This is a genomic window from Tenacibaculum geojense (assembly GCF_042676005.1).
Taxonomy (GTDB): domain Bacteria; phylum Bacteroidota; class Bacteroidia; order Flavobacteriales; family Flavobacteriaceae; genus Polaribacter; species Polaribacter geojense.
On sequence record NZ_JBHTJR010000057.1, the window covers coordinates 1 to 115,343 of the forward strand.

Below are 115,343 nucleotides of genomic sequence, written 5' to 3' on the forward strand. Positions count from 1 at the left end.
TAGCGCCGATGGTACTGCCACTGGTGGGAGAGTAGGTCATCGCCTTTCTTTTTAATCGAAACCTCATACAAAATGTATGAGGTTTTTTTTGTTATTTATTTTTTTACATAAGTACAGCTATTCCCTCCCCTGAATCTTTATAAAGGTCAATACTAAGCTATATTAGTATCATAGACCTAGGTTTACGGATACTACCTATTATCACTGGTTATAAACTAAATGCAAATCACTAACTGGTTATACTTTAATGCTATATGTATTGAGTTTTAGTTATCTTATTAATAATTATTTAGGTTAATTTTTATTATATATTGATTTTACATAGCATTTTTTTAATGTTTTGTACGTAGTTTTTTCATATTCATTTTTTAATTTTAGTACTATGTATTTTAAATTGTTATAAATGAATATCTTACATGCTAGTTTTGAATGTTATCCTGTTGCAAAAGTAGGTGGTTTAGCTGATGTAGTGGGTACGTTACCTTCTTATCAAAATACATTAGAAGTTAATTCAACAGTAATAATGCCATATTATGATAATGGCTTTGATACAGAAATATTTGATATCATTTTTAAAGGTTCTATTAAATTAGATACTAGCATTCATGAATATATAATTTATAGTACTCATATTAATAAGACTAGGATATTATGCTGCTATGTGAAAGGTTTGTTAGATACTTCTAAAGTTTATGGTTATGAGTATGATTTATACCGTTATTTGATTTTTCAGTTAGTTGTTTTAGATTTTATTTTAAATAATAATGATTTTGATGTTATACACTGTCATGATCATCATACTGCATTAATTCCTTTTCTAATTAATAACTCTTATGCATATAGTTCTTTAAATAAGGTATCAACAGTTTTAACGATACACAATGCTCAATATCAAGGTCAGTTTTCTCATGATTTCATTAAACTTTTACCAGAATTTGATTTTACTAAAGTTGGATTGTTAGATTGGTACGGAAATGTTAACCCTTTAGCTGCTGGAATAAAATGCGCAAACGCTGTAACCACTGTTTCTCCATCCTATATGTCTGAATTAATTAATGAAGCAAATGGATTAGAAGGGTTATTACAATCTGAATCATATAAATGTAAGGGAATTTTAAATGGGATTGATGTTGATTTTTGGAATCCATCAACTGACAGTATGATTTTCAAAAACTATAAAGTATCTAATGTCATATCTGGAAAAAAAGGAAATAAAAAAGAAGTTTGTGCTAAATATGGTTTAGATGTAAGTAAACCTTTATTTGGTTTTATTGGTAGGCTAGTAGGAGAGAAGGCAGCAGATCTTTTGCCTGAAGCTATTAGAACTATATTATCTTCTAATTTAAATATTAATTTTCTTGTATTAGGTTCGGGTCAAGAATCAATAGAAAATGATTTGATAGCGCTTAAAAATGAATTCCCTCATAATTTCAATACACATATTGGATATGATGAGAAATTATCTCATTGGGTATATGCAGCTTCTGATTTTTTATTAATGCCTTCAAGAGTGGAACCATGCGGATTAAATCAAATGTATTCATTAAGGTATGGAACAATTCCTATAGTCAGGAGAACAGGAGGATTAAAAGATACAGTTATTGATATTGGTGATGGTGGTTTTGGAATTTGTCACGATAAGGCTTCCGTATGGGATATTGAATACTCTGTTAATAGAGCTTTAGCATTGTATGAGAATAAAGAATTATACAGAAAAATTCAAAAAGAAATAATGAAAATTGATCACTCTTGGACAAAATCTGCTCAAGAATATATTAACCTGTATAAATCTATAACTACATCATGATTAACAAAAAAGTGTTAGCCATTATTTTAGGTGGTGGGCAAGGTACTCGATTATCACCACTAACAGACAAACGTTCTAAACCTGCAGTTTCTATAGCTGGCAAATACAGATTGGTAGATATACCAATATCAAACTGTATTCATTCAGATATTACAAGAATGTTTGTTCTTACCCAATTTAATTCAGCATCATTAAACAGGCACATTAAAAATACTTACACTTTTAATACTTTTAGTGAAGCTTTTGTAGATGTAATGGCTGCTGAGCAAACTCCTGAAAATAAAACTTGGTTTCAGGGTACTGCTGATGCTGTAAGACAATCGATGCACCATATTTTAAACCATGAGTTTGATTATGCTTTGATTCTTTCTGGTGATCAATTATATCAAATGAATTTTAATGAAATGCTAGAGCAGCATATTCATAAACAGGCCGACATATCCATAGCTACCTTACCTGTTGATAAGAAGGATGCAACATCTTTTGGTATTTTAAAAACAGATAATAATAGCTTTATCAATTCATTTATAGAAAAGCCATCATCTTCAGAATTAACAGGATGGGAATCTAAAGTAGATGAAGAAATGAATACCCAAGGAAAAATTTATTTAGCATCTATGGGGATTTATATTTTTAATAGAGCGTTGTTACAGCAAATAATGTCTGACGATAGTACCAATGATTTTGGAAAAGAAATTATACCACAGTCAATTCATGACAATAAAGTATTAGCTTATCAATACAAAGGTTATTGGACAGATATCGGTACTATAGCGTCTTTTTATGATGCGAATATTGGCTTAACAGACGATGTTCCAGAATTTAATTTATTTAATTCATCAACTAATATTTTAACGAGACCCCGAATTTTACCGCCATCAAAACTTAATAATACAATAGTTTCAAAAAGTATGATTGCTGATGGTTGTATAATAAGTGCTAATAAAATAGAAAAATCAGTAATAGGAATTAGATCTAGAATAGGAAATAACTCTCATATTAAAAATACTTATATAATTGGAGCAAATGTTTATCAAGATATTGATGAGATAGAAAATGATAAGCAAAATAATATTCCACCTATCGGAATTGGTGACAATAGTACAGTAGAAAATGCAATTATAGATAAAGATGCCCGAATTGGAAATAATGTAATCATTAAAGGAGGTAATCATTTAAATGATGTTAATGAAGAAGCATATGTAGTAAAAGATGGAATTATTGTTATTAAAAGAAGAGCAATTATTCCTGATGGATTTGTGATTAACTAAGCCTATGCAAAAAGTTATAATACATAGTTTATTTACAGATTTTGATATTAATTTATTTAAAGCAGGAAAGCATTATAAATTGTATGAAAAATTAGGTGCGCATATTATTACCCTTAATGGACAAGAAGGAACTTACTTTGCTGTTTGGGCACCATCTGCTACCAAGGTTTCTGTAATAGGTGATTTTAATTTTTGGAAAGACCACGAGCACTCACTTAATGTTAGATGGGATAGCTCTGGAATTTGGGAAGGTTTTATACCCAATGTAGGTAAAGGAAATTTGTATAAATACAAAATTCACACATCACAAGAAGGTATTGTTACAGAGAAAGCAGATCCTTTTGCAAGAAGATGTGAACACCCTCCAAAAACAGCATCTGTAGTTTGGGAAGATAATTATAAGTGGAGTGATGCTATTTGGATGAAAAGTAGATTTCAAAAAAATCAATTAAACGCACCATTTTCTGTTTATGAAGTGCATTTAGCTTCATGGAAGAAAAAGTTTGATGATCATAATAGATCACTATCCTATATAGAATTAGCAGATGAACTAGTGTCTTATGTAAAAGAAATGCAATTTACACACGTTGAGCTAATGCCTATTATGGAACATCCTTATGATCCGTCTTGGGGCTATCAAATTACAGGATATTTTGCTCCAACATCAAGGTTTGGTTATCCAGAAGATTTTAAATATTTAATAGATGCTTTTCATCAAAATGATATAGGTGTAATTCTAGACTGGGTACCCTCACATTTTCCTAGTGATCACCATGGATTAGCTTTATTTGATGGTTCTCATTTATATGAACATCCAAATCCTAAAAAAGGCTATCATCCAGATTGGAAAAGTTTAATTTTTAATTACGGAAGAAACGAAGTTAAAAGCTTTTTAATTAGTAATGCAATTTATTGGTTAGATCAGTATCATGTAGATGGATTACGAGTAGATGCCGTAGCTTCTATGTTATATTTAGATTATTCTCGAAATGAAAATGAATGGGAGCCTAACATATTTGGTAATAACATTTACTTAGAAGCTAGAGATTTTCTTAAAGAATGTAATGAAGCTATCTACCAAAATTTCCCTGATGTTCAAACCATAGCGGAAGAATCTACAGCTTATCCAAAAGTTTCAAAACCTACATACTTAGACGGTTTAGGTTTTGGTATGAAGTGGATGATGGGGTGGATGCATGACACGCTTCATTATTTTAAAAAAGAACCCATTTATAGAAAACACCATCAAAACGATATTACTTTTAGCTTAAATTATGCATTTACAGAAAACTTCATGCTTCCTTTATCACATGATGAAGTAGTTCATGGTAAAGGAAGTATTGTAGGAAGAATGCCAGGTGATGAATGGCAAAAGTTTGCAAATTTACGGTTACTTTACACTTATATGTTTACCCATCCAGGAACAAAGCTTTTATTTATGGGAGCCGAATTTGGGCAACACGCAGAATGGAATTTCCAACAAAGTTTAGATTGGTATATTTTGCAGTATGATGTACATATTGGAGTTAAAAAATTAGTAAAAGATCTTAATATCTTATACAGAAAGTTTCCTGCTCTTTATCAAAAACAATTTTCAAATGAAGGCTTTGAGTGGATTAGTTATTCAGATACTCAAAATTCAGTAATCAGTTATATCAGAAAAGGAAATAACCATGAAGATAACCTTGTAATAGTAGCTAACATGACACCCATTCCAAGAGAAAATTATACCATTGGATTAATGAATCAAGGTAGCTTACAGCAAATTTTTAATAGCGATTATAAGAAGTATGGAGGTAGTGGAATATCAAACAAAAAAAATATTTCTATAACACAAAAAGCATGGAATGAAAAGCCTTTTTCTGCAACCATTAATTTACCACCGTTAGCAGCGGTGATATTTAAAATAGAAAAGCAATAATACTAGTATAACCTTAAAATGAAGTAGTATGATTATTAATACAGAATTAGAGTACAAAGGAAACTTGTTTCCAGGTAAAGTACGATCGTTTTCTCAAGATGTAGATAAAATATATTTTCATACAGAAAATGGAGTAATACTACAAATAACTATTTTGCGTGGCAGTGTAATAAGATTTAGGTATGCTACCGATAATAATTTTGAGAAAGATTTCTCATATGCTATAAGTAAAGATGGCGCTAGAGGATATAGCATGTTAGAAGTTGAAGAAGAAATTAAATCGTATAAAATTATTACAAGAAGGTTAACCATTCAGGTTGATAAAGCCGATTTAAAAACTACCATTTTTGATAAAGAAGGAAATGTAATTTGTAAAGACGATTGGGGTTTTCATTGGGAGCAAAGTTATGAGTATGGAGGTAACATTGTTAAAATGAGCAAAGCTGCTCCACAAGGAGAATGTTATTATGGTTTAGGTGATAAACCAATGCACTTAAATTTAAAAGGAAAACGTTTAGAAAACTGGGCAACCGATCAGTACGCGTATGGAAAAGATCAAGACCCGCTCTATAAAAGCATCCCTTTTTATATAGGTATGCATGAAGAGAGAGCCTACGGAATATTTTTTGATAATACTTTTAAAACCTATTTTGATTTTTGTCATGAACGAAGAAACGTAACCAGTTTTTGGGCACAAGGAGGAGAAATGAATTATTATTTTTTCTATGGTCCAGATATGCAAGAAGTTGTAACCCGTTATACAGATTTAACAGGTAAGCCAGAACTACCACCATTATGGGCGTTAGGATATCATCAGTGTAAATGGAGTTATTATCCAGAATCAAAAGTAAAAGAAGTAGCCCAAAAATTTAGAGAATTACAAATTCCGTGTGATGCTATTTATTTAGATATTGATTACATGGATGGCTTTCGATGTTTTACTTGGAATAAAGAATATTTCCCTGACCCAAAAAGAATGGTATCAGAATTAGCACAAGACGGATTTAAAACAATTGCTATTATAGATCCTGGAATTAAAATTGATGATAATTACTGGGTATATAAAGAAGCGATGGAAAATGATTATTTCTGTAAACGTGCAGATGGTCCTTATATGCGAGGAAAGGTATGGCCTGGAGAATGTTTTTTTCCAGATTTCACAAATCCAGATGTAAGAGAATGGTGGTCAGGTTTGTTTAAAGAACTTATTGATGAAATAGGGGTAAAAGGTGTTTGGAATGATATGAATGAGCCTGCAGTGATGGAAGTACCAAGCAAAACGTTTCCTAATGATGTAAGACATAATTATGACGGTCATAATTGTAGCCACCGAAAAGCTCATAATATTTATGGAACTCAAATGGCACGTGCCACTTATGAAGGAGTAAAAAAATATGCGTATCCTAAAAGACCATTTATTATAACACGTTCTGCTTATTCAGGAGCTCAACGTTTTAGTTGTTCTTGGACAGGAGATAATATTGCAACTTGGGAGCATTTATGGATAGCAAACATTCAAGCACAACGTATGAGTATGAGTGGTATGTCTTTTATAGGAAGTGATATCGGAGGTTTTGCAGAACATCCTACAGGAGAATTATATGCTAGGTGGATTCAATTAGGTGTATTTCATCCATTTTGTAGAACTCATTCCTCTGGTGACCACGGAAATCAAGAACCATGGACATTTGGTGAAGAAGTAATTAATGTAACTAGAAAATATGTAGAGTTACGTTATCAATTATTACCCTATTTATACACCATGTTTTGGGAATATGCAGCATATGGCGTACCCATGCTAAAATCGTTGGTACTATATGATCAATATGATTTGCAAACACATTATAGAACAGACGAATTTATTTTCGGAAATCAAATTTTGGTATGTCCTGTTCAAGAACCAAACTCAAAAGGGAGAAGAATGTATATACCCAAAGGGCATTGGTACAATTACTGGACAAGAGAATATGTTACAGGAGGTTTAGAAAAATGGGTAGATGCCGATATTGATATCATACCTATGTTTGTAAAAGAAGGCGCAATTATTCCTAAATACCCTGTACAGCAGTATGTAGGTGAAAAAAGAATAGAGCAACTTCAATTAGAAGTTTATTTTAAATTAGGCGCAAAAGAAGTTTCAAAAGTATATGAAGATGCACATGACGGATATGATTATGCTAAAGGAAGATACAGTTTACGTACCTATACTTTTACAGGAAAAGATAATGAGGTTATTTTACAACAGCACAAAGACGGAACATTTGTTACCGAATACAGTAGTATTAAATTAGAATTTGTAGGATTACCATTTACTATTAAAGAAGTTGAAATAGATAACGTAGTGGTAGATTTTAATTCGTTAGAAATTGATTTAGTACAACAAACAATTGTTGTTCCTAAAGATTTTACAGAAATACATATTATTGGATAAATTATAACAATTTTAGGTTTTAATCAGCTGCTATAAGGCTAAAATCAACTAATTTTGACAAAAATTAGAAAATGAATAAAGCAATCTATATAGCAGCTAGTGGTGCAGATTCAGGTAAGTCGATGTTAAGTTTAGGTTTGATGCAATTATTGTTGCGAAACAAACCAAAAGTTGGATATTTTAGACCAATTATTGACAATCCTGTTAACGGTAAAAGAGACAATCATGTAAATACAATTTTAAATTATTTTGATTTAAAATGTAATTATGAAGATACCTATGCCTTTACAAGATCTGAATTAATTGATTTATTAAATAAGAATCAAGAAGATCAAGTAATCGACTTAATACTTGAAAAGTATAAAAAGTTAGAAGAAAAACACGATTTTGTAATTGTTGAAGGAACAGATTTCTCTGATCATGGTGCAATTATAGAAATGGACCTAAATGTATTGATTGCAAAAAATTTAGGTATTCCAGTTATAATAGTTTCTGGAGGTGTAAATAAAACGTTAGAAGATTTTATTCAAGGTTTACGTTTAACATACGATTCTTTTAATAATAAAGAGGTAGAGGTAATAGCTGTTATAGCAAATAAAGTTGAGGAACAAAATGTTCCTGTAATTATAGAAGGGATAGGTGAAAATTTACCGCAATCATTACTAATTAATGCCATTCCAATTAATTCAAAACTTAATAATCCAACCATACAAGAAATAGCTTCAGCACTTGACGCAGAGGTTTTGTTTGGTGAAAAATTTTTAAATGCAACCACAGGAGAAATTAAAGTAGGAGCTATGCAATTAGCTCATTTTTTACCACATTTAACAGATGAGTGTGTTGTAATTACGCCTTCAGATAGGTCAGATATTTTATTAGGAACACTTCAGGCAAATATATCTTCAGAGTATCCAACAATTTCTGGAATTATTTTAACAGGAGATATTACTTTAAGTGAAGCTGTTATTCGATTAATTAAAGGATTAGAAAAAGTTGTTCCGATTTTAAAAGTAAAAGGAGGAACATTCGGAATAGCCTCTAAACTTAGTGCAGTTCGATCTCATATTTATGCAGAAAATAAAAGTAAGATAAAACTATCAATAAACACTTTTGAAAAATATGTTGATATAGATGCTCTTTCTGATAAGTTAATTACCTACAAAGGAAGTAATGTGTTAACTTCAAGAATGTTTCAATATAATTTATTAAAAAAAGCAAAATTATCTAGAAAACATATAGTATTACCAGAAGGAAGTGATGATAGAATTTTAACAGCTGCATCTCAATTACAAAAGTTAGATATTGTTGATTTAACCATATTAGGAAAAATAGATGCAGTAAAAGATGCTATCAAACGTTTAAATCTTTCTTTTGATTTTGAAAAAACACAAATTATAAATCCAAGCACATCCAGTTATTTTGAAGATTTTTCTAATACTTTGTTTGAGTTACGTAAACACAAAGGATTAAGTCCTGCTATGGCAGAAGACTTAATGGCTGATGTTTCTTATTTCGGAACCATGATGGTTTATAAAGGATTAGCAGATGGAATGGTTTCTGGAGCGGCACATACTACGCAGCATACTATTAAACCAGCACTTCAGTTTATAAAAACTAAACCAGGTTTTTCTGTAGTATCGTCTATTTTCTTTATGTGTTTAGAAGATAGAGTATCTGTTTTTGGAGATTGTGCGATTAATCCAAACCCTACTTCAGAAGAGTTAGCAGAAATAGCAATAGCATCTGCAGATTCTAGTATTGCTTTTGGAATAGAACCTAAAATAGCAATGCTTTCTTATTCGTCAGGAAGCTCAGGTAAAGGAGAAGATGTAGATACTGTAAGAAAAGCAACCGAAATAGTAAAGTTGAAAAGACCAGATTTAAAAATAGAAGGACCTATTCAATATGATGCGGCGGTTGATCCAACAGTAGGAAAGAAAAAATTACCAAATTCAGAAGTAGCAGGTCAGGCAAGTGTACTTATTTTTCCAGATTTAAATACAGGAAATAATACATATAAAGCAGTACAAAGAGAAACAGGAGCTTTAGCAATTGGGCCAATGTTACAAGGATTAAAAAAGCCAGTTAATGATTTAAGTAGAGGTTGTACCGTAGATGATATTTACAACACTATTATTTTAACAGCAATTCAAGCTCAAAATCCCTAAAAAAATATACCATGAAAGTACTAGTAATAAACTCAGGTAGTTCATCAATAAAGTACCAATTATTTCAAATGCCAGAAGAACAAGTAGTTTGTGCTGGTTTAATAGAAAGAATTGGTTTAGAAACAGGGGCAATTCATTATCATTCAGATAATGTATCAATAAAAGATGAGCAAGGGGTTGAAAATCATAGAGTAGGTTTAGAAAAGGTCGTTAATTTATTATTAGATGAAAAAAACGGTGTTATAAAATCTACCGATGAAATTGAAATTGTTGGGCATAGAGTTGTTCATGGCGGACGATTTTTTAAACAAACTACAGAAGTTTCTAATGAAGTAAAAACAGCTATAGATCAATTGTTTTCTTTAGCACCACAACACAATCCTGCTAATTTAGAAGGAATAAAAGTTGCTGAAACTATTTTTACAAAGGCAAAACAAGTTGCTGTTTTTGATACAGCTTTTCATCAAACTATACCAGCCAAAGCATATACATATGCAATTCCAACTAAATTTTTAAACAACAATGATATTCGTATGTATGGGTTTCATGGTACAAGTCATAAATACGTGTCGGAAAAAGCAAATGAATATTTAGGAAAACAAAACACAAAGTTAATTACTATTCATTTAGGAAATGGTTGTAGTATAACTGCTGTTGAAAATGGTAAAAGTATAGATCATAGTTTAGGGTTTGGTCCCGTAACAGGTCTAGTTATGGGGACTAGATGTGGTGATATAGATCATACATTAATTTTTTATTTAGTAAATAATTTAGGCTATGATATTGATGAGGTAAATGCGTTATTACAAAAAGAAAGCGGAATGTTAGGGTTAACAGGATTTAGTGATTTGCGTGATATTGAAGCAGAGGCAGCTAAAGGAAATAAAACATGTATGCTTGCTTTAGATATTAATGCCTACCGTGTAAAAAAATATATAGGAAGCTATATTGCTGCAATGAATGGAGTAGATGCTATTGTTTTTACTGCTGGTATTGGTGAAAATTCTTTTTTAATTAGAGAAAAGGTTTGTAGTAATTTATCTTTCATGGGTATTGAGTTAGATACAGAGAAAAATAATATTAGAGCTAAAAGTTTAAAAGAAATTCACACAGAAAACTCTAAGGTTAAAGTTTTAGTAATTCCTACCAATGAAGAGTTAGAAATAGCAAAACAATCATTTTATTTGATTTAAGTAAATGAATTATCAATTTTCCTATTTAATAAATTTTCAATATTTGGGGTTTCGTTTACACGGATGGCAAAAACAACCGAATTTAAAAACAGTTCATTTTTTTGTAGATAAAACCATGAAGTTTGTTTGTAAAGGTATTCGATTTAAAACTGTTGGTGTAGGAAGAACAGACGCTAAAGTATCATCTACCGATTATTATTTTCAGTTATTTATTGATGAAAAGTTAGATGAAGATTTTTTTGTGAAAGATTTTAATATAAATTCTCCTTCAGATATCAGAGTTTTATCAGCCCAAAGAATATCAGATGAAAGCTTTAATATTATTCAGCATCCAAAAACTAAAGAGTACAGATATTATTTTTCTTTTGGTCAAAAAAACCATCCATACTGCGCTGCCATGTTAACAGGATATTTAGATGACTTAGATATTGAAACCATGAAAATCGGCGCTTTGTTATTTGAAGGTTTCCATAATTTTAAAAGGTATTGTACCAAACCATCAGCAGAAACAAAAGTGGAACGCACTATTGAAGTTTGTAAAATTGAGGAAAATACGACTTTAACCGCTTCTTTTTTTCCTAAAAAAAGTTATGTATTAATTATTAAAGGTGAGGGTTTTTTAAGAAACCAAATTCGATTAATAATGGGAGCTTTGGCTGAATTAGGAAAAGGAAATTATGATTTACAGTTTATAAAAGACAGTTTAAACCCAGAAACAGACATTGATTTTCTAAAAACTATTGCGCCTGCCTCTGGCTTACACTTACATAAAGTAGATTTTAAATAGGTGTTTGAAAGCATAAAATACTATTGATATCGTATAAGGTGATACAAATATTAAAAGATCAGTAAATAAAAAACCTGTCATATTATTAATGACAGGTTTTAATTTATGATAAGAATATCAATCTATTCCTTAATTAAACTTCTAGAAATTACAATTTTTTGAATTTCTGAAGTTCCTTCGTAAATCTGAGTAATTTTTGCATCACGCATTAAACGTTCAACATGGTATTCTTTAACAAAACCATTTCCACCATGAATTTGAACAGCTTCAACAGTTTGCTCCATTGCTACTTTAGAAGCATATAATTTAGCCATAGCACCAGATCTGTCATAATTTCTACCAGCATCTTTATCACAAGCAGCTTCCATAACTAAATGACGAGCAGCAGCAATTTCTGTATACATATCCGCTAATTTAAAAGCAATAGCTTGGTGGTTACAAATTTCTGTACCAAAAGCTTTACGTTCTTTAGAGTATTTTAAAGCTAATTCATAAGCACCAGATGCAATACCTAAAGCTTGCGCAGCAATACCAATACGACCACCAGATAATGTTTTCATGGCAAATTTAAAACCAAATCCATCTTCACCAATTCTATTTTCTTTAGGTACTTTAACATCGTTAAATTGAAGTGTGTGCGTATCCGAACCACGAATACCTAATTTATCTTCTTTAGGTCCAATATGGAAACCTTCCATACCTTTTTCAACAATAAAAGCGTTAATTCCTCTATGACCTTTATCTCTGTCAGTTTGAGCAATTACTAAATACACATCAGAACGACCACCGTTTGTAATCCAGTTTTTAGTTCCGTTTAATAAATAATAATCTCCTTTATCTTCAGCAGTAGTTGCTTGAGAAGTTGCATCAGAACCCGCTTCAGGTTCACTTAAACAAAAAGCACCTATTTGTTCACCAGTGGCTAATTTAGTTAAGTATTTTTGTTTTTGCTCTTCTGTACCGTAAGCTTCTAAACCGTAACAAACCAATGAGTTGTTTACAGAAACCATTACAGAAGCAGATGCATCTATTTTAGATAATTCTTCCATAATTAACACGTAAGAAATAGTATCCATACCACTTCCTCCGTATTTTGGATCAACCATGATTCCCATAAAACCTTGTTCTCCCATTTTTCTAACAAGTTCATCAGGAAATTGTTGTTTATCGTCTCTTTCTATAACTCCAGGTAATAACTCTCTTTGAGCAAAATCACGGGCAGCATCACGAATAGCAATTTGTTCCTCTGTAAGATTAAAATCCATTATATTTCGTTGTTAAATTCTTAAAAATTTGAGTTCAAAGATACTTTTTTAATAGCAGATTTTCAATAGAGTTTTACTAATTTTACTAAATGCAAAATGATTGTTTTTATGTTATAGGACTAATGTCTGGTACTTCTTTAGATGGCATTGATTTAGTTTATGTTTCTTTTGATAAAAAAAACTACCAAAATTTTAAGATACTTGCAGCGAAAACGTATGAGTACAATAGTTTTTGGCAATCCAAACTAGCCAATGCAATTAACTCATTACCAGCAGATGTTAAAGTATTAGATGTAAGTTATGGAAGATATTTGGCTGAGGTTATTAATGTATTTACAGATGAATTTTCAATACAAAACTTAGATTTTATAGCTTCACATGGTCATACTGTTTTTCATCAACCAGATAAAGGAATAACTTTACAAATTGGTAACGGACAAACACTGGCCAACATAACCCAACAGCAAGTTATATGTGATTTTAGATCTCAAGATGTTGCTTTGGGCGGACAAGGTGCTCCTTTAGTTCCCATTGGAGATGAGTTGCTTTTTAAAAATTATGATTATTGCATTAATTTAGGTGGATTTGCTAACATATCATATAAATTTAATGATAACCGAGTTGCCTTTGATGTATGTCCGGTGAATATTGTTTTAAATCATTACGCACAAAAACTTGGAAAGCCTTATGATAAAAATGGAGATATTGCTGCTAACAATTCAGTTAATACTTCATTATTAAAAGCATTAAATTCATTACCATTTTATACCAAACTACCTCCAAAATCATTAGGGTTAGAGTGGGTAAAAGAAACGGTTTTTCCGTTAATAAATCGTTTAGAAAGCAGCCCAGAGAAAGTTATAGCTACGTTTTCTCAACATGTTGCTCAACAGTTAGCAACAGTTGTTAGGCCAAAAACATCTATTTTAGTAACAGGAGGGGGCGCATTTAATAGTTATTTAATTCAAGAACTATCCAATAACATTCAAACTAAAATTAACTTACCATCACAGGAATTAATCAATTTTAAAGAAGCTTTAATTTTTGCGTTTTTAGGAGTACTCAGATTTAACAATGAGGTAAATTGTTTGAAATCTGTAACCGGAGCCCAAAAAAATCATTCATCAGGTGAAATTTTTAACGCAGTTTAAGTACAAAAAATACTTTTTTAACTTAAGTTTGTAACTCTTACTAGAATAATATTTTTAATAATTAAATAAAATAATAATGACACAACTTTAGCTTACATGATGTAGATAAATTGGTTTGAAAAAGAGCAACGTAGGTCAATATTATATAAAATATCATGAAAGAATTATTAAAACAATACGAAAACAAACAAGCAGAAATTATATTTAACTGGAAAGACTCTGAAACAGAAGCAGAAGGCTGGACAGTAATAAACTCATTACGAGGAGGAGCCGCTGGTGGTGGAACTCGTATGCGAAAAGGATTAGATGTAAACGAAGTATTATCATTAGCAAAAACAATGGAAGTAAAGTTTACAGTATCAGGTCCTGCAATTGGAGGAGCAAAATCTGGAATAAACTTTGATCCTCAAGATCCACGTAAAAGAGGCGTTTTAGAGCGCTGGTATAAAGCCGTAGCACCGTTGTTAAAAAGTTACTACGGTACAGGTGGTGATTTAAATGTAGATGAAATTCATGAAGTAATTCCTATTACTGAAGACAGTGGTGTTTGGCATCCGCAAGAAGGTGTTTTTAATGGACATTTTAAACCAACAGAAGCTGATAAAATTAATAGAATAGGACAATTACGTCATGGAGTAATTAAGGTAATTGAAAATGAAGATTTCTCACCATCATTAACCAAAAAATACACAGTAGCCGATATGATTACGGGGTATGGTGTTGCAGAAGCAGTTCGTCATTACTACGATATTTATGGAGGTTCTGTAGTAGGTAAAAGAGCCGTTGTTCAAGGTTTTGGGAACGTTGGGTCTGCAGCAGCTTATTATTTAGCTCAAATGGGAGCAAAGGTTGTGGGAATTATCGACAGAGTTGGAGGAGTTATTAATGAAGATGGTTTTTCTTTTGAAGAAATTAAAGAATTGTTTTTACAAAAGGATGGTAACACTTTAGTTTCAGAAAAAATGATTCCTTTTGAAGAAATGAATGAGAAGGTTTGGAATTTATCATGTGAGATATTTGCACCATGTGCGGCATCTCGTTTAATTACGCAAGATCAAATTAATCAAATGATTGGAACTGGTTTAGAGGTAATTTCTTGTGGAGCCAATGTGCCATTTGCGGATAAAGAAATCTTCTTTGGTCCAATTATGGAAGACACAGATAAAAAAGTGAGTTTAATTCCAGACTTTATTTCTAATTGTGGTATGGCAAGAGTTTTTGCATATTTCATGGAAAGAAGAGTTGAAATGACAGACGAGGCTATTTTTGAAGATACCTCAAACACTATAAAAAAAGCATTACAAAATACTTTTGCTAAAAGTGGTTCAAAGACCAGAATTAGTGAAACAGCTTTTGAAATAGCTTTAAAACAATTAATCTAAAATAAACAAACTAATAATCATGTTTAAAAATTTCTTAGGGAATAGCCCAAAATGGTTTAAAATGACCATGATTGGTTTTCTGATATTCAATATTTTTTCGTTTTTCGTTTTAGGAAAAACTATCACTTCTTGGCTATTTATAGCTGAGTTTATTTTTACTTTAGCAATGGCTTTAAAATGTTATCCGTTACAATCGGGTGGTTTATTAGCTATTCAAGCTTTAGTTTTAGGCTTAACTACACCAAAAAATGCGTATCATGAAGTTAGTCAAAACCTAGAGGTTATTCTTCTTTTAGTTTTCATGGTAGCTGGTATTTATTTTATGAAACCTTTATTAATGTTTATTTTTAGTAAAGTATTTACCAAAATTAGATCGAAATTAGTGCTATCATTATTGTTTGTGTTCTTATCAGCAGTATTATCTGCTTTTTTAGACGCTTTAACAGTAACAGCAGTGTTAATAAGTGTGGCAGTTGGTTTTTATGGTGTTTACCACAAAATTCATTCGAGTGCTGCAGCCGATTATGATGATGATGGCGTGTTAGACAGAAAAGAACTAAGTGGAGAAACTTTAGAGCAATTTAGAAGTTTTTTACGTAGTTTAATTATGCACGGTGTAGTGGGTACAGCTTTAGGTGGTGTATGTACATTAGTTGGTGAACCTCAAAACTTATTAATTGGTGAAAGAATGGGATGGGACTTTATTCAGTTCTTCCTAAAAATGGCACCAATTACTGTTCCAGTTTTATTTGCAGGTATGGCTACTACAGTGGTATTAGAGTTAACAGGATGGTTTGGTTTTGGTGAAAAACTACCAAAGGTTGCGGCAGAAATCATAGAAAATTATACGATAGAAGAAGATAATAAGAGAACGGAGGAAGAGAAGTATGGTTTAATAGTTCAAGGGATAGCTGCCGTTTTATTGATTTTTGGATTAGCTTTACACATTGCTCCAGTTGGTTTTATTGGTTTAGCATTAATTATTTTTCAAACAGCATTTATGGGAATTATTGATGAGCACCAATTAGGGCATGCTTTTGAAGAAGCGCTTCCTTTTACAGGATTATTAGTAGTGTTTTTTGTAATTGTAGCAATGATTCACGATCAACATTTATTTAGTCCTATTATTCACTGGGCTTTAGAACAAGATCCAAGTTCGCAACCTGGGCTATTTTATGTAGCAAACGGAGTTTTATCAGCAATAAGTGATAATGTATTTGTAGCGACAGTATATATTGGAGAGGTGCAAGAAGCATTTAAAAGTGGAGCAATTTCAAGAGAACAATTTGAAAAATTAGCCATTGCAATTAACACAGGTACAAATTTACCAAGTGTAGCAACACCAAACGGACAGGCAGCATTTTTGTTCTTATTAACCTCTACCTTAGCACCATTAATTAATTTATCATATGGTAAAATGGTTAAAATGGCATTACCTTATACAATTGTTTTAGGAGGTTTAGGGTATGCATTAGTAAAAATCATTTTATAGTCGTAAATTTGACATATAAAATTTATAAAAATCCTGAATTTGAATTCAGGATTTTTTTTAGAAACAATTTAAGTATAAGTACAACGTTTTATTATAAACTTAAAATCATATTTTAATGTTCAATCCATTTCAAGAAAATGCAGTACCTGCAGAGGAGGTAACACAAGAAAAAACATTATCTATCTATAATTTAATTATGGATGGAGGTGTTGGAGGTCAAATAATCATAGCCTTACTTTTTGTATTATTAGCAACAGCATTATATATTTATTTTGAACGATTTTTTGCCATTAGAGCAGCGTCTCAAGTAAATAAAGATTTTATGAATCAAATAAGAGACCATGTATTGGCAGGTAAAATAGATTCTGCTAAAGCATTGTGTGAAAATACATCTACCCCAACAGCAAGATTGATAGGGAAAGGGATTTCACGAATAGGTAAACCCTTGGAAGATATAAATACAGCAATTGAAAATGCAGGTAAATTGGAAGTGTATCAATTGGAGAAAAATGTATCAGTATTAGCGACTATTGCTGGAGCTGCACCAATGATTGGGTTTTTAGGAACTGTAATAGGAATGATTGTTGCTATACATGAAATAGCAAATTCAGGTGGTCAAATAGACATCAAAATGTTATCGGATGGTTTATACACTGCCATGACAACAACAGTAGCAGGTTTAATTGTTGGTATTGTTGCTTATATTGCGTACAATCATTTAGTGGTTAGAACAGATAAAGTTGTATACCAAATGGAAGCAAAATCAGTAGAGTTTTTAGATTTATTAAACGAGCCTGTTTAATTTCTAAAAAATTATAGTAATATAACTTGTTACAAGATGAATTTAAGAGGAAGAAACAAAGTAGATCCAAATTTTAACATGTCGTCCATGACGGATATTGTATTTTTATTACTAATATTTTTCATGTTAACCTCTACATTAGTGACGGTAAGCGCTATTGATGTTTTGTTGCCTAAAGCTGGTGGAAAAACTGAAAACAGTACGTCTGTAGCAGTTACCATAAAAGAAAACTCTTCTTTTTATATTGATAAAACAAAAGTATCTACTCAAAGTTTAGAACAAGAAATTTTAGCCAAAGTAGGTGTAGATAAACAGAAGACTGTAGTAATTAGAGGTGATCAAAATGTTGCATACAAAGAAGTAATGAAAGTTATTGATATAGCAAACAGGAATAAGTTAAAAATGATTTTGGCAGTTAAAGGCCATTAAAATATGGAGTTTTTAAATACAACACATAAAAAAAAATCAGCAGTAATAACAGTAGCAATTCTTTTATTGTTATTGTTGGCTATTTTTAATGTTGGAATGAAATATTTAGATCCGCCAGTAGAATATGGTGTAGCTATTAATTTTGGAAATTCAGAAGTAGGTTCAGGTACGCCTGTAGAAAATACAGTCGCTGCAGAGAGTTCAGAAGAGGTTGTAGAGGAAACTACACAAGAGCAAGAAGCTTCTGAAGTAACAGAAGAATTAATTACAGATGATACACAAGATGAGGTTCCAGCTGTTTCAAAAGAAGAAGTAGAAGAAACAGTTAAGCCGGAAGAAGAAAAACCAAAAGAGATTAAAAAAGAAACTCCAAAACCAAAACCGTCAAAAGAAGCAACTGATGCGTTGAATGCATTATTAAATGGAAATTCAACATCAGGAAATACGAGTGGAGAAGGGGATGACGAAGAGCCAGGAACGAAAGGAAAGGAAAATGGTGATCCAGATTCCTCTAATTATTATGGCAATTCAGGTAGTGGATCAGGAGGAAATTACAATTTAGCAGGAAGAAAAGCTTTAACCAAACCTAAACAGCAACCTAATTGTCAAGAAGAAGGAACTGTTGTTGTAAGTATAGAAGTAGATAACAACGGAAAAGTTATAAAAGCAACGGCAGGTGTAAAAGGAACTACTAACTCAGCACCTTGTTTATTAGAGCCTGCAAAGCAAGCAGCATTACAAACAAAATGGAATGCAGACGCTAAAGCTCCATCAAAACAAAGAGGAACTATAATTTATAAATTCTCTCTTTCTAAGTAAATTTCACACTAATGACTTATCAACAAACATTAGATTGGATGTTTGCTCAACTGCCTATGTATCAGAAACAAGGAGGTTCAGCATATAAAAAAGATTTAACCAATACGATACTATTAGCAAATCACCTTAAAAATCCTCAAAAAAACTTTAAAGCCATTCATGTAGGAGGGACTAACGGAAAAGGGTCAACCAGCCATATGTTGTCTTCTATTTTACAAGAAGAAGGTTATAAAGTGGGTTTATATACTTCACCACATTTAAAAAACTTTACTGAGCGAATTAAAATAAATGGTATTGAAATTCCAGAAAGTGCTGTTGTTGAGTTCATAACTAAAAATAAATCTTTTTTTGAGTACAATCAGTTGTCTTTTTTTGAAATGACTGTTGGTTTAGCGTTTGAATATTTTTTTAAAGAACAAGTTGATATTGCAATAATAGAAGTTGGTTTAGGAGGAAGATTGGATTCCACTAATATTATAAATCCTGAAGTTTCTGTGATCACCAATATAGGTTTAGACCATACGCAGTTTTTAGGAAATACCTTGGAGAAAATAGCACAAGAGAAAGCAGGAATTATAAAGCCTGAAATACCTGTAGTTATTGGTGAACGACAAGATGAAGTTGTACATGTTTTTGAGAAGAAAGCTAAGTTAGTGAATTCACCTATTCTATTTGCGTCAGATACTTCTGAAAGATATAACACAGACTTATTAGGAGATTATCAGAAAAATAATGTTAAAACAGCAATTAGCACTATTAAACAGTTATCAGGCTTTAAAGTGTCTGAAAGGGCTATCAAGAAAGGGTTACTCAACGTTGTTAAAAATACGAACTTAAAAGGAAGATGGCAGATTATTAAAAATAGTCCGAAAGTGATTTGTGATACGGCTCATAATAAAGAAGGATTAGTTTATGTAATTCAACAATTAAAAAAAGAAGAATTTAATAAGTTGCACATTGTTTTAGGAGTAGTTTCTGATAAGAAATTAGATGATATTTTACCATTATTTCCAAAAGAAGCCTCTTATTATTTTTGTAAACCTGATATACCTAGAGGTCTTTCTGCAGAAGATTTACAAACAGCAGCTCATAAATTTGCTTTAATAGGTGATTTTTATGAATCTGTAGAACTAGCCTTAAAAAAAGTATTAGCTGTTGCTAATGAGGAAGATGTGGTTTTTGTAGGAGGGAGTACGTTTGTTGTAGCTGAAATAATTTAAAAATATTTTAAAAAAACTATTGTTGAATTAAAAAACATTACTATATTTGCACCCGCAATTAAACAATTATGGGCGCGTAGCTCAGTTGGTTCAGAGCACTTGGTTTACACCCAAGGGGTCAGGGGTTCGAATCCCTTCGCGCCCACAAAGTCTTAAGAATAATTGTTTAATGGGCGCGTAGCTCAGTTGGTTCAGAGCACTTGGTTTACACCCAAGGGGTCAGGGGTTCGAATCCCTTCGCGCCCACAATTACAACCCTCGATTAATCATCGAGGGTTTTTTTTTGGATAAAAATTAATATTTGTTGAGTTGTTAACAAATAATAATAATGAATTTTCTAGTTTTGCCTAATTCCAATTATAAAGTTTAAAATGAATTTAAGATTATCAGGAAAAAAAATCCTAGTTACTGGAGGTGCTGGTTTTATTGGTTCTAACCTGTGTGAGGTTTTAGTGAATCAGGGAAACTCTGTGGTCTGTCTAGATAATTTTGCTACAGGGAAAAGAGAAAACCTAGTAGGTTTGTTAATTAAAGATAATTTTAAACTTATTGAAGGTGATATTCGTAACTTGGAAGATTGTAGAAAGGCAGTTGATGGAGTTGATTATGTTTTGCATCAGGCAGCGTTAGGCTCTGTGCCAAGGTCAATAAAAGATCCTATAACTTCTAATGAAGTAAATGTAGGAGGTTTTTTAAATATGTTGGTAGCTGCTAGAGACGCAGGTGTAAAGAGAATGGTGTATGCGGCCAGTTCGTCTACTTATGGAGATTCTAAAAGTTTACCCAAGGTAGAAGATGTTATTGGAAAGCCACTGTCACCATATGCAATAACTAAATATGTTAATGAACTATATGCGGATGTATTTTCTAAAACATACGGTTTAGAAATTATTGGATTGCGATATTTTAATGTATTTGGAAGACGTCAGGATCCTAATGGTGCTTATGCTGCTGTAATTCCAAAGTTTGTTGGGCAGTTTATGAGAGGAGAATCACCAGTTATCAATGGTGACGGGACATATTCGAGAGATTTTACTTATATAGACAATGTTATTCAAGCTAATTTGTTAAGTTTGTTAGCAGAGAGAAAAGAAGCTGTGAATACCGTTTATAACGTTGCCTATGGCGATAGAAATACATTAAATGATTTGGTAAAGTATTTGAAAGAATATTTATCAGATTTTGATGATTCTATTGCCAATGTACAAATTAAGTATGGAGATACCCGTGAAGGAGACATTCCACACTCACTTGCTAGTATAGATAAGGCTAAAGAATTGTTAAATTATAATCCGCAATTTTCACTTCAAAAAGGTTTGAAAGAAGCCGTAAAGTGGTATTGGGAGAATTTATAAAAAATAATATGAGGCAACCTAAAATAGGAATTATAGGTTTAGGATATGTGGGTTTACCGCTAGCAAGATTGTTTGCTACAAAATTCTCAACAATTGGTTTTGATATTAATCAAGAAAGGGTTGCTGAGTTAATGTCGGGGCATGATAGTACATTAGAGGTTCAAGATGATGTTTTGCAAGCTGTTTTGATAGATGAAACAACAGATAGTAAAGGATTGTTTTGTACTACGGATATGAATGCGATAAAAGATTGCAATTATTACATCGTCACTGTTCCTACACCTGTAGATAAAAATAATCGACCTGTATTAACTCCCTTAATAAAAGCAAGTGAGACAGTAGGGGCTGTATTGAAGGAGGGTGATATTGTTATTTATGAATCAACAGTATATCCAGGTGCTACAGAAGAAGAATGTATACCTGTTCTAGAAAGGATTTCAGGTTTAAAATTTAATAAAGATTTTTTTGCTGGTTATTCTCCAGAAAGAATTAATCCAGGAGATAAAGAACATACAGTAGAGAAGATTTTAAAAGTAACCTCAGGTTCTACTCCTGAGATAGGAAAGAAAGTAGATAATCTCTATAAATCAGTAATTACTGCTGGTACACATTTAGCCCCAACAATTAAAGTAGCTGAGGCAGCAAAAGTTATTGAAAATTCTCAACGAGATATTAATATAGCTTTTGTTAACGAGTTGGCTAAGATTTTTGGTTTAATGAATATTAATACACATGATGTTTTAGCTGCAGCAGGAACCAAATGGAATTTTTTACCTTTTAAACCAGGCTTGGTTGGAGGGCATTGTATTGGAGTAGATCCTTATTATTTAGCTCAGAAAGCTCAAGAGTATGGCTATCATCCAGAGATTATTTTGGCAGGGAGAAGGCTAAATGATGGAATGGGATCGTATGTTTCTTCTCAAGTCGTTAAGCTAATGATTGAAAATGATATTCGTATCAAAAATGCACAAGTGTTAGTTTTAGGAATAACATTTAAAGAAAATTGTCCGGATGTAAGAAATACAAAAGTAATTGATGTTGTTAGGAGTTTGCAAGAGTATAGTATTGACGTTACAGTTGCAGATCCTTGGGCAGATGAAGAAGAAGTTTATGAAGAATATGGTATAACATCGAATAAAACAGTACCCAATCAAAAGTTTGATGCAATAATTCTAGCCGTAAGTCATAAAGAATTTTTAGCAATGGATATAGATGGTTACAAACGTAGTAATGCAGTAGTGTACGATGTAAAAGGAGTTTTACCAATCGAAAAACGAGATAAAAGTTTATAATGAAGAATTTTGCATTAATAGGTGTTGGCGGTTATATTGCACCAAGACATTTAAAGGCTATTAAAGATACAGGTAATAATTTAGTTGCTTGTTTAGATAAGTTTGATAGTGTTGGTGTATTAGATAGTTATTTTCCAGAGTCTAGCTTTTTTGTGGAATTTGAGCGCTTTGATCGTCATATAGAAAAAATAAAAAGACAGCAAGATATACAACTTGATTATGTAAGTATTTGTACGCCTAACTATTTACATGATTCACATATACGTATGGCCCTAAGAAGAGGTGCTGATGCTATTTGTGAAAAACCATTAGTTTTAAATCCATGGAATATTGATGCTTTACAGGCTATAGAAGATGAAACGGGCAATGCTATAAATACCATTTTGCAGCTTAGATTACATCCCAGTATTATTACTTTAAAAAATAAAATAGCTGCGCAGAAAAAAGAAACAAAATATGAGGTAGATCTAACATACATTACCTCGCGAGGGAAATGGTATGATATTTCATGGAAGGGAGATGATTCAAAATCTGGAGGCATAGCTACCAATATAGGAATTCATTTTTTTGATATGTTAGGATGGTTGTTTGGTGATCTGCAAGAGAATTTTGTTCATTTAAGAGAGAAAGATAAGGCAGCGGGATATCTTGAGTTTGAAAATGCTAGAGTACGATGGTTTTTGTCAATAGATTCCTCAACATTGCCTAAAGATATTAAAGAGAAACAACAAAGAACTTATAGATCAATTACTATTAATAATGAAGAGATTGAATTTAGTAATGGTTTTACAGATTTACATACCATCAGTTATCAGGAAATCCTAAAAGGAAATGGTTTTGGTTTAAAAGAAGCTAGTAAATCTATCAATATTGTTCATAACATTAGGAATTTGAAAATACAAAATAAAGGACAAAAACATAGGTTTTTAGAGTCTAAGTAATATTTTTGTGAATAAAAAGATAATGTCGCTTTTGAATTAGTGTACTTAGAAAAGAAGTATATGAAAAAAAAGCTTTAAAATAAAAAAGAAAAATAAAGGGTGAATATAGCAGTTATAGGAACAGGTTATGTAGGTTTAGTGTCTGGAACGTGTTTTTCAGAAATGGGTAATAAAGTTACATGTGTAGACATAGATCAAGCCAAAATAGATAAGCTTCATGAAGGGGTTATTCCAATTTATGAGCCTGGTCTAGAAAAAATGGTGTTAAAAAATGTAGAAAAAAAGAATTTATTTTTTACTACTAAACTAGAAGAAGCGATTGATGATGCTGAAATTGTTTTTATTGCTGTAGGCACACCAATGGGAGAAGATGGTTCTGCTGATTTACAATATGTACTAGCTGTAGCCAAAGAAATTGGTCAAAAAATGAATCGCAGATTAATAGTGGTGGATAAGTCTACTGTACCAGTAGGTACTGCTGATAAGGTAAAAGAAGCTATTCAAAAAGAATTAGATAGTAGAAATTCTGATTTAGATTTTTACGTTGTCTCTAACCCTGAGTTTTTGAAAGAAGGGGATGCTATTAATGATTTTATGAAGCCTGATAGAGTTGTAATCGGGGCAGATTCTCAAATAGCATTTGAGAAGATGAAAGAACTTTACAGTCCATTTTTTAGAACGCATGATCGTTTCATTACAATGGATGTTCGTTCAGCAGAAATGACCAAATATGCTGCAAATGCAATGTTGGCTACTAAAATTTCATTTATGAATGAGATGGCCAATATATGTGAAAGAGTAGGAGCAGATGTTAATAATGTTAGAATTGGTATTGGGTCGGATTCAAGAATAGGGTATAGTTTTATTTATCCAGGTGCTGGTTACGGAGGTTCATGTTTTCCTAAAGATGTGAAAGCCCTAAAAAAAATAGCAGAAGAAACAGGATACGAAGCTCAGTTAATTAAGTCAGTAGAGGATGTTAATAACAGACAAAAGTTTGTTATCTCGAATAAGATAATTGAAAAGTTTGGAGAAGATTTAACAGGCAAAACTTTTGGTCTTTGGGGATTAGCGTTTAAGCCAGGAACTGATGATATGAGAGAAGCGCCTGCGATTTACGTTGTTAATGAACTAGTTAAACGTGGCGCTAAAGTAAAAGCGTATGATCCAAAAGCAATGGAAGAAGCTCAGCATTTTTATTTAAAAGACATAGAAAATATTGAGTATAAAGAATCAAAATATGAAGTTCTTCAAGGTGCTGATGCTTTAATTCTTTTAACAGAATGGAAAGAATTCCGTTCACCAGACTTCGAAGAGATTAAGCAGCAATTAAATTCTCCAATAATATTTGATGGAAGAAATCAATACATTGCTTATAATTTAGAAGATAAAGGATTAAAATATTTCAGAATTGGGAAATAATTACTTCCAAAAAAACAAAAAAATGAAGAAAATATTAGTTACAGGTGGAGCTGGTTTTATAGGTTCTCATGTAGTAAGACTATTAGTGAACAAATATGAAAATTATCATATTTTCAATCTTGATGCGTTAACCTATGCTGGAAATTTAGAGAATTTACAGGACATAGAGAATAAGTCCAATTATACTTTTATAAAAGAGGATTTAACTAATGAGAGTGGAATAAATGAACTTTTTGAAGTTCATAAATTTGAAGGAGTAATTCACCTAGCAGCAGAGTCACACGTAGATCGTTCTATTCTTGATCCTTTATCTTTTGCGAAGACTAATATTTTAGGGACATTAAATTTACTTAATGCTTTTAAAAATACTCATAAGGCAGACTTTACAGGTAAAAGGTTTTATCATATAAGTACAGATGAAGTTTATGGTGCTTTGGGTGACGAAGGATTTTTTACAGAAGAAACTTCATACAGTCCAAATTCTCCATATTCTGCATCAAAAGCAAGCTCAGATCACTTCGTAAGAGCTTATGGAGAGACTTATAATTTACCTTTTGTAATTACTAATTGTTCCAATAATTACGGGCCTAATCATTTTCCTGAGAAATTAATACCACTTTGTATTAATAATATTATTAAAAGAAAAAGTTTACCTATTTATGGAGATGGAAAGTTTACAAGAGATTGGCTATATGTTATAGACCATGCTAGAGCCATAGATTTAGTTTTTCATGAAGGAAAAAATGCCGAAACATATAATATTGGAGGTTTTAATGAATGGAAAAATATCGATCTTGTGAAAGAATTGTGCAAGCAAATGGATGAAGTTTTAGGAAGAGATGAAGGTGAAAGTGAGAAATTAATAACATTTGTTAAAGACAGACCAGGACATGATTTAAGGTATGCTATAGATGCATCAAAAATAAATAAAGAATTAGGTTGGGAACCTTCTGTTACATTTAAAGAAGGTTTAGCTAAAACTATTGCATGGTATATGGATAATCAACAATGGTTAAATAATATAACTTCTGGAGATTACCAAGAATATTACAAAGCTCAATATAGAAAATAAATACTATGAAAATAGAAGAAACTCATTTGGAAGGTTGTTATATAATAGAACCTAAAAAGTTTGAAGATGATAGAGGTTATTTTTTTGAAAGTTTTAATAATAAAATATTCAAAGATACCACTAATCTGGATGTTAATTTTGTTCAAGACAATCAATCTTTTTCATACAAAGGTGTAGTAAGAGGATTACATGCTCAGAAAGGACAATACGCACAAGCTAAATTAGTGAGAGTTTTAAAAGGAGAAGTAATCGATGTAGCAGTTGATGCTAGACCAAATTCTTCAACTTTCGGAAAACATGTTGCTGTTAAATTATCTGCAGAAAACAATTTGCAACTTTTTGTTCCTAGAGGTTTTTTGCATGGATTTTCTGTTCTTTCAGAAGAAGCTGTGTTTTTTTATAAATGTGATAATTATTATAACAAAGAATCTGAGCAAGGTGTTAGATACGATGATCCTTTTTTAAATATTAATTGGGGGTTAGATAAAGAAAATATAAAGGTATCAGATAAAGATTTAATTTTGCCTAATTTTAATGAGATCTTCAGAAAATAAAATACTGGTAACAGGTAGCAATGGACAGTTAGGCTCAGAATTGAGAGATTTAGAGAAGGAGTTTAATAATTTTGAATTTGTATTTGTAAATAGAAGTTCAATGCCTCTGAATGATCCAGATTCAATATTGAAAGTGTTAAGCAAAGAACAGCCAAACTACATAATTAACGCTGCAGCTTACACAGCAGTTGATAAAGCTGAAGATGAAAAAGAAACTGCATTTTTAATAAATGACGAAGCTGTAGATATTATTAGCAAGTGGTGTGCATTAAATAAATCTCGATTAATTCACATTTCAACAGATTATGTTTTTGATGGAACAAGTAGTTCTCCAGTCAAGGAAGATGATGTAACAAACCCAATTAACACTTATGGAGCTTCAAAGTTAGCAGGTGAGAAAAAAGTAACACAGAACTGCAATGAGTATATGATTTTTAGAACATCTTGGGTTTACTCTCGTTATGGGAATAATTTTGTAAAAACAATGTGTAAACTTATGGAGAATAGAGATAAAATCTCTGTAGTTTCTGATCAAATAGGTAGTTCTACATATGCTAAAGATTTAGCTAAAGCTGTCTTACAAATTATAGCTTCTAATAATTGGAAAACTGGTATTTACAATTACTCTAATGAAGGGCAAATATCTTGGTACGATTTTGCTGTAGAAATACAGAAAATTATGAAATTCGACTGTAAAGTGAATAAGATTTTAACTAAAGATTTTCCAACTAAAGCCAAGCGTCCTAGTTTCTCTTTACTAGACAAATCCAAAATAAAAGAAACATTTGGTTTGGAAGTTCCAAAATGGGACTATAGTTTGAAACAAATGCTCAATAAAAATATATAAAATGAAAGGAATAATTTTAGCAGGAGGTTCTGGTACAAGACTTCACCCTTTAACTTTAGCAGTGAGTAAGCAGTTAATGCCTGTTTATGACAAACCAATGATATATTATCCTTTATCTACGTTAATGCTAGCGGGGATTAAAGAGATTTTAATTATTTCTACACCACATGATATACCTAATTTTGAAAGATTATTAGGGGATGGAAGTAAAATCGGGTGTAAATTTTCTTATGCAGTTCAAGAAAAACCAAATGGTTTAGCACAAGCATTTGTTATTGGTGAAGATTTTATTGGAGACGATAAGGTGGCTTTGGTTTTAGGAGATAATATTTTTTATGGGAGTGGTATGTCTAAGTTGCTTCAAAATTCAACGAAAGAAGAAGGTGGGGTTATTTTTGCGTATCAAGTTCATGATCCTGAAAGATATGGTGTAGTAGACTTTGATGATGATAATAACGTAATTTCAATAGAAGAAAAACCTGAAAAACCTAAATCAAATTATGCAGTTCCAGGTTTATACTTTTATGATAACGATGTTGTAGAAATAGCTAAAAATATACAACCATCTGCAAGAGGTGAATTCGAAATTACAGATGTTAATAAGGAGTATTTAAAAAGAGGTAAGTTAAAAGTAGGGGTTTTTGATAGAGGGACAGCTTGGTTAGATACAGGTACTTTTACATCCTTAATGCAAGCAAGTCAATTTGTTCAAGTAATTGAAGAAAGACAGGGTTTGAAAATAGGAGCAATAGAAGAAGTTGCTTACAGAATGGGATATATATCAAAAGCGCAGTTAGATTTAATAGCAGAGCCATTATGTAAAAGTGGTTACGGAAGTTATTTAAAAAGAATAAAATGATTAATTTCTTAATACTGATAATTTATAGTTTTATAATTTATTCTTTATTTAAAAAAAGAAATAAGTATACTGTAGGTTTTATTTTTTCTCTTTTTTGGTTTGGTAACATAGTTTTTTCAAACTTTTTTTTTTCAGGATATAAACTTTCAACAGAACTATATTTGCTTTTATTAGTAAGTAGTATTTTTGTTTTTTTAGGAGAATTTTTAGCATCAAATTCATCAAAACTCTTACAAACAAATCATACTAATGAACACTTTTTTTATAAGTATAATAATCAGAGAGCAAAGAAAATCTTTTTTACTATTTTTTTGTTTGCTTTTTTGTATCCAATTTCTAACTTAATAAACAATGGTATATCATTAAGTGTTTTGTTGTCCTTTCAAGGTTTATTGTCAACAAATAATGAATTGGCAATGGCAAGATATTCAGGAGAGACATCCACAAGTTTATTAGGACAATTTTTTTTAGTTTTTGTGTATCTCTTGCCTCTTTTTTCTGGTGTGTATTTTTTTCTTGCTCGAAAAAAGAAATTTCTTTTTTTAGCCTTGATTCCCTCTCTGATTGTGCTTTTAACTCAAAATACTAAATTAGTTTTTATAGCATGTGTAATGCTTTTAGTTAGTTCATTTTTAATAACAAGTATGGTTTACGAAAAAAGTTTACCAAAGTTTAAAAAGAAAGTTTATCTAAGAGCTATTGCTTTTTCTTTTCTTTTTTATGTTCTTTTAATTTTTTCATTTGTTGCTAGACTAGGTAGCTTCAGCGAAGAAACTGTTAGGATAGCAAACGATAAAGTGTCTAATTATGTAGCTCATGTCCCTGCTTTAGATTTATGGTTGTTAGAAAATAATAAAGTAGTTAATAGAGAGTATGACTATGGAGTGAATACCTTTTTTGGTTTTTTTAATGCTTTTGGAATTGTAAAGAGAGAGGTGGGGATTTTTACAGATTTCCATTATTTTGAATCTAATGGAAGGGTTTACGTAACAAATATTTACACAATTTATAGATATTTAATTCAAGATTTTGGAATTTTAGGTTCCATATTATTTCTATTTTGTTTAGGTTTTGTTTTTGGAAAAGTTAATTCATTATCTACATATTTTCCTAATTTAGCACTAAGTGTTTTAAGTGCATTACTCTTTTTTGTACTGAACTCATATTTATCTTCAATATTTGCATATATGAGCTTTATACTGAGCTTTTCATTATTATTATTTCTAACAAAATTATTATCTATAAAAAAAATTACCCAAACTAAATGATAGAAAATTTAAAAAAAGAATTAATATTTTCAATATCAATACAGTTTTCAATTATGTTTATTGGTTTAATAATTAATAAACTAATTAGTTTAAATTTTGGTGTAGAATCATACAGTGTTTACAGTGTATTTAAGAAAACTTCAGGGGTTATTAGTTTTATAATATTGGGTGGAATGGGAATAGCTTTACCCAAATATTTACCACAAACAGAAAAGAAAAGGGAAAAACTATTATTAGCTTTTTCTGCTTTTTATATTGTTTTGATATTGGCAGCTTTGTCAGGTTTATTTATAATATCTTTTCAGCCTTTTCTAGATGAACTAGTTTTCGGAATAAATAGTAATTTTATAGTTCTTTGTTTCTTTTATAGTTTCATAATAGCTCTAGTTTCTTTTTCATATGCTTATCTAAGAGGTATGGATAGAATAATTTATTTTAATCTTAGTCAATTGTCTGTTCAGTTAATTTTATTAACAGTAGTTTTCTTTTTTACAGATAATTTACATGAGTTTTTTCTATGGAGTATAATTTCAATTTCAATTTTTGTTACACTACAAATGGTTGCAGAACTCTTAAATAATAGAAAAATAATTAGTGTTTGGAAAAGTAAAAGTATAATACCTAATGTTAAAGAATTATGGTCTTATGGATATAGTAGACTTATTGGGGACTTTTTTCTATTTTCTTTAAATGCAATTCCTCTTATTATTATAAATAATAAGTTTGGTAATAAATGGGGCGGTTTTTTTGCTGCTGGTATCACACTAAAAGCCTTAATCAATCCTATTTTTTCATACATAGGAATCATATTATTACCCAAAGTAAGTAAAGGCTACAAGGATAAAGAATACACTCAAGTAGATTCTTTGGTAAGAAAGTTTATGTATGTTTTTTTGTTTATATCTATTATTGTAATAGCTTTTATTTTTATGTTTAATGAATTATTATTAAAATTATTTTTTAGTGCAGAATTTATTCCCGCAAAAAACATAGTCAATTTAATTGCCTTATCAATTTTACCTGATTCACTTTATTTATTACTTAGAAACCCCATAGATGCTGTTACTAAGAAACCATATAATACTTATACAGTTACTTTTTCTTGTTTTTTAGGAGTTTCCTTAATTTATTTTTCTAGAACAACAATTCAAGCAGCTATTTATTACAACATAATTTACGTTAGTTTAGGGCTAATATCACTTTTAATTTGGAAAAAAATAAAACTTATTAATGAATAAATCATATAATTTTGTTTATGTAGTTTTAACCTACAGAAATACCATAGACTTAGAAAATTTTTTCAAAGAAAATAAACTAGAAAATAGTAAGGTAATTATTGTAAATAGTTTTTATGATAAAGAATCTAAAGAAGCATTTAGTCAAATTGCTTTATCCAATAATGCAGATTTTATTAATGTTGAAAATTTAGGGTATAGCTATGGAAACAATATCGGTATAGATTTCGCACTTAAAAATTATAATTTTGAGTATCTTATAGTTTGTAATTCAGATGTTTTTATTCAGAAAATGGATACAGAATTTTTGTTAAATGCATCAAGAGAAAGTATTTATGCACCTAAAATAAAGACTCTAACAGATAAAGATCAAAATCCATATATTCATACTTTTTCACATACTAATAGAAAACTTTTTTATTATGCTGTAATTAATAAAAAGAAAATTATAAAATACATTATATATTTCATTAATGGATCTATAAGGCGAATATTTAATTTATATACAAAGTTTGTTAAAAAACCAAGTTACAATACATATAGTTGTCATGGAGCTTTCATTATTTTTGGAAAAAAAGCAATAGAGAAAATTCATCCTGTTTTTTATAACGAAATGTTTTTATTCCAAGAAGAACATTTTTTGGCAAGAAAAGCATACGAAAATTCAATTTCTATAAAATATATACCTCATAAAATTAAAATAAAACACTATGAAGATGGAAGTATGGATATAAATAATAAGCAAATTAATAATTACGCTGATCAATCTTACCAAAAGTATTTTGATTACTTTTTTAAAAAATAATTAATTATGAATTTAACTCCTATAGTTTCAATTATCACCCCATCACATAATAGTGCTAATTTTATTGAAGAAACAATTAATTCTGTTTTAGCTCAGACATTTATTTTGTGGGAACTTATAATTGTTGACGATCTTTCATCTGATAACTCAACAAACATCGTGAAATCTATAATTAATAATAACCCAGATAGAAATATTTATTTAATAGAAAATAAATCAAATCTTGGACCTGCTTTAACAAGGAATAGGGCAATAAAAGAAGCGAGAGGAAGATATATAGCTTTTTTGGATAGTGATGATTTATGGCATCCAACTAAATTAGAGAAGCAGTTAGATTTTATGAAAAATAATAACTACCCGTTTACATGTACACATTTTAATCAAATTAATGAAGAGGGAGAATATCAGGGTGTTGTAAATAATATTCCAAATAAGATTTCATACAATTCATTATTAAAAGCAAATAAAGTTGGATGCCTAACTTCTGTTTATGACTCTGATTTTTTTGGTAAAGTTTATATGGACGCCATTTCTAAAAGACAAGATTACGGTTTGTGGCTTAAATTATTAAAAAAGACTGATCATGTTTATTGTTTACAAGAAATATTAGCAGATTATAGGGTAAGGAAAAACTCTGTATCTAGTAACAAGACAAAATTAATAAAATACCATTGGCTTATTTATTACAAATATGAGAAACTGGGTTTTTTTAAGTCTTTATATCTAACTTTTTCTTACGTATTTAGAATAGTTTTCAAAAAATAAATAATTCATATGGAAGTACTTTTAACAGGAGCGAGTGGTTTTCTTGGTAAAGAAATTTTTAAACAGTTAGTTCAAATGAAGAATTTTAATATCACTACAATTGGTAGGTCTGATGAAAATGATATTATTTGTGACTTATCTAATGATAGTGTTCCTGGTCATAATATAACATATGATATGGTTGTTCATGCAGCAGGAAAAGCACATTCAGTCCCTAAAACTAAAGAAGAGGAGGAAGATTTTTTTAATGTTAATTATAAAGGAACTAGAAAAATACTTAATGGGTTAAAAGAAAATCTACCTAATACAATAGTCTTTATAAGTTCGGTTTCAGTTTATGGTCTTGAACATGGTCAAATGATTGACGAATCGTTTTCTTTGAAGGGAATAGCCCCTTATGCAAAAAGTAAAATTTTAGCAGAGAAAGAGATTCTAAAGTTTTGTAAAGCGAATGATGTAAATTACGTAATACTTAGACTACCTTTAATCTCTGGATCTAATCCCCCCGGTAATTTAGGAAAAATGATAAATGCTATAAAAAAAGGATACTATTTTAGAATAGGTAAAGGAGAAGCAAGGAAATCAATGGTTTCAGCTATTGATGTAGCTAGTTTAATTCCTAATTTATATGAGAAAAATGGGATTTATAATTTAACAGATAGAATTCATCCATCTTTTAAACAAATAGAAGATCACATAGCTTTGATTTATAATAAAAAAATAATGAGATTTCCAAAATTACCATTCGTTATGTTAGCAAAAATTGGTGATATCTTACCTAAGTTTATTATTAATACAGATAAATTAAATAAAATAACAAAGTCTTTAACTTTTTCTGATAATAAAGCAGTGAAAGAATTAAATTGGAAGCCATCTTCTGGTTTAATATCAATTTCAATAAAATAAATAACTATGACACGTATTTTAGATTTTATATTCTCATTATTTGGAATATTAGTTTTATGGCCAGTGGGTCTAATAGTATATATATTAGGACTTTTTGATACGGGGTCACCAATATTTAAACAAAAAAGGGTTGGGAAAAATCAAAAACCATTTACCCTATTAAAGTTTAGAACCATGGGGGTGAATACAAAATCAGTGGCAACACATTTAGCTAGTAGTAGTTCCGTAACAAAACTAGGAGCATTTTTGAGAAAATCTAAACTAGATGAATTACCTCAATTAATCAATGTTTTAAAAGGTGACATGAGTTTAGTTGGCCCAAGACCGAATTTATTCAATCAAAAAGAGTTAATCAAGGAAAGAAATGAAAGAGGAGTTTATAATTCTTTACCTGGAATAACTGGGTTGGCACAGATTAATGAGATTGATATGTCAACTCCTAAAAAATTGGCGGAAGTTGATGCTAAAATGCTTCAAGATTTAACATTTAAAAAGTATTTTTATTACATATTTGCAACTGTTGGAGGTAAAGGAGCTGGAGATAGAATAAAACAATAATAAATTACTTAATAATATTTTAAAGTAATAGTTTATTAATATAAAAATATTGTGTACAAGCCGAATTTGAAAAACTATTGCTAATTTAAGTTGTATTTAATTACATACATAAACAAAATACTTATTGCTAACTCATTATAAATATATAACAACTATTTATGTTTATATAAATAAACTGTTTCTTGTAAAAGATATTATTCAAATAGGGAAATAGATTATACAAAAAACCGCTATTATTAGCGGTTTTTTTGTTTTATATATTATAAAGTTATTTCAGTCTAGTAAGACTTAAATCACTGTTATATTTTACAATGTATAAACCTTTGTTTGTTGTAGAGCCAAAGAATTTCTTATCGTAATCAAATTTATTTTCTAAACGGATAGAAACTCCTTCGTTAAACGTGTCAATTAAACTTTTCCCAGATGCTAAACGCATTAATACATCGTACGTAATATCAAACCCTTTTATTGCGTATTCTGTAGGAATTGTATTGTTTTTTGCTTTATACTTTTTATTAAAGGCTTTTACATAAGATGCATTTTCATCTGCATAACTACTTGTAATAAAACTAAAATTAACTCTAGCTAACTTATTATTATCTATTTTGTCATAAGCGCTCCCTTTTTCAACGGCAAAAACTTGTACGGTAACCTCTTCGGGTAAAACAATCATACTGTTTAAAGCATCAGCAACAACTACTCTGTCAGATGATGCAATCACCACAATATTATCAGATTTCTCTTTCATTACATCGGTAAATCTAGCTTTGTCTATATAATTATCTTTTGGTTTTAAAACATGCACTTTGGTAATAGAATCATGTTTTGTAAGTTCATCTACCAACGTTTTTACATTTTTGTTTGATTGTTCGCTATCATCTCCTACAACAAAAACATTCTGACCGTCATAGGTTTCTCTTAAGTAATTAGCTAAATATTCAGCATGAATTTCTCTGTCGGCTTCTGTTTTAACAATTTTTGAAGCTGAAAAGCTAGATTGACTTTTAGAATAGTGCGGAAACATTACTGGTACACCAACACTTTTAGCTACTTCCTCGGCTTTATCGTTGTAAAATGGCCCAACAATCACATCAGCATCATCTAATAAATTATTTTCTAAAATTTCACTAACTTTTTCATCCCTGTTACCAGTGTCATACACAGAAACATTTAAGGCAATACCTTGCGCTTTAATAGAATCTAATGCCATTTCTGCTCCTAAATAAAAATCTGTTACCATATTAGCTAACCTATTACTTTCAAAAATATCTTTTGAATTATTATTGGCGTAGCTATCAGCTTTAAAAGGAAGTAAGAATGAAATATTAATAGGCTCATCAATATCAATAATATCTTCGTAAAATGTTTTTTCGTCAGAAGATAATTTGTCTTCTATTGCACGAATTCTCAGTCGAGTTCCAAATGCTAAATAATTATCTTTAATTCCAGGATATTCCGGATTCAATGCTATCAATTCATCCTTAGTAATGTTATAAAAACGAGTAATACTATATACTGTTTCTTTTGGTTTTACATCATGAGTAACAAAGTTTTTTAAGTCTTCTTCTAACGGAAGTTCAATTTTATTTTCTATAGCTTTTACTTTAACAACCTGACCAATACTTAATACATTGTTTTTAATTCCTGGAAATTCAGGGTTTAATTTTATCAACTCATCTTTAGAAAGATTATATTTTTTTGTTAAAGCATACACAGTTTCTTTAGGTTGAACTGTATGAGTAATATAATCATAAGTAACTCTAACTACTTTAATTGAATCTGTTGGGTTTTCAGAAATTTCAGCGTTATTCTCTTCAATTACGTCTGCTATATCTTCATTTTCGTTTACAGATTCACCAATGTTGGTGCTTGTAGTGTTTTTAAACTTAGGATTTGGAATTATAATAGTAGTATTTGGTACTGGTTTTCTTCCTATGTCCGGATTTAAACGTAGTAAATCCCTAGTTTTCATATCTAAACGATTAGCAATGTCTCGCATAGTTTCACCTTCCTGAACCTTATAGGTGATGTAGCGCTTTTGTTGGCCGCATGATATAGCAATACTAAAAATAAATGCAAATACTAAAAACTTGATCTTACTCATATAGTTTGTTTTGTTTTTTTAGAGCTGAATGAACTATTCCCATTCAATGGTTGCTGGTGGTTTAGAGCTAATGTCGTAAACAACTCTATTCACACCTTTAACGTTATTTATTATTTTATTAGATGTTTTTTGTAAAAACTCATAAGGTAAATTTACCCAGTCTGCAGTCATACCATCGGTACTTTCTACAGCGCGTAAAGCTACAACTTTTTCATAGGTTCTTTCATCTCCCATTACACCTACAGAGTGTACAGGTAATAAAATAGCACCCGCTTGCCATACTTGGTCGTATAAGCCATATTCTTTTAAACCATCAATAAAAATAGCGTCTACTTCTTGCAAAATACGAACTTTTTCTGAAGTGATATCGCCTAATATTCTGATAGCTAAACCTGGTCCTGGAAACGGATGTCTCCCTAATAATTCTTTATCAATTCCTAAAGATGCTCCTACACGTCTAACTTCATCTTTAAAAATCATGCGTAACGGTTCTACAACTTGTAACTTCATAAAGTCTGGTAATCCGCCAACATTATGATGACTTTTAATGGTTGCTGATGGTCCTCCATTTACAGAAACTGACTCTATAACATCAGGATAAATAGTACCTTGTGCTAACCATTCAGCATTTTCTACCTTGTGAGCCTCGTCATCAAATACTTCAATAAACACCCTACCTATGGTCTTTCTTTTGGTTTCAGGGTCACTTAAGCCTTCTAAAGCAGATAAAAAACGTTCAGTTGCATCTACACCTTTAACGTTTAATCCCATTCCTTCGTATTGCTTTAACACATTTTTATATTCATTTTTACGTAAAAGACCATTATTTACAAAAATGCAATGTAAGTTTTTTCCTATTGCTTTGTGAAGTAAAACAGCTGCTACCGTGGAATCTACACCACCAGATAGGCCAAGAATTACTTTATCATCACCCACTTTTTCTTTAAGATTTTTAACAGTTTCTTCAACAAAAGAATCTGGAGTCCAATTTTGAGGAACTTCAGCAATATCTACTAAAAAGTTTTTTAATAAAGTTTTACCGTCTGTTGAATGATATACTTCTGGGTGAAATTGAATAGCAAATGTAGTTTCTCCTTCAATTTTATAAGCTGCATTTGCTACATCATGAGTACTAGCCAATAATACTCCGTTGGTAGGTAACTCTTTAATAGTGTCTGAATGGCTCATCCAAACTTGGCTACCTTCTGAAATATCTTTGAAAAAAGCTTCATTATCTTTAACAAATGATAAGTTGGCTCTACCATATTCACGGGTATTTGATGGGGCAACCAATCCGCCAGAAAAATGGGCTAAATATTGTGCACCATAGCAAACAGCTAGTAATGGTTTTTTACCCCTAATTTCAGATAAATCTGGATGTGGAGCATCTTCTGACCTCACAGATGATGGGCTTCCAGATAAAATTACAGCTTTAAAATCGTTAAGGTTTTGAGGTATTTTATTGTAAGGGTGTATTTCACAATAAATATTTAACTCTCTAACTCGGCGCGCAATTAATTGCGTGTATTGCGATCCGAAATCTAATATAAGTACGTTGTGTTGTTGCATCCGCAAAAATAATAAGTTTGAAATTATTTTTACGGATGTTTTTTAAGTTTTTAATATCGATATACAATTGCGTTAATATTCATGCCAGCACCCACTGATGCTAAGATGATTACGTCTCCTTTTTTTACTTCCTGATTTTCAATTTTTCCTTTAATTACTAAATCCAACAGCGTAGGAACCGTAGCAACAGAGCTATTCCCTAGCTTATGAATACTCATAGGCATAACTCCTTCAGGAATGGGAGTTTTATATAAGCGATAAAAACGTTTTATAATAGCTTCATCCATTTTTTCATTTGCTTGATGTATAAACACCTTTTTAACTTCATTTATAGAAATACCACTTTTATCCAAAGCAACTTTCATGGCATTTGGCACATTTGTTAAGGCAAACTCATATATTTTTCTTCCATACATTTTAATATATCGAATATTTGGATCTTCATTTTTATCATAAGAGTTTCCAAAAAATAGGTGATACGCTTCCTCTTTGGCAAAAGTTTGTGAAGCATGGCTTAAAATTCCACTTTCATTATCATTTGTAGCTTCTACAATACATGCACCAGCACCATCACTATAAATCATAGAGTCTCTATCATGTTTATCAATAACTCTTGATAAAGTTTCTCCACCTATCACTAATACTTTTTTTGCAATTCCGGCTTTTATAAAAGCTTGTGCTTGAATTACGCCTTCTACCCATCCTGGGCAACCAAATAAAATATCATAAGCAACACAATTTGGGTTTTTAATGCGTAATAAATGTTTAACTCTAGTAGCTAAACTGGGTAAGATATCACTTTGAATAGCGTTGTTTTTAACATCACCAAAATTATGAGCAAAAATAATGTAGTCTAATTCTTCAGCATTTACGCTCGCATCTTCAATGGCTTTTTCGGCAGCAAAGTACCCTAAATCTGAGGCGTTAAAATGGTTTTCTGCATATCGTCTTTCTTCAATACCGGTAATAGTTTTAAACTTTTCAATAATTACGGTGTTTTCTGATTGAAAAGAACTTCCGTCTGCATTTAAAAATCTACTATCCGAAAATTTATTATTTTCTTTTTTAATGGTAGGTATGTAGCTTCCTGTTCCTGTAATAACTGCATTCATAATTTTCTCAATTTAAGCTAGGATAACAACAAATAAATGCTAATTATTATAGGAAATCAATAGTTTTTAAATAAAAATCTAAATTATTGTTAAATAATTAATTTAAAACGATTTAATTATTATTTTAAAAATTTATAGATGTTTTTTTTAAGTAAATGATAATTTGAATTAGAATACTTTTTTAAGTTTAATTTGCATGATGGTACTTATGGATACAGCTCTGTTTTTCATGATTGTAGCTTTGTTTCCAGAGAAATGATTGTCTATGGTTGTTGAAAAATAATCTAACCATTTTTGAAAGTGAATTTCCGAAAAAGGTATCTTGTTAGCAAAATCTAGATGTTTTTGCATTGGGTTATTTTTGTATTGATAAGTACCGAAGAGTATGTCTTCCCAGAAATCGGTAATAATTTCTAAATGATGACTTAGAGTATTATTTTTAATAAAATGATCAAAAAATATATACATTTCATCATCATTAATTAGTTTGTTATAAAATTTTTTAATGATGAAATGTATATCTTCTCTTGAGCTAATGTCTGATTTCATTACAAATATGAACTGTCAAAAGAAAAAGGAAGTAAAGACAATAATGATTCTGTTTTCACAACAGCTCCTTCTTCTCCCATAAAAATAACTTCTATAGGTTGTTTTTGATTGATTTCATATTCTGATAAAGTTTGCCTACAAGCTCCACAAGGTCCAACAGGTTTGTTAACCTTAGTGTTTGTTGATGCTGCGGTTATGGCTATTTTCTTAACTATCATGTTAGGATATTCAGATCCGGCTTTCCAAATAGCAACCCTTTCTGCACACATACCAGATGGATAAGCGGCGTTTTCTTGATTATTACCAAGAATAACTTTGCCATTATCTAATAACAAAGCTGCACCAACATTAAACTTAGAGTACGGAGCATACGCTTTTTTTCTGGCTGTAATAGCTTGTTCCATTAACGATTGATCATCTTTTGATAATTGAGAGAAATCATCGTATATAATTGCTGAAGTGGTAACTTCTACTTTTTTCATGTATCTATGTTAGTCAAAAAAAGCAGTCGGTTGAGACTGCTTTGATATTTCGTTTCGAAATTACTAAAAAAATATGAATCTTAATAGTCTTCAAAAATTTCTCCAATATCGATACCTAAAGAGAAACGTAATGTGTTTTCTAAAGGATTATTTACATCAGAAGTATTCATTAAATATGATAAATCTATAGCAAAAGCTCTTGCTTTAAAACCAGCTCCCATGGTGAAGTATTGACGATTTCCTTTTACTTCACTTTCATGAAAATATCCAGCTCTAACAGCAAAGGCTTCGTTGTATAAATATTCTGCTCCTAAAGACCAGTTGGTTTCTTGAAGTTCTTCACTAAAGTCTCTATCACCCAATGAAGTAAACATCCCTTCAAACCAACCTCTTGAAGATTCTGGTCCGCTAGATGGTACCAGTAATTTTCTAAACTCTAAGTTAACACCTAAAGTATTGTATTCATCAAAAATGAAATCGAATCCTCCACCTAATTTGGCAATAGTAGGAATAAAGTTTTCTGCTCCTGGAGTATATTCAACTTTAGGACCAATGTTAGCAATGTTAAAACCTAAACGATATCTACCTTCAAAATCACCGTAACTTTCTACATCAGATTGATAAAAACCAGATACATCTACTGCAAAACTATTAATGGCAGTCATGTTACTATCATCAATATCTAAGTTAGAATTGATATACTTTAAACCGACAGACATAGAAAATTTTTCACTTAGTTTCATGGCATAATAACCAGATAATGCAAATTCACTAGGATTTTTAGTTCCGTTAGGTTGTCCTAAATCATCAGTAAATTCAATGCTTCCTAATGAAAAATATTTAAAGTCTACTCCCCAAGAGGCAGTTTCACTGTAACGATTTACTATTGATAAATTACCTGCAAAAATATCATCGGTTAGGTTTCTTAACCAAGGTACATAGTTAAAGCCTATACTTAATGCATTTTTGTTAAATGCTATTTTAGCTGGGTTGTGAAATAATGAGTACGCATCTGATGAAGTACTTACACCAATCTCTCCCATACCACCACTTCTAGCATCAGAAGAGATTAATAAAAAAGGAGTTGCAGTTGTAATTGGTTTAGGATCATTGTCTTGAGCTATTGCTCCTAATGACACTAAACATGATGTTATAAAAAGTATGTATTTTTTCATGATTAATTTTAACATAATTTTGGCAAATATAGCGTTTTATTGTAGTATTACTAACTTTTCATATTTTTCTCTTGATAAATTGCTAACAGTTGCATGAACTTTTAGCTTATAAATATAAACACCTTTTCCAATTTTATTTCCAAAATCATCTAAACCATTCCAAGTGATAGTTCTTGATAAACCACCTTGAGTTTGTACTTGTTGATTAATGGTTTTAACTAATTTTCCTGAAACTGTAAATATCTGAACTTGTACTTCTAAGGGTTCATTAGGTTTGTTATGATTAAACCAAAACTCTGTGTAATTCACAAAAGGGTTGGGGTAGTTTAATACATTTTCTAATAATAAACCATTGTCATTAACAACCACAAAATTTAACGTTAATTCTGTTGGGTTATTGTAAGTATCCCATGCTTTAACAGTAATTTTATGCGGTCCGGGTTCTAGATTTCTTAATTGAAAGTTAACAGTACCCTGTGTAAAGTCATCTAATGCGGTTTCATAATAATCGTTTAAAATAATTGGTTCTGCTTGATTATCATCTAAAATTGCAACAATATCATGATCTACAGCGGTTATAGAAGTGTTTATTCCGCTTTCATCCGACAGCTTTACAATAAGGTTTGGGGATTCATTGGTGTTACCGCCATCAATAAATGATTCGTCATTCATATACAATAACATTTCGGGTCCGACACTATCTTCAGGAGCATCATCATTAATACCACCTACAATAATACTAAAGTCAGAACCTCCTTTTTCTATTTGATTATCGCTTGCATACATGCTTACTTTTCCGTTACCATATGCAATTCTGACATCTCTTGGAACAATAAACTCAAAAGAAAACATTCCGTTTTGAACTGACGATTTACCTCTAAAAAGTTTACTTTCTTGTGAGTCAAAAGTATTCACAATTCCAAAATTGTCATTATCTAAAGTTTGCTTATCAATTGGCTTGTCGAAAATTGTTGTAAAAATAGTACCATTAAAATTTGGCAATAAATTATCATTGTTATCTGTGATAATTCCTTCGAATTTTACTTTGGAAAGCGCTTTTAAAGTATCAGTTGCTTGTGTTAGTAAAACGTTATTAAGTCTTGTCAGCTTAATGTTTGGTTTTGGAGTTGCCAGTTTCATGGCGGGATCTCCAAAGTAAAAAATAAAAAAGCGTTGATTACTGGAAGTTTCATTTTTTGCCTTTATAAGGCTTTCTGCAATAGCATCATCTGCGTTATCAAAATCTAAAACATATTTGGTTAAAGTTTTATTGAAACGTTCTCCAGTAGATATAAAAACATCTCTTGTAGAGGTTATCATGCTAACCGCACCACCATTATTATTTAAAAATAGTTGTTCACCAGCAGTATTTCTTAATGGATTATCGAATCTGGAGAATTCACAAGTAACAGTAATAAATAACGGAAGTTTATTGCTGTTGTTAAAACTTTGTATTTGAGGTATTTCTAAAATGCGTTCAGCAGCTAAGCCATCTTCACCGCCGTGTCCAAAATAATTAAAAACCAGACTGCCTTTTTCAATTGTATTGGTTATTGCTTCTTTAACTTCTGGATATCTTTCTCCTCCAGAGGATGTTTGTTGCTGATAGGCATCAGCATAAATTTTATTAATATTAAAATTGGGTTTGTATCTTTTAATGGTGTCAGCTATTTCTTCAAGACCGGTTTGTAAGGTTGCGTCAGAATCTTCATCTATATCATCTGCAACTAATGTAATAGCGTTTTTCCAGTCGCCAAATGAACTTGTATTGTAATAGCTTAAAATTTTATTTACAACATTATTGGCTTCTTGTTGGTTACTTACAGGTATTCTACCAGAGGCAATATCAATATTGTCAACACTTCTCATTAGTCCATCTGATTCGTCAATCATTACATAAAAATCATCAGTAACATAGGAAGAAACTAAATCAAAACTCTGAGTTGCATGAAAAGTAGGTACAATATTGTTGTTTCCGTTAATTCTGTCTTTATAATCATAAGAAGAATCACCAAAAAAGCAAACATATTTTAATTGTTGTTGAGGACTTGAATTGTCGTACACATGTTTAATAAAATCTCTGATTCCAACTACGTCTGGACTCCCAGAAGCAAATTCATTGAATATTTGATCTTTTGTTATTACAGCTGTTCTTAAGTTTGAATTTTGTTGATGGTAATCTGCTAATCTTTGTGCCTGTGAGCGTAAATTACTATCGGTAATAACTAAATATTCAATATTATTTAAAGCATGTAAATTCTGATTACTTATAAAAGAGTTTGAAATTAATTCAGGCTCATAATAATCATTTTCATTTAGTACAATGTATTCTTTTAATATTTCACTATTATCTAAAAAAGTAAAATTATCGTTATTAGATTGATTTGTTATCCTTGTTGGGTTTATTGGATCGGTAACATTCCAAATTTGAAAAATATTATTAGCGTTTAAAATTTCATAACCAATCGTTCCAATAGCATCAGCTGAATTAAAATTTCTAAAAGAGAATTGATTTCCGTTAGCGGCTAATATTTTTTTTCCTTTAACTTCAATGTAATTTAAAAACGCTTTTGCAGATGGATTTCCGTTGTTATTATAGTTTAAATTAATGCTAAAGCTATTGGCGGTTATAGTATTTGCAGAATTAGTAATCATTCTTGCCAAACCTGTGGTAGTTGAATTAGCAACAGGAGGGAAGCTTAATGTAGAGATGTTGGTGTTGTTAACGCTTACATTTAGAGTTGATTGTGAAGTAGACTGTGCAACAGCAGAAACTTTTATTAAAACTTCAGATCCGGGAACTGCGTTGTTAAAAGGAATGGTAAAGGTTTGATTGTTTTCTACAGCAAAACTTTCTCCAAACCATAATCTACCAAGTGCAAATAAATTTATATTTTCTCTCTCGTAAAAGGTATAATCGTCATATTCTGTAAAAATAGCAGAAGGCGTTTCATTTGTGATAGAAGGAGCGTTTAGAACTCTTTTTCCAGGACTTTCACCTATTGTTAAAAAATAATACGCTTTATCAGAATATATATTTTGTTGGTGTTCAACTTCATCTCGATATGGATTTACGTTCCATGAATGGGGACCAGTTGCGTAAAACAATACATAGTCGCCATTATTGAAAATGTTATCATCTTCTCCATGCACATAAATGGCGTTTTCTTGTAAATCATTATATCTAAAAGAAGCAGCAGGTTCTGGTAACATTGCGCCACCATTTCCGTAAATTTTTATATTTTTAGGATTGATATTACTAGTGTTTATACCTAAATTTTGAAGAAATTGAAGATCGATTTTAAAAATACCAGTGGTATCTACAGCAAATTTATACCAATTTCCGTTGGATAAAACACTACTGTTGTTTTGACCAATGCAATTAATTGAGTATATTATGATAGCTATTAGGAGTAATTTTTTCATAAATGTTGCTAAAATAACGATTATTATTGGTTGTTATTTTATTTATTTATAAATCCCAATAATAAAGCTTACAAAGTAACGTTAGTATATTGCTTAGTTATGGCATTGTGAAATAATTTGTTATAAAATAAGTTGTGGTATATTATAAATATTGTAAATTGCCACTCCCTTTAAATAATAAAAAATACATGAAAAGTACGGTAAAGTTATTTAGTTATTTAATCCTCGCTGGTGTAGTATTGACTTCTTGTAATAGTCCAAGAAGAAGCGGAGGCTCTAGCACATCTAACTTAACAGGATGGAATTTTAATGACCCTAATTATGGAGGTTACATAAAAGGGAAGTTTAAAGATGGTAGCGTACCTCCTGGTATGGTACATATAGAAGGTGGTACATTTACCATGGGGTTAGTTCAAGATGACGTAATGTTTGATTGGAATACAACACCAAAACAAATGCACGTTCGTTCATTTTACATGGATGAAGCTGAGGTAACCAACTCAGAGTATGGTATGTTTTTACAATATACCAAAGATGTATTCCCACCTGAAGAACCAGCTTACAAACATATTTATGAGTCTGTTTTACCAGATACCTTAGTTTGGAGAAAAGGTTTAGGTAATACAAATTTATTATCAGAAAACTATTTAAGACATCCAGCATATGCAGATTACCCTGTAGTTGGTGTTAGTTGGTTACAAGCTAACGAATACTGTAAATGGAGAACGAATGCAGTAAACTTAAAAATATTAATGGATAAAGGTGTTATTACTAACATTTTTAAAGAAGATTCAATTGAATTTAAAGGTAAAAATAACTTCGATACCGATGCTTATTTAACAGATCCTTATGCGTTGTTTGATGGTGATTCTTCAATTTATAAAAAAGGTATTCCTGTACCACGTAAAAAAAATGATCCAAAACCTACAAAAAATGGTTTTACTGGAAGACAAGTAACTTCTTCAGATGGTATTCTTTCTCAAAAATTTAGACTACCAACAGAAGCAGAGTGGGAGTATGCCGCAAAATCATTATTTGAAAATAGAGAGTATAACAATATTCGAGGAAGAAAAAAATATGCTTGGTCAGGTAAATATACCAGAAACAAAACAAGGGCTAAGCGTGGTGATCAAATGACCAACTTTAAGCAAGGTAAAGGAAATTATAGTGGAATTGCAGGTTGGAGTAGTGATATGGCTGATATTCCTAATAAGATTAAAAGTTACCCGCCAAATGCTTTTGGTTTATATGATATGTCAGGTAACGTATCTGAATGGGTAGCTGATGTTTACAGACCAATAATTGATTCAGAAGCTAATGATTTCAATTATTTTAGAGGTAATATCTTCACTAAGAAAATGATTAATGAAGATGGTAAAGTAGTTATTTTGGCAGATGGACAAGTTGAGTATGATACTTTGGTTAATGGAAATGTAATGCCAAAAGGTTTACCAGGAAGCGTTAAATACATTCCAATTACAAGAGATGATACCTTCATGAGAAGAAATTATGTAGTTGCTGATAACTCTGATTTAAATGATGGAGATCAAAGATCTTCTAAGTTCTTTGATTACGATAAAGAACAAATTGAAACTGCACCAAGGATGTATAACTCTCCTGTTAAACCTGAAAAAGAATTAGATTCTTTAGGTAATGTAGTTAATCAGTTTGAATACGATAAAAAGAAAAGAACTACACTTATTAGTAACAAGACAAGAGTTTACAAAGGTGGATCATGGGCAGATAGAGAGTACTGGTTAGACCCAGCTCAAAGAAGGTATTTCCCTGAGTATATTTCAACAAACTATATTGGATTTAGATGTGCTACTGATAAAGTAGGTCCAATGATGAAAAATGCAAAAAGAACAGCTACACCAAGATATGCAAAGCAATAAGCTGAATTTTTAATCATATTATAATAAAACCTCGTTTTTTAAAACGAGGTTTTTTATTTTTACTCTATGAAGATAGATGATTTATACACACTTTATGCGCAAGAGTATAAAGTGGACACAGATACTAGAAATATCAGAAAAAATTCTCTTTTTTTTGCACTAAAAGGAGCTAATTTTAATGGTAATGAGTTTGCTGAGCAAGCTCTTGATAAAGGTGCTAGTTATGTTATTATTGATGAAAAAAAGTTTAAAGTTAATAATAAGTGTATTTTAGTAGATAATGTTTTAAATACATTGCAAGAATTAGCTAACTATCACAGAAATCAATTAAATATTCCTTTTATAGCTTTAACTGGTAGTAATGGTAAAACAACAACTAAAGAGCTTATAAATGCTGTTTTATCTAAAAAATATAAAACTGTTGCAACAAAAGGGAACCTTAATAATCATATTGGAGTACCTTTAACTCTTCTCAGTATTAGATTAGATACGGAAATAGCTATTGTTGAAATGGGGGCTAACCACCAAAATGAAATTGCTTTCTTATCATCTATTGTAGAACCTGATTTTGGTTATATTACTAATTTTGGTAAAGCACATTTAGAAGGTTTTGGATCTGTTGAAGGAGTTATTAAAGGTAAATCTGAGTTATATGATTTTTTAATTGAAAATAATAAGTCAGTTTTTATTAATCCAGATGATAAAATACAAGTAGCCAAAACTAGAAATGCTAAACGAATCCCATTTAATGAATCTATTAGTTTCTTAGAGGCTAACCCATATGTTAAATTATCTTTTAATAATACTATTTTACAAAGTAAACTTATAGGAAGTTACAACTATAATAATATTGCTGCAGCAATAACAATAGGGAATTATTTTAATGTAGAAAAAGATCAAATAATTAATGCTATTCAAAGTTATTCACCAACTAATAATAGATCTCAAATAATAGAGAAAAATGATTTAAAAATCATATTAGATGCTTACAACGCTAATCCATCTTCTATGAACGCAGCATTAGATAATTTAAGCTTGTTAAATGATGTTTCTAAAATAGCTATTTTAGGAGATATGTTTGAGTTAGGAACCGATAGTGAATATGAGCATCAAAGCATTGTAAATTTAGCACGCGATAAAGGTTTGCATGCCATATTTATAGGTAAACAATTCTTTAATACAGATGCTAATGAAAGGTACGAGTTTTTTGAAGACTTTATAAGTTCTTTTAATATTGAGAAATATCGTAATTCAACAATTTTAATAAAAGGCTCAAGAGGAATGGCTCTTGAGCGTATATTAAATTATATTAATTGATGTTTTCTTTATGATATGCTAATAAATTATCAATAGGTCTTTGTATAACACCTGTGATTTCTAAATTATGCTTATTGGCAACTTTTTCTAAAGTATCATTAAAATAATGTGCAATTGATCCGATAAAATAAATAGGGGTTTCTTTTGTTTTTCCGTAAGGTAATATTCTATATTTAAAAAACTCTTGAAACCCTTTTTTAATAGTTTTCTTTATATATTTTTCTTCTTTAAATTCAAACATGAATCTAGCAAAAGAAGCTAAATACATATTAGGATTAGGCATTCTATATAAATTCTCTTTTATAGTATCTGGATCTAAATTAAATTGTTTGCTGAAACTTTCTGAAATTTTTTTAGGCATTTTATTATAAAAATAATCTCTAATTAATTGCTTTCCAAAATAATTACCACTAGCTTCATCCATCAATGTATACCCTAATGATGCAACTTTCATATGTAATTTTTCACCATCAAAATAGCAACTATTAGAACCAGTACCTAAAATACAAACTACTGCAGGAGATTTTCCAGAGGCTGCATAAACAGCAGCTAGCATATCTTCTGCTATATTTATTTCTGCATTTATAAACACTTCTTTTAAAACTTCTTTAAAAATAGCTACAGGTTTAGGAGTACCACAACCAGCTCCATAAAAATGTACTTCTGTCACATCATCTTTAATATTTATGAGTTGAAACATATTGATAATTCTGTTTTTAAGTTCTTCTTGTGGAACAACAGCAGGATTTAATCCTAATGTTCGTACTCTAAATACTTCACTCTTATTATGGTCTAAAGCAATCCAATCTGCTTTAGTGGATCCACCATCGGCTATTAAAATCATAGTTTGTTTGTTGTCTTTATCAAATATAATTGTTCATTTTTGTATACACAATACCTAGTAAAAACTCAATCGTTTTCGTTGTGCTTTTGGTATATAATTTGATGTTTTTTTTGAAATTATTAACTTAAATTTGACCTTAAATAGTAGAAGTATGTTTTTTTTGAAAAAAAAAGAAATCCCTTTAACAGAATTATTTACTGATACTTTTGTAGATATTCATTCGCATTTACTTCCCGGTATAGATGATGGTGCAAAAGATTTAAATCATTCAGTAGAATTAATACGCAAAATGTCCAGCTACGGAATTAAAAATTTTATAACAACTCCACATGTTTTAGGAGATGTTTACCCTAATTCTTCCTCTTTAATTAAAGAAAAATTAAAAGAAGTTCAACAAGCTCTAATAAATAACGGATTAAATGATATTAATATTTCTGCTGCTGCTGAATATATGATGGATGAACAATTTGTAGCGCTACTTAAAAATGATGATATACTTACATTAAAAGATAATTTTATTTTAGTTGAAATGTCTTATTTTAATGCTCCTTTTAATTTATATGATATTTTGTTTGAGATTCAATTAAAAGGATACAAACCTGTTTTAGCTCATCCGGAGCGTTATAATTTTTATCATAACAATTTTGAAAGCTATTATAAATTAAAAAAAGCAGGGTGTTTATTTCAATTGAACCTTCTTTCTTTAACAGAGCAATACGGGAAAGGCGTTAAAAAAACTGCCGATAAATTATTAAAAAATAATTTATATGATTTTGTAGGTACAGACACTCATCATCATAATCATTTAAAACTTTTAAAAAGTTTAGGGACAGTAAAAGTTAAAAAGAATATCGACAAATTGATAGGTAACAATAGTAAGTTTAAACAATAAAAAAGGAGCAAATTTGCTCCTTTTTTTTATTTAAATATTTTTTTATACCACGGTGTATTGTCTGTGGCCACATTGCCATAACCATATCCATAACCGTATCCATAACCATAACCATAACCTCTCGCCATATCTGTATCATTTAAAACAATTGACATGTTTGGTAGTTTATTATCTTTATACAAAGTTTGCGGTACAATTAACATTCGTTTGTCTAGATAATTAGCCCTAGTAACGTATAAGAAAACGTCAGAGTATTTTGAAATCAATAAAGTATCCGTAACCAAATTTACAGGTGCGGTATCTACCATAATATAATCATACTCTTCTCTTAATTCGTTAAACATATCGTTAACTTTAGATGTCATCATTAATTCAGCTGGGTTTGGCGGAATTGCACCTGAAGCTATAATATCTAAATCTTTCAATTCAGGAACTCTAAATTTCAAGTCATTAAGAGTTATATTATCATTAGTAATAAAGTTAGTTATACCTTTTCTATCAGGAATTCCCAAGTACTCTGTTACTTTAGGAGCTCTTAAATCCATTCCAATTAGGATTACTTTTTTACCTGATAATGCCAATGTAGCTGCTAAGTTTATTGATATAAAAGACTTACCTTCTCCACTAGTTGTAGAGGTGATAAATATTGTTTTTCCTTTTTCATGATTAACACTTGAAAGCATGAAATCTAGGTTTGTTCTCAGTAGCCTGAATGCCTCTGCAGTACTTGATCTAGCGTCTGTATTTACAACAATTTTTTCTTTAATTTCAGAATGAGGAACATCTCCTAAGAATGGAATGTTTGTTGCTTCTTCAATATCTCTTTTAGTGTGAACTTTAGTGTCTAATAAATCTCTAATGTAAATTATTATAAAAGGTATAATTAAACCTAATAATAATGAAGCCAAAAGGATGATTTTCTTTTTAGGAGATACAGGAATATCTGAAGCATATGCTTTATCGATTATTTTAGCATTAGGCACAGTGACAGCCAAAGATATGGCTGTTTCTTCTTTCTTTTTTAATAAATAAGAATATAAACCAGCAATAATTTCTTGCTGTCTGGCAATATCTAAAAACTCTCTTTCTTTAGTTGGTATAGATGATATTTGATTGTTAAATCTCCCTGCTTCTCTTTGTAGGGTGTTTACTGTAATCTCAAGTGATTTTTGTTGATTATTTAAACTATTCTTAAGAGCGTATTTAATATTATTTATATTTTCTTGAAGTTCAATAACAACCGTGTTTTTCTCACCTGCACTTTTTAATAATCTATTTTTTCTTAATAAGAGTCCATTATATTCTGCTATTGATTTAGCAATATTTGGATCTTCTAGTCCTAAGTTAGATGGTAATAAGCCATTTTGAGATAATTCTTTATTTAATGATTTAACTAAGCTTAATTGTGTATTGGCATCAATTAATTTTTGTCTGTTTAAAGCACTAGTTTCTAAAAATAATTTTGCTTCAGATTGAATATCTGTAATGTTATTTCTATTCTTAAAACTTTTAACCTTATCATCTACCCTAGCTAATTCCTTTCCAATATTTTCAAGTCTGTCTTTAATAAAATCATTCGTTTTCTCAGAGACTTGATTTTTATCTTCAATAGCATCTTTGTTGTATTGAGCAACAATTTCATTTAAAATATCTTCAGCTTCTTCTTTTACAGCAGAAGTATATGATAGTTTTAAAACACTTGAATTTTTATTAATAGGTGATACTGATAATGTTTTAATACAATTATCTATAGTATTATTAATTGGAAGAATATTAATGAAAATTATGTTATCAGTTTCATCATTAAAAAATGATGTTTTATTAATTATAATAGCTCCAGTTACTTCTGTTTGAAAGCTTTCTCCAAAATTTAGATTATTTTTCTCTATTAAAAGTTCTTCTTGTTCTATAGTAAAATTAAAAGAGTTATTATTAATTTTAGTAACAGTTAATTGTATTGCTTCCTCTAAGTTTTCTAATATAGAGTCTGTAACTGTGATCTTGATAGGTGAAATACGGTATAATTCTGAATTTTTTAATCTACCTTCAGTTATATATTGAATATTAAGATTTAAATTACGAATAACATCGTTTGTTATTTTTCTAGATTTTAATATTTCAATTTCATTATCAATATTATTTGAACTACCACCTATTATACCTAAATCTTTAAAAGCCTCCAATTCTGCAGAAATCCCAGATTTTTTATCATCTTTTATTAAGATAGTCGTTGAAGCAGTATATTTAGGTGTAGAATATCTTAAATATAAAAAGGCTCCGACTAAAGCGATAATTACCCCCATTAAAAACCATTTCCAATGGATGATATATTTTTCTAATTCAGCTCTGATATTGATAGCGTCGTTATCCTCAATTTGTTGTGAATATATTTTCTGATTATCCATTTATATTATCTAGTTAATACGGCAATTAGTGATACAATTATTGAACCTATTGATACAAAAAGTCCAGTATTTCTGTTATAAGCAGCATCTTGTGATGATGATCTATTTGGTTGAATATAAACCATATCATTTTGTTGCAAATAATATATTGGAGATGTAAATAATTCTTTAGATAATAAATCTACTTTAAATTCTATCTTCTTATTATCAATTTCTCGAATTACATACACGTCTTTTCTAACACCAGTAATGTTTAAATCTCTGGCAAGACCAATTGCTTCTAAAATTGTAATTCTCTCATTAGGAATAGTAAATGTCCCAGGACTTTGTACATCACCCAAAACGGTTACTTTAAAATTAGATATTCTGATATTAATGGTAGGACTTTTAACATAATCAGGATCTAATTTATTTCTTAATAACTGTATGGCTTCTTCTCTTGTTAGACCTGCTATTTTTATTTTACCAATAACTGGGAAATCAATATAACCATCATTATCAACTAAGTAAGATTGTTGTTGGGGTGTTCCAATTGCATTGTTTGTAGCTGTTGCATAATTTACAGCAGGAAGGTTAAATGCTTTAACAGCTTCTAAATCAATTGCAGTAACTGTGATTTGTAATAAATCATCAGGTTTAAAAATAGTTTTATACGAGTTCGATACTTCAGACTGATTAATATTATCATTTTGAAAGTAAACAATGTTTTTTTTTGATACACAACTCATTAGTTGGAATGTCAAAAAAAATAAAACAATTTTTTTAAAATATTGCATGAATATAAATTTTGGGCGAAAGTAGTAAATTAATTTAAAATTTTTCCATCAAGCTTTTCGTAAACTGAGTTGTTGGATTTAAATTCAGGTACTATTTTTTTAATAAGTTTTACGGTATTTAAATTGTCAATTTGATTATTGTTAACACACAAGTTTTCAATTTCAGTTTTAACGTTACTAAAATCAATTTCTTGTGTTTTTGCAATCATTATTTTTTCATGGTAAGTAGGAGTGGTATTTTCACCATTAGCAAGTAATTCTTCGTAAAGTTTCTCACCGGGTCTTAAACCTGTGATTTTAATGTCAATATCATCTGGATAGCTTAGCCCAGAAAGCTGAATCATTCTTTTGGCGATTTCAAATATTTTAACTGATTTACCCATGTCAAAAATATAGATTTCACCACCTTTACCCATGGTACCAGCTTCAAGTACTAATTGACAAGCTTCCGGAATTGTCATAAAATACCTAGTAATATCTTTATGAGTTACTGTTAATGGCCCGCCATTTTCGATCTGTTTCTTGAACAACGGAATTACAGAACCATTAGACCCTAAAACGTTTCCAAACCTAGTTGTTGTAAATTTAGTGTTATGATTTTCCTTACTTAAACAACTAATATACATTTCAGCAACACGTTTGGTTGCCCCCATGACGTTAGTTGGGTTAACAGCTTTATCCGTAGATACCATAACAAAACGTTCTACATTATTCTTTACAGATAAATTTGCTATATTTTTTGTGCCTCCAATATTTATTTTAACAGCCTCATAAGGATTACTTTCCATCAAAGGAACATGTTTGTAAGCAGCAGCGTGGTACACTTTATTAGGTTGATATTTTAGAAATATCTGTTCCATTCTTTCGTAGTCACGAATGTCACTAACTATTGATATAAAGTTTTTTACTCCTTTTCTAAGTAATTCTTGTTGTAATTCATACAATGGAGATTCTGCTTGATCTATTAAAATAAGTAGTTTATGCTTGTAGTTACTTACTTGTCTTGATATTTCACTACCTATAGATCCAGCAGCACCGGTAACTAATATTATTTTATCAGTAACGTCCCTTTTAATAATAGGGTTGTCAATTATAATAGGTTCTCGGTCAAGCAGATCTTCAATCTTAACTTGTTTAATTTGATTCGCTTCAAAATCACCACCAATCCACTTTGAAAATGGTGGTACAATTTTTGGCTGAACTCCAAGTTCTATTAATTGATCAGTAAGATAAAGTAACCTTTCAGATTTAATATTTTGAATAGAAAGAATGATCTCTTTAATATTTTTACGCTGAACAAACTCTTTGGTTATTTGTTTTCTACTGTAAATTTTAATTCGATCTATTTTCTTTCCTATTTTATAGCTATCATCATCAATAAAACCGACTACTTCATAATTATTTTGAGTGTCCCTGTTAAGAGCTCCGTACGTAATTAAACCAGAATCACCTGCACCATAAATCATAACGTTAGTAATGTCATTTAACTCAGAGGTTATAATTTCATACATTGATTTAAATATAAATCTACTAACAACTAATATAAAAATAGTTGTGAAGTAATGTATTAAAATGATAGTTTTAGGTATTGTGTAAGAAGGAAATACTTTAAAAACGTTATTAAAAGCAACCATTAACATGATAGCAATAGAAGCCATGGTGACTCCCAAAAATACATTAAAAGCATCTCTTGTACCAGTATGTCTAATAATACCTCTGTTTGATCCAACTAACCAAAAACTTATCGAAAATACAATAGCTATAAATGGTATTTGATATAGTAAATCAAAGGTGTTAAAGTCAAACGAAGCATTAAAACGTATAGAATACGCTAAAATGAATGATAGACAAACCAGTGTAATATCTATAAATAAAACAAGCCAATGAGATGCATGTTTATTTAAAGCTTTTAAAAGTACTTTTCTCAGCATTTTATTCGGTTCAATCGGTTAAATATACGATTAAATAATGATAAGCAATTTATTTAGCTATTTGTTAGTGCTTAAATCTTTTTCATTTGTTGCTTCATCATGGCCATTTGATCTTTTAACATACCATGTTTATCTAACTTTTTAGCTTCATTCATAAGTGTAGTAGCCTCTCTTTTTCTTCTTTTAGTCATAGCTATTCCTGCTAATTGGAGTTTAGCCATTGCTAAATCATGATCCATAGATAAACCTAGGTTAACAGCTTTTTTTAAGAATTTTTCAGCTTTTGTAATGTTTGTTTGTGATAACATAATTCCATGTAGGTAATTATAATATCCTTGTTGTTTAATAGTAAGTGCAGTTTCTGGATTTTTAATATATGATAACCATTTTTTAGCAGCCTCAAAATTTTGAGTTCTTAATTGTAAAAAAGCTAACAAAATGAATTCATTTTTAAAATAGAATAACACAAATAATCCAGCTAATAACAATAATGCAATTCCATTACCAATATGACCTTGACTAAATTCGTATACAGACCATGCAGTTATGATAACTGCTAAAACTAATTTTATATTTTTATTGAACATGTTCTTTATTTAAGCGTGACAAAATTACATTTTTATCTTAGAAATGATTACTACTTATAAAATTTTTGATGTTTAAACCATGCTAAAGTCCCTAAAATAGCAACAAAAGTTATAGAATAATACACAGATGAAGGTGTAATAACTCTATCACCACTTGCATATGAGTGTAATCCAGATAGGTAAAAATTAACTCCAAAATAGGTCATCATAATAGATGCATAAGCTAAAATAGACCATAAATTAAAGGTATATCTACTTCTTAAGCCAGGAATTAAACGCATGTGAAGCACAAAAGCATAAATCATTATTGAGACTAAAGCCCAAGTTTCTTTAGGGTCCCAACCCCAATATCTTCCCCAGCTTTCGTTTGCCCACATTCCTCCTAAAAAGTTACCTACGGTAAACATAACCAATCCAACAACAACTGTCATCTCATTAATAATGGTAAGTTCTTTAATATTGGTAGACATTTTATTTTTGTTTTTATGATTAGTAAAAACCATTAAAAACAGGGTAACAATACCTAAAATCATACCAAGGGAAAAAGGACCATAGCTAGCAACAATTATAGATACGTGAACCATTAGCCACCAAGAGTTAAGTACAGGTTGTAAGTTAGCAATTTCAGGGTCTAACCAATTCATGTGAGCGAATGATAATATTATTGATGTAACAAAAGTTGCAGCACCAATTGTTAATGCTGATTTTCTATTAATAAATAAACCAAATAACATAGTAGACCAAGCTACGTAGATTATACTTTCATAAGCATTACTCCAAGGTGCATTACCGCTGATGTACCATCGAAGTATTAGTCCAAAGGTGTGATACAGGAAACTTACTAAAATTAACGCTATAATTCCTTTAGTAAGGTAATTTAAAACCTTTGATTTTGAATAAAATATCTGCAATATCACAAATATGATTAAAAACACACCTAGAATGCTATAATACTTAGCTAAGGCTTTAAAAATACTAAGTTTGTTGTATAGAATTTCGGTTTCAACTTTATCTTTACTAGGTATAACATTAGCTCCATTTTTTCTTTGGAAATTTTTAATACCATCTAAAACTTGATTAGCTTTAGAATAATCTCCTGTTTTTTGAGCAGAAGTTAGTGTTTGTAAATAAGTAGGAAGTAATCTTGGAAGCATTTTAGCATCTTCTCCAGTAAACTTAGCATCAAAAAGTTCAGGGTGTGAAACCCATTTATTGTTTTCGTCATTTGGAACCGGATATATTTTTAAAATACTACCACTTAAAGCAGCCCACATTAAACCAATTCTTTTGTCAACCTTTAAAAGATCTTTTTCAAATTTATTTTGAATTCTTGATTTTTGAGCTTCAGAAACTTGTTCTTTTATTTTATATTCTCCTGTTGGAGTTAAAAAATCAGAAAACTTTCCATATTTAGCATTTTCTTCAACACCTAATAACTTTCTTATTTCTTTGTTTCCTTTATCACCAAGGTAAATGAAAGGGACATCAAACCAAAGACGTGAATTCTGAGTCATTGACAATAAAACCTGACTAGGGCTCATGTTTTTAAATGAATTATCATGAGCTACTTTCCTAACCAATTCTGAAGCAAAAGTATGGGCGGGTTTCATTCTACCACCAACATCTTGAATTACTAATTTGCTAAATTCATTAGCATGAGATTCATCAATAATATCAGCAGAAAGAATACTGTCTATTTGCTGATTTGTTAATTGTATTACTTTATGTTTATTATGATTTTCTGGTGCCTGTTGTTGTGCATGATTTTCATGGTTATGTCCATCGTGATCTGAGTGATCATGATCTTGAGCATAAGTAAAGCCAAAGAAAAAGAATGCAACTAAAGATAATGCAGCTTTATTTTTTTTATTTCTGATTTTTTTAAGCTTCTTTTTTAAATCGTCAAAACGTGTATTTTTAGCAAAAAGCATCGAAATTAATCCAGTGTATAGTAATGAGTACCCAAAATAGGTAACAAACATACCCCAAAAGTCATGATTAACAGATAAATGGGTTTGCTCTACAGCTTGGCCTTCATTTTTATAACTAGATTGGAAAAATTTATAACCTTTATAGTCCAAAATATGATTCATGTAAATTCTATAATCAAAGGTTTCATCAGTATCAATAACTGTTATTTCACTAGCATACGCTGCAGCGCTTTCAGAGCCTGGATATTTTTCTAATTGAAAATCATTCAGTTTAACACTAAATGGAGTTTGTAATTGTTTAGCTCCGTACCAGGCTCTAAAATTTAAACCACCAACACTAAATTCTTTTTTACCATCAGTGTTAAATTGACCGCCTGTAAATTCTATTCTTTTAGTTTCTCCGTTTGTGCTAATATCAAAAACAACAACATCAAATTTTTTATTGTCTTTTCGACCTCTGACTGTTTTAATCTCTCCTTTTTCAGCAGGTTTAGGCACAACAAACTGTAATCCGCCAACATTATGTAATGTTAGGTATTGAAAGTTAAAAGCACTATCTTTAACTATAGTTCCTCTTTTTTGATCAGCCATTCTTAGCCAATCACCGTCTGCTTTGGTAGTAACTTTTAAATTACCATTTTCATAAAAAAAGTTAATGGTAGCATTTTTATCTGGAGCATCAAAACCAACAAGAATATTGTGAATATTTTGTAATGTGCCTTTTTTAATATAGTGTTCATGCCTTGTGCCTTCACTACTTTCTACAAAAAATAAGTGTTCGGTTCCGTTTTCATCTAATACCATTTTCTTTTCTGCCCACGGAATATAATCAACTAATTTAAAGTCTATAACATTAGGAGCTTCGTCTTTTGTTGGTTGGAAAGTTTCTGTAAATGAAACATTATTTGTTCCCCATGCAGATAATAGAAGTTTGTTATTGGTTTCTTTTTGAAATTCGCTATTGTCAATAATTACATTTAAATAGTTGGTATCTGATAAAAAAGTGTTTGTTGTTTCCCCTTCATCAATAATCATCATACCTTCAAAGCCAATATATCTTGTGATTCCTGCTCCAATTATGATGAATAAAAAAGCAATATGGAACATGAAAACTGTCCATTTTTCTTTTTTATAAAGTTTGTATCTAAAAATATTACCAAAAAAATTGATAACAAAAAATACCATAATTAATTCAAACCACCAGGTATTGTAAACTAGTTTTTTTGCTGTTTGAGTTCCAAAATCATTTTCGATAAAGGTAGCTACTCCCATAGCTATTGCAAAAACGAAAAATAAAACAGCCATTAATTTGGTAGAGTAGAGTGTATTTAAAACTTTTTTCATTTGATGTAAATTTCTGTTGTAAAAGCACACTCACTAGTAGTAAAAATGTAATTTTTGTATAGTTATAATCACTTGTTAGGTAAAGTTGTGATTGCGCTCGAACAAAACTTCGCAAATTTACGTAAACAATAAGTAAAAACAGTTTAAATTCAACTCTTTTTTAGTGTTTAGACTAAGTTAAAATTATCAAAAAATATATTGTGGTTAAAAAGAATTATTCAGCAATTTTTTCTCCCATTTTAACAAAAGTTTCAAGCTTGTTTTTAGTGTTTTCTAGTAAATCTTTGTCAATGCTTATTTTGTTTTTATCAACCAACATAACAATTGTCGATCCACCAAAAGCAAAATACCCCATTTCATCTCCTTTTTTTACAGGTTCTTCTGCTTTGTATGTAGAAATAATACTACCAACCATGGTAGCGCCAACAGGAGCTAAAAGTATGTCGCCTTTATCTTCAGTAGACAAAATGCAGTATTCACGCTTATTTTCACAAAAAACCTTGGTGAAGTTTTTGATAAGGGCGTATGGAGAAACAGATAAATAGTGACCTTTTATTTTTTTCGATTCAGATGGTGTTCCATTGTAAGGAAAATGATACCTGTGATAATCATTAGGAGCTAAACGGAGAATAATCATGGCGGCATTTTTATATTGTTCAGCTAGTTTATTATCTGCTAAAAATTCTTTTAGTGTAAACTTTCTTCCTTTTATATAAAAATCATGAACAGCATCAATACTCTCAAAAGCAAGTAACTTTCCGTCTCCAGGTGAAACAATTCCATTCTCAATCTCTCGAGCTTCAGGTTTTAATTTTCTGTAAAAAAAATCGTTAAATGACGTGTATTCATTTACTGGCTTAACAGCTTCAGTCATATCAATGCCAAGCTGCTTAACAAAACTGTCTATTTTTTTTGTAGAGTTTGGTTTATTCATCAAGTTACCGTAGTAAGTAGATAAAAACTTTCTTTTAACCATTGGTAAAATAGTAATTCTACCAAACGGATTGTTATATAGAAACTTTAAAAAACCTTCACCTGGTGGGGTTTCAGTTTCTAATTCTCCTGTTTTTCTATTGATGAATTTTATTTTCATGTTTATTCTTCTTCTGTACTATCAATTAAAATATCAAGCATGTCTATGGCAGCTTGTGCAATTTTAGTTCCTGGACCAAAAACGCCAACAGCGCCAGCATCAAATAAAAACTGATAGTCTTGAGCAGGTATTACTCCGCCTACAATTACCATAATGTCTTCTCGTCCGTATTCTTTTAGTTCTGCTATAACTTGTGGAACTAATGTTTTGTGTCCCGCAGCTAAAGAGGAAATACCTAAAATGTGTACATCATTTTCTATTGCTTGTTTGGCAGCCTCTTTTGGAGTTTGAAATAATGGACCTACATCTACATCAAACCCTAAATCAGCATAACCCGTTGCAACAACTTTTGCACCTCTATCATGTCCGTCTTGACCAAGTTTAGCAATCATAATACGAGGTCTTCTACCTTCTAATTCTGCAAATTTATCTGCTAGCTCACTAGCTTTTTTAAATAGAGAATCATCTTTTATTTCTTTACTATACACACCAGAAATTGTTTTATGAACAGCTTTGTGTCTGCCAAATTCAGCTTCTAAAGCATCGGAAATTTCACCTAAAGTAGCTCTGTTTCTTGCAGCTTTAACGGCTAAATCTAATAAATTACCCTTACCAGTTTTAGCACAGTTGGTTAATTCTGCTAAAGCCTTATTAACGTTAATTTGATTTCGTTTTTGTTTTAAATCATTTAAACGAGCAATTTGAGATTGTCTTACGGCTTCATTGTCAACTTCTAAAATGTGTAATGGATCTTCTTGCGCTAATTGATACTTGTTAACACCAACAATAACATCTTGTCCGCTATCAATTCTAGCTTGTTTAATAGCTGCGGCTTCTTCAATTCTCATTTTTGGAATGCCCTTTTCAATAGCTTTGGTCATTCCGCCTAATTCATCTACTTCTTGAATTAATTCCCAAGCTTTATATGCAATATCTTCTGTTAATTGCTCTACATAATAACTACCTGCCCACGGATCGACTGTTTTTGTAATTTGTGTTTCTTGTTGTAAGTAGATTTGAGTATTTCTTGCAATTCTGGCAGAAAAATCTGTAGGCAAAGCAATTGCTTCATCTAATGCATTTGTATGTAAACTTTGAGTACCACCAAATGCTGCGGCCATAGCTTCAATTGTAGTTCTGGCTACGTTGTTAAATGGGTCTTGTTCCGTTAAACTCCAACCACTTGTTTGGCAATGCGTTCTTAATGCTAGTGATTTTGGGTTTTTAGGGTTGAATTGCTTAACTAGTTTAGCCCAAAGCATCCTTCCGGCACGCATTTTTGCAATTTCTTTAAAGTGATTCATTCCTATCGCCCAGAAAAATGATAGGCGAGGAGCAAACGAGTCGATATCCATACCTGCAGCTAATCCGGTTTTAATATATTCTAAACCGTCTGCTAATGTGTAAGCTAATTCAATTTCTGGAGTAGCGCCAGCTTCTTGCATATGGTAGCCAGAAATTGAGATTGAGTTAAATTTTGGCATATTATTACTGGTGTACTCAAAAATATCAGCAATAATTTTCATAGAAGGAGTTGGTGGGTAAATATAAGTGTTACGCACCATAAATTCCTTTAAGATGTCATTTTGAATAGTTCCTGATAACAATTCAGGAGCAACCCCTTGTTCTTCAGCTGCTATGATGTAAAATGCTAAAATTGGTAGTACTGCCCCGTTCATAGTCATGGAAACAGACATTTTATCCAGCGGAATTTGGTCAAACAACACCTTCATGTCTTCAACAGAATCAATAGCTACACCAGCTTTACCAACATCACCTTGAACACGATCATGATCTGAGTCATAGCCTCTGTGAGTTGCTAAATCAAAAGCTACGGATAGTCCTTTTTGTCCTGCAGCTAAGTTTCTTCTGTAAAAAGCGTTGCTTTCTTCTGCGGTAGAAAAACCAGCGTATTGTCTAATTGTCCATGGTCTTCTTACATACATAGTGGAGTAAGGGCCGCGTAGGTTTGGAGCAATACCTGCAACAAAATCTTCGTGAAGGAAGTTTTTGATGTTGTTATCTTGATTTTTATCAACCTTTATATTAGATACGTCTTTCCTATTCATTTTGGATGTGTGAATTTAAACATGCGTAGAATAATTCAAATGCAATAAATGTTTTTATAGCTTGATTTTTGAAATCATGCTCTTTTAAATTTAGCAGTGGAGCAATTAGAAGAGGATCGTTGTTATAACTTTCTCTAAAAGTTAGGATAAAATCTTTTATATTATTGTTGTTGCAATGAGATATGATTTTATCTGAAAATTCTTCTTTATAATTTATGATGTAAACGAAGTCTTTCTCCATGATTTTACTAATGTATTTTTCGTAAAATTCTATGTCTTCGAATTTTTTTAGCTCCTCTGATGTGAAAGCTCTAAAACTTAAATAAGAAAGCTTGTGTTTATCGTTGAAACTTTTGATCCAAACATAATCATCAAGTTTGTCATGAGATTTTCTGAGTAGCTGTAAGGATTTGTCTGAAGAAAGCTCAGTTAAAAGAGTAGGGAAATTAACCTTTTCTTTTGATAGTTCTTCAAGGTATAATTCATAGGCTTTTTGTGATGAATCTTTTTCAATATGATAATAATCACAAATTAAATCTTCGAAAGTGTTTACCATTTCTTCGATGAAGTTATCATAAGAATTATCACTGAAACTATAAATAGACTCATGCTGAGAAAAGCTCAACTTGTGAATGAAAATAAAAGCAAAAAAAAGAAAAAATTTATTCATGTCCTAGTCGTTGTTGTTCAAGCTTTTCAGCAAGTCTTTTTTGAATGATTGGTTGAATTAATGTTTTTTCAGCTCTTGGTTTTACAAAAGGAAATAATTCTAAATCATTTTTCATAGTGTCATTTTGATTTTGGATTTTATTGGTTCCTAATAAAACCAATTCACTAGCATCAAATTGTTCTTGTTCTTTTGTGGCAGATTCACTTATTTTTCTTTGGATAATTCCTTCTTTTAATTGTTTTAAAAAGCCTCCTCCTTGTTCAATTAATTTGAAAATTTCTAACGCTTTTTCTGATAGCTGGTCGGTTAACGCTTCTATGTAATAAGTTCCGTTTGCTATGGTGTGAGCGTTTACCATTTCGCTTTCTTCCTGTAAAATCAATAGTTGGTTTCTAGATATTCTTTCACCAAACTCATTAGACTTGTGGAAAATTTCATCATATGAAATATTAAGTACTGTGTTGGCTCCACCTAAAATTGCACTCATGCACTCTGAGGTGGTTCTAAGCATATTTACATTGTAATCGTATAATGTTTTATTTCGTAAACTTGGTTGAGCTACTATATGTGGAGTTGCATTGCTAATTTTGTATTCATTAAGAAGTGCTTGCCATAAAACTCTAAAAGCTCTTAATTTGGCAATTTCAAAGAAATAATTACTTCCTACAGCAAAATTAAAATGAATTTTAGAAGCAATATCTTCGCCAAAGTAATTTAAATATTCGTTTGCATGAGCTAGAGTGTAAGCTAGTTGTTGCGGTATGTTAGCTCCTGCGTTTTGATAGATGTTAGCGTTAATACTTAAGCTGTTTGGAGTTGTTTTTGCAATGTTTTTTAAAAGATCATGATCTTTATTTAGGTTGTAAAACCAATTACCCGTACTAGCTAAGTTTCCGATTATGTCTACATTGTAGAAAACATTTTCTGAATTACAAAGCTTATGAATTTGATTAATAAAGCTATCATCTAAAAAAGAAAGCTTAAAGTAGATAGTGTTTTTGCTTATATCGATGTTAGCTAAAATTATTTCGATATTGAAACTACTTTCTGCTTTAAATTCAATAGCGTTAGCTCCTCTTTGAAGAGCATCTACTGCTAATTTATTGGCAACTATTTCATCGTCTATAAAAATACTTTCACATGTAGCGTAGCTTTTGTTAGGTAGTTTTATAGTGGTGTTTGTTCTATCTTCTTTAGTATAAAAAGGTTTGATTGTTATACCATCATTGGTTGTACTCAATAATGTTTCGTTGTAATCGGCTCCTTTTAAATCTACCTGAATTTTTTGTTTCCACTGTTTTGCAGAAATTTTTTCAAATTCATCAAATAAATAGTTGCTCATTATTTTTTTAAGGTGTCAAATTCAATAATAAAAATATCTTCGTTTTCTTTTTTCATTAAATACTTTTCTCTAGCATAGCGTTCTAGCTCTATAGAGTCTTGAAGTTTTTTAATGGTTTCTTTGTCTGTAGCAATTTTATTTTTGTGGTACTCAATCCAAGTTTCGAGTTCGTTAATTTCTTTATTAAACTCTCTATGGGTAAGGTACGAATTTTCATCAAAAAAAAGCATCCAAATAACAAAACCTGTTAAAATTAATAGGTAAATATTGGTGGCTATTTTAAAAGCAGGTTTGTTTAGAAGTTTTTTTAATTTCATGGTTACAAACGTTCGCTAATTACGGTTCTAACTATATCAATGGCAACAGTGTTGTATCTGTCGTTAGGGATTATAATATCTGCGAAATTTTTAGTAGGTTCAATAAATTCTTGATGCATTGGTTTTAGGGTGTCTTGATACCTACTTAAAACTTCATCAACATCTCTACCTCGTTCTGTAATGTCTCTGCGAATTCTTCTTATTAAACGCTCGTCTGCATCTGCATGAACAAAAACTTTAATGTCACAAAGTTTTCTTAATTCTTTACTGTTAAAAATTAAAATTCCCTCAACAATAACTACGTTTCTTGGATGGGTTTTAATAGTGTCTTTTGTTCTGTTGTGTGTAACAAAAGAATATACAGGTTGTTCAATGATTTCCCCTTCTTTAAGGGCTTTTAAATGTTTAACTAAAAGATCAAAGTCGATTGCTCTTGGGTGATCGAAATTAATTTTTGCTCTTTCGTTGTATGTTAAACTGTCGGTTTGTTTGTAATATGAGTCTTGTGATATTACACACACCTCGTCGGGCGGTAGCTCATTAATAATTTGGTTAACAACGGTTGTTTTACCACTTCCAGTACCTCCTGCAATTCCAATTATAAACACGTTTGTCATTTTTTAGTTATCGTAACAAATTTAGAAAAATTAGTGCATAAAAAAAGACATCATTTCTGATGTCTTAAATTATTTTGAGCCGATAGAGGGACTCGAACCCACGACCTGCTGATTACAAATCAGCTGCTCTAGCCAGCTGAGCTATATCGGCTATTGCTTTCAAAAGCGTGGCAAATATATAACGATTTTAGATACTGGCAAATATTTTTTTAAAAAAAAATAAAGTTTTTTTTCGATGCTATAGTAAGAGTCTTTTTAACCCCAACATTAGGTTACGTTCTAGAATATTGTAACTTCCATCAGATAAGAATAATAGCTTTATTTCATTAAAAATAGTAAGCATTTGTTCTTTAGAATATTTGTGCTCAGAAAATGCTGATTGAATTTTTTGAATACTCTCAAAATCGTTGTCTTTTTCATATTCAGTATGCATTTTTACATATGTTGCATCATCAATTTTATTTTTAATAAGAGTAAGTTCATCGCTTTTTTCTATAAAATCTGCATTCATACAATAAATAAAAAGATAAGTATGTAATTCTTTTTTGTTCCAATTAGTTGTTAAAGTTGTCATAATCTTAAGGTTTTTGGATTTTATCAAATGTACATAATGAAAATGTTTTTTAATATGATAAAAATCATGTATTTACCTGTTTTTTATGGTGATATTTGAATAGTTGTAAAAACAGATACTTATGAAAAAAAGAACTCCAATTTCATCAATAATGACTAAAAATTTAATCACCTTAAATTTTAACGATGACCTAACAGCTGCCGAAGCTTTATTTAAAAATTATAGCATCAGACATATACCAGTGGTAAGTGGTGATATGATTATTGGTATGTTAAGTCATACAGATTTGATGCGTGTTAGTTATGCTGAAAATATAGAGGAGGTTGAGTTAGAAGTAGGAACTGTGGTAAATAGCTTGTTTACTATAGAGCAAGTTATGACAAAAAATGTTGTAACTGTATCTAGTACTGCAACAGTTAGAGAGGTTGCTGATATTTTAGCTTCTAGAGAATTTCATGCGTTGCCTGTGGTAGATAATGAGGTGTTAGTTGGAATAGTAACAACTACCGATTTAATTCAATATTTATTAGCACAGTTAAATTAATGGTTTTTTAAATTAGTTTTAGTTGAAAAAAGGAGGCAAAAGCCTCCTTTTTGATGTTTTAGATCTTAAATGTTAATACAGGAATATCTGAGTGGTTTGCGATGTCTTCTGAGATACTACCTTCAAAGAAATGTGCTAGTCCTTTTCTGCCGTGAGTAGCTAACACAATTAAGTCGATGTCTTGATCATGAGCATATTCTAAAATACCATTTTCTACTGTATAATCAGAAACATAGGCAACATCTTTAAAAGTTAGCTCGCTCTCATTGGCTTTGGTTAAAAACTTAGCAACTTTTTCTTTCATTTCTTTTGTGGTTTTAAACTTACCATAAGGAGTGTTAATATGTAATAATTGTAAGTTGCAGTTTAACTTTTTTAGTAAGTTTTTTGCGTTTTGATACGGTACAATGTCATCATCAGAAAAATCACAACCGAAAACAGCATTTTTTAAATCAGATACAACTGCTTTTCCTTTGGTAACTAATACAGGTACAGATGAATTTCGAACCACCTTTTCTGTGTTTGAACCAATAAAAATTTCTTTTAATCCACTAGCGCCTTGAGATCCCATTACTATTAGGTCAGCTCCTTCTTCTTTTGCTAAGTCATTAAGCTCACTAAAAATTTTATAATGTTTTATGATTGGAGTTACGGTTAAATCAGATAAAAACTCTTGATTTAAAAAATCTTGAAACTTTTTTTCAGCTAATTTTAAATAAAAAGCAGCTTCTTCCATAGCATAACTTTGTTTTTGTGTAATGATAGCGTTGGAAAGCTCTAGCATATGAACAACAATAATTTCTGAATTTTGTTTTTTAGCTATAGATGCTGCTGTTTGTAATGCGTATTCTGAATGTTCTGAAAAATCTACTGGGACGATTATTTTTTTCATGATAATAGTTTTAAAAAGTTATACTATAAATTTACGATAACTATTGTAAATCAACATGATGAATATCATTTAATACGATTTAGAATGCTGCTATATTTGAAGAAATTAGAAATCATGAAATTAATAAGTCCACCAGCTGTATCATGGTCTAATGGAGCAATAATGATTGCTGTTTTTGCTGTAGTTTGTGTTGTTCTTGTTAGTACCGTTTTGTTATTAGTTTTGGGTAATAACAAAAAAAAGTAAAGGATGCCTAATGGCATCCTTTTATAGTATCAGTTGTAATTGATATCGTGTTGCTGGTTGATATATAGGGAATTCCCAAACCTAGCCCTCTTACAATAAATAACAAACCAATAATTACTACTACAATGGGTATAATTTTTTGAATGTTGTTTCTAAAATTTAACGATGTAAAATTTCCTAAATATATTACGCCGGTCATTAACGGAACGGTCCCTGCTCCAAATAACATCATATACAAACTACCATAGGTAATATTGTGCATTGCTATGGCTCCTAAAAGAGCCATATAAACCAAACCACAAGGTAAAAATCCGTTTAAAAAACCTATGGTAAAAAAAGTATCGTTTCTTTTGTTTTTTAGTTCTTGGCCTAACAAGGATTTTATTCTAATAATCCATTTAGTAAATGGGTTATAACTCGTGAATTTTTTAAATATAGAAGGAAGAGTAATAGCTAATATCATTAAAATACCCATAATTATTGATATTTGTTGTTGAAAACCAAGTAGCTTAAACCCTTTGCCTAAAACTCCAAATAACAATCCGATGATACTGTAGGCTATAATTCTTCCTAAATGATAACTTAAAATTTGTAATGTTTGTTTAGCCTTATTATTTCTATCTACAGGTAACATAAGTGCTATGGGGCCGCACATGCCAATACAATGTAAACTCCCTAATAAACCCAATAAGAAACCTGAAGCTAACATGTTTAGTAATTAATTTCTTTAATTGTTAAATAGGGTGTGTTTTGGTATGTGAAGCTAATTTCAATGTTCCAACGACCACCTAATAAGTTTTTCTCAGGCACGAGCAAATATGGTTTAGTTATTGAAATAGGAATTTCAAAATCTAACTTTTTATTAGATGGTCTGTATAGGAACACTTTTCCCTTAATTTTTTCTGGAGTAAAGCTTTTAGGAAAAGCTATTTTTAAACCGTTTTCAGTATTGAGAATATTAATTTTTTCATCTAAACTCTCGTAATTTTTTTTAGCATCAATGTTTTGCTGGTAGGTTAATTCTTGTTGATAATATTTTTCTGTTACTAAATCATGATCGTATTGTTGATTGGTAATCATAGTAATAACCATGTAAAGTATAAAGCTTATAAATGATATAATAGCTATTACAATTCCGGTAGCCCAATTTGTTTTCATAATTAATTATTTTATCGGTAATTTCTTGGTCCCAAAAAGTTGGTAGTAGTGGTTTCTATTAATTTACCGTTACTAAAAACACCAATTTTAACGGTTACTTTATCTTTTGTTAATTGCGATTGGTGCAATTCAATAAACAATGAGCCTTCTGCCATATCTTGTTTTGGAACTGTAAAATTTTGATACGTTACTGTTTCTATTTTTCCTTTGTGTGATAACAATTCATAATATACATTATCAATATTATCAACTGTTTTATTAATTATTTTGTAAGAATATGCATTGCTTATGATACCATTTTCTTTATGCTGATATAATTGTCCGGGTAATCTTAAAATACGTGCTTCAACATCATTTCTTAAAAAAAGCATTCCTACTAAAACACCTATTAGAATAAATAATACTGCAGTATATCCTTTCATTCTGGTATTTAACTTAAATGGAGATTTTTTTTCAATATTATCGATACTAGCATATCTAATTAAACCTTTAGGAAGGCCAACTTTATCCATTATGGTATCACATTCATCTATACAAGCTGTGCAGTTTACACATTCTAGTTGAGTTCCGTTTCTTATATCAATTCCAGTAGGGCAAACAAATACACATTGTTTACAATCAATACAGTCTCCTTTACCAGTGGTGGCTCTATCTTCATTTTTCCTAAATTTAGCTCTTCCAGCTTCTTTTTCGCCTCGTTTGTAGTCATAAGCTACAACTACAGATTGATTGTCTAATAAAACACCTTGTAATCTTCCGTATGGGCAAGCAATAATGCATACTTGTTCTCTAAACCAAGCAAAAACAAAATAAAAAACACCGGTAAATATTAATAAAGATATAAATGTATTGCTATGATTTTGAGGTCCATTTTCAACATATCTTAGCAGTTCATCACTACCAATTAAATAGGCTAAAAATACATTTGCTATACCAAAAGAAATAATAAAGAAGATGCTCCATTTAAAAATTCGTTTTCTAATTTTTTCAGCATTCCAAGGTTGTTTGTCTAACTTAATTTGTTTGTTTCGATCACCTTCAATCCAATATTCTATTTTTCTAAAAACCATTTCCATAAAAATAGTTTGAGGGCAAATCCAACCGCAAAAAATTCTTCCAAATACTACAGTAAATAAGGTAATAAATACTACTGCAATTATCATAGATATTACAACCAAATGAAAGTCTTGTGGCCAAAAAGGAAAACCAAAAATGTTAAACTTTCTTTCAAAAACATTAAAAAGTAAAAATTGATTACCGTTAATTTTAATAAATGGGGCGCTTAATAAAAATGCTAAAAGTATATATGTTACGTAGGTTCTGTATTTATAAAAAGTACCATTAGGTTTTTTAGGGTACACCCAAGAACGTTTACCTTCATTATTTACGGTAGCAATACTATCTCTGTATTTTTCATTCTCGGGTGTTTCCATAACATCAACTATTAAAAACTAATTTTTATTCTTTTATTGGTTCTTCTATTTCTCCTTCCTCTGATGAGGTGTTGTCGGTATCACTAGTAATTCCATTTTCCCATTTATCACCTTGAGGAGGTTTTGGGTTTGCAGGAGTTGTACCTTGTAAACTCATAACATAGCTAGCTACCTTTTGAATGTCTTGAGGTTTTAAAGTTTTATCCCAAGCTATCATTCCTTTACCATCTCTACCACCACTATAAATGGTGTTAAAAACATTTTTAAAACCACCACCTAAAATCCAATTCTCATCAGTTAAGTTAGGACCAATTCCACCACCACCATCGGCAGCATGACAAGCAACGCAATTTAGGTTGAAAACAGCTTTTCCTCTAGCAATAGCGCCATCATCGGTAAGTAAGGAAACGTTATTAATGTCAAAGGCGTTTGGAGTTGCTTTTTTGTACTTAGCTAATGCAAGCTTTGCTTGAGCTACTTCTTTTTTATACTCGGTTGCTTGATCTGGAGCCCCCGCAATATGGTATCTTACCAAATATATAACTCCAAATACAATTGTTGCATAAAAAAGATAAACCCACCATGGCGGTAGTGAATTGTCCAATTCTTTTATACCATCATAATTATGATCTAGTTCTATGGTTGCTTCTTCTTCAATAGCTTTAGCGTTAGTCCATTTTTTCAAAAAGTCTTTCGCCCAAGCCCAGTGATCTATTTCTTCCGGATTAATGCCTTGTTTTTCATAACTTAATTCTTCTGTTTTTTGAAGTGCTGTAATATTTAAAATTTCTTTTAATACAATTACCATTATTAAAGCTACAAGAGCAATCCAAACTAATGGATTTTCATATAAACTAAAAGGATTTTTATAAGATCTAATAGCGGTTATTAATGCCCAAGAGGTAACGCCAACAAAGACAAGGTAAGCTATTGATTGCACATATTTTTTCATGTTAATTGGTGTTATTTTTCTAATGGAATTTCACTTACTTCTTTAATATGTTCTTTTTTAGCGGTAGCAACCCACCAAAAAAGGACTACAAAAAATGTAAAGAAGATACTTAATGAGATAATAGGATAGATTTCTATACCAGTAATACTCTCCATGTGGTTTTTTACAAATTTTAGCATATCTTCAAGTTTTTAATTGTTATCGTTTTCCTTTACTTTAATATCAGTTCCTAGTCTTTGCAGATAAGCAATTAAAGCAACAATTTCTCGGTCTTTAATTTCTGTAAACTCTAAACCATTTTCTTGAGCGTATTGCTTGTCTTGTTCATAGGTTTTAGCAAAATCAGGATCATTGTATAGGTTTTCTTGAATTTTCGTTCCTTGTGCATCCATGCTTTTTTGAGCATTTGCAATTTCTTCTTCTGTATATGGAGAACCTAAAGTGACCATAGCTCGCATCTTATCTTCTGTAGCAGATTTGTCTAATTTATTTCTAATTAACCATTGATAAGCTGGCATAATTGAGCCTGGTGATGTACTTTGTGGATCATACATGTGGTTTAAGTGCCAGTTATCATTGTATTTACCTCCAACTCTTAAAAGATCGGGGCCTGTACGTTTACTTCCCCATAAAAACGGATGGTCATAAACGTATTCTCCTGCTTTAGAATATTCACCATATCTTTCAACTTCGCTTCGGAATGGTCTAATCATTTGTGAGTGGCAACTCACACATCCTTCTCTAATGTATATATCACGTCCTTCAATTTCTAAAGGAGAATATGGTTTTACACTTGATATTGTAGGAATGTTAGAGTCTATTAGTAATGTAGGGACTATTTGAACCAAACCGCCTATTAGTATAGCTATGGTTGCGTAAATAGTTAGTTTTATAGGTTTTCTTTCTAACCACGTATGCCAACCCTCTCCGCTTGTTCTGTAGCTAGGTACTTTTGTTAAAGGAGCAGCTTCAGCAAGTTCATCGGTTACAGTAGCGCCATTTTTAACGGTTTTTACAATGTTGTATAGCATAACTAGTGCACCAACAATGTATAAACTACCTCCAATTGCACGCATCCAGTACATCGGAACTATTTCTTGTACAGTTTCTAAAAAGTTTCCATAAGTTAAAGTACCGTCTGGGTTAAATTGCTTCCACATAAATGCTTGTACAAAACCAGCAACATACATTGGTAAAGCGTACATGATAATACCTAAAGTACCAATCCAAAAATGCGTGTTAGCTAAAGCGGTTGAATGTAATTTTGTTTTAAATAATTTAGGAACTAACCAATATACCATACCAAAGGTCATAAATCCGTTCCAGGCTAATGCACCTACATGTACGTGAGCAATAATCCAATCTGTAAAATGAGCAATAGCATTTACATTTTTTAATGATAGCATTGGCCCTTCAAAAGTAGCCATACCATATCCCGTAATACCTACAACCATAAATTTTAAAACAGGATCTGTTCTAACTTTATCCCAAGCTCCACGTAAGGTTAATAAACCGTTTATCATACCTCCCCAAGAAGGAGCTATTAACATAATAGAAAAAGCCACACCCAAGTTTTGAGCCCAATCTGGTAATGCTGAATATAGTAAATGGTGTGGTCCAGCCCATATATATATAAATATTAAAGACCAAAAGTGGATAATAGATAGTTTGTAAGAATATACGGGTCTGTTAGCAGCCTTCGGAACAAAATAATACATTAAGCCTAAAAAAGGTGTTGTTAAAAAGAATGCTACTGCATTGTGTCCATACCACCATTGTACTAAAGCATCTTGAACACCTGCGTAAACAGAGTAGCTTTTTAACCCGCTTACAGGTAATTCTAAACTATTAAAAATATGAAGTACTGCAACTGTTACAAAAGTGGCTAAATAAAACCAAACGGCTACATACAAATGTCTTTGACGTCTTTTTAAAATTGTCCAAATCATGTTAGCGCCAAATGCTACCCAAACTATCGCAATGGCTAAATCTATAGGCCATTCTAGTTCTGCATATTCTTTAGATGTAGTGTATCCTAATGGAAGTGTAATGGCAGCTGCTATAATTATAAGTTGCCAGCCCCAAAAGTTAAAATTACTTAAGAAATCGCTAGCCATTCTTGTTTTTAACAAACGTTGCAAAGAATAATATACACCCGCAAAAATGGCGTTACCAACAAAAGCAAAAATTACAGCGTTAGTGTGTAAAGGACGTAAGCGCCCAAAACTTAACCATGAAATACCATCTGTTAAGTTTGGAAACAAAAACATGAAAGCTAGTAGTAAACCTACTGAAAAGCCTACAATACCCCATGTCATTGTAGCGTAAACGAATTTTTTCACGATCTTATTATCGTAATAAAATTGTTGCATTTCCATATGAATTGATTTTAGTTATTGATTGTTAATTTTTGTTGTTTTCCACAAGTTCATCATCAAAAAGCATTCGAACAGAAGGCGTGTAGGTATCGTCAAACTGGCCTTTTTTTACAGAGATAATAAATACTATAAAAAAAAGTAGTGCTACAATAATACTTATGGTAAGTAATAGATAAATTACGCTCATTTTAATGCCTGATAATTATAACATCAAAAGTAGGAGAGAGGCTCGTTTTAAAATATGATATTTGTCATGTTTGCATTTTTTTAGCATAAAAAAAGCTCGATTATAAATCGAGCTTAAATTTTAAATTGTCATTGAAAAAAGTTGTGTGTCTGGTTTTTGTTGTTGTAGTCTAACATCAAAAGCCATGCATATATTTCTTACAAACGGTTTGGCTTTTTTGTGAACTGTGAGCTGGTTATTTTTTATTTGTAAAAGATTGTCATCTTTCATTTCAGATAATAGTTGTAATGATTTGTTTAGGTGTAAGAAATTATTGTGTTGAGATTCCCATGAGGTAGAGAAATTACACATAATATTTAAAATGTGTTTTCGAACAATTAAATCTTCTTGAGTTAAAATATGACCTCTAAATACTGGGATTTCTCCTTGATTAATAAGTTTTTGATATTCTTTTACTGTTTTTACATTTTGAGCAAAACCATACCAAGAGTCAGAAATTGCAGACATTCCCAAACCAATCATAAGTTGAGTTTTATTGGCGGTATACCCCATAAAGTTTCTATGAAGTGTTTTTTGTTGTGTGGCAGTAAATAAACTATCTGTTTTTAATGCAAAGTGATCCATGCCTATTTCAACATAGCCAAACTCGTCAAATAATTTTTTACCTATTTCATATAAAGTTCTTTTATCTTCATCAATAGGGAGGTCTTTTTCATTAAAACCTCTTTGTCCAACACCTTTAACCCAAGGTACGTGTGCATAGCTGTAGTAGGAAATTCTATCTGGTTTTAATTCTCTTGTTTTATTAATGGTGTAAATAATGTTTTCTTTTGTTTGAAAAGGAAGTCCAAAAACTAAATCATGACTAATAGATGTGTATCCAATTTCACGAGCCCATTCAGTAACTTTTTTAACGTTTTCATAAGGTTGAATTCTATTGATGGCTTTTTGTACTTTTTCATCATAATCTTGAACACCAAAGCTAACTCTAGTAAAACCAAGGTTAAATAGAGTTTGTAAATGTTGTTTTGAGGTGTTGTTTGGATGCCCTTCAAAACTAAATTCGTGATTTGGGTGTTTGATTGAGTTTTGTAACAAACCATTAATTAACAACGATAAATTTTCTGCACTAAAAAAAGTTGGGGTTCCTCCGCCTAAGTGGATTTCTTTAATAATAGGTTTTTCATCAATTAGGTCTAAATATAAACTCCATTCTTTTAATACTGTTTTTATATAGTCTTCTTCAATATTATGCCTTTTGGTAATGTGTTTATGACATGCACAAAAAGTACACAGGCTCTCGCAAAAAGGCAGATGAATATATAAGCTAATTCCTTCAGAAGTGTTACTTTCTTGTAATGAAGTTTTAAAACTTTCAATCCATTTTTGTTTGCTAAAAGTAGATGAGTCCCAATAAGGAACTGTAGGGTAGCTAGTGTATCTGGGTCCGGGTACGTTGTATTTTTGAATTAATGTGTTCATTAATAAAGTATTTAAGCAAGTTCAATTGCTATTTCAATCATTTCTTTAAATGTTTGTTGTCTTTCTTTAGAGGAAGTGGTCTCACCGGTTACAAGACTATCAGATATGGTAAGTATTGACAGTGCGTTTACTTTGTGTTTTGCAGCAACGGTGTAAAGCCCGTTAGTTTCCATTTCAACACATAAAACTCCATAATCTGCCCATTTTTTATAATCGTTAAAATCGTCAGTATAAAATTCATCAGAACTTAAAATGTTACCAGCTTTTACCTTAATATTTTTTTGTTTGGCTATTGTTACAGCTTTTGTAAATAAATCAAAACTAGCAGTTGCGGCGTAATCAGCACCATTAAAACGTATTGTATTTAAACCAGAGTTTGTAGAAGCAGCCATAGCAATAACTATATCTCTGATTTTTATTTCTTTTTGATATGATCCTGCAGAGCCTACTCTAATTAAATTTTTAACGCCATAATCATTTATCAATTCATGGCAATAAATTAAGGCAGATGGAATCCCCATTCCTGTTCCTTGTACAGAGATTTTTTTATTTTGATAGGTTCCTGTAAAACCTAGCATTCCTCTTACGTCATTATAGCAATAAATGTTATCTAAAAATGTTTCAGCAATCCATTTTGCACGAAGCGGATCTCCTGGTAAAAGAACAGTTTCGGCTATATCTCCTTGTTTTGCTTTAATATGTATACTCATAATTAATAATCGTTTTGGTTGGTAAAGCCTTGAGTAACCAATGCAACACCAGATGAGGTGCCTAAACGAGTTACTCCCATTTCAATAAATTTCAAGGCGGTTTCTAAATCTCTAATTCCTCCAGCAGCTTTTATTTGTGATTCTCCATCAACTACAGAGTTCATAATCGTAACATCTTTAAAAGTTGCACCATTGGTTCCAAAACCTGTAGAGGTTTTAACAAAGTCAGCTTTTGCGTTTAAACAAAGTTTACAAGCAGTAGTAATTTCATCTGACGATAAATAACAGTTTTCTAAAATTACTTTTAAGGTATGATGTCCAATGGCTTGTTTAATTAAAGAAATTTCCTTTTCAACATAACTGTAATCGCCAGCTTTTAAAGCTCCAATGTTCAGTACCATATCTATTTCATCAGCACCATTTTTAATAGCGTTTTTAGCTTCAAATATCTTAGTTTCAGTGGTGCTTGCTCCCAAAGGGAATCCAATTACTGTAGCTACTTTAATTGTAGTGTTTTTTAAATTTTCTTTTGCTAATTCGATATAGCATGGATTAATACAAACTGCAAAAAAATGATGTTTTTTAGCTTCCTCGCATAAATTGATGATATCTTGTTTGGTAGCTGTAGGTTTTAAGTTTGTATGATCTATATATTTATGAATTTTCATCTGCTAATTATTTTAATTTGTTACCTATTATGTTAGTACTTATTGTAGTAAAAATAACAATACTAATAGAGCTTAATGGCATTAAAATAGCAGCTATAACAGGAGTTAATTGTCCAGTTATAGCAAAATACAACCCTATAACATTGTATACTAAAGATAATAAAAAACAATATTTAACAACGGTTACGGCTTTTTTAGCAGCATGAATGTATAGATTTAATTTGTCTAATTTCTCAGCATCTAAAATTGCATCACAAGCTGGTGAGAATACATTAATATTTTCCGATAATGCAATGCCAACATTACTTTGCGCTAATGCACCAGCATCATTTAATCCGTCACCAATCATGGCAACATTGTAGTTTTCTTTTTGAAGTTTTGCTACAAAATTTAACTTGTCTTTTGGTTTCTGATTAAACAAATATTGAGTCTTTTTAGGTAATATTTTCTTCAAAAACTCTTTTTCTCCTTGATTATCGCCTGAAACAATGGCTAAATGGAAATGTTTGTTAAGTTTTTTGAATAATTTAGAAACACCTTTTCGATAACTATTTTTAAAAATAAATTTTCCTTTGTAAGAGTTGTTAATGCTAACATGAACAGAGGTATTAAGATTATTGCTTTCTAATTCGTCTTTTACATAGGAAGCCGAACCAACTTTAATAGTGTTTTTATTAAATGTTCCTTGTAAACCTTTACCTATTTTTTCACTAAAGTTATGAATGGTTGTTTTTGTATTAACAGATATTTCATGATATAAATTTCTGCTTAGTGGATGGTTTGAAGCTCTCAGTAAACTTTTTAAAGCTCCTTTTTCTTTATAGGATATTTCATCGCCTAAATAAGTAATTGAGTTTTTTGTGTTGGTTGTTATCGTTCCTGTTTTGTCAAAAATTAAATAATTTACTTGAGCTAATTGTTCAACAACTAAGGCGTTTTTTAAATAAAATTTTAATTTACCAAAAATTCGAAGCATATTTCCCATGGTAAATGGAGCGGCCAAAGCAATTGCACAAGGACAAGCAATAATTAAAATTGCAGTAAATACGTTTAAAGCTTTAGAGGTGTCTATAAATAACCAGTAGGATGTTGCAATAATAGCAATACTGAGAATTGCTACTGTAAAATGTTTGCTAATAGTATCGGTGATATTTTTAAAAGATGAAGTTTTATCTTTTTGAAAAACATCGTTGCTCCATAATTGCGTTAAATAACTTTGTGATACAGCATGTAAAACTTCAATTTCAATAGCTTCACCTAGTTGTTTACCACCTGCAAAAACTTTATCACCGGACTTTTTTTTAACAGCATCAGCTTCACCTGTAACAAAACTGTAATCAACCTGTGCGTTTCCATTTATTAAAATACCATCGGTAGGTATTAACTCTTGACTTCTTATTAACAGACGATCCCCTTTTTTTACATCATAAATTTGAATATTTTCCTCGCTTTCATCCTTATTAATTTTAGTAACAGCAATAGGGAAATAAGATTTGTAATCTCTTTCAAATGATAGAAAATTATATGTTTTTTGTTGAAAAAATTTACCTAATAATAAAAAGAAAACAAGGCCTGTTAAACTATCAAAAAAACCAGTGCCAATATCGAATATAATTTCTGTAGTACTCCTTACAAATAATACAAAAATTCCTAATGCAATAGGGATATCTATATTTAAAATTTTATTCTTTATTCCTTTAAATGCTGCTGTAAAATAGTCTTGAGCAGCATAAAAAACAACAGGAAGAGAAAAGGCAAACATAACCCATCTAAAAATATGTTTAAATTTTTCTAACCAATATTCATTGACCTCAAAGTATTCTGGAAAAGATAAAAACATTACGTTACCAAAAGCGAAGCCAGCAATACCAAGTTTATATAAAAGTGTTCTGTCTACTTTTTTCTTTTCTACTTCATAGTCTTCTAAACTAATGTAAGGTTCATATCCTACAGAACTTAAAAGAATAACAAGCTCTTTTAAAGATGTATTTTTTGCGTTAAAGGTTATTCTAACTGTTTTTTTAGGAAAATTTACTTGTGAATTATTTACGTTTTTATTGAGTTTATGTAAGTTTTCTAAAATCCAAATACATGAACTACAATGTATATGTGGAATATATAGGGTTACAATTTGTGTATTGTTGTTATTAAAATCTAACAGCTTTTGAGAGATTTCTTCAGAATCTAAAAAGTCGTATTTTCCTTTTATTTCATTTGGTATTGCACCAGGATTATTTTGAAAATCATAGTAACAAGTTAAATCGTTTTCAGTAAAAATTTCGAAAACAGTTTTACACCCATTGCAACAAAAAACTTTATCGTTTAACTTGATTTTTGTGTCATTACAATGGTTACCGCAATGATAACATTGTGTATTTTTCATATTTACTCTTTTGCCTGTAACAAAAGTCACAAATATTGTGAATGTAAAACATGATATTTGTCATGTAAAGTAGCTTAAGTAATAGTTAAATTTGTGAATCTAAGGCACAATTTTATGGGTAAATGTGAACAATGTTCAATTCGGCAGCTTAATGCATTTAAAGAATTGACTACAGATGAATTAATGGGCTTATCACTTTGTAGAGCATCAAAAACATTAGAAAAAGGGGAAGTTTTATTTGATGAAGGAGAGTATATTAATGGAATATACTGTGTTAGAGAAGGAGTGTGTAAGGTTTCAAAGCTTAGTGATAATGGTAAAGATCAAATAATTAATTTGATAAAAAAAGGTGATTTGATAGGAGAACGTAGTTTGATTAATAACGAAGCCTCAAATCTTAAAGCAGTTGCATTAAATACAGTTGAAGTTTGTTTTATTCCAAAAGAAGAGGTGTTAAAAAACTTAGAGAGGAACCAGAATTTTACTATGAGTATTTTACAGAAATTAGCAACATCTTTAAAAAATGCAGATAATATTATTGTAGATATGGCTCAGAAACCTGTGAAACAACGTTTAGCAATTACATTGTTGTATTTACATCAGAATTTTGATTTGCAAATTGATGCTATGCACTTAACAAGAGAAGATATAGCCAATATTACCGGAACAGCATCTGAAACAGTAATTAGGTTGTTGTCAGAATTTAAAAAGAATGGATTAATAAGTGTAGCAAGGAAAACTATTACAATTAAAAATGAAAAAGGACTTCGTTTATTGGCGGAAGGGTATTAAATAAGTCGGGATGAGAGGATTCGAACCTCCGATCTCTGGTCCCCCAGACCAGCACTTTAACCGGACTAAGCTACATCCCGATACTTACAAATATAATAAAAGCACTGAAAAAGTTCAGTGCTTTATTATTTTTATCATTATTGTTTGATATTGTATAGAGTAGAAAAATTGCTTGTAAATTTTCTGTTGTCCACTTTAAATTCAGTACTTTCTTCTAGATACTATATCTTTAAAAGTGATGTAGTAATTTAATTTGGTTGTAAAATGATTGCTGGTCAACACAGTTTCAGAAATTTTACTATTATGAAACTCTTAAATATTTATGCTTGTATAACAGGTGTGAGCTTATTTAGTTATTCATAATTACAGCTTTTAGATGTTCTATAAAATTAATAACAACAATGTATTAACAATAAAACAAGAATTAGGTTTTATTTAAGGCCTCTTTATAAGTATTCAAGCAACGTTCTCTTGCCATTTTATGGTCAACAATTTCTTTCGCGTAACTAAGTTCTTGAAATTCTGGAACCCATTTTTTTATATACGTTAAGTCTTTATCAAATTTTTTAATTTGTGTGGTAGGATTAAAAATTCTAAAGTAAGGAGCAGCATCCACACCACAGCCAGCTAACCATTGCCAATTACCAATGTTACTAGATAATTCGAAATCCAGAAGTTTTTCTGCAAAATAAGCTTCACCCCATCGCCAATCTATCAATAAATGTTTACATAAAAAACTACCCACTAACATTCTTACTCTGTTGTGCATGTGACCGGTAGTATTTAATTCTCGCATTCCTGCATCAACTAGCGGATAGCCAGTATTACCTGTTTGCCATTTTTCAAATTCATCTTTATTGTTTCTCCAAGTAATTGCATCATACGCTGGTTTAAAAGACTTGGTAACTGTATCTGGGAAATGCCATAAAATTTGCATAAAAAATTCACGCCATATCAGTTCTTTTAAATAGGTGATGTTGTTACTTTTTTGTGCTTTTTCTACCGCTTTTCTAATAGATATTGTTCCAAAACGTAAATGCGGTCCAATTTGAGAAGTACCATTAATTGCTGGATAATCTCTTGTGTTTTCGTATTCTTCAATTAAATCTTTGTCTAGCGAAAAATCAGGAACTTTTATTTCTGAAGGCTCAAATCCAATATCTTGTAAGCTTAGGATGTTTCCTTTAGTGTCAATTAAGTTATCAAGTTTTTTTTCAGAAGGAAAAGATTTTATTGTGCTATTTTTATAATGTTGTAGCCATTTTTTAGAATATGGAGTGTATACTTTATAAGGATCTCCATCATCTTTAACAACTTCGTTTTCTTCAAAGATAACCTGATCTTTAAAAGCTTTGAATTCAATGTTGTTGTTTTTTAGTAGTTTATGAATCTTTTCATCACGTTTTAATGCGTAAGGTTCATAATCTTTATTTGTGTAAACTTCAACAATTTTGTACTTTTTAATTAAGTTATTAAACACCTTTTCAGGAGTGCTTAAAAAAACTTCTAAACCTTTATTATTTATTTGTAACTGTTGATGAATTTTTGTTATTTTTTGGTGTATAAAGTTAACTCTAGCATCGTTTTTCGGAAGCTTTTCTAAAATGTTTTCATCAAAAATAAAAATAGGAAGTACTTTGTATCCGCTTTTTAAAGCTTTATACAGTCCATGATTGTCTTCTATCCTTAAATCTCTTCTGAACCAAAAAATAGCAATTTTATCCATTGTACTCTCCAAATAAATCAATTAATTTTTGTTGTCTGTATTTAAAAATTTCTTCTAATTTAGGTTTTACTAAAAAGGGGTGAGCTAACCGGCCCAAAATACCCATCGGTATTTTATAATCTATTATATCTTCCATTTCCACACCATTATCAATAGGTTTAATAAAGTGTTTATGATGCCATAAAGCATATGGGCCAAAACGTTGTTCATCAACAAAGTAATGTTTATTTTCAACATGAGTTATTTCTGTAACCCAGGTGGTTTTAATTCCAAGTACTGGAGTTACAACATATTGAATAATTTGGCCAGGATACATTGGTCTGTCTGCTCCAGAAACAATCTGAAACCCCATATAATCAGGAGTAATAGTTTTTAAGTTTCCAGGATCTGATAAAAAATCCCAGGCAGTTTCTATAGATATTGGTAAATTTTGCTTTTTATGAAGACGATATAACTTCATATTATTTAAATTTTTTGAGTTATTTTTTCACTCTGTGGTTTCGTAAGTGAGTACCAATAATCTATTAAATTTCCATTTTCATCAACTAAATATTTTTGAAAATTCCATTTAACCGTAGAGTTTTTAAATCCGTTTTTATCTTTATTGGTTAAAAACTGATATAAAGGATGTTGTTTGTCTCCTTTAACGTCAATTTTTTCTGTAATAGGGAAGGTTACTCCGTAATTAACAGAGCAAAACTCTTGTATTTGTGTGGCTGTTCCTGGCTCTTGACCCCCAAATTGGTTACATGGAACACCAATTACAACCAGTTTATTTTTATATTCTTGTTGTAATTTTTCGAGTCCTTCGTATTGCGGGGTAAATCCGCATTTTGAGGCTACGTTCACAAATAATATTTTTTTTCCTTTAAAATCTGCAAAGTTTATTTTTTTTCCTTCTATGCTATTAATAGCGATGTTGTGTACAGACATTTTATTGGAATTTTGATTGTTTTGAGACTTGCATGATGTTAAGCTAATTAACAAAATAAGAAATGCGTAAAGTGGTTTCATACCTGAAAGATTAAATGGTTTGTATGATTTTAATATATAAAAAAAACAAAGATATCAGGCGATATTTACCTGAAAATCTTTGTTTTTAATAGTTTAGTAAGTTATTAATCTAACAATGGTTTACCTTTTAAACGTTTTTCTATACGTTGTTTAATCGCGGTTAAACGTTTCATAAGGTCCATTATTTCTCTATCTTTGTTTTTCTTGTAAATTTCATTTAACGATAATATTAAATTCTTAGCTTCACGTGATGCTAAAATACGATCGCTTGTTGTTGGAAACTTAAACTTTCTTGTTTCGAATTCGATTGCTTTCTCTACTAGTGTCATAAATCTAAATTTTTTAATTAAACAATTTTATTTAGTTATTGATAATAGTTCTAGTTATAATAGATGGTAAATCTATAATCTAATTATTGTTGTAAACCTAACTAATGATAGTTTTGTTTAATTGAATGATTGATTATTCTTATATATACTTACGTAAATTATAACTGACTGGTTTTTAGTTTTTAAAAGTTTTTTTAAAACTTAATTTCGGGGTTAAACCAAATTTAAGTAAACTTTTTTTGTTTAACAATTTAACTTTGATAATAAACATGTTATCTTTTTGTTAATTCATCAATTAAACCTTTGAAAACCAATCCGTGAAAAGGTAAAACAGCGTACCAATATAGTCTTCCGTAAATACCTTTTGGTCTAAAAACCGCACGTTGATATAATTTATTTTTTATTATTTTAAATTCTAACCATGCTTCTCCTGGTAATTTCATTTCAGCAAAAAGCAATAGTCTGGTTTCTTCTTTATTTGCATACAAAACTCTCCAAAAATCAAGTGGGTCACCTGCTTCTAAATAATTGGCATGTGTTCTTCCTCTCCTTAATCCAACACCTCCAAAAAGTTTATCTACTAAACCTCTTATTTTCCATAGCCAATTAAATTTGTACCAACCTTGCTTTCCACCAATACTCCAAATTTTATTAATTGTATAATTTCTGTCGGAAATTTCTCTAAATCTTACATCTTTAAAGCACCCGTATTGAGGTAAGTTTATGTGTTTTGAAAGCTGATCTTTAAAAACACCGCTACTTATAGCATCTTTCCAGCTAGAAATAACTTCACTTTGCTCAATTTTTTGGAAGGCCAAATCTACAGCTTTTTTATAGGGTATTGGCTTTACATCAAGTATTTTATTAATGTCACTTTTTTTACCAATAACTTCTACTTTTAAACTATCTACTAAAGCTTGTGCTAAGCTAAATGTTGTAGAGGTAACAAAGTACAACCAGTAAGATGACAATTTAGGAGATAATACTGGTAATGTTAATATGTATCTTTTAAAACCTCTAACTTCTGCAAATTGTAGTAGCATTTGTTTATAGGTTAAAATTTCTGGTCCTACAATATCAAAATGTTGGTTGTATAAACTATCTTTTAATAATCCTTTGGTTAAAAAACTTATAACATCTCTAATAGCAATAGGTTGTGTTTTGGTGTTTAACCATTTTGGAGCTATCATAACAGGAAGTTTTTCAACAATATCCCTTATAATTTCAAAAGAAGAACTTCCACTTCCTACAATTATGCCTGCTCTAAAAGTTGTTAAAGCATAATGGTTAGAAACTAATGCTTTTTCTACATTAAATCTAGATTGTAAATGTTTAGATAAACTGTCATCGTTTACAATTCCACTTAAATATATAACTTGTTTACATTCTGTGGTATTTACTAGTTTTTTAAAGTTGTAAGCACAGGTTTCTTCTTTATTTTTAAAATCTCCCTTTCCAGATGACATTGAGTGTATTAAATAATAAGCAGCATCAATATCGTTTGGAAGTTGTGAATTCTCAATCTTTAGAAAATCTATTTTTATGAATGAAATATTATTTAAATCTTCAATTTCATCTGGGATTCTGTTTAAATCACGTACACAGCATACTAATTCATGATTTAGTTCATGAAGTTTTAGTATTAGCCTTTTAGCTATGTAACCCGTTGTTCCTGTGATTAAAACTTTCATTTAAAAAATTTGTTTAACAAATATAGTTAAAAATTAAACAAAACTCAAAAAGATATACTTATTAATATAAGTTTAACAATCACAATTGAGTTTGTGATACTAAATAATTGAAAGTTTTTTAGATAGTTTTGGTTGAGTTCCTCACAATTAACGATGTTGGTAATGTGATGGTTTCGTAGTTATAATTGGTGTTGTTTTTTTTGAATTGAATTTCTTTAATTAGTTGGCTAAAACAATTTTTACCAATTTCTAATCCTGGTTGATATATGGTTGTTAATGATGGTGTTATAGCTCTTGATAAAAACCAATCACTAAAACCAATAACAGATACTTGTTCTGGAATTTTAATATTTAGTTCATTTAATTTAGTAATTACACCCGTTGCTACTAAATCTGTAATGGCAAAAATTCCGTCAATGTCAGGATGATCTTTTATAATTTGTTCTGCAAATTGATAACCTTCTTCAAAAGAAACCTCATCACAAGTATACACAAAATTACTTAAATATTCAATATTATTTTCATCAAGCGCTTTTTTATAACCCAAAAACCGATCAATTGAATTTTGTGGTTCTAGAGGGCCGCGGATATGTGCTATTTTTTTGCATCCTGTTTTAATTAGGTGATTGGTGGCATTGTAAGCTGCTTTTCTATCATCAATAATAATTTTAGAGCATTTTACAAGTTTAGATATTTTATCAAATAAAATAACGGGTATATTTTTGTCAATTACTTCATTAATATGTTTATAATCGATAGTTTTATTTGCTAAAGACATAATAATTCCATCTACTTGTTTGCTAACTAATAGGTTAAGCTGCTTTTTCTCTAATTCAAAAGATTCATTAGAAGGTAATATAATTACTAGATAGTTGAGTTTTTCAGCTTCTTCTATAATTCCTTTAATGACGTTAGAAAAAAAATGATGTACCACTTCTGGAATTATCAAACCTATAGTTTTTGTTTCTTTGGTTCTGAAATTTACAGCTAAAGCATTTGGTACATAGTTTAACTTTTCTGCTAACTCTTTAACTCTTCTTTTTGTTTCTGGACTAATATCATAATAATCTTTTAAAGCCTTAGAAACGGTTCCAGTGCTTAGACCTAAAATATCAGCTAACTGCTTCAGTGTTACTCTATTCATGTATACAAAACACTTAATAATATTTAAATTTACTAAAATTTTAGCAAACGATAACGTTTTCGTAATTTACGATAACGTTATCGTTGTTAAAAATCAATAACTTATGTATGTTTCGTTGTAAATTGCATAAAAAAGAGCTCAATATTTTACTAACTTAATAAATGTTACCAATGGCAAAAAATAAAATTTTACACAGTTTTTTAGTGGTGTGTTTGTTTACTCTTTCTTTTAAGAGTTTTGGACAATTTAAGGTAAAAGGTACCGTAAAAGATGCTGCTAATGAGGTATTACCAGGAGTGAATATTGTTTTAAAAGATACTAATAAAGGAGTTTCTACTGATTTTAATGGAAATTTTGAATTGACAAATGTTGCTTCTGGAGCATATACCTTACAGGCTACCTTTGTTGGTTTTACAATGTTTACGAAAGAAATATCAGTAAATGATGATGTTGTAATTACCATTACAATGCAAGAAGATTCAGCAGCATTAGATGAAGTAATAATAACAGGTGTAACCAACCCAAGATCAAAAATAGCATCAAGTGTATCGGTAACTACGTTAAGACCGTCTGTAATAACGGAGTCAGCACCAAGATCTACAGCAGAAATTTTTAGAACAATTCCGGGTATTCGTTCAGAATCATCTGGAGGTGAAGGAAATTCTAACATTGCAGTTAGAGGTGTTCCAATTTCATCGGGAGGATCTAAATACGTACAATTACAAGAAGATGGTTTACCAGTGTTACTTTATGGTGACATATCTTTTGCAACTGCAGATATGTTTACACGTTTTGATGCTTCAGTAAAAAACATTGAAGCTATCAGAGGTGGATCAGCTTCTACTTTATCATCCAATTCACCTGGAGGAATTATAAATATTATCAGTAAAAATGGTAAAACTAAAGGTGGAATGTTAAGTACTAGTTTTGGGTTAGATTACAATAATTTTAGAACAGACGTAAGCTATGGAGGTGCTATTAAAGATGATTTATATTTTCATATAGGAGGTTTTTACAGAAATGGTGAAGGAGTTAGAGATGCCAGTTTTTCAGGAAATAATGGCGGGCAATTTAAATTTAATATCACAAAAGAGTTTGAAAACGGTTATGTTAAATTGTATACAAAGTTTTTAAATGATAGAGCAATCTCTTACATGCCGTTACCAATACAAGTAACGGGTACTAATAATAATCCTAATTGGTCTGATGCACCTAATTTTGATGCAACTCATGGAGCATTGCAAACTCCTTTTTTACAACAAAATATTGGTTTAGGCGCAGATGGGCAATTAAGAAGATCTAAAGTTTCAGATGGAATGTTTGTTAACAGTCAATCGATTGGTTTGGATGTTCAATTTACAATTGCAGATGATTGGAAAATTAAAAACAATGGTAGATATGCTGTTAATAACGGAAATTTTGTGTCTCCGTTTCCAGCTCAAATTGCTAATGCTGGCACGATTGCAGATTCTTTTGGAACAGGTGCTACTTTAAGTTATGCCAATTCTGGAGTAGGCGTTGACACAAATAGTTTGGTAGCAAGAATTCATATGTTTGATACTGAATTAAATAGTTTAAACAACTTTATGAATGACTTTAGAATTTCTAAAAAAGTAGACAATTTAGATATTACAGTAGGATATTTTAAATCATTTCAAAATTTATCAACGTCATGGTTGTGGAATTCATATTTACAAGAAGTTTCAGATAATAATGCTCGGTTAATAAATGTTACAAGTGCAACAAATGAACCGTTAAGCGAAAATGGATTGTACGCCTACGGAACGCCATTTTGGGGTAATTTACACAGAAATTATGATACACAATACAACGTGTCTGCTCCATATTTAAATGTTAATTTAGAAGTTAATGAAGCCATAACTATTGATGCTGGGCTTAGGTATGATATCGGAGATGTAGATGGCTCATTTGCTGGAGGAACAGAACGTGCTTACGATGTTAATAATGACGGAAATATTTCATCAGTAGAAAGCAATGTATTTGCAGTAGATAATGCTAATGCAACAGCTGTGAATTATCAATATAAATACCTTTCATATTCTACAGGTGTTAACTATAAATTTTCTGAAAAACAATCTGTATTTGCACGATATAGTAGAGGAGCTTCAGCAAAAGCTGATAGAATATTATTTGCAGGGTTAGATTATTTAGATGGTGATAAAATCAATGCAAAAGATTTTATTAATCAAGCAGAATTAGGTTATAAGCAGCGTTTTGAAAAAGGAGCGGTGTATGCAACCGCATTTTATGCACAAACGACTGAAGAAGGTGGTTTTGAAGCTACCTCTAATTCAATTATAGAAAATGATTATAAATCTTTGGGGTTAGAAGTAGAAGGTTTTTACACTTTTGGAGATTTTAATATACGTGGCGCACTAACTTATACAAACGCAGAAATTACTTCTGGAGCAAATGAAGGAAATACGCCAAGAAGACAACCAGATTTTATTTTTAATCTAATGCCATCGTACAAATTTGGTAAACATAATGTTGGATTAAATGTTATTGGTCAAACTAAATCATATGCGCAAGATACTAACGAATTGGTAATGCCTGCTTTTGCAATTTTTAACGGATTTGTAACCTTTGAAGTAGCTAAAGGTTTAACAGCAAACTTGGCGGCAAACAATATTTTTGATGGTTTAGGAGTTACAGAAGCAGAAGAAGGTAGTATCACAGAAAATACGGTAAACTATGTAAGAGCAAGACCATTACCAGGAAGATCAATATCTTTAACATTAGCGTATAAGTTTTAATTCATAAAGAATAGTTTAAAAGATGCGATTACGTAAACCTAGATTATCTTTTTGGCAAATATGGAACATGAATGTTGGTTTCTTTGGTATTCAGTATAGTTTTGGTTTACAACAAAGTGCGGTAAATCCTATCTATGATTTTTTGGGAGCTAACGCTCATGAAATTCCATTATTAAATTTAGCAGGTCCTGTAACTGGATTGTTAATTCAACCTTTAGTTGGCGCAATGAGCGATAAAACTTGGCATCCAAAACTAGGAAGAAGAAAACCATACTTTTTTATTGGAGCCTTAATTTGTAGTATTTGTTTATTTGCTTTTCCATTCAGTAGTTCACTCTGGATGGCTGTAGGTTTACTTTGGATTTTAGATGCGGGTAATAATACCGCTATGGAGCCTTACAGAGCTTTTATTGCAGATAAATTAGATGATGAACAGCAACCTTTAGGATTTCAAATGCAAAGTTTTTTTACAGGTTTAGGACAAACTTTGGCGAATATCTCATTATTCATTTTCCCCATGATTTTTATCGGGAAAACAGGTTCGTTACCAACCTGGGTTTATGCATCGTTTTTTTTAGGAGCAGTTTGTTCTATTGGTTCTATTTTGTGGAGTATGAAAACTACCTCAGAAATTCCACCAACAAAGGAGGAGCTTCAAAAATTACAAGAAGAACAATCAGGCATTTTTTCGCCTTTCATAGAAATTATTAAAGCCATTAAAGAAATGCCTAAAGTAATGTGGCAATTAGCATTAGTTTATGTTTTTCAATGGTATGCATTATTTTGTTATTGGCAAAACTCTTCCAAAAGTATTGCATTATCTGTTTGGGATGCTACTCCTCAAAGTAATATAGAAGCATATGAAAAAGCTGTAAGCTGGACTGGCTTAGTTAACGGATGGTACAATGTAGTTACTTTTTTAGTGGCTTTTTTGTTGGTTGGTTTAGCAAAAAAATATAGCCCTAAAAAAGTGCATTTTTTTTGTTTGATACTAGCAGCTATTGGTTTTTTGATGTTTCCAGAAATTCAAAACAAAGAATTATTATTTGTGGCTATAACTGGGTTTGGAATAGGTTGGGCAAGTATGATGGGAATTCCTTATTTAATGGTAGTTCATGATATTCCTAAAGAAAGATATGGTGTTTATATGGGTATTATTAATGTAATGATTGTTTTACCAATGATTTTTCAAAGTCTGAGTTTTGGATATATTTTAAAAAACTTTTTAAATAATGATCCGCGTAATGCAATATCTTTTGCTGGTGTTCTTTTGCTGTTGGCGGCAGTTTGTACCTTGTTAATTAAAAATACAGATAAAAATGAACAAGTCATATCATAAAGCAGTAGAATTACTTTTTGTAGCCAGTTCAGAAAACGGGTTTTTAGCAAGCGTGCATGATATTGCTAATTATAATCGAATCTGGGCTAGAGATGGGGTAATTTGTGGTTTAGCAGGCCTATTAGACGGTGATGAGAAGTTTTACAAGATATTTAAAAATACATTAGTAACCTTAGCAAATCATCAGCATTCATCAGGTGCAATTCCCTCTAACGTTTCTTTTGGAAATAATGTTGAGGTTAGCTATGGAGGATTGGCAGGAAGAGTAGATACTGTTTCTTGGTTTATAATTGGTGTTTGTAATTACGTACATTTTACAAATGATTTTGATTTATTTAAACAATTAAAGCCAAATATTGAAAAAGGTCTATTTGTGTTAGACGCTTGGGAGTTTAACGGAAATCATTTAATGTATGTACCAAGGTCAGGAAATTGGGTAGATGAATATATAACTGAAGGGCACATTTTTTATGATCAATTATTAAGGTTATGGGCATTAAGAGCATATAATTTGTTAAAACTCTCCGAGGAATTATCAAATAAAATAAAACAGATTACCGATAAACTAATTACTAATTATAAAAAAGATGATGCTCAATTAAAAAACGATTATTATCATCCAAGAGCTTATCAAGAATTAGACTTATATAAGTATTGGATGGCTTCCATAACTCCATCTGGTTATCAAGTTATGTTTGATGCATTTGCTAACTCGTTGGCCTTGTTATTAAATTTAGAAGATAATTTTAATAACCAAGTAATTCAATACTCAGAAAATTTAAGAAAAACGTTATCGTTGCAATTATTGCCAGCTTTTTGGCATGTAATTGATGAGCAAGATGACAATTGGAACTTGTTAAAACATAATAACAAGTATGAGTTTAGAAATTACCCGTATGAATTTCATAACGGCGGAACTTGGCAAATGGTCAATGGATTTTATGCTGCCAGTATAGTAGATAAAAACAATAATGCTGCTAATGAAGTTTTAGAATACATACAAAAACTAAATGCGGTAAAAAATCACTCCTTTTATGAATGTTTTAATTCAAAAACAGGAGAAACTGTTGGGGTTCCTAATTGTACTTGGAGCGCTGCAGGAGAAATAATAGCAAGTCAATATTTAAGAGGAAAAAAATTATTACTATGAGTGTATTAAAAGATATAGATATTATATGTGTTGGAGAGGCAATAGTAGATTTTTTAGGTCATGAACATGATCATACACTACTAGAAACAAGTGATTATAAACGTTATTTAGGAGGTTCACCAACTAACGTAGCAATGAATTGTGCTAGATTAGGACTCAAAGTTCATTTGGCAGTGTCTGTTGGTGATGATGATTTTGGTACTTTTATGACCGAAGGTTTGGAAGAGAATAACATTAATATTGATATGGTACAGCGAGTTAAAGGCGTACCAACATCTGTAATTTTTATTTCTAGAACAGATAAAACACCACACTTTTTGCCATACAGAACAGCTGATTGTCATGTAACTGAAGATCAAATACCAGATGAAGTTTTAAAAAGAACAAAAATATATCATACTACATGTTTTGCTTTGAGTAGAGATATTGCCAGAACAACTATTTTAAATAAAGCCAAGATAGCTTTTGAAAATGGAAGTAAAATTAGTATTGATTTAAATTATTCACCTGTTGTATGGCCTGATAGAGAAGAGGCGCTAGAAGTTATAAAAAAATATTGTAAACTAAACCCTTTTGTAAAAATAAGTGTTGATGATATGCGCCGCTTATTTGGAGACATTGAAGTCTCTGATATGTTTACTTTTTTTCATAAAGAAGGAGTTGATATTGTTTGTTTAACACAAGGGAGTGAAGGTGTTATTTTATCAAAAAGAGGGCAGCAAATAATTAATTTACCAGCCGTTAAAATTGAAAAAATATTAGATGCTACAGGAGCGGGTGATGCCTTTTGGGCTGGTTTCTTATATTCGTATTTAAAAGAATATTCTTTAGAAGAAAGTTTAGATATGGCATTGAAGTTAGCAGCTTTAAAACTTCAAAATGCAGGACATTTACCAGAAAACAGTATTGAGTTATTAGCATATTTCAGGAAAAAATCTAAATAGTACCAATAAAAAAAGCTGAACAAAATGTTCAGCTTTTTGTCGGGGTGGCAGGATTCGAACCTGCGACCTCCTGCTCCCAAAGCAGGCGCGATGACCGGGCTACGCTACACCCCGAATTGTTTTCGGATTGCAAATTTATAAAAAAAAATCAATTACCAATCAAAAAAAACAATTTTTTGTATGATTATTATTTTTTATCGACTAATAGCAAAATTATATATTTAATATCATTTTATAATTTATCAAAAAACTTAAATTTGTAAGTAAAATTTATAACCCCATGTCAGAAACAACAGAAAATGTAAAATGCCTTATTATAGGTTCGGGACCAGCAGGATACACAGCAGCAATTTATGCAGCAAGAGCAGATATGAAACCAGTTATGTATACAGGTATGCAAATGGGAGGTCAGTTAACTACAACTACAGAAGTAGATAATTTCCCTGGTTACCCTAATGGTACAGATGGTACTGCAATGATGGAGGATTTAAAAAATCAGGCAGAGCGTTTTGGTACAGATGTGCGTTTTGGAATGGTTACAAAAACTGAATTCTCTAATGAAATAGGAGGTAAACATAAAGTTATTGTAGATGATGCTAAAGAAATTATTGCGGATACCGTAATTATTTCTACAGGAGCTACCGCTAAATATTTAGGTTTAGAAAGTGAACAACGTTTAATTGGTGGCGGTGTTTCGGCTTGTGCAACTTGTGATGGTTTCTTTTACAAAGGTCAAGATGTAGTAGTAGTAGGTGCAGGTGATACAGCGGCAGAAGAAGCTACTTACCTTGCGAATATTTGTAGTAAAGTTACTATGTTAGTAAGAAAAGATTATATGAGAGCTTCTAAAGCAATGCAACATAGAGTTAATAAAACTGAAAATATTGAAGTTTTGTATAATACTGAGATTGATGAGGTTTTAGGAGACAATGTTGTTGAAGGGGTAAGAGCTGTTAATAACCAAACAGGTGATAAAAAAGATATTCCTGTAACTGGTGTGTTTATTGCTATTGGACATAAACCAAACACTGACTTGTTTAAAGGTGTTTTAGATATGGATGAAACAGGTTATTTAATAACTAATGGAAAATCTACTAAAACTAATTTACCTGGAGTATTTGCAGCTGGTGATGTTCAAGATAAAGAATACAGACAAGCTGTAACAGCAGCTGGTACTGGATGTATGGCAGCTTTAGATGCTGAAAGATATTTAGGAGCTTTAGAATAGTATTATCTAATATAAATAAAAAAGGGACTGTTTTCAGTCCCTTTTTATTTTTACTCGATCAGAAATAATGTTCAATTCTTTAAACAGGTATAGGATTCCCTCAATTAGTTAAAGAAATCTAGTATCAGGTGAAATGCTTTTCGATAATTTCTTTTAAAATATCTTTAGTTAGTGGTTTATTAATAAATCCATTAACAATACCATATTCTTCTTCGGCTCTTTTTTTATCGTCGGGGTTTAAAGAGGTTGTTAACATAACTACAACAAACTGACGTTTTTTTACATCATCTAATTTTTTGTATTCTTCTAAAAATTCCCATCCATTCATGGCTGGCATATTGATGTCTAAAAATATCAAATCAGGTTCTGGATGCTTACCTTTAACGGCTTCTTTAATATATTTTAAAGCTTCTATACCGTTTAAAGCAGTAGCAACTTCTTCGACAAACCCCGTTTTATCAATTATCATTTTGTGTAAAAAGTTGGTTGGTTCATCGTCATCAACTAGTAGTATGCTTTTTAGTTTTATCATTAGTTTTGGTTTTAGGAATTGTAAAGTGGAATGTACTTCCATTATTTTCAACTGAGTTTACCCAAATATCTCCGCCATGTAAATCAACTATTTTTTTACAATGTGCTAAACCTATTCCGGTTCCCTCATATTCAGTTCGGTTATGTAGTCTTTGAAATATTATAAATATTTTTTTCTGATAATTTTCTGCAATACCAATACCATTATCTTTTACTGAAAATTGCCATTTACCCTTTGTTTTTTCAGCAAAAATCTCAATTATGGGGCTCACACCTTCTTTTGTAAACTTAATACTGTTTGAAATTAGGTTCTGAAATAATAGCCTTAAAGGCAATTTATATCCTACAATGGTAGGTAGTTCATTATATTTAATTGTAGTATTGGTTTCTTCTATTTTTTTTGATAAATCTTCAATTACTTCTTTTATGAGTTCATTACAGTCTATTAATTCTAATGTATGATCTTTATCTAGCCTACTATAGTCTAATAAACCTTTTATTAATGTGCTCATTCTTTCAGACGCATCCAGAACATAGTTCATACTTCTTTTACCCAAATCATCTAAATTATCATAATTACTCTCTTGCATAAGTTGCGTAAAGCTTATGATAGTTCGTAGGGGTTCTTGTAAATCATGACTGGCTACGTAGGCAAATTGCTCTAATTCTTTGTTTTTAAATTCTAATTGTTGAACGTATTTTGATTTTAATATTTTTTCTTGTTTTTTTCTTTGAGAAATATCGTATTTAATAATTAGGTTTTCAGTAATATTTCCTTTTTCATCTTTAAAAGGAACAACTCCGGTGTACACCCAATAATAATTACCATTTTTATCTTTGTGTTTAACATCACCAGTCCAAATATTACCTTTAGTTATTGTTTCCCACATTGAATCATAAAAATCTTTAGAATGAAATCCAGAACTGATGATGCTAAAATGTTGGTTAATTAATTCTTCTCTGCTGTATTTTGATATTTCACAAAATTTATCATTCACGTATTTTAAATATCCATCGGGAGTAGATTTTGCTATAATCGTTACTTTTTCTAACCCTTCAATAAATTGTTCTAAATCTCTGTTTTTGTTCTGTAGTTTATGTTTTAACTCTCTTCTTTCATAAGCTGCTTTGTTTATGTCTATTGCCAATATAGATATATAACCTACTATTAAGGGAATACTCAAGGCAGTATAAAATACAAGTCCAAAAGAAGAGTCTATTTTGTTGTTATTAATAGCAAGTAAAATTGTATAACTAAGTATTATAGAAAAAAGGATGATAACTGGTAATAAACGTCTTAAAAGTTTACTACCAACTAAATCTAAAATAAATAGTTTTCTAAATACTGAATCTTTATTATTAAATAGCAGTGAAAATGAAATTCCCATAAATAATAATGAAGTATGAATAGCCATAGTTTTAAAAAAAATAGCTTTATTACTTATTGGAATCTGTAATATAAAAGAGATTAATGCAATTAAACAAATTGTTATTGTAAGAAAAGCAAAAGCTTCGCCTGTATATTTTATTTTTATGTTTTTACTTTTTAACCCTATAAAGCCAAATGACGCTAGTATTGAAGATATTGCTGTTGCAGGAGACATTCTACCTGGGTTGTTTTGTGATAAAGTATCCATAACAAAAATGTTGTCAATATCAATGATAGATATGTCAACATAGCTTAATAATGTGATTAACGCTACGCTAATTACAAATACAAGTATTGCATTGTGTATATATGTTGTTAGTAAGCTATTTTGTTTGTTTAATAAAATTGTAGTAGTTAATAAGCACAATACTAAAGCAGTATTAAACTTCATGGTTGCTCCGTTAGGCAAAATACTTAATAAGCTCTTATTACCACTTATCCATGCAAAAATTACGGTTAAGCATACCGTAAACGATAGTATTATAAATATAATATCAATTTTACTTAAAATAGATATTTTGTTTTTTTCAGACTTGGTTAGAATTTCTTTTAGCATCCATCTTATCTTTTTATTGCAACCAAATAAGATAATAGCATTATAACATTTTTAAGGAATATTTTATAAATACCTAATATCTAATACACTAAGTTACTAAAAAGTATAATTGAATTTATTTTTTTTGTGTTATTATTTTAATAGAAAATAAAACAAAAAAGACCGTTAACTATCGTTAACGATCTTTTTAAACAAACAACTAAATTCTAAAACCTATAAAAAAGTTGAAGAAAATTGTTAGCTCTTTCGAGCAATATGGTTTAGAAGCAGTATTGATTTTCTGCTTTTAATTTTTCTGCGATTGTATTACGTAATTCAACTACGTTAGGGTAGTTTGCATACTTTGTGAAACGCTTAAGTCCCATTAACATCATACGTTGCTCGTCACCCTCCGCGAAAGAAATAATACCTTCTCTTGCATTTTGAGTAATGATTTCTACAGCATTGTATAAATATAATTTAGCCATTGCGATTTGCTCTTTTTGAGCAGCTTCACCAAATCTTTTTACGTTTTTCTCTGTACGTAAAATTCCTGATTCTGCCATGTAAATTTCAATTAGAATATTTGAAGCAGCAGTTAATAATTGTTGGTGCTTCTCTAATTCTGGTCCGAATTTTTGTAAAGCTGATCCAGCAACCATTAAGAATACTTTCTTTAACTTACCTAAAATCTCTTTTTCTTCAGAGAATAATTCAGAGTAATCTGGCGTATCGAATGAAGGAATTCCCATTAATTCATCAGCAACTTTCATTGCAGGGTTTAATAAATCAACATGTCCTTTCATTGCTTTCTTTACTAACATACCAACAGAAAGTAAACGGTTAATTTCGTTTGTACCTTCGTAAATACGAGCAATACGAGCATCTCTCCAAGCAGCTTCCATTGGAGTTTCTTCAGAGAATCCCATACCTCCAAAAATCTGGATACCTTCGTCAGAACAGTTTTGAACATCTTCAGAAACAGCAACTTTTAAAATAGAACATTCGATTGCATATTCTTCAACACCTTTTAATTCAGCATCTTGATGTGAGTTACCTTCTGCTTCTCTAATTGCAATTCTATCTTCAATGTTTTTAGCAGCTCTATAAGATGCAGATTCACCAACATAGGCACTAGTAGCCATTTCTGCTAATTTCATTTTGATAGCACCAAACTCAGAAATTGATGTTTTGAATTGCTTACGCTCATTTGCATATTTTACAGCATCTGTAATAATTCTTCTTTGTGAATCTAAACAAGCAGCAGCTAATTTAATACGACCAACGTTTAATGCGTTCATTGCAATTTTAAATCCACCTCCACGCTCAGATAACATATTCTCAACTGGAATTAACGTATCATTAAAGAATACCTGACGCGTAGAAGAAGCTCTAATACCTAATTTGTGCTCTTCCTCACCTAATGTTACTCCGTTCGGATTATTCTTGTCATACTCTAAAATAAATCCAGTAATGTTTTTATCATCTCCAATACGAGCAAAAACGATGAAAATCTCAGCAAAACCTGCATTAGAAATCCACATTTTTTGTCCGTTAATTTTATAATGCTTACCATCTTCCGTTAACTCAGCAGTAGTTTTACCAGAGTTTGCATCAGATCCAGCACCTGGCTCTGTTAAACAGTAAGCTCCAAAACGCTCACCCATTGCTAAAGCTGGTACATATTTTTGTTTTTGCTCTTCGGTTCCATATAAGGTAATCGGCATTGTTCCGATTCCTGTATGTGCACCAAAAGCTGTACTGAAAGATCCTGTTCCACTTGAAATGTAGTCACATACTAACATAGTAGAAACGAATCCCATTCCTAATCCTCCATAAGTTTCAGGAACGGCAACACCTAAGAATCCTAATTCACCAGCTTTACGCATAGTTTCTTCCGTTAACGCATAGTCTTTTGCTTCAAAACGCGTTTTGTTAGGAATGATTTCACGCTCGTTAAATTCTTTAACTGCGTCTCTCATCATTGTTTGCTCTTCTGTAAAATCTTCAGGAGTAAAAATGTCTTCGCACTTAGTTTCTTTTACTAAAAATTGCCCTCCTCTTAAAATATCTTTATTAACTGTTTCAGCCATTTTAATTAATTTTTTGTTTTGAAAATATTAGTTTAAAAATTCAAAAATACCAGCAGCACCCTGACCAGTACCTACACACATAGTTACCATTCCGTACTTGTTTTTCATTTCACGTTTACGCATTTCATCGAATAACTGTACTGATAACTTAGCTCCTGTACATCCTAATGGGTGACCTAATGCAATAGCTCCACCATTTACATTGATAATGTCAGGATTTAATCCTAATTCTCTTATAACTGCTAATGATTGAGAAGCAAATGCTTCATTTAATTCAATTAAATCAATATCGTTTTGTTGTAAACCTGCTTGCTTTAATGCTTTTGGAATAGCAGCAACTGGACCAATTCCCATAATTCTTGGAGGGACACCTGCAGCAGCATAACTTACCATACGAGCAATTGGTTCAAGGTTTAATTCTTTCACCATCTCTTCGCTCATTACCATTACGAATGCAGCACCATCACTTGTTTGTGAAGAGTTTCCTGCAGTAACCGATCCGTTTGCAGCAAATACAGGACGCAATCTTCCTAATGCTTCAACGCTAGTTCCTCTACGAGGTCCTTCATCTTTAGTTACAGTAAATTTACGAGTCGCTTTTTTACCATTTCCATCCACATAAGTTTCTTCAACTTCAATAGGAACGATTTGATCTTGGAAACGATTTTCATCTAATGCTCTTAAAGCTTTCATATGAGAGTTGAAAGCAAACTCATCTTGATCAGCACGAGAAACATTGTATTCTTGAGCTACAGCTTCCGCTGTATTTCCCATTCCCCAGTAATAATCTTCATGACCAGCATTCACAATATTGTAGTTTAGTTCTGGTTTGAAACCTGTCATAGGAACAGAAGTCATGCTTTCAGCACCACCCGCAATAATACATTCAGCCATTCCTGACTGGATTTTTGCCACAGCCATACCAATTGTTTCTAATCCTGAAGAACAGAAACGGTTCACAGTAACTCCAGGAACATCAACAGAATCTAATCCAATTAATGAAATAATACGAGCCATGTTTAATCCTTGAGATCCCTCTGGCATTGCATTTCCTACAATTACATCATCAATACGTTTAACGTCAAACTCAGGAAGTTTTCCCATCATGTATTGAATTGTCTCAGCAGCTAATTCATCTGCTCTTTTAAATCTAAAACCACCTCTTTTTGACTTTCCTACGGCAGTTCTATATCCTTTTACTATATATGCTGTTTTCATTGTTTAGTTTCTTAATGGTTTACCAGTTTTTAACATGTGCTGAATACGCTCCAATGTTTTACGTTCTGTAGTTAGACTTAAGAATGCTTCACGTTCAATGTCTAATAAGTACTGTTCAGAAACTTTTGTTGGTTCTGATAAATCTCCACCAGCCATTACATAAGCTAGTTTGTTTGCAATCTTTTGATCGTGCTCTGAAATGAATCTACTAGCTTGCATTGAATCCGTAGCAACCATAAACGCACCTAATGCTTGTTTACCAAGAACTAAAACATCTTTACGGCTTACAGGTTGTGTATAACCAGCTTCCGCTAATAGTAATGCATGTTTCTTAGCTTCTGCGATTTGACGATCTCTATTTACAACAACAACATCTTTTCCTTGCTGTAATAATCCTAAATCAAAAGCTTCGTAAGCAGAAGTAGATACTTTTGCCATTCCGATAGTTAAGAAATACTCTTGTAAAACGTTTAATTGAACATCTCCTGGACGGAATGTATCAGACGCTCTTAAAGCCATTTCTTTAGATCCACCACCACCAGGGATAACTCCAACACCAAATTCAACTAATCCCATGTAAGTTTCAGCAGCAGCAACAACTTTGTCTGCGTGTAATGATAATTCACATCCTCCACCTAAAGCCATTCCATGAGGAGCAGCAATAACAGGAATAGAAGAATAACGCATACGCATCATGGTATCTTGGAAATATTTGATAGCCATGTTCAACTCATCATACTCTTGCTCAACAGCCATCATGAAAATCATACCAATGTTTGCTCCTACAGAGAAGTTTGCACCTTGATTTCCTACTACTAATCCTTCAAAATCTTTTTCAGCTAAATCAACTGCTTTGTTTAATCCAGCTAAAACATCTCCACCAATCGTATTCATTTTAGATTGGAACTCACAGTTTAAGATACCGTCTCCTAAATCTTCAATTACAACTCCTGAGTTTTTGAATACTTCATTAGATTTTCTAATGTTATCTAAGATGATAAATGAATCTTGTCCAGGCTTTTTAACTTGAGCTTTTTCATTTACATCATAATAATACGTAGCACCGTCTTTAACAGTATAGAAAGCAGTTTCTCCTTTAGCAACCATTTCAGTTACCCAAGCAGCAGGCTCTTTACCTTCAGCTTTCATTAATTCGATACCTTTTTCAACACCTACAGCATCCCAAATTTCGAATGGTCCATTTTCCCATCCAAATCCAGCTTTCATAGCATCATCAATTCTATATAATTCATCTGAAATTTCAGGAATTCTATTTTGAACATAAGCAAACATTGCTGCGAAGTTCTTACGGTAGAACTCACCCGCTTTATCTTTACCACCAACTAATACTTTAAATCGATCAATTGGTTTGTCGATTGTTTTAGTTAATTCTAATGTAGCAAATTTCGCTTTCTTCGATGGACGATATTCCATCGTATCTAAGTCTAATGCAAGAATTTCTTTTTTACCTTCTGCGTTAACAGATTTTTTATAAAAACCTTGTTTAGTTTTACTTCCTAACCATTTGTTTTCCATCATTGTGTTGATGAAATCTGGTAATTTGAATAAGTCGTGAGCTTCGTCATTAGGACAGTTTTCATAAATACCATTAGCAACATGTACTAAAGTATCTAATCCTACAACGTCTACTGTACGGAAAGTAGCTGATTTTGGACGACCGATTACTGGTCCCGTTAATTTATCAACTTCTTCTACCGTTAAACCTAATTCTTTTACTTGGTGGAATAAAGATTGAATTCCGAAGATACCAATACGATTTCCAATAAATGCTGGAGTATCTTTTGCTAAAACAGAAGTTTTACCTAAAAATTTCTCACCATACTCCATTAAGAAATCAGTAACTGCAGGATCACAATCTGGACCTGGTACTACTTCAAATAATTTTAAGTAACGAGGCGGATTGAAGAAGTGAGTAACAGCAAAGTGTTTACGGAAATCTTCGCTACGGCCTTCGTTCATAAACTTAATAGGAATACCAGAAGTGTTAGAAGAAATAATAGTACCTGGTGTACGATATTTTTCTACTTTTTCAAATACACTTTGTTTAATATCTAAGCGTTCTACCACAACCTCCATTACCCAATCTACATCTTTAATTTTGTGTAAATCGTCATCTAAGTTTCCTGTAGTAATTCTACTAGCAAACTTTTTGTTGTAAATAGGTGATGGTTTAGATTTTAAAGCTGCAGTTAACGCATCATTTACAATACGATTACGAACAACTTTGTCTTCTAGAGTTAAACCTTTTGCCTTCTCTTTGTCGTTTACTTCTCTTGGAACAATATCCAATAATAATACGTCAACGCCAATGTTAGCAAAGTGACAAGCGATACCGCTTCCCATAATTCCGGAACCGATGATTGCTACTTTTTTAATTCTTCTTTTGCTCATTAGTTAATATGGTTTGAATTTATACAGCTTCTGAAGAAATATCTGGATATATTTCTCTTTCCGCTATAAGTTTGTTTATAGTTTGTGTAACTTTAAAAAACGTTTCTATTTCTTGTTCTGAAAGGTTTTCTTTTACCTTATTATTAAATTGATATACATGACCTTTAGAAACCTCTCTTTTGTCTTTTCCAAATTGTGTAAGCTTAATTAATACGCTTCTTCCATCTTCTGGGTTTTTCTTGCGTATTATTAAACCTTTATCTTCCATTGATTTTAAAATTCGGGATAAGCTTGTGGGCTCCATACCCATTAATGGGCCAAGAGCAGTAGAGGGGGTTCCGTTTTCTTGATCTATATTTAATAGTACAAAAGCCATTGCCATAGTACTGTCATGCTTAGAAGCTTGCTCGTTGTACATTTTAGCAACCGCCTGCCATGTAGCTCTTAATTGATGATCTATTGTTTTGTTTTTGTCCATAAGCTGGATTCAAAGATAAACAATTTTATTATGCATGCATAGTAAATTTAAAAAAAATTATGCACGCATAGTAAATTTTTATGCAAGCTTTTTGTAAATATGATAACAAATAGGCATAAAAAATGTAAGTTTGTCTACCTTAAAACCTATTAATTGTTTAAAATTCAATGAGTAATTTATTAGAAGTTAATAATGTAGTGAAACGATATGGAGAGTACACTGCATTAAATGATGTATCGCTTCATATACCTAAAGGAAGTGTTTTTGGATTATTAGGGCCAAACGGAGCTGGAAAAACATCTTTAATAAGGATTATTAATCAAATTACAATGCCTGATTCTGGTGAGGTAATATTAGATGGAGAGAAACTAGCACCACATCATATAGAACAAATTGGTTATTTGCCAGAAGAAAGAGGTTTGTACAAATCTATGAAAGTAGGAGAGCAGGCCTTATACTTAGCTCAGCTAAAAGGAATGAGCAAGGCTGAAGCTAAAAAACGATTAAAGTATTGGTTTGATAAATTTGATATTGGTGCTTGGTGGAATAAGAAGATTGAAGAGTTGTCAAAAGGAATGGCTCAAAAAGTTCAATTTATAGTTACCGTATTGCATCAACCTAAATTATTAATATTTGATGAGCCTTTTTCAGGTTTCGATCCTATTAATGCGCAATTAATAGCCAAAGAAATTTTACAGTTACGAGACGAAGGAGCTACCATTATATTTTCTACGCATAGAATGGAAAGTGTTGAAGAAATGTGTGATTATATTGCTTTGATTAACAAGTCAAATAAAATTTTAGACGGTAAGCTAGAAGATATAAAAAGAACTTACAGAACTAATACTTTTCAAGTTGGTTTACAAACAAGCAATTCGTTAGAGGTTCAGCAGGAATTAAAATCTAGATTTGAAGTTTATCCTGCAGATTTTAAAACATTACACAAAGGTTTACAATTAAATGTAAAGTTACCTAATGAAGCAGCAGCTTCAGACTTATTGTCTTTTTTAAATACTAAGGGATCAGTAAATCATTTTGTAGAGCTTGTACCAAGTGCTAACGATATTTTTATTCAAACTGTAGACAAAACAAACCAATAATGAACAAGTTATTATTAATAATTCAAAGAGAGTTTATAGCAAAGGTTAGAAATAAATCTTTTATAATCATGACTTTTTTAAGTCCTATTATAGCAGTTGGGATGATTGCTTTAGTGGTGTTTTTAACGAAAAAGAATGATGAAAAGATTAAAAAAATTACTTATGTAGATAACTCAGGGTTGTTTACTAAAGATGATTTTAAAGACACCAAAAACATAAAGTATGAAGATTTTACAAAACTAGGTTTAGAAGCAACTAAAAAGGAAGTGGAAGATGGTAGGTATTATGGTGTTTTATATTTACCCAAAATAGATAGTTTAGAACTGTTAGCGGCATCTGTTGAGTTTTTCTCTAAAGATACTCCCGGAATAAGTACACTTGATCAAATAGAAGGAAATGTTAATCAGAAGCTTAGAAGCTTAAAGATGCAACAGTTAGGAATTGATGAGGCTAAAATAGCATCATCAAAAATAAAATCTAACATTAAAATGTTTAATTTTTCAGGAGAGCAATCATCTAAATTAATTAATGCATTAAAAATAGCAGTAGGAGGTATTGCAGGTTACTTACTAATGATGTTTGTTATTATTTATGGAACTTCAGTGATGAGAAGTGTTATAGAGGAGAAAACAAGCAGAATTATTGAAGTAATTGTATCTTCTGTAAAGCCATTTCAATTAATGTTAGGTAAAATTATAGGAAATGCCACAGCTGGTTTATTACAATTTGCAATTTGGGGTATTTTATTAATTATATTAAATGTAGTGGTGTCAACAGTTTTTGGACTAAATATGTCGGATATGAATGGAGGTTCCTCTTCTGAAGCGATGCAACAAGTAGCGGGAGCTAATGATAAAGTTCAGATGTTGTTACAAGAAGTTTTTAGATTACCTTTAGTAGAACTTTTTTTCTTATTTATTTTTTACTTTTTAGCAGGTTATATGTTATACAGCTCATTATTTGCAGCAATAGGTGCAGCTGTGGATAGCGAAACAGATACACAACAATTTATGATGCCAGTAATGTTGCCATTAATGTTAGCTGTTTATGTTGGTGCCTTTACTGTTATAGATGATCCACACGGGCCGGTATCTGTAGTATTTTCTCATATTCCATTAACATCACCAATTGTAATGTTAATGCGTGTTCCGTTTGGAGTTGCTTGGTGGGAAATATTAGTTTCTATGTTAATTCTTATCTTTACATTTTTAGCTGTTGTTTGGTTAGCTGCTAAAATATATAGAGTTGGTATTTTAATGTATGGTAAAAAGCCAACCTATAAAGATTTATGGAAATGGATTCGTTATAGTGCTTAAATTATATGAAAGAAATTAAAGAATTTTTAAACTACGAGTTTACCTACAATAAAAACATTAGTATTAGTGTAAAGTCATTATTAATAGCTATTAGTTTAATATTAATAACGTCTATTTTACTAAAGCTTTTTAAGAAGTACGTAGTTAAAAGATTACAAAACCAAGATAAAAATAAGTTTGATACTATTTTTTCTTTTGGAAAGTGGTTGGTTTATATCATTATATTTTTAATAACACTTCAAAGTTCTGGTGTAGAAATAACAGCACTTTTTGCGGCTTCTGCAGCATTATTAATTGGTGTTGGTTTGGCTTTACAAACGTTTTTTCAGGATATAATTTCAGGAATTTTCATAATTGTTGACCAAAGCGTACATGTGGGAGATATTATTGAACTAGATGGTAAAATTGGAAGAGTTGATGAAATTAGATTGAGAACCACCAGAGCTGTTACTATAGATAATAAGGTTTTAGTAATACCTAACCATTTATACTTAACTAATAGTTTATTTAACTGGACTCAAAACGGAACAACTACCCGTGAAAATGTAGAAGTTGGTGTAGCTTATGGTAGTGATGTTGATTTGGTTAAAAAGCTATTATTACAAGCAGCTTCAGAACATCCTAAGGTTTTAAAATATCCAGAACCAATGGTGTTATTTACCAATTTTGGAGATAGTGCTTTAAATTTCCGACTTATTTTTACGTTAAACGATAGTTTTCAGGCAGCAATTCCTAAAAGTGATATTCGTTTTACAATCAATAAGTTATTTAAAGAGAATAATATTTCAATACCATTTCCTCAAAGAGATATTCATATTGTAAGTGGAAATTTAATTAAAGAAGAAACAAAAAGTGAGTAAAATGGCTCGCTTTTTGAGTTTTAATACCAAACTAAACGTAACAAGTAAGCTTTATCTAAGTGATTTACTTGTTTAAAAAATATATGTATGGCAAAAATTTTATTAATAGAAGACGAAGCAGCAATTCGTAGAGTACTTAAAAAAATTATTTCTGAAGAAAATGATGCGTATGAACTAGAAGAAGCTGAAGATGGATTGGCTGGTATTGAGTTGATTCAAAAAAACGACTACGATTTAGTGTTCTGTGATATTAAAATGCCAAAAATGGATGGTGTTGAGGTACTAGAGAAAGTTAGAAAAATTAAACCAGAAATACCAATGGTAATGATATCTGGTCATGGTGATTTAGATACCGCTGTAAACACAATGCGTTTAGGTGCTTTTGATTATATATCAAAACCGCCAGATTTAAATCGTTTGTTAAACACTGTAAGAAATGCTTTGGATAAAAAAGAATTGGTGGTAGAGAACAAGCGTTTGAAGAAAAAAGTAAGTAAAAGTTATGAAATGATTGGGGAGAGTGATGAAATCTCTCATATTAAAGAAATCATAGAAAAGGTAGCAGCAACAGATGCTCGTGTGTTAATTACCGGACCCAATGGTACAGGTAAAGAATTAGTTGCGCATTGGTTGCATGAAAAATCAGATAGGTCTAAAGCTCCAATGATTGAGGTTAACTGTGCGGCAATACCTTCTGAATTAATAGAAAGTGAGCTTTTTGGTCATGTAAAAGGAAGTTTTACAGGTGCTAACAAAGATAGAGCTGGAAAATTTGAAGCAGCAAACGGCGGAACTATTTTTTTAGATGAAATTGGAGATATGAGTTTATCTGCCCAAGCAAAAGTGTTAAGAGCACTTCAAGAAAATAGAGTTTCTAGAGTTGGGAGTGATAAGGATATTAAAGTAAATGTTAGAGTATTAGCTGCAACTAATAAAGACTTAAAAAAAGAAATTGCAGAAGGTAGATTTCGTGAAGATTTATACCATAGGTTAGCAGTAATTTTAATAAAAGTTCCAGCATTAAATGATAGGAGAGATGATATTCCATTATTAGTAAGTCATTTCTGTAAAAAAATAGCTGAAGAACAGGGTATGCCGAAAAAAGATTTCTCAAAAGGAGCCATTAAAATGTTGCAAGAATACGACTGGACAGGTAATATTAGAGAACTTAGAAACGTAGTTGAAAGATTATTAATTCTCGGTGAAAAGGAAGTGTCTGAAAACGATGTTAAACTTTTTGCAAGTAAGTAGATTTTTAAAAAAAAATATATGATAAAATGAAAAGAAAAGATTTAATAGCACTTCGAATTTTGGGGTTATCAATATCTATACCTTTAACTATAGGAGGTGTATTAGGTAATATGAAAATCTTTTATTCCGGATTATGCATTGGTTTAATTTTAATTTTGATATTATATTTCTACCCAAAAAAATAATAACTATTAAGAATAAAGTTTGTAAATAACCAGCATAAATTGATTCTCTACTTATAATGAGATTTTTTCTTATGTAATTGTTATAAAAGTCAGTTTTAAATCATCTTATAAAAAATAGCTGAAGAACAGGGTATGCCGAAAAAAGATTTCTCAAAAGGAGCCATTAAAATGTTGCAAGAATACAATTGGACAGGTAATATTAGAGAACTTAGAAACGTAGTTGAAAGATTATTAATTCTCGGTGAAAAGGAAGTGTCTGAAAACGATGTTAAACTTTTTGCGAGTAAATAGAAACTATTACAACAAAAAAAAGAACGCCTAAATTTTTTAGGCGTTCTTTTTTTATGTTAGTTCACTAACTTGTTGATTAGTTTTTTAACTCCAAGTTTACCAGCAGTAGATGCTATTGTTTTAATCCAGTTTGCATATGATAAATCATCTTTAAATTGATGTTTTATCAATTTTATTTCTTCAACAGAAATGTCACGTTTTAATTTTAAACGTTTCAATTCTTTTGAAACTTCGTCTAAGTTTTTATAAGTTGTCTTCATCATCAAAATATTTTTTAGATAAATTCTGTATGACCAGATTTTCAATCTTTTTTCTACCTGAATAAGCAAGTAAAGCAAATAGAAAAAAGATAATAGCTACTGATACATATCCTAAAAACGGATTATTTAACGCCTTACCAATTATAGAAGAAGTTGCCACGGCTAAAAAAATAAAAGCAATTAGCATAAAAATTCCTACCATAGCAAAATTAAAAACTAGGCTGAGCGATGAGGTAAGTACTTGAAAAATTTTTAGTTTGTAATAATTTTCAGAGTTCTTAATAAATTCCTCACTTTTTTCAATAGCTTTTTCTGAGGTTTGTTGTATGGAGTTTATTACTGACATTACTTTGTTTGTAATTTTTTATTTTTTGCTTTTAATACTTTAAGCTTCTCTTCTAAATTAGTAATCACATCTTCTGCTTTATAACTAGCATCTGTAATAATAGTGTCTAACTTTTCTTCTAAAGTGGTTGTTTTAGAACTTAATGAATCAGATATATTACTATTAATTACCTGGGCTTTATCTAAAACTTGGTCTTTAATATTGTTAGCTTCCTTTGCAATGGTATCTTTGGCAGTAATTGCACCATCTACAATTTTTTGTCTTGTTTTACTTCCTTTGTCTGGTGCTAATAAAACACCCAAACCAGCACCAACTGCTAATCCTGCTAACACTCCGTATACATTACTTTCGTTACTCATATGTTTTTGTTTTTTAGGTTAATAATTAATTTCAATACAAAATTACATGAGCAATACAGTAATTGTTAACCCAAAAAAATCAAATGTTAACTCATTAGATTTTAGAGGTTACTTAACTCATTTTCTTTAGTTATTTTTGAATAAAAATCAAGATTATGGCAATTTTAGGAGGAATTATTAAAGGAGCAATAGATGTTGCAAATGTATTTGTGAGTGATGCAAATCATGTTCAAAATCAACAAAAAGAATTAGAAAATTTATTAAATACAGCTAAAAATACTGCGTTTGGAAAACATTATCAGTTTGAAAGTATTTTAAATGCAGATGATATTGCTGAAAGCTTTGCGAAGAAGGTTCCTTATTTTGATTATCATGCCATGAATGATACATGGTGGAAACGATTACATGATGGAGAAGAAAATGTTACTTGGCCCAATTCACCTAATTATTACGCCTTAAGTTCTGGAACAACAGGTAAAAAAAGTAAGCGTATTCCTGTAACAGATGAAATGATTGAAGCAATAAGACAAGCTGGTATTAAGCAAGTATTGGCCTTACATAATTTTGATTTACCATCTAGTTTTTTTGAAAAAGAAATAATAATGTTGGGTAGTTCTACTAATTTGCAAGAACGAACAGATGATAAATTAGAAGGAGAAATTAGTGGTATTAGTGCTAGTAATATCCCCTTTTGGTTTAAAGGATATTACAAACCGGGTGAAGAAATTGCTAAGATTGATGAATGGGAAGAAAGGGTGTTAAAAATTGCTCAAAAAGCTAAAAGTTGGGATATAGGCGCGTTAAGTGGTATTCCGTCTTGGATAGAGTTAATGTTGCAAAAAGTTATTGAATATCATAAGGTATCTCATATTCATGAAATTTGGCCCAATCTACAAGTTTACACATCAGGAGGTGTAGCTTTTGGGCCGTATGAGAAAAGTTTTAAAGCCTTATTAGGTAAAGAAGTAATTGTTATAGATACTTATTTGGCTTCTGAAGGATATATTGCAACCCAAGTACGCCCAGAAACTGATGCTATGCAATTAAATACCGATAACGGAATTTATTTTGAGTTTGTTCCGTTTACTCCTGAGGTCATAAATGAAGACGGTTCTATAAAGCAAAATGCTCCGTGTTTAACCTTATCTGAGGTAACTACAGATCAAGATTATGCATTAATTATAAGTACTGTAAGCGGAGCTTGGCGTTATTTAATTGGTGATACAATTCAGTTTACTAATGTTGAAAAGGCAGAAGTTAAAATTACTGGCAGGACTAAATTCTTTTTAAACACGGTGGGTTCTCAATTATCTGTTAATAAAATGGACGATGCAATGCGTCATTTAGAAAACCACTTTAACACACAAATTACAGAATATACTATTTGTGCTAAACGTAACAAACATGATGATTTTTATCATAATTGGTATTTAGGTACAGATCTTAAAGAAGATGAAGCTAAGATTGCAAAAGTGTTAGATAACTTTTTAAAAGAAGCTAATAAGAACTATAAAGTTGCAAGAAGTAAAGCATTAGAAGGTGTTAAAGTAAATTTAGTGCCCGTTACTGTTTTTCATGATTGGAATGAACATAACAAAAAGAAGGGTGGACAAGTAAAAATGGAACGAGTTATGAGCCCAGAAAAGTTTGAAGAATGGGAAACTTTTGTAAAACAACAGTAAATTACGTTGTTTCTTCAGTAATTAAATGCATGATTTCCTCTGGTGAAACATAATATTTTTTAATTCTATTTTTATAGGATTCAGAAATATCGGCATGTTTTAAAATATAGTTTTTGGTAGCTAATATGTATTGTTGCATTCCTCTTTGTACTGCGTAAAAGTCTGCTCTTCGCTCGGCTTCAATTAAATGATTTTCAAATAAAATATATTTTACACCAAATACTATTAACTCCCAATTACTCATGCTTTCATAGTCAACAATATGTCCAAGTTCATGACCTATCCAGCCAATAAAAACAGGGGCAGGAATACTGGTGGTTTTAATTTTTTTATCAGCAATTTTAAATTGTTCGCTAATGTAAATAATATATTTTCTGTTTTTTTTACCAGTTAGCAAGCTTAAAAAGTTGGGTTGAGCAAGCATGGTAGATTTTTTAATGTTTTTTTTAAACTGGAAAGTAATTGGTTTATCTTTTAACTCTGGATAAAAACTCAATGCTTCTTCTACTTTGTCGGTTATATTTAGTGGTATCTTTTTATTGGTATGCATATAGTATATTTTGTTTTACTTCAAAATTAAAGAAACTTTAAACCTTTAATTAACTGATATACATCTATTATTAACTCTTTTACTTTAATGAGTTAACAAAAACACTAAATGCATTAAACCATTTTTAATAGTTGCTATACTTTTGAATAGAATAATTACTAAACATAAAGGTTATGGCTATTTTAAAAACTAATAAAAGACAATTGATATATATTTATTCAGGAACATCTATTTTCGGAAAAAAGTTATTACCCTATTTATCTACTTCAAAAAAAGTTGTTAGAGTTATAGATATAGACAAAGAAAAGATTTCTAACACTATTTGGGTAGAAATATCAAAACTTGTAAAAAAGCCATTTCATAAGTTATTTTTCAAGAAAAAAATAAATCACGAGACCAATTATAATACAGATGATTGGATTAAAATTATTCAGAATAATCCATCTATGTTAATGTACCCTATTATGATTAGTGATGAAAGAGCTTTACAAATTAAAAAGAGGGTAGATTTATTTTCTTTTTTTACACCAGCAGGAGGTAATTTTAGTAAAAATCCAAGAGCTATAAAGTACGGTAATCACTCATCTATATAAAAGAATAAAAATCAATAACACAAATTGATGCACTAGCGTTTTAAAAATAGATAAAGTTGATACTAATATAAGTTATTAGCATTAACTTTTTTCTTTTTTGAAGCATATCATAGTATCTTTGCTACCGTTAAAAAACAAATTATTAATAATTAAAAAATTTTAGAATGGCTACATTAGTTGGTAAAAAATTTCCAGATTTAAACGTTGACGCAATGAATGAAATGGGTGATACGTTTAAATTAAACGTATTAGAAGAAGCAGTTAACAACAAGAAAAAAGTTGTATTGTTTTGGTACCCAAAAGATTTTACGTTTGTTTGTCCAACAGAATTACACGCTTTTCAAGCAGCTTTACCAGAGTTTGAAAAAAGAAACACAATTGTAATTGGTGCTTCTTGTGACACTCCAGAAGTACACTTTGCATGGTTAAACACTGCTAAAGATAACGGAGGAATTGAAGGAGTAACGTATCCAATTTTAGCAGATAGTAACCGTAACTTAGCATCTATTTTAGGTATTTTAGATATTACTAATGAAACTTATGATGAAGCTACAGGAACTGTTCAAGTAGAAGGAGATAACGTAACTTACCGTGCTACTTACATTATAGATGAAGAAGGAACTGTAGTTCACGAAGGTGTTAACCACATGCCATTAGGTAGAAATGTAAACGAATATTTACGTTTAATTGATGCATATACGCACGTACAAGAAAAAGGAGAAGTTTGTCCTGCAAACTGGGAAGAAGGTAAAGAAGCTATGCAAGCTAACCGTGACGGTGTTGCTAGTTATTTAGCATCTAACTAATAAAAATATAAATAGTATAAAAAGTGAGTTTGTACGAACTCACTTTTTTAACGAAAAAAAATTAAACATGGTTCAAGAATTAAGTCAAGATAATTTACCAGAAATAGTAGCAAGTAACAAAACAGTAGTAGTTCAATACTCTGCAACTTGGTGCGGTAACTGTAGAATTATGAAGCCAAAGTTTAAAAAAATGGCTTCAGAAAATGAAGCGGTGACTTTTGTAATTGCAGATGCAGAAAAGTTTCCTGAAAGTAGAAAATTAGCGACAGTTGATAATTTACCAACATTTGCAACTTTTGTAGACGGAAAGTTTGTAAACCAAACACAAACAAACAAGTTTGATGTTTTAAAAGATTTAGTTGCAGAGGTAATCTAATTCTACATGTCATTCCTGCGAAAGCAGGATTCTCATACATTATTAACAAACAGATTCCTGCTTTGGCAGGAATGACAAAACAAGCTTATGAAATTACCTGTAATAAAGCATTTAACGTCATTTATTGAAGAAAATGACCAAGATTTTGTGTTAGAAACCATAGAAACTCTTGAAGCCTTAACAGAAGTACCATCACTTAAAGATGAAGAATTAGATGTTATTGGTGAGTTGATTTCTAATATGTATGGAGCTATTGAAGTTGATAAAATGATAAAAGAAGGAACTCCAAAAAAAGAAGCCTTAAATAACTTTATGCAACGAGTTTTAGGCTCAATAGATAAATAAAAGTAAACAAACAACATATATAAAATCCCAAGCCGAAAAGCTTGGGATTTTTATTTTATGGTTACTTTTTATAAATGGTTAAAAGTCCTCCAAAAGTTAAAAATCCGTTTAAGACTAAAACAAAAAAGCCAAAGTCAAAACCTAAATAGTTTTTGCTGTAAAAACTTATCAAATACGTTAAAATAGGTGAAATAATACAAACTAAAGGCACAAATTTATCGGCTACTTTTAAATTGGTAAATAACCCAAAAGCGTATAAGCCAAGTAAGGGGCCGTATGTATATCCTGCAAACTTAAAAATACTTGCTATCACACTTTCATCAGCAATAAAATATTTAAAAATTAAAATGGTAATTATTAATACTATAGAAAATAGAATATGAGTTTTTTTTCTGATAGCAACTTGTTGGGCTTTTTGGTATTTTTTTTCTACCTCTAAAATATCTATACTAAAAGAAGTAGTTAAAGAGGTTAAAGCACTATCTGCACTAGAATATGCAGCAGCTATTAAACCAAGTAAGAAAAATAAAGAGGTGGCAATTCCTAAATTACCACTCATGGCAATAGTAGGAAAAAGTTGATCTTTCTGAGCATTAATATCATTAGCAAAGGCATAATCAGTAAGAAGAATTCCCATGGCTAAAAAGAAAAAGTTTACAATTACTAATACAATAGTAAACCAAAACATGTTTTTTTGTGCGTCTTTTAAATTTCTACAGGTTAAATTTTTTTGCATCATATCTTGGTCTAAACCTGTCATAACAACTGCTATAAAAGCACCAGAAAAAAACTGATTCCAGAAATAATTACCTGCTTTCCAATCATCAAAAAAGAAAATTTTAGAGAGTTTATTTTCGCTTACATAACTAAAAATGTTATCAATTTGCATATCATCTTTTATCATTATTATGCAAACTCCTACAGCAATTAGCATAAATAAAGTTTGTAAGGTATCTGTCCAAACAATGGTTTTTATTCCGCCTTTAAAAGTGTACAACCATATTAACAAAATTGTAATAATTACAGTTGTCCAAAATGGAATTCCGTAAGCATCAAACAAAATTAATTGTAATACGTTGGCTACTAAAAATAACCTAAATGAAGCGCCAATGGTTCTAGATAATAAAAAGAATGACGCCCCTGTTTTGTAAGAATATTTTCCAAACCTATCATCTAAATATGTGTAGATAGAAGTTAGGTTGAGTTTGTAATACAATGGTAGTAAAACTAAACCGATAATAGCGTAGCCTAAAACATACCCTAAAACCATTTGCATATAACTCATTTGACTGCCAGCTACCCAACCTGGAACAGAAATAAATGTAACACCAGATAAAGACGCACCAATCATTCCAAATGCTACTAAATACCAGGGCGAGGAATTGTTAGCTTTAAAAAAGGTATCATTATTTGCAGATTTTCCTGTTAAATAAGATATTACTATTAGTACACCAAAATAAGCAGCAATTAATAAAAGTATGTGTAAGGGTTGCATAGTTTTTTACTTAGTTTGCTACGAATATAGCAAATAAAAAAATGCCGATATTCTATAAAAGAATGATCGGCATTTCAGATTAATAATCCCCAAAATTAATCTATATGTAATACGGTTTCGTTTACGTTTTTACGTACTTTTTTTAAGTCTTTCATAAAGTCGTCTTCTGCTCTTACACCAATTGGTAATACTAATACAGAACGTAAATTTTTTTCTGTAAGATTTAAAATCTCATCATATTTTTCAGGAATAAACCCTTCCATAGGGCAAGAGTCTACCTTTTCAAGTGCACAAACGGTTAAAAGGTTACCTAAAGCAATATAAGCTTGATTTTTGTTCCATGTATATAAATCTTCTTGAGTTTTAGTTTCAAAATTACTCATTAAAAACTCTTTAAAAGGATTTAAAATTTCATCTGGCGTATTTCTAACTTCTTTAATTAAGTTAAAATATTGTTCTACATGCTTAGCTGTATGTTCTATAGGCACACACAACACTAAAAGGTTAGATGCCTGAGCAACTTGTTGTTGATTCCAAGAATGTTCAACTAATTGTTTTTGAATATCTTTATTTTTTACTACTACCATGGTAACCGGTTGTAAACCGTATGAAGTAGCTGTTAGGTTAAAGGCTTCTTTTATAGTGTTAATTTTATCTTCTGATATATATTGAGTGTCGTCAAATTTCTTAACGGCATATCTCCATTGTAAACTTTCTACAGTATTCATTACTTTTTTATTTCCTACAAATTTACAATTTATTTTCCACGGAAAATAAAAGTATGCTATCATTTATTTTGATGTATGTATAAATAAAATTTTTGTACATTGATAATCAAATAAATGCGCTATGAAAGAAGATTTTCTACACTATGTGTGGCAGTATAAGTTATTTACTATGGATGATTTATATACAACCAATCATCAGAAAATACAAATTTTAAAACAGGGAACTCATAATAATAACTCAGGTCCAGATTTTTTACAAGCAAAAATTAAAATAGGAACAGAGCTTTGGGTTGGTAATGTTGAGATTCACTTAAAAAGTTCTGATTGGTATGCACATCACCATGAAAAAGACAATCAATACAATGCAGTAATACTTCATGTTGTTTATGAAAATGATATGCCAGTTTATATAGAAAATAATCAAGAGTTACCAACCTTAGTGATTAAAAATCATATTCTAACAGATGTTTATATTAATTATCAAAAATTATTTTCTCAATCTTTACGTTGGATTCCATGCGAACCACATATAAACTCTGTAGATTCATTTTTACTGTCTAATTGGAAGGAAAGATTATTTATAGAGCGTTTAGAACAAAAATCGGTATTTATTAAAAAGCTGCTAGCATCTCAAAATAATAATTTTGAAGTTGTGCTATTTCAATTGTTATGTAAGAATTTTGGATTAAAAGTAAATGCAGATGCTTTTTTTAATTTAGCTACTGCTGTAGATTATGGTATAATTAGAAAAGTACAGCATAATGATAATCAACTTTCAGCCTTACTATTTGGTCAAGCAGGTTTTTTAGAAGAAACAACTTTAGAAGATCCCTATTATAAATCATTACAAGAAGAATATAAATATTTGCAGCATAAATTTAGATTGAAGTCCATATCAAAAATAAACTTTCAATTTTTTAGAATGCGTCCCGCAAATTTCCCAACTATACGATTAGCACAGTTAATAGGTTTGTATCACCATCATCATAATTTATTTGTAAAGTTGATGAATACACAATCTTTAGAAGATTTTTACAACGTTTTTAATATTTCTATTCATGAGTATTGGAAAACTCATTATACTTTTGATAAAACCTCTAAAAAATCAGCCAAAAAAATAACTAAATCAATGGTAGACCTTTTAGTTATTAATACAATTGTACCATTACAATTTGTTTGGCAGCAAAGTAGGGGAGCGTTAAATCAAGAAAAAATATTACAATTAATTAAAGAAATTAAGCCAGAAAAAAATGCTATTATTTCTAAGTTTTCAGATATAAAGATACCTAGTAATAATGCTTTTGAAACTCAGGCTTTATTGCAATTAAAAAACAATTATTGCACATTAAAACGATGTTTACAATGTGCAATAGGTAATAGTTTGATAAATAATTAGAACAAGGTTATTTTTTAATTAGCTTAGATTTATCAGTTAAACCTTTTATTTCTATTACAGGGTCACCGTAAATATATATATTACTTTTACCTTTAGCATAAAGTTCAAGGTTTTTAGATGAATTAACAGATGATTTAGCCTTATTCGAGCTGTAAAGATCAATGTTTTTAGCTTTTAAACCTTGAGCATTAAGTTCAGAATTGTCCTTAATATTATAATTACAGTAATTGCTTTCTCCTTTTAATTTTAAACTAGCATTTTTTGTTAAAGTTACAGATGCTTTAATGGTGTTAATATCTGCTTTTAAACTTGTATTATCATTCATTATTAATGTTACATTTTTAGCATCACATTTTAATTTTCCGCTACTATTTCTTTGTAAAGTTATTATTGATTCATTTGTTTTAAGGTTTAAGTTAAAATTAGATGAACTATGAGCGGTTACATAAAAAATATTGCCCTTTATAGGTGTTTCGGCTTTAATGTTAGCTTTATTTTTAATA

101 protein-coding genes, 5 tRNA genes and 1 pseudogene (1 of these 107 running past the window's edge) are annotated in these 115,343 nt (G+C 30.7%); 52 read left to right on the forward strand and 55 right to left on the reverse strand.

Annotated elements, in window-relative coordinates:
* Nucleotides 1-403: 403 nt before the first annotated feature.
* The 7 genes from ACFQ1U_RS12865 to ACFQ1U_RS12895 all read left to right on the forward strand — a co-directional run bounded on the left by ACFQ1U_RS12865 (nt 404) and on the right by ACFQ1U_RS12895 (nt 11,578).
* Nucleotides 404-1,807, forward strand: coding sequence for a glycogen synthase (locus ACFQ1U_RS12865; protein ID WP_386109035.1), 1,404 nt, complete (start codon nt 404-406; stop codon nt 1,805-1,807).
* Entirely contained in the window at nt 1,804-3,078 is a 1,275-nt protein-coding gene (locus tag ACFQ1U_RS12870; RefSeq protein ID WP_386109037.1) for a glucose-1-phosphate adenylyltransferase, read from the forward strand. The genes ACFQ1U_RS12865 and ACFQ1U_RS12870 overlap by 4 nt, the downstream gene beginning before the upstream one ends.
* Nucleotides 3,079-3,082: 4 nt before the next feature.
* The gene (gene glgB, locus ACFQ1U_RS12875) at nt 3,083-4,999 is read left to right on the forward strand and encodes a 1,4-alpha-glucan branching protein GlgB (protein WP_386109039.1); all 1,917 of its coding nucleotides are present in this window, start codon (nt 3,083-3,085) and stop codon (nt 4,997-4,999) included.
* 28 nt (nt 5,000-5,027) lie between these two features.
* Complete coding sequence (locus ACFQ1U_RS12880; RefSeq protein WP_386109041.1) at nt 5,028-7,430, forward strand: glycoside hydrolase family 31 protein; 2,403 nt, start codon at nt 5,028-5,030, stop codon at nt 7,428-7,430.
* Nucleotides 7,431-7,501: 71 nt separating this feature from the next.
* On the forward strand, nt 7,502-9,598 hold the full coding sequence (gene pta / locus ACFQ1U_RS12885; protein ID WP_386109043.1) for a phosphate acetyltransferase: 2,097 nt from the start codon (nt 7,502-7,504) through the stop codon (nt 9,596-9,598).
* A gap of 11 nt (nt 9,599-9,609) precedes the next feature.
* Nucleotides 9,610-10,791, forward strand: coding sequence for an acetate/propionate family kinase (locus ACFQ1U_RS12890; protein ID WP_386109045.1), 1,182 nt, complete (start codon nt 9,610-9,612; stop codon nt 10,789-10,791).
* 115 nt (nt 10,792-10,906) lie between these two features.
* Entirely contained in the window at nt 10,907-11,578 is a 672-nt protein-coding gene (locus ACFQ1U_RS12895) for a tRNA pseudouridine(38-40) synthase TruA (RefSeq protein WP_386109047.1), read from the forward strand.
* Between the two features lie 122 nt (nt 11,579-11,700).
* On the opposite strand, the gene ACFQ1U_RS12900 is transcribed toward ACFQ1U_RS12895, so the two are convergent.
* Complete coding sequence (locus ACFQ1U_RS12900; RefSeq protein WP_386109049.1) at nt 11,701-12,843, reverse strand: acyl-CoA dehydrogenase; 1,143 nt, start codon at nt 12,841-12,843, stop codon at nt 11,701-11,703.
* Between the two features lie 89 nt (nt 12,844-12,932).
* Between ACFQ1U_RS12900 and ACFQ1U_RS12905 the strand changes: the two genes are divergently transcribed.
* The 23 genes from ACFQ1U_RS12905 to ACFQ1U_RS13015 all read left to right on the forward strand — a co-directional run bounded on the left by ACFQ1U_RS12905 (nt 12,933) and on the right by ACFQ1U_RS13015 (nt 34,017).
* A complete protein-coding gene (locus ACFQ1U_RS12905) occupies nt 12,933-13,994 on the forward strand; it encodes an anhydro-N-acetylmuramic acid kinase (protein WP_386109051.1) in 1,062 nt (353 codons plus the stop codon).
* A gap of 155 nt (nt 13,995-14,149) precedes the next feature.
* Entirely contained in the window at nt 14,150-15,376 is a 1,227-nt protein-coding gene (locus ACFQ1U_RS12910; RefSeq protein WP_386109053.1) for a Glu/Leu/Phe/Val dehydrogenase dimerization domain-containing protein, read from the forward strand.
* A 19-nt stretch (nt 15,377-15,395) separates the two neighbouring features.
* A complete protein-coding gene (gene nhaB / locus ACFQ1U_RS12915) occupies nt 15,396-16,868 on the forward strand; it encodes a sodium/proton antiporter NhaB (RefSeq protein ID WP_386109055.1) in 1,473 nt (490 codons plus the stop codon).
* A gap of 115 nt (nt 16,869-16,983) precedes the next feature.
* Complete coding sequence (locus ACFQ1U_RS12920) at nt 16,984-17,670, forward strand: MotA/TolQ/ExbB proton channel family protein (RefSeq protein ID WP_386109057.1); 687 nt, start codon at nt 16,984-16,986, stop codon at nt 17,668-17,670.
* A gap of 36 nt (nt 17,671-17,706) precedes the next feature.
* Entirely contained in the window at nt 17,707-18,099 is a 393-nt protein-coding gene (locus ACFQ1U_RS12925; RefSeq protein WP_386109059.1) for an ExbD/TolR family protein, read from the forward strand.
* Nucleotides 18,100-18,102: 3 nt separating this feature from the next.
* Entirely contained in the window at nt 18,103-18,918 is an 816-nt protein-coding gene (locus tag ACFQ1U_RS12930; RefSeq protein ID WP_386109061.1) for an energy transducer TonB family protein, read from the forward strand.
* Between the two features lie 11 nt (nt 18,919-18,929).
* Nucleotides 18,930-20,138, forward strand: a complete 1,209-nt coding sequence (locus ACFQ1U_RS12935) for a bifunctional folylpolyglutamate synthase/dihydrofolate synthase (RefSeq protein WP_386109063.1) — start codon at nt 18,930-18,932, stop codon at nt 20,136-20,138.
* 70 nt (nt 20,139-20,208) lie between these two features.
* Nucleotides 20,209-20,283: transfer RNA gene (locus ACFQ1U_RS12940), tRNA-Val, on the forward strand.
* A 26-nt stretch (nt 20,284-20,309) separates the two neighbouring features.
* Nucleotides 20,310-20,384, forward strand: a tRNA-Val gene (locus tag ACFQ1U_RS12945).
* Between the two features lie 125 nt (nt 20,385-20,509).
* Nucleotides 20,510-21,493: an SDR family oxidoreductase gene (locus ACFQ1U_RS12950; RefSeq protein WP_386109065.1), complete on the forward strand. Its 984-nt coding sequence runs from the start codon at nt 20,510-20,512 to the stop codon at nt 21,491-21,493.
* An 8-nt stretch (nt 21,494-21,501) separates the two neighbouring features.
* A complete protein-coding gene (locus ACFQ1U_RS12955; RefSeq protein ID WP_386109067.1) occupies nt 21,502-22,785 on the forward strand; it encodes a nucleotide sugar dehydrogenase in 1,284 nt (427 codons plus the stop codon).
* Nucleotides 22,785-23,726: a Gfo/Idh/MocA family protein gene (locus tag ACFQ1U_RS12960; RefSeq protein ID WP_386109069.1), complete on the forward strand. Its 942-nt coding sequence runs from the start codon at nt 22,785-22,787 to the stop codon at nt 23,724-23,726. The genes ACFQ1U_RS12955 and ACFQ1U_RS12960 overlap by 1 nt, the downstream gene beginning before the upstream one ends.
* A 99-nt stretch (nt 23,727-23,825) precedes the next feature.
* A complete protein-coding gene (locus tag ACFQ1U_RS12965) occupies nt 23,826-25,148 on the forward strand; it encodes a UDP-glucose dehydrogenase family protein (RefSeq protein WP_386109071.1) in 1,323 nt (440 codons plus the stop codon).
* A 22-nt stretch (nt 25,149-25,170) separates the two neighbouring features.
* On the forward strand, nt 25,171-26,220 hold the full coding sequence (gene rfbB / locus ACFQ1U_RS12970; RefSeq protein WP_386109073.1) for a dTDP-glucose 4,6-dehydratase: 1,050 nt from the start codon (nt 25,171-25,173) through the stop codon (nt 26,218-26,220).
* 5 nt (nt 26,221-26,225) lie between these two features.
* On the forward strand, nt 26,226-26,774 hold the full coding sequence (rfbC, locus tag ACFQ1U_RS12975) for a dTDP-4-dehydrorhamnose 3,5-epimerase (RefSeq protein WP_386109075.1): 549 nt from the start codon (nt 26,226-26,228) through the stop codon (nt 26,772-26,774).
* Nucleotides 26,755-27,621 carry a dTDP-4-dehydrorhamnose reductase gene (gene rfbD / locus ACFQ1U_RS12980; RefSeq protein ID WP_386109077.1) on the forward strand — a complete coding sequence of 289 codons (867 nt, stop codon included), beginning with the start codon at nt 26,755-26,757 and terminating at the stop codon, nt 27,619-27,621. Before rfbC ends, rfbD begins: the two co-directional genes overlap by 20 nt.
* Before the next feature lies 1 nt (nt 27,622).
* Nucleotides 27,623-28,480 (forward strand): glucose-1-phosphate thymidylyltransferase RfbA, encoded by an 858-nt coding sequence (gene rfbA / locus ACFQ1U_RS12985; RefSeq protein ID WP_386109079.1) that lies wholly within the window; start codon nt 27,623-27,625, stop codon nt 28,478-28,480.
* Nucleotides 28,477-29,748, forward strand: a complete 1,272-nt coding sequence (locus ACFQ1U_RS12990) for an O-antigen polymerase (RefSeq protein ID WP_386109081.1) — start codon at nt 28,477-28,479, stop codon at nt 29,746-29,748. Before rfbA ends, ACFQ1U_RS12990 begins: the two co-directional genes overlap by 4 nt.
* Nucleotides 29,745-30,986, forward strand: a complete 1,242-nt coding sequence (locus ACFQ1U_RS12995) for a lipopolysaccharide biosynthesis protein (RefSeq protein ID WP_386109083.1) — start codon at nt 29,745-29,747, stop codon at nt 30,984-30,986. Before ACFQ1U_RS12990 ends, ACFQ1U_RS12995 begins: the two co-directional genes overlap by 4 nt.
* Nucleotides 30,979-31,788 (forward strand): glycosyltransferase family 2 protein, encoded by an 810-nt coding sequence (locus ACFQ1U_RS13000; RefSeq protein ID WP_386109085.1) that lies wholly within the window; start codon nt 30,979-30,981, stop codon nt 31,786-31,788. The genes ACFQ1U_RS12995 and ACFQ1U_RS13000 overlap by 8 nt, the downstream gene beginning before the upstream one ends.
* A 6-nt stretch (nt 31,789-31,794) precedes the next feature.
* A complete protein-coding gene (locus tag ACFQ1U_RS13005) occupies nt 31,795-32,553 on the forward strand; it encodes a glycosyltransferase family 2 protein (RefSeq protein ID WP_386109087.1) in 759 nt (252 codons plus the stop codon).
* Nucleotides 32,554-32,562: 9 nt separating this feature from the next.
* A complete protein-coding gene (locus ACFQ1U_RS13010) occupies nt 32,563-33,459 on the forward strand; it encodes an NAD-dependent epimerase/dehydratase family protein (protein ID WP_386109089.1) in 897 nt (298 codons plus the stop codon).
* Between the two features lie 6 nt (nt 33,460-33,465).
* Nucleotides 33,466-34,017, forward strand: a complete 552-nt coding sequence (locus ACFQ1U_RS13015) for a sugar transferase (protein ID WP_386109091.1) — start codon at nt 33,466-33,468, stop codon at nt 34,015-34,017.
* 268 nt (nt 34,018-34,285) lie between these two features.
* On the opposite strand, the gene ACFQ1U_RS13020 is transcribed toward ACFQ1U_RS13015, so the two are convergent.
* The 7 genes from ACFQ1U_RS13020 to porU all read right to left on the reverse strand — a co-directional run bounded on the left by ACFQ1U_RS13020 (nt 34,286) and on the right by porU (nt 44,434).
* Nucleotides 34,286-36,121: a LysM peptidoglycan-binding domain-containing protein gene (locus ACFQ1U_RS13020; protein ID WP_386109093.1), complete on the reverse strand. Its 1,836-nt coding sequence runs from the start codon at nt 36,119-36,121 to the stop codon at nt 34,286-34,288.
* 33 nt (nt 36,122-36,154) lie between these two features.
* Nucleotides 36,155-37,690 carry a glutamine-hydrolyzing GMP synthase gene (gene guaA / locus ACFQ1U_RS13025; protein WP_386109095.1) on the reverse strand — a complete coding sequence of 512 codons (1,536 nt, stop codon included), beginning with the start codon at nt 37,688-37,690 and terminating at the stop codon, nt 36,155-36,157.
* A 50-nt stretch (nt 37,691-37,740) separates the two neighbouring features.
* A complete protein-coding gene (locus ACFQ1U_RS13030) occupies nt 37,741-38,802 on the reverse strand; it encodes a 3-oxoacyl-ACP synthase III family protein (protein WP_386109097.1) in 1,062 nt (353 codons plus the stop codon).
* 168 nt (nt 38,803-38,970) lie between these two features.
* The gene (locus ACFQ1U_RS13035; protein ID WP_386109099.1) at nt 38,971-39,351 is read right to left on the reverse strand and encodes a group III truncated hemoglobin; all 381 of its coding nucleotides are present in this window, start codon (nt 39,349-39,351) and stop codon (nt 38,971-38,973) included.
* A complete protein-coding gene (cdd, locus tag ACFQ1U_RS13040) occupies nt 39,351-39,833 on the reverse strand; it encodes a cytidine deaminase (protein WP_386109101.1) in 483 nt (160 codons plus the stop codon). Before cdd ends, ACFQ1U_RS13035 begins: the two co-directional genes overlap by 1 nt.
* 80 nt (nt 39,834-39,913) lie before the next feature.
* Nucleotides 39,914-41,008 carry a type IX secretion system outer membrane channel protein PorV gene (gene porV / locus ACFQ1U_RS13045; protein WP_386109103.1) on the reverse strand — a complete coding sequence of 365 codons (1,095 nt, stop codon included), beginning with the start codon at nt 41,006-41,008 and terminating at the stop codon, nt 39,914-39,916.
* A 36-nt stretch (nt 41,009-41,044) separates the two neighbouring features.
* Nucleotides 41,045-44,434: a type IX secretion system sortase PorU gene (gene porU / locus ACFQ1U_RS13050; RefSeq protein WP_386109105.1), complete on the reverse strand. Its 3,390-nt coding sequence runs from the start codon at nt 44,432-44,434 to the stop codon at nt 41,045-41,047.
* Between the two features lie 188 nt (nt 44,435-44,622).
* Here porU and gldJ point away from each other — a divergent pair, with 188 nt between their 5' ends.
* Nucleotides 44,623-46,329, forward strand: coding sequence for a gliding motility lipoprotein GldJ (gldJ, locus tag ACFQ1U_RS13055; RefSeq protein ID WP_386109107.1), 1,707 nt, complete (start codon nt 44,623-44,625; stop codon nt 46,327-46,329).
* Between the two features lie 66 nt (nt 46,330-46,395).
* Nucleotides 46,396-47,646 (forward strand): UDP-N-acetylmuramoyl-tripeptide--D-alanyl-D-alanine ligase, encoded by a 1,251-nt coding sequence (locus tag ACFQ1U_RS13060; protein WP_386109109.1) that lies wholly within the window; start codon nt 46,396-46,398, stop codon nt 47,644-47,646.
* Here the strand turns inward: ACFQ1U_RS13060 and ACFQ1U_RS13065 are convergent.
* Nucleotides 47,639-48,490: an N-acetylglucosamine kinase gene (locus ACFQ1U_RS13065; protein ID WP_386109111.1), complete on the reverse strand. Its 852-nt coding sequence runs from the start codon at nt 48,488-48,490 to the stop codon at nt 47,639-47,641. The two genes, ACFQ1U_RS13060 and ACFQ1U_RS13065, sit on opposite strands and share 8 nt — an antisense overlap.
* Nucleotides 48,491-48,641: 151 nt before the next feature.
* On the opposite strand from ACFQ1U_RS13065, the gene ACFQ1U_RS13070 reads away from it, so the two are divergent.
* Nucleotides 48,642-49,382, forward strand: a complete 741-nt coding sequence (locus ACFQ1U_RS13070) for a tyrosine-protein phosphatase (RefSeq protein ID WP_386109113.1) — start codon at nt 48,642-48,644, stop codon at nt 49,380-49,382.
* Between the two features lie 26 nt (nt 49,383-49,408).
* On the opposite strand, the gene ACFQ1U_RS13075 is transcribed toward ACFQ1U_RS13070, so the two are convergent.
* The 13 genes from ACFQ1U_RS13075 to ACFQ1U_RS13135 form a co-directional block, all read right to left on the reverse strand.
* Nucleotides 49,409-51,787 (reverse strand): GumC family protein, encoded by a 2,379-nt coding sequence (locus tag ACFQ1U_RS13075; RefSeq protein ID WP_386109115.1) that lies wholly within the window; start codon nt 51,785-51,787, stop codon nt 49,409-49,411.
* Between the two features lie 5 nt (nt 51,788-51,792).
* Complete coding sequence (locus ACFQ1U_RS13080) at nt 51,793-52,515, reverse strand: polysaccharide biosynthesis/export family protein (protein WP_386109117.1); 723 nt, start codon at nt 52,513-52,515, stop codon at nt 51,793-51,795.
* A gap of 77 nt (nt 52,516-52,592) precedes the next feature.
* Complete coding sequence (locus tag ACFQ1U_RS13085; RefSeq protein ID WP_386109119.1) at nt 52,593-54,494, reverse strand: polysaccharide biosynthesis protein; 1,902 nt, start codon at nt 54,492-54,494, stop codon at nt 52,593-52,595.
* 71 nt (nt 54,495-54,565) lie between these two features.
* A complete protein-coding gene (locus ACFQ1U_RS13090; protein ID WP_386109121.1) occupies nt 54,566-55,081 on the reverse strand; it encodes a DUF2892 domain-containing protein in 516 nt (171 codons plus the stop codon).
* Between the two features lie 50 nt (nt 55,082-55,131).
* A complete protein-coding gene (ccsA, locus tag ACFQ1U_RS13095; protein WP_386109123.1) occupies nt 55,132-58,356 on the reverse strand; it encodes a cytochrome c biogenesis protein CcsA in 3,225 nt (1,074 codons plus the stop codon).
* Between the two features lie 214 nt (nt 58,357-58,570).
* Nucleotides 58,571-59,449, reverse strand: a complete 879-nt coding sequence (locus ACFQ1U_RS13100; RefSeq protein WP_386109125.1) for a phosphatidylserine decarboxylase — start codon at nt 59,447-59,449, stop codon at nt 58,571-58,573.
* 2 nt (nt 59,450-59,451) lie between these two features.
* On the reverse strand, nt 59,452-61,518 hold the full coding sequence (gene scpA / locus ACFQ1U_RS13105; RefSeq protein ID WP_386109127.1) for a methylmalonyl-CoA mutase: 2,067 nt from the start codon (nt 61,516-61,518) through the stop codon (nt 59,452-59,454).
* The gene (locus ACFQ1U_RS13110) at nt 61,511-62,074 is read right to left on the reverse strand and encodes a hypothetical protein (protein WP_386109129.1); all 564 of its coding nucleotides are present in this window, start codon (nt 62,072-62,074) and stop codon (nt 61,511-61,513) included. Before ACFQ1U_RS13110 ends, scpA begins: the two co-directional genes overlap by 8 nt.
* A 106-nt stretch (nt 62,075-62,180) precedes the next feature.
* Nucleotides 62,181-63,530, reverse strand: coding sequence for a methylmalonyl-CoA mutase subunit beta (locus ACFQ1U_RS13115; RefSeq protein ID WP_386109131.1), 1,350 nt, complete (start codon nt 63,528-63,530; stop codon nt 62,181-62,183).
* Nucleotides 63,530-63,847, reverse strand: coding sequence for an FtsB family cell division protein (locus ACFQ1U_RS13120; RefSeq protein ID WP_386109133.1), 318 nt, complete (start codon nt 63,845-63,847; stop codon nt 63,530-63,532). Before ACFQ1U_RS13120 ends, ACFQ1U_RS13115 begins: the two co-directional genes overlap by 1 nt.
* Before the next feature lie 2 nt (nt 63,848-63,849).
* Nucleotides 63,850-64,455 carry a uridine kinase gene (gene udk, locus ACFQ1U_RS13125; protein ID WP_386109305.1) on the reverse strand — a complete coding sequence of 202 codons (606 nt, stop codon included), beginning with the start codon at nt 64,453-64,455 and terminating at the stop codon, nt 63,850-63,852.
* An 86-nt stretch (nt 64,456-64,541) separates the two neighbouring features.
* Nucleotides 64,542-64,615: transfer RNA gene (locus tag ACFQ1U_RS13130), tRNA-Thr, on the reverse strand.
* A gap of 87 nt (nt 64,616-64,702) precedes the next feature.
* Entirely contained in the window at nt 64,703-65,038 is a 336-nt protein-coding gene (locus ACFQ1U_RS13135; RefSeq protein WP_386109135.1) for a hypothetical protein, read from the reverse strand.
* A gap of 121 nt (nt 65,039-65,159) precedes the next feature.
* Between ACFQ1U_RS13135 and ACFQ1U_RS13140 the strand changes: the two genes are divergently transcribed.
* A complete protein-coding gene (locus ACFQ1U_RS13140; RefSeq protein WP_386109137.1) occupies nt 65,160-65,582 on the forward strand; it encodes a CBS domain-containing protein in 423 nt (140 codons plus the stop codon).
* A gap of 58 nt (nt 65,583-65,640) precedes the next feature.
* Here the strand turns inward: ACFQ1U_RS13140 and ACFQ1U_RS13145 are convergent, their stop codons facing one another.
* Complete coding sequence (locus ACFQ1U_RS13145) at nt 65,641-66,474, reverse strand: universal stress protein (protein WP_386109139.1); 834 nt, start codon at nt 66,472-66,474, stop codon at nt 65,641-65,643.
* Between the two features lie 114 nt (nt 66,475-66,588).
* Between ACFQ1U_RS13145 and ACFQ1U_RS13150 the strand changes: the two genes are divergently transcribed.
* Entirely contained in the window at nt 66,589-66,720 is a 132-nt protein-coding gene (locus ACFQ1U_RS13150; protein ID WP_386109141.1) for a hypothetical protein, read from the forward strand.
* Nucleotides 66,721-66,727: 7 nt separating this feature from the next.
* Here ACFQ1U_RS13150 and ACFQ1U_RS13155 read toward each other — a convergent pair whose 3' ends face one another.
* The 11 genes from ACFQ1U_RS13155 to ACFQ1U_RS13205 form a co-directional block, all read right to left on the reverse strand.
* Nucleotides 66,728-67,429 carry a sulfite exporter TauE/SafE family protein gene (locus tag ACFQ1U_RS13155; protein WP_386109143.1) on the reverse strand — a complete coding sequence of 234 codons (702 nt, stop codon included), beginning with the start codon at nt 67,427-67,429 and terminating at the stop codon, nt 66,728-66,730.
* 2 nt (nt 67,430-67,431) lie between these two features.
* Complete coding sequence (locus ACFQ1U_RS13160; protein ID WP_386109145.1) at nt 67,432-67,878, reverse strand: FixH family protein; 447 nt, start codon at nt 67,876-67,878, stop codon at nt 67,432-67,434.
* An 11-nt stretch (nt 67,879-67,889) separates the two neighbouring features.
* Nucleotides 67,890-69,311 carry a cytochrome c oxidase accessory protein CcoG gene (ccoG, locus tag ACFQ1U_RS13165; protein WP_386109147.1) on the reverse strand — a complete coding sequence of 474 codons (1,422 nt, stop codon included), beginning with the start codon at nt 69,309-69,311 and terminating at the stop codon, nt 67,890-67,892.
* 25 nt (nt 69,312-69,336) lie between these two features.
* On the reverse strand, nt 69,337-70,263 hold the full coding sequence (locus ACFQ1U_RS13170) for a cbb3-type cytochrome c oxidase N-terminal domain-containing protein (protein WP_386109149.1): 927 nt from the start codon (nt 70,261-70,263) through the stop codon (nt 69,337-69,339).
* A gap of 11 nt (nt 70,264-70,274) precedes the next feature.
* Nucleotides 70,275-70,442 carry a CcoQ/FixQ family Cbb3-type cytochrome c oxidase assembly chaperone gene (locus ACFQ1U_RS13175; RefSeq protein ID WP_386109151.1) on the reverse strand — a complete coding sequence of 56 codons (168 nt, stop codon included), beginning with the start codon at nt 70,440-70,442 and terminating at the stop codon, nt 70,275-70,277.
* Between the two features lie 12 nt (nt 70,443-70,454).
* Entirely contained in the window at nt 70,455-72,641 is a 2,187-nt protein-coding gene (gene ccoN, locus ACFQ1U_RS13180) for a cytochrome-c oxidase, cbb3-type subunit I (RefSeq protein WP_386109153.1), read from the reverse strand.
* 25 nt (nt 72,642-72,666) lie between these two features.
* A complete protein-coding gene (gene ccoS, locus ACFQ1U_RS13185) occupies nt 72,667-72,828 on the reverse strand; it encodes a cbb3-type cytochrome oxidase assembly protein CcoS (RefSeq protein ID WP_386109155.1) in 162 nt (53 codons plus the stop codon).
* A 120-nt stretch (nt 72,829-72,948) separates the two neighbouring features.
* On the reverse strand, nt 72,949-74,310 hold the full coding sequence (gene hemN / locus ACFQ1U_RS13190; RefSeq protein WP_386109157.1) for an oxygen-independent coproporphyrinogen III oxidase: 1,362 nt from the start codon (nt 74,308-74,310) through the stop codon (nt 72,949-72,951).
* An 11-nt stretch (nt 74,311-74,321) separates the two neighbouring features.
* The gene (deoD, locus tag ACFQ1U_RS13195) at nt 74,322-75,020 is read right to left on the reverse strand and encodes a purine-nucleoside phosphorylase (protein ID WP_386109159.1); all 699 of its coding nucleotides are present in this window, start codon (nt 75,018-75,020) and stop codon (nt 74,322-74,324) included.
* Nucleotides 75,021-75,022: 2 nt separating this feature from the next.
* Entirely contained in the window at nt 75,023-75,688 is a 666-nt protein-coding gene (gene deoC, locus ACFQ1U_RS13200) for a deoxyribose-phosphate aldolase (protein ID WP_386109161.1), read from the reverse strand.
* A gap of 7 nt (nt 75,689-75,695) precedes the next feature.
* The gene (locus ACFQ1U_RS13205; RefSeq protein WP_386109163.1) at nt 75,696-78,071 is read right to left on the reverse strand and encodes a heavy metal translocating P-type ATPase; all 2,376 of its coding nucleotides are present in this window, start codon (nt 78,069-78,071) and stop codon (nt 75,696-75,698) included.
* Nucleotides 78,072-78,185: 114 nt separating this feature from the next.
* Here ACFQ1U_RS13205 and ACFQ1U_RS13210 point away from each other — a divergent pair, with 114 nt between their 5' ends.
* Nucleotides 78,186-78,863, forward strand: a complete 678-nt coding sequence (locus ACFQ1U_RS13210) for a Crp/Fnr family transcriptional regulator (RefSeq protein WP_386109165.1) — start codon at nt 78,186-78,188, stop codon at nt 78,861-78,863.
* A 5-nt stretch (nt 78,864-78,868) separates the two neighbouring features.
* Here the strand turns inward: ACFQ1U_RS13210 and ACFQ1U_RS13215 are convergent.
* The 7 genes from ACFQ1U_RS13215 to ACFQ1U_RS13245 form a co-directional block, all read right to left on the reverse strand.
* Nucleotides 78,869-78,943 (reverse strand) — tRNA-Pro (locus tag ACFQ1U_RS13215).
* A gap of 344 nt (nt 78,944-79,287) precedes the next feature.
* On the reverse strand, nt 79,288-80,589 hold the full coding sequence (locus ACFQ1U_RS13220) for a cryptochrome/photolyase family protein (protein WP_386109167.1): 1,302 nt from the start codon (nt 80,587-80,589) through the stop codon (nt 79,288-79,290).
* Nucleotides 80,582-81,049, reverse strand: coding sequence for an SRPBCC family protein (locus tag ACFQ1U_RS13225; protein ID WP_386109169.1), 468 nt, complete (start codon nt 81,047-81,049; stop codon nt 80,582-80,584). The genes ACFQ1U_RS13220 and ACFQ1U_RS13225 overlap by 8 nt, the downstream gene beginning before the upstream one ends.
* A 5-nt stretch (nt 81,050-81,054) precedes the next feature.
* Nucleotides 81,055-81,603 (reverse strand): glutathione peroxidase, encoded by a 549-nt coding sequence (locus tag ACFQ1U_RS13230; protein WP_386109171.1) that lies wholly within the window; start codon nt 81,601-81,603, stop codon nt 81,055-81,057.
* 104 nt (nt 81,604-81,707) lie between these two features.
* The gene (locus ACFQ1U_RS13235; RefSeq protein WP_386109173.1) at nt 81,708-81,932 is read right to left on the reverse strand and encodes a hypothetical protein; all 225 of its coding nucleotides are present in this window, start codon (nt 81,930-81,932) and stop codon (nt 81,708-81,710) included.
* A gap of 272 nt (nt 81,933-82,204) precedes the next feature.
* Nucleotides 82,205-83,623 (reverse strand): SDR family oxidoreductase, encoded by a 1,419-nt coding sequence (locus ACFQ1U_RS13240; protein WP_386109175.1) that lies wholly within the window; start codon nt 83,621-83,623, stop codon nt 82,205-82,207.
* Between the two features lie 118 nt (nt 83,624-83,741).
* Nucleotides 83,742-84,767 (reverse strand): LacI family DNA-binding transcriptional regulator, encoded by a 1,026-nt coding sequence (locus tag ACFQ1U_RS13245; RefSeq protein WP_386109177.1) that lies wholly within the window; start codon nt 84,765-84,767, stop codon nt 83,742-83,744.
* Between the two features lie 170 nt (nt 84,768-84,937).
* Between ACFQ1U_RS13245 and ACFQ1U_RS13250 the strand changes: the two genes are divergently transcribed.
* From ACFQ1U_RS13250 to ACFQ1U_RS13265, 4 genes are read left to right on the forward strand one after another with little or no spacing between them, the layout of a single operon-like run.
* Nucleotides 84,938-87,544 carry a TonB-dependent receptor domain-containing protein gene (locus tag ACFQ1U_RS13250; protein WP_386109179.1) on the forward strand — a complete coding sequence of 869 codons (2,607 nt, stop codon included), beginning with the start codon at nt 84,938-84,940 and terminating at the stop codon, nt 87,542-87,544.
* Nucleotides 87,545-87,566: 22 nt separating this feature from the next.
* Nucleotides 87,567-88,883, forward strand: a complete 1,317-nt coding sequence (locus ACFQ1U_RS13255) for an MFS transporter (RefSeq protein ID WP_386109181.1) — start codon at nt 87,567-87,569, stop codon at nt 88,881-88,883.
* On the forward strand, nt 88,864-90,033 hold the full coding sequence (locus ACFQ1U_RS13260; RefSeq protein WP_386109183.1) for a glycoside hydrolase 100 family protein: 1,170 nt from the start codon (nt 88,864-88,866) through the stop codon (nt 90,031-90,033). The genes ACFQ1U_RS13255 and ACFQ1U_RS13260 overlap by 20 nt, the downstream gene beginning before the upstream one ends.
* The gene (locus tag ACFQ1U_RS13265) at nt 90,030-90,977 is read left to right on the forward strand and encodes a carbohydrate kinase family protein (RefSeq protein WP_386109185.1); all 948 of its coding nucleotides are present in this window, start codon (nt 90,030-90,032) and stop codon (nt 90,975-90,977) included. The genes ACFQ1U_RS13260 and ACFQ1U_RS13265 overlap by 4 nt, the downstream gene beginning before the upstream one ends.
* Before the next feature lie 39 nt (nt 90,978-91,016).
* Here the strand turns inward: ACFQ1U_RS13265 and ACFQ1U_RS13270 are convergent.
* Nucleotides 91,017-91,091 (reverse strand) — tRNA-Pro (locus ACFQ1U_RS13270).
* A 166-nt stretch (nt 91,092-91,257) separates the two neighbouring features.
* On the opposite strand from ACFQ1U_RS13270, the gene trxB reads away from it, so the two are divergent.
* A complete protein-coding gene (trxB, locus tag ACFQ1U_RS13275; RefSeq protein ID WP_386109187.1) occupies nt 91,258-92,205 on the forward strand; it encodes a thioredoxin-disulfide reductase in 948 nt (315 codons plus the stop codon).
* Nucleotides 92,206-92,329: 124 nt separating this feature from the next.
* Here the strand turns inward: trxB and ACFQ1U_RS13280 are convergent, their stop codons facing one another.
* The 6 genes from ACFQ1U_RS13280 to ACFQ1U_RS13305 all read right to left on the reverse strand — a co-directional run bounded on the left by ACFQ1U_RS13280 (nt 92,330) and on the right by ACFQ1U_RS13305 (nt 100,901).
* Nucleotides 92,330-92,737 carry a response regulator gene (locus ACFQ1U_RS13280; protein ID WP_386109189.1) on the reverse strand — a complete coding sequence of 136 codons (408 nt, stop codon included), beginning with the start codon at nt 92,735-92,737 and terminating at the stop codon, nt 92,330-92,332.
* Nucleotides 92,706-94,721: a sensor histidine kinase gene (locus ACFQ1U_RS13285; RefSeq protein ID WP_386109191.1), complete on the reverse strand. Its 2,016-nt coding sequence runs from the start codon at nt 94,719-94,721 to the stop codon at nt 92,706-92,708. Before ACFQ1U_RS13285 ends, ACFQ1U_RS13280 begins: the two co-directional genes overlap by 32 nt.
* A 260-nt stretch (nt 94,722-94,981) precedes the next feature.
* Nucleotides 94,982-96,793 carry an acyl-CoA dehydrogenase family protein gene (locus ACFQ1U_RS13290; RefSeq protein WP_386109193.1) on the reverse strand — a complete coding sequence of 604 codons (1,812 nt, stop codon included), beginning with the start codon at nt 96,791-96,793 and terminating at the stop codon, nt 94,982-94,984.
* Between the two features lie 27 nt (nt 96,794-96,820).
* A complete protein-coding gene (locus ACFQ1U_RS13295) occupies nt 96,821-98,011 on the reverse strand; it encodes an acetyl-CoA C-acyltransferase (RefSeq protein WP_386109195.1) in 1,191 nt (396 codons plus the stop codon).
* Nucleotides 98,012-98,014: 3 nt separating this feature from the next.
* Nucleotides 98,015-100,423, reverse strand: coding sequence for a 3-hydroxyacyl-CoA dehydrogenase/enoyl-CoA hydratase family protein (locus ACFQ1U_RS13300; protein ID WP_386109197.1), 2,409 nt, complete (start codon nt 100,421-100,423; stop codon nt 98,015-98,017).
* 19 nt (nt 100,424-100,442) lie between these two features.
* Complete coding sequence (locus tag ACFQ1U_RS13305) at nt 100,443-100,901, reverse strand: MarR family winged helix-turn-helix transcriptional regulator (protein ID WP_386109199.1); 459 nt, start codon at nt 100,899-100,901, stop codon at nt 100,443-100,445.
* A 167-nt stretch (nt 100,902-101,068) separates the two neighbouring features.
* On the opposite strand from ACFQ1U_RS13305, the gene ACFQ1U_RS13310 reads away from it, so the two are divergent.
* The 5 genes and pseudogenes from ACFQ1U_RS13310 to ACFQ1U_RS13330 form a co-directional block, all read left to right on the forward strand.
* Entirely contained in the window at nt 101,069-102,001 is a 933-nt protein-coding gene (locus ACFQ1U_RS13310; protein ID WP_386109201.1) for an ABC transporter ATP-binding protein, read from the forward strand.
* Complete coding sequence (locus ACFQ1U_RS13315) at nt 102,001-103,317, forward strand: ABC transporter permease (RefSeq protein ID WP_386109203.1); 1,317 nt, start codon at nt 102,001-102,003, stop codon at nt 103,315-103,317. The genes ACFQ1U_RS13310 and ACFQ1U_RS13315 overlap by 1 nt, the downstream gene beginning before the upstream one ends.
* Nucleotides 103,318-103,322: 5 nt before the next feature.
* Nucleotides 103,323-104,177: a mechanosensitive ion channel family protein gene (locus ACFQ1U_RS13320; RefSeq protein WP_386109205.1), complete on the forward strand. Its 855-nt coding sequence runs from the start codon at nt 103,323-103,325 to the stop codon at nt 104,175-104,177.
* A gap of 87 nt (nt 104,178-104,264) precedes the next feature.
* Nucleotides 104,265-105,428: a sigma-54-dependent transcriptional regulator gene (locus tag ACFQ1U_RS13325; protein ID WP_386109207.1), complete on the forward strand. Its 1,164-nt coding sequence runs from the start codon at nt 104,265-104,267 to the stop codon at nt 105,426-105,428.
* Nucleotides 105,429-105,724: 296 nt separating this feature from the next.
* Nucleotides 105,725-105,904, forward strand: a pseudogene (locus ACFQ1U_RS13330) (sigma-54-dependent Fis family transcriptional regulator); the annotation flags it as partial.
* A gap of 56 nt (nt 105,905-105,960) precedes the next feature.
* Here the strand turns inward: ACFQ1U_RS13330 and ACFQ1U_RS13335 are convergent.
* From ACFQ1U_RS13335 to ACFQ1U_RS13345, 3 genes are read right to left on the reverse strand one after another with little or no spacing between them, the layout of a single operon-like run.
* A complete protein-coding gene (locus tag ACFQ1U_RS13335; protein ID WP_386109209.1) occupies nt 105,961-106,167 on the reverse strand; it encodes a hypothetical protein in 207 nt (68 codons plus the stop codon).
* On the reverse strand, nt 106,148-106,510 hold the full coding sequence (locus ACFQ1U_RS13340; RefSeq protein WP_386109211.1) for a hypothetical protein: 363 nt from the start codon (nt 106,508-106,510) through the stop codon (nt 106,148-106,150). The genes ACFQ1U_RS13335 and ACFQ1U_RS13340 overlap by 20 nt, the downstream gene beginning before the upstream one ends.
* Nucleotides 106,510-106,869: a YtxH domain-containing protein gene (locus ACFQ1U_RS13345; protein ID WP_386109213.1), complete on the reverse strand. Its 360-nt coding sequence runs from the start codon at nt 106,867-106,869 to the stop codon at nt 106,510-106,512. Before ACFQ1U_RS13345 ends, ACFQ1U_RS13340 begins: the two co-directional genes overlap by 1 nt.
* 155 nt (nt 106,870-107,024) lie before the next feature.
* On the opposite strand from ACFQ1U_RS13345, the gene ACFQ1U_RS13350 reads away from it, so the two are divergent.
* Nucleotides 107,025-108,551 carry a GH3 family domain-containing protein gene (locus tag ACFQ1U_RS13350; protein WP_386109215.1) on the forward strand — a complete coding sequence of 509 codons (1,527 nt, stop codon included), beginning with the start codon at nt 107,025-107,027 and terminating at the stop codon, nt 108,549-108,551.
* A gap of 1 nt (nt 108,552) precedes the next feature.
* Here the strand turns inward: ACFQ1U_RS13350 and ACFQ1U_RS13355 are convergent, their stop codons facing one another.
* On the reverse strand, nt 108,553-109,101 hold the full coding sequence (locus tag ACFQ1U_RS13355; protein WP_386109217.1) for a hypothetical protein: 549 nt from the start codon (nt 109,099-109,101) through the stop codon (nt 108,553-108,555).
* Nucleotides 109,102-109,274: 173 nt separating this feature from the next.
* Here ACFQ1U_RS13355 and ACFQ1U_RS13360 point away from each other — a divergent pair, with 173 nt between their 5' ends.
* The 4 genes from ACFQ1U_RS13360 to ACFQ1U_RS13375 all read left to right on the forward strand — a co-directional run bounded on the left by ACFQ1U_RS13360 (nt 109,275) and on the right by ACFQ1U_RS13375 (nt 111,221).
* Entirely contained in the window at nt 109,275-109,694 is a 420-nt protein-coding gene (locus tag ACFQ1U_RS13360) for an arsenate reductase family protein (RefSeq protein ID WP_386109219.1), read from the forward strand.
* Between the two features lie 164 nt (nt 109,695-109,858).
* Nucleotides 109,859-110,500, forward strand: a complete 642-nt coding sequence (locus tag ACFQ1U_RS13365; RefSeq protein ID WP_386109221.1) for a peroxiredoxin — start codon at nt 109,859-109,861, stop codon at nt 110,498-110,500.
* Nucleotides 110,501-110,567: 67 nt separating this feature from the next.
* Nucleotides 110,568-110,876 carry a thioredoxin family protein gene (locus ACFQ1U_RS13370; protein ID WP_386109223.1) on the forward strand — a complete coding sequence of 103 codons (309 nt, stop codon included), beginning with the start codon at nt 110,568-110,570 and terminating at the stop codon, nt 110,874-110,876.
* Between the two features lie 87 nt (nt 110,877-110,963).
* Entirely contained in the window at nt 110,964-111,221 is a 258-nt protein-coding gene (locus ACFQ1U_RS13375) for a DUF6952 family protein (RefSeq protein WP_386109225.1), read from the forward strand.
* A 61-nt stretch (nt 111,222-111,282) separates the two neighbouring features.
* Here ACFQ1U_RS13375 and ACFQ1U_RS13380 read toward each other — a convergent pair whose 3' ends face one another.
* The gene (locus tag ACFQ1U_RS13380; RefSeq protein WP_386109227.1) at nt 111,283-112,716 is read right to left on the reverse strand and encodes a sodium:solute symporter; all 1,434 of its coding nucleotides are present in this window, start codon (nt 112,714-112,716) and stop codon (nt 111,283-111,285) included.
* 95 nt (nt 112,717-112,811) lie between these two features.
* The gene (locus ACFQ1U_RS13385; RefSeq protein WP_386109229.1) at nt 112,812-113,444 is read right to left on the reverse strand and encodes an NAD(P)H-dependent oxidoreductase; all 633 of its coding nucleotides are present in this window, start codon (nt 113,442-113,444) and stop codon (nt 112,812-112,814) included.
* Between the two features lie 121 nt (nt 113,445-113,565).
* Between ACFQ1U_RS13385 and ACFQ1U_RS13390 the strand changes: the two genes are divergently transcribed.
* Nucleotides 113,566-114,840, forward strand: coding sequence for a DUF2851 family protein (locus ACFQ1U_RS13390; protein WP_386109231.1), 1,275 nt, complete (start codon nt 113,566-113,568; stop codon nt 114,838-114,840).
* Between the two features lie 7 nt (nt 114,841-114,847).
* Here the strand turns inward: ACFQ1U_RS13390 and ACFQ1U_RS13395 are convergent, their stop codons facing one another.
* Nucleotides 114,848-115,343, reverse strand: partial view of a GIN domain-containing protein gene (locus ACFQ1U_RS13395; protein WP_386109233.1) — the 3' portion only. The gene runs 335 nt beyond the window's last position; 496 of the gene's 831 nt are visible here — the last part of the coding sequence; the start codon falls outside the window, past its right edge; the stop codon is at nt 114,848-114,850.

Bases quoted from the DNA above. Each gene is read 5' to 3' on its own strand.
- ACFQ1U_RS12865 (WP_386109035.1), top strand. From the start codon at position 404: ATGAATATCTTACATGCTAGTTTTGAATGTTATCCTGTTGCAAAAGTA.
- ACFQ1U_RS12870 (WP_386109037.1), top strand. From the start codon at position 1,804: ATGATTAACAAAAAAGTGTTAGCCATTATTTTAGGTGGTGGGCAAGGT.
- glgB (WP_386109039.1), top strand. From the start codon at position 3,083: ATGCAAAAAGTTATAATACATAGTTTATTTACAGATTTTGATATTAAT.
- ACFQ1U_RS12880 (WP_386109041.1), top strand. From the start codon at position 5,028: ATGATTATTAATACAGAATTAGAGTACAAAGGAAACTTGTTTCCAGGT.
- pta (WP_386109043.1), top strand. From the start codon at position 7,502: ATGAATAAAGCAATCTATATAGCAGCTAGTGGTGCAGATTCAGGTAAG.
- ACFQ1U_RS12890 (WP_386109045.1), top strand. From the start codon at position 9,610: ATGAAAGTACTAGTAATAAACTCAGGTAGTTCATCAATAAAGTACCAA.
- ACFQ1U_RS12895 (WP_386109047.1), top strand. From the start codon at position 10,907: ATGAAGTTTGTTTGTAAAGGTATTCGATTTAAAACTGTTGGTGTAGGA.
- ACFQ1U_RS12900 (WP_386109049.1), bottom strand. From the start codon at position 12,843: ATGGATTTTAATCTTACAGAGGAACAAATTGCTATTCGTGATGCTGCC.
- ACFQ1U_RS12905 (WP_386109051.1), top strand. From the start codon at position 12,933: ATGCAAAATGATTGTTTTTATGTTATAGGACTAATGTCTGGTACTTCT.
- ACFQ1U_RS12910 (WP_386109053.1), top strand. From the start codon at position 14,150: ATGAAAGAATTATTAAAACAATACGAAAACAAACAAGCAGAAATTATA.
- nhaB (WP_386109055.1), top strand. From the start codon at position 15,396: ATGTTTAAAAATTTCTTAGGGAATAGCCCAAAATGGTTTAAAATGACC.
- ACFQ1U_RS12920 (WP_386109057.1), top strand. From the start codon at position 16,984: ATGTTCAATCCATTTCAAGAAAATGCAGTACCTGCAGAGGAGGTAACA.
- ACFQ1U_RS12925 (WP_386109059.1), top strand. From the start codon at position 17,707: ATGAATTTAAGAGGAAGAAACAAAGTAGATCCAAATTTTAACATGTCG.
- ACFQ1U_RS12930 (WP_386109061.1), top strand. From the start codon at position 18,103: ATGGAGTTTTTAAATACAACACATAAAAAAAAATCAGCAGTAATAACA.
- ACFQ1U_RS12935 (WP_386109063.1), top strand. From the start codon at position 18,930: ATGACTTATCAACAAACATTAGATTGGATGTTTGCTCAACTGCCTATG.
- ACFQ1U_RS12950 (WP_386109065.1), top strand. From the start codon at position 20,510: ATGAATTTAAGATTATCAGGAAAAAAAATCCTAGTTACTGGAGGTGCT.
- ACFQ1U_RS12955 (WP_386109067.1), top strand. From the start codon at position 21,502: ATGAGGCAACCTAAAATAGGAATTATAGGTTTAGGATATGTGGGTTTA.
- ACFQ1U_RS12960 (WP_386109069.1), top strand. From the start codon at position 22,785: ATGAAGAATTTTGCATTAATAGGTGTTGGCGGTTATATTGCACCAAGA.
- rfbB (WP_386109073.1), top strand. From the start codon at position 25,171: ATGAAGAAAATATTAGTTACAGGTGGAGCTGGTTTTATAGGTTCTCAT.
- rfbC (WP_386109075.1), top strand. From the start codon at position 26,226: ATGAAAATAGAAGAAACTCATTTGGAAGGTTGTTATATAATAGAACCT.
- rfbD (WP_386109077.1), top strand. From the start codon at position 26,755: ATGAGATCTTCAGAAAATAAAATACTGGTAACAGGTAGCAATGGACAG.
- rfbA (WP_386109079.1), top strand. From the start codon at position 27,623: ATGAAAGGAATAATTTTAGCAGGAGGTTCTGGTACAAGACTTCACCCT.
- ACFQ1U_RS12990 (WP_386109081.1), top strand. From the start codon at position 28,477: ATGATTAATTTCTTAATACTGATAATTTATAGTTTTATAATTTATTCT.
- ACFQ1U_RS12995 (WP_386109083.1), top strand. From the start codon at position 29,745: ATGATAGAAAATTTAAAAAAAGAATTAATATTTTCAATATCAATACAG.
- ACFQ1U_RS13000 (WP_386109085.1), top strand. From the start codon at position 30,979: ATGAATAAATCATATAATTTTGTTTATGTAGTTTTAACCTACAGAAAT.
- ACFQ1U_RS13005 (WP_386109087.1), top strand. From the start codon at position 31,795: ATGAATTTAACTCCTATAGTTTCAATTATCACCCCATCACATAATAGT.
- ACFQ1U_RS13010 (WP_386109089.1), top strand. From the start codon at position 32,563: ATGGAAGTACTTTTAACAGGAGCGAGTGGTTTTCTTGGTAAAGAAATT.
- ACFQ1U_RS13015 (WP_386109091.1), top strand. From the start codon at position 33,466: ATGACACGTATTTTAGATTTTATATTCTCATTATTTGGAATATTAGTT.
- ACFQ1U_RS13020 (WP_386109093.1), bottom strand. From the start codon at position 36,121: ATGAGTAAGATCAAGTTTTTAGTATTTGCATTTATTTTTAGTATTGCT.
- guaA (WP_386109095.1), bottom strand. From the start codon at position 37,690: ATGCAACAACACAACGTACTTATATTAGATTTCGGATCGCAATACACG.
- ACFQ1U_RS13030 (WP_386109097.1), bottom strand. From the start codon at position 38,802: ATGAATGCAGTTATTACAGGAACAGGAAGCTACATACCTACCATTAAA.
- ACFQ1U_RS13035 (WP_386109099.1), bottom strand. From the start codon at position 39,351: ATGAAATCAGACATTAGCTCAAGAGAAGATATACATTTCATCATTAAA.
- cdd (WP_386109101.1), bottom strand. From the start codon at position 39,833: ATGAAAAAAGTAGAAGTTACCACTTCAGCAATTATATACGATGATTTC.
- porV (WP_386109103.1), bottom strand. From the start codon at position 41,008: ATGAAAAAATACATACTTTTTATAACATCATGTTTAGTGTCATTAGGA.
- porU (WP_386109105.1), bottom strand. From the start codon at position 44,434: ATGAAAAAATTACTCCTAATAGCTATCATAATATACTCAATTAATTGC.
- gldJ (WP_386109107.1), top strand. From the start codon at position 44,623: ATGAAAAGTACGGTAAAGTTATTTAGTTATTTAATCCTCGCTGGTGTA.
- ACFQ1U_RS13060 (WP_386109109.1), top strand. From the start codon at position 46,396: ATGAAGATAGATGATTTATACACACTTTATGCGCAAGAGTATAAAGTG.
- ACFQ1U_RS13065 (WP_386109111.1), bottom strand. From the start codon at position 48,490: ATGATTTTAATAGCCGATGGTGGATCCACTAAAGCAGATTGGATTGCT.
- ACFQ1U_RS13070 (WP_386109113.1), top strand. From the start codon at position 48,642: ATGTTTTTTTTGAAAAAAAAAGAAATCCCTTTAACAGAATTATTTACT.
- ACFQ1U_RS13075 (WP_386109115.1), bottom strand. From the start codon at position 51,787: ATGGATAATCAGAAAATATATTCACAACAAATTGAGGATAACGACGCT.
- ACFQ1U_RS13080 (WP_386109117.1), bottom strand. From the start codon at position 52,515: ATGAGTTGTGTATCAAAAAAAAACATTGTTTACTTTCAAAATGATAAT.
- ACFQ1U_RS13085 (WP_386109119.1), bottom strand. From the start codon at position 54,494: ATGCTGAGAAAAGTACTTTTAAAAGCTTTAAATAAACATGCATCTCAT.
- ACFQ1U_RS13090 (WP_386109121.1), bottom strand. From the start codon at position 55,081: ATGTTCAATAAAAATATAAAATTAGTTTTAGCAGTTATCATAACTGCA.
- ccsA (WP_386109123.1), bottom strand. From the start codon at position 58,356: ATGAAAAAAGTTTTAAATACACTCTACTCTACCAAATTAATGGCTGTT.
- ACFQ1U_RS13100 (WP_386109125.1), bottom strand. From the start codon at position 59,449: ATGAAAATAAAATTCATCAATAGAAAAACAGGAGAATTAGAAACTGAA.
- scpA (WP_386109127.1), bottom strand. From the start codon at position 61,518: ATGAATAGGAAAGACGTATCTAATATAAAGGTTGATAAAAATCAAGAT.
- ACFQ1U_RS13110 (WP_386109129.1), bottom strand. From the start codon at position 62,074: ATGGTAAACACTTTCGAAGATTTAATTTGTGATTATTATCATATTGAA.
- ACFQ1U_RS13115 (WP_386109131.1), bottom strand. From the start codon at position 63,530: ATGAGCAACTATTTATTTGATGAATTTGAAAAAATTTCTGCAAAACAG.
- ACFQ1U_RS13120 (WP_386109133.1), bottom strand. From the start codon at position 63,847: ATGAAATTAAAAAAACTTCTAAACAAACCTGCTTTTAAAATAGCCACC.
- ACFQ1U_RS13135 (WP_386109135.1), bottom strand. From the start codon at position 65,038: ATGACAACTTTAACAACTAATTGGAACAAAAAAGAATTACATACTTAT.
- ACFQ1U_RS13140 (WP_386109137.1), top strand. From the start codon at position 65,160: ATGAAAAAAAGAACTCCAATTTCATCAATAATGACTAAAAATTTAATC.
- ACFQ1U_RS13145 (WP_386109139.1), bottom strand. From the start codon at position 66,474: ATGAAAAAAATAATCGTCCCAGTAGATTTTTCAGAACATTCAGAATAC.
- ACFQ1U_RS13150 (WP_386109141.1), top strand. From the start codon at position 66,589: ATGAAATTAATAAGTCCACCAGCTGTATCATGGTCTAATGGAGCAATA.
- ACFQ1U_RS13155 (WP_386109143.1), bottom strand. From the start codon at position 67,429: ATGTTAGCTTCAGGTTTCTTATTGGGTTTATTAGGGAGTTTACATTGT.
- ACFQ1U_RS13160 (WP_386109145.1), bottom strand. From the start codon at position 67,878: ATGAAAACAAATTGGGCTACCGGAATTGTAATAGCTATTATATCATTT.
- ccoG (WP_386109147.1), bottom strand. From the start codon at position 69,311: ATGGAAACACCCGAGAATGAAAAATACAGAGATAGTATTGCTACCGTA.
- ACFQ1U_RS13170 (WP_386109149.1), bottom strand. From the start codon at position 70,263: ATGAAAAAATATGTGCAATCAATAGCTTACCTTGTCTTTGTTGGCGTT.
- ACFQ1U_RS13175 (WP_386109151.1), bottom strand. From the start codon at position 70,442: ATGCTAAAATTTGTAAAAAACCACATGGAGAGTATTACTGGTATAGAA.
- ccoN (WP_386109153.1), bottom strand. From the start codon at position 72,641: ATGGAAATGCAACAATTTTATTACGATAATAAGATCGTGAAAAAATTC.
- ccoS (WP_386109155.1), bottom strand. From the start codon at position 72,828: ATGAGCGTAATTTATCTATTACTTACCATAAGTATTATTGTAGCACTA.
- hemN (WP_386109157.1), bottom strand. From the start codon at position 74,310: ATGAACACATTAATTCAAAAATACAACGTACCCGGACCCAGATACACT.
- deoD (WP_386109159.1), bottom strand. From the start codon at position 75,020: ATGAGTATACATATTAAAGCAAAACAAGGAGATATAGCCGAAACTGTT.
- deoC (WP_386109161.1), bottom strand. From the start codon at position 75,688: ATGAAAATTCATAAATATATAGATCATACAAACTTAAAACCTACAGCT.
- ACFQ1U_RS13205 (WP_386109163.1), bottom strand. From the start codon at position 78,071: ATGAAAAATACACAATGTTATCATTGCGGTAACCATTGTAATGACACA.
- ACFQ1U_RS13210 (WP_386109165.1), top strand. From the start codon at position 78,186: ATGGGTAAATGTGAACAATGTTCAATTCGGCAGCTTAATGCATTTAAA.
- ACFQ1U_RS13220 (WP_386109167.1), bottom strand. From the start codon at position 80,589: ATGGATAAAATTGCTATTTTTTGGTTCAGAAGAGATTTAAGGATAGAA.
- ACFQ1U_RS13225 (WP_386109169.1), bottom strand. From the start codon at position 81,049: ATGAAGTTATATCGTCTTCATAAAAAGCAAAATTTACCAATATCTATA.
- ACFQ1U_RS13230 (WP_386109171.1), bottom strand. From the start codon at position 81,603: ATGAAACCACTTTACGCATTTCTTATTTTGTTAATTAGCTTAACATCA.
- ACFQ1U_RS13235 (WP_386109173.1), bottom strand. From the start codon at position 81,932: ATGACACTAGTAGAGAAAGCAATCGAATTCGAAACAAGAAAGTTTAAG.
- ACFQ1U_RS13240 (WP_386109175.1), bottom strand. From the start codon at position 83,623: ATGAAAGTTTTAATCACAGGAACAACGGGTTACATAGCTAAAAGGCTA.
- ACFQ1U_RS13245 (WP_386109177.1), bottom strand. From the start codon at position 84,767: ATGAATAGAGTAACACTGAAGCAGTTAGCTGATATTTTAGGTCTAAGC.
- ACFQ1U_RS13250 (WP_386109179.1), top strand. From the start codon at position 84,938: ATGGCAAAAAATAAAATTTTACACAGTTTTTTAGTGGTGTGTTTGTTT.
- ACFQ1U_RS13255 (WP_386109181.1), top strand. From the start codon at position 87,567: ATGCGATTACGTAAACCTAGATTATCTTTTTGGCAAATATGGAACATG.
- ACFQ1U_RS13260 (WP_386109183.1), top strand. From the start codon at position 88,864: ATGAACAAGTCATATCATAAAGCAGTAGAATTACTTTTTGTAGCCAGT.
- ACFQ1U_RS13265 (WP_386109185.1), top strand. From the start codon at position 90,030: ATGAGTGTATTAAAAGATATAGATATTATATGTGTTGGAGAGGCAATA.
- trxB (WP_386109187.1), top strand. From the start codon at position 91,258: ATGTCAGAAACAACAGAAAATGTAAAATGCCTTATTATAGGTTCGGGA.
- ACFQ1U_RS13280 (WP_386109189.1), bottom strand. From the start codon at position 92,737: ATGATAAAACTAAAAAGCATACTACTAGTTGATGACGATGAACCAACC.
- ACFQ1U_RS13285 (WP_386109191.1), bottom strand. From the start codon at position 94,721: ATGCTAAAAGAAATTCTAACCAAGTCTGAAAAAAACAAAATATCTATT.
- ACFQ1U_RS13290 (WP_386109193.1), bottom strand. From the start codon at position 96,793: ATGGCTGAAACAGTTAATAAAGATATTTTAAGAGGAGGGCAATTTTTA.
- ACFQ1U_RS13295 (WP_386109195.1), bottom strand. From the start codon at position 98,011: ATGAAAACAGCATATATAGTAAAAGGATATAGAACTGCCGTAGGAAAG.
- ACFQ1U_RS13300 (WP_386109197.1), bottom strand. From the start codon at position 100,423: ATGAGCAAAAGAAGAATTAAAAAAGTAGCAATCATCGGTTCCGGAATT.
- ACFQ1U_RS13305 (WP_386109199.1), bottom strand. From the start codon at position 100,901: ATGGACAAAAACAAAACAATAGATCATCAATTAAGAGCTACATGGCAG.
- ACFQ1U_RS13310 (WP_386109201.1), top strand. From the start codon at position 101,069: ATGAGTAATTTATTAGAAGTTAATAATGTAGTGAAACGATATGGAGAG.
- ACFQ1U_RS13315 (WP_386109203.1), top strand. From the start codon at position 102,001: ATGAACAAGTTATTATTAATAATTCAAAGAGAGTTTATAGCAAAGGTT.
- ACFQ1U_RS13320 (WP_386109205.1), top strand. From the start codon at position 103,323: ATGAAAGAAATTAAAGAATTTTTAAACTACGAGTTTACCTACAATAAA.
- ACFQ1U_RS13325 (WP_386109207.1), top strand. From the start codon at position 104,265: ATGGCAAAAATTTTATTAATAGAAGACGAAGCAGCAATTCGTAGAGTA.
- ACFQ1U_RS13335 (WP_386109209.1), bottom strand. From the start codon at position 106,167: ATGATGAAGACAACTTATAAAAACTTAGACGAAGTTTCAAAAGAATTG.
- ACFQ1U_RS13340 (WP_386109211.1), bottom strand. From the start codon at position 106,510: ATGTCAGTAATAAACTCCATACAACAAACCTCAGAAAAAGCTATTGAA.
- ACFQ1U_RS13345 (WP_386109213.1), bottom strand. From the start codon at position 106,869: ATGAGTAACGAAAGTAATGTATACGGAGTGTTAGCAGGATTAGCAGTT.
- ACFQ1U_RS13350 (WP_386109215.1), top strand. From the start codon at position 107,025: ATGGCAATTTTAGGAGGAATTATTAAAGGAGCAATAGATGTTGCAAAT.
- ACFQ1U_RS13355 (WP_386109217.1), bottom strand. From the start codon at position 109,101: ATGCATACCAATAAAAAGATACCACTAAATATAACCGACAAAGTAGAA.
- ACFQ1U_RS13360 (WP_386109219.1), top strand. From the start codon at position 109,275: ATGGCTATTTTAAAAACTAATAAAAGACAATTGATATATATTTATTCA.
- ACFQ1U_RS13365 (WP_386109221.1), top strand. From the start codon at position 109,859: ATGGCTACATTAGTTGGTAAAAAATTTCCAGATTTAAACGTTGACGCA.
- ACFQ1U_RS13370 (WP_386109223.1), top strand. From the start codon at position 110,568: ATGGTTCAAGAATTAAGTCAAGATAATTTACCAGAAATAGTAGCAAGT.
- ACFQ1U_RS13375 (WP_386109225.1), top strand. From the start codon at position 110,964: ATGAAATTACCTGTAATAAAGCATTTAACGTCATTTATTGAAGAAAAT.
- ACFQ1U_RS13380 (WP_386109227.1), bottom strand. From the start codon at position 112,716: ATGCAACCCTTACACATACTTTTATTAATTGCTGCTTATTTTGGTGTA.
- ACFQ1U_RS13385 (WP_386109229.1), bottom strand. From the start codon at position 113,444: ATGAATACTGTAGAAAGTTTACAATGGAGATATGCCGTTAAGAAATTT.
- ACFQ1U_RS13390 (WP_386109231.1), top strand. From the start codon at position 113,566: ATGAAAGAAGATTTTCTACACTATGTGTGGCAGTATAAGTTATTTACT.